At 48.5% G+C, this 115,343-nt stretch carries 108 protein-coding genes and 1 pseudogene (2 of these 109 running past the window's edge); 25 read left to right on the top strand and 84 right to left on the bottom strand.

Annotated elements, in window-relative coordinates; all coding sequences use genetic code 11:
- The 4 genes from qoxA to qoxD form a co-directional block, all read left to right on the top strand.
- Positions 1-360, top strand: partial view of a cytochrome aa3 quinol oxidase subunit II gene (gene qoxA / locus OHJ21_RS04910; protein ID WP_486019392.1) — the final stretch only. 645 nt of this gene lie to the left of the window's left edge; only the last 360 of its 1,005 coding nucleotides appear in the window; the start codon falls outside the window, past its left edge; the stop codon is at positions 358-360.
- A gap of 63 nt (positions 361-423) precedes the next feature.
- Positions 424-2,367 carry a cytochrome aa3 quinol oxidase subunit I gene (gene qoxB, locus OHJ21_RS04905; protein ID WP_100536574.1) on the top strand — a complete coding sequence of 648 codons (1,944 nt, stop codon included), beginning with the start codon at positions 424-426 and terminating at the stop codon, positions 2,365-2,367.
- Entirely contained in the window at positions 2,364-2,960 is a 597-nt protein-coding gene (gene qoxC, locus OHJ21_RS04900; protein ID WP_100536573.1) for a cytochrome aa3 quinol oxidase subunit III, read from the top strand. The genes qoxB and qoxC overlap by 4 nt, the downstream gene beginning before the upstream one ends.
- 1 nt (position 2,961) lies before the next feature.
- On the top strand, positions 2,962-3,249 hold the full coding sequence (gene qoxD, locus OHJ21_RS04895; protein ID WP_486019391.1) for a cytochrome aa3 quinol oxidase subunit IV: 288 nt from the start codon (positions 2,962-2,964) through the stop codon (positions 3,247-3,249).
- 410 nt (positions 3,250-3,659) lie between these two features.
- Here the strand turns inward: qoxD and OHJ21_RS04890 are convergent, their stop codons facing one another.
- The 6 genes from OHJ21_RS04890 to OHJ21_RS04865 all read right to left on the bottom strand — a co-directional run bounded on the left by OHJ21_RS04890 (position 3,660) and on the right by OHJ21_RS04865 (position 10,465).
- The gene (locus tag OHJ21_RS04890; RefSeq protein ID WP_486020994.1) at positions 3,660-4,829 is read right to left on the bottom strand and encodes a cell wall-binding repeat-containing protein; all 1,170 of its coding nucleotides are present in this window, start codon (positions 4,827-4,829) and stop codon (positions 3,660-3,662) included.
- Positions 4,830-4,907: 78 nt separating this feature from the next.
- On the bottom strand, positions 4,908-6,158 hold the full coding sequence (locus OHJ21_RS04885) for a DHH family phosphoesterase (protein WP_486019390.1): 1,251 nt from the start codon (positions 6,156-6,158) through the stop codon (positions 4,908-4,910).
- 177 nt (positions 6,159-6,335) lie between these two features.
- The gene (locus OHJ21_RS04880) at positions 6,336-6,674 is read right to left on the bottom strand and encodes an antibiotic biosynthesis monooxygenase (RefSeq protein ID WP_127591088.1); all 339 of its coding nucleotides are present in this window, start codon (positions 6,672-6,674) and stop codon (positions 6,336-6,338) included.
- Between the two features lie 149 nt (positions 6,675-6,823).
- Complete coding sequence (locus OHJ21_RS04875) at positions 6,824-7,129, bottom strand: rhodanese-like domain-containing protein (protein ID WP_486019389.1); 306 nt, start codon at positions 7,127-7,129, stop codon at positions 6,824-6,826.
- Positions 7,130-7,339: 210 nt separating this feature from the next.
- Positions 7,340-8,338 carry a biotin synthase BioB gene (bioB, locus tag OHJ21_RS04870; RefSeq protein WP_100536568.1) on the bottom strand — a complete coding sequence of 333 codons (999 nt, stop codon included), beginning with the start codon at positions 8,336-8,338 and terminating at the stop codon, positions 7,340-7,342.
- A 201-nt stretch (positions 8,339-8,539) separates the two neighbouring features.
- Positions 8,540-10,465 carry an LTA synthase family protein gene (locus tag OHJ21_RS04865; protein WP_486019388.1) on the bottom strand — a complete coding sequence of 642 codons (1,926 nt, stop codon included), beginning with the start codon at positions 10,463-10,465 and terminating at the stop codon, positions 8,540-8,542.
- Between the two features lie 178 nt (positions 10,466-10,643).
- On the opposite strand from OHJ21_RS04865, the gene OHJ21_RS04860 reads away from it, so the two are divergent.
- Positions 10,644-11,561, top strand: a complete 918-nt coding sequence (locus OHJ21_RS04860) for an NAD-dependent epimerase/dehydratase family protein (protein ID WP_486019387.1) — start codon at positions 10,644-10,646, stop codon at positions 11,559-11,561.
- Between the two features lie 104 nt (positions 11,562-11,665).
- On the opposite strand, the gene OHJ21_RS04855 is transcribed toward OHJ21_RS04860, so the two are convergent.
- The gene (locus tag OHJ21_RS04855; RefSeq protein WP_100536565.1) at positions 11,666-12,736 is read right to left on the bottom strand and encodes a glycosyltransferase family 4 protein; all 1,071 of its coding nucleotides are present in this window, start codon (positions 12,734-12,736) and stop codon (positions 11,666-11,668) included.
- Between the two features lie 15 nt (positions 12,737-12,751).
- Positions 12,752-13,087, bottom strand: coding sequence for a hypothetical protein (locus OHJ21_RS04850; protein ID WP_100536564.1), 336 nt, complete (start codon positions 13,085-13,087; stop codon positions 12,752-12,754).
- 192 nt (positions 13,088-13,279) lie between these two features.
- Between OHJ21_RS04850 and OHJ21_RS04845 the strand changes: the two genes are divergently transcribed.
- Positions 13,280-13,903 (top strand): DUF1796 family putative cysteine peptidase, encoded by a 624-nt coding sequence (locus tag OHJ21_RS04845; RefSeq protein ID WP_243390848.1) that lies wholly within the window; start codon positions 13,280-13,282, stop codon positions 13,901-13,903.
- An 83-nt stretch (positions 13,904-13,986) separates the two neighbouring features.
- Here OHJ21_RS04845 and OHJ21_RS04840 read toward each other — a convergent pair whose 3' ends face one another.
- From OHJ21_RS04840 to OHJ21_RS04810, 7 genes and pseudogenes are all read right to left on the bottom strand, one after another.
- A complete protein-coding gene (locus OHJ21_RS04840; protein ID WP_165789609.1) occupies positions 13,987-14,154 on the bottom strand; it encodes a hypothetical protein in 168 nt (55 codons plus the stop codon).
- 14 nt (positions 14,155-14,168) lie between these two features.
- The gene (locus OHJ21_RS04835; RefSeq protein ID WP_486019386.1) at positions 14,169-15,398 is read right to left on the bottom strand and encodes a glycosyltransferase family 4 protein; all 1,230 of its coding nucleotides are present in this window, start codon (positions 15,396-15,398) and stop codon (positions 14,169-14,171) included.
- An 11-nt stretch (positions 15,399-15,409) separates the two neighbouring features.
- On the bottom strand, positions 15,410-16,126 hold the full coding sequence (locus OHJ21_RS04830) for a glycosyltransferase family 2 protein (protein ID WP_100536562.1): 717 nt from the start codon (positions 16,124-16,126) through the stop codon (positions 15,410-15,412).
- 303 nt (positions 16,127-16,429) lie between these two features.
- Positions 16,430-16,756: an AzlD domain-containing protein gene (locus OHJ21_RS04825; RefSeq protein ID WP_100536561.1), complete on the bottom strand. Its 327-nt coding sequence runs from the start codon at positions 16,754-16,756 to the stop codon at positions 16,430-16,432.
- Positions 16,747-17,481, bottom strand: coding sequence for an AzlC family ABC transporter permease (locus OHJ21_RS04820; RefSeq protein ID WP_486019385.1), 735 nt, complete (start codon positions 17,479-17,481; stop codon positions 16,747-16,749). Before OHJ21_RS04820 ends, OHJ21_RS04825 begins: the two co-directional genes overlap by 10 nt.
- Before the next feature lie 162 nt (positions 17,482-17,643).
- Positions 17,644-18,779, bottom strand: a pseudogene (locus OHJ21_RS04815) (alcohol dehydrogenase catalytic domain-containing protein).
- Positions 18,780-18,894: 115 nt separating this feature from the next.
- Positions 18,895-19,812, bottom strand: coding sequence for a DMT family transporter (locus tag OHJ21_RS04810; protein WP_100536558.1), 918 nt, complete (start codon positions 19,810-19,812; stop codon positions 18,895-18,897).
- A 78-nt stretch (positions 19,813-19,890) separates the two neighbouring features.
- Here OHJ21_RS04810 and OHJ21_RS04805 point away from each other — a divergent pair, with 78 nt between their 5' ends.
- Complete coding sequence (locus OHJ21_RS04805; RefSeq protein WP_326112739.1) at positions 19,891-21,243, top strand: TrkH family potassium uptake protein; 1,353 nt, start codon at positions 19,891-19,893, stop codon at positions 21,241-21,243.
- Positions 21,244-21,461: 218 nt separating this feature from the next.
- Here the strand turns inward: OHJ21_RS04805 and OHJ21_RS04800 are convergent, their stop codons facing one another.
- Positions 21,462-21,737, bottom strand: a complete 276-nt coding sequence (locus OHJ21_RS04800) for a hypothetical protein (RefSeq protein ID WP_071224350.1) — start codon at positions 21,735-21,737, stop codon at positions 21,462-21,464.
- Between the two features lie 143 nt (positions 21,738-21,880).
- Between OHJ21_RS04800 and OHJ21_RS04795 the strand changes: the two genes are divergently transcribed.
- The 4 genes from OHJ21_RS04795 to OHJ21_RS04780 all read left to right on the top strand — a co-directional run bounded on the left by OHJ21_RS04795 (position 21,881) and on the right by OHJ21_RS04780 (position 26,330).
- On the top strand, positions 21,881-23,113 hold the full coding sequence (locus tag OHJ21_RS04795) for an aminopeptidase (protein ID WP_326112740.1): 1,233 nt from the start codon (positions 21,881-21,883) through the stop codon (positions 23,111-23,113).
- A 266-nt stretch (positions 23,114-23,379) separates the two neighbouring features.
- Positions 23,380-24,609: an aminopeptidase gene (locus tag OHJ21_RS04790; protein WP_486019384.1), complete on the top strand. Its 1,230-nt coding sequence runs from the start codon at positions 23,380-23,382 to the stop codon at positions 24,607-24,609.
- A 337-nt stretch (positions 24,610-24,946) separates the two neighbouring features.
- Positions 24,947-25,537 (top strand): RNA polymerase sigma factor, encoded by a 591-nt coding sequence (locus OHJ21_RS04785; protein WP_100536554.1) that lies wholly within the window; start codon positions 24,947-24,949, stop codon positions 25,535-25,537.
- Positions 25,515-26,330, top strand: a complete 816-nt coding sequence (locus OHJ21_RS04780) for a DUF4367 domain-containing protein (RefSeq protein WP_100536553.1) — start codon at positions 25,515-25,517, stop codon at positions 26,328-26,330. Before OHJ21_RS04785 ends, OHJ21_RS04780 begins: the two co-directional genes overlap by 23 nt.
- Before the next feature lie 245 nt (positions 26,331-26,575).
- Here the strand turns inward: OHJ21_RS04780 and OHJ21_RS04775 are convergent, their stop codons facing one another.
- From OHJ21_RS04775 to OHJ21_RS04755, 5 genes are all read right to left on the bottom strand, one after another.
- Complete coding sequence (locus OHJ21_RS04775; protein ID WP_100536552.1) at positions 26,576-27,073, bottom strand: hypothetical protein; 498 nt, start codon at positions 27,071-27,073, stop codon at positions 26,576-26,578.
- A gap of 162 nt (positions 27,074-27,235) precedes the next feature.
- Positions 27,236-28,555, bottom strand: a complete 1,320-nt coding sequence (locus tag OHJ21_RS04770; protein ID WP_486019383.1) for a hemolysin family protein — start codon at positions 28,553-28,555, stop codon at positions 27,236-27,238.
- A gap of 444 nt (positions 28,556-28,999) precedes the next feature.
- Complete coding sequence (gerQ, locus tag OHJ21_RS04765) at positions 29,000-29,398, bottom strand: spore coat protein GerQ (protein WP_243390847.1); 399 nt, start codon at positions 29,396-29,398, stop codon at positions 29,000-29,002.
- 88 nt (positions 29,399-29,486) lie between these two features.
- Positions 29,487-29,909 carry a cell wall hydrolase gene (locus OHJ21_RS04760; RefSeq protein WP_100536549.1) on the bottom strand — a complete coding sequence of 141 codons (423 nt, stop codon included), beginning with the start codon at positions 29,907-29,909 and terminating at the stop codon, positions 29,487-29,489.
- A 136-nt stretch (positions 29,910-30,045) separates the two neighbouring features.
- Complete coding sequence (locus tag OHJ21_RS04755) at positions 30,046-32,727, bottom strand: family 78 glycoside hydrolase catalytic domain (protein WP_486019382.1); 2,682 nt, start codon at positions 32,725-32,727, stop codon at positions 30,046-30,048.
- Positions 32,728-32,929: 202 nt separating this feature from the next.
- On the opposite strand from OHJ21_RS04755, the gene OHJ21_RS04750 reads away from it, so the two are divergent.
- Positions 32,930-33,826, top strand: coding sequence for a helix-turn-helix domain-containing protein (locus OHJ21_RS04750; RefSeq protein ID WP_486019381.1), 897 nt, complete (start codon positions 32,930-32,932; stop codon positions 33,824-33,826).
- A 70-nt stretch (positions 33,827-33,896) separates the two neighbouring features.
- Here the strand turns inward: OHJ21_RS04750 and OHJ21_RS04745 are convergent, their stop codons facing one another.
- From OHJ21_RS04745 to OHJ21_RS04680, 14 genes are all read right to left on the bottom strand, one after another.
- The gene (locus OHJ21_RS04745; RefSeq protein ID WP_486019380.1) at positions 33,897-34,712 is read right to left on the bottom strand and encodes an NmrA family NAD(P)-binding protein; all 816 of its coding nucleotides are present in this window, start codon (positions 34,710-34,712) and stop codon (positions 33,897-33,899) included.
- Positions 34,713-34,880: 168 nt separating this feature from the next.
- On the bottom strand, positions 34,881-35,525 hold the full coding sequence (locus OHJ21_RS04740; RefSeq protein WP_326118124.1) for a response regulator transcription factor: 645 nt from the start codon (positions 35,523-35,525) through the stop codon (positions 34,881-34,883).
- Positions 35,522-37,222, bottom strand: coding sequence for a GAF domain-containing sensor histidine kinase (locus OHJ21_RS04735; RefSeq protein ID WP_486019379.1), 1,701 nt, complete (start codon positions 37,220-37,222; stop codon positions 35,522-35,524). The genes OHJ21_RS04740 and OHJ21_RS04735 overlap by 4 nt, the downstream gene beginning before the upstream one ends.
- Before the next feature lie 288 nt (positions 37,223-37,510).
- Positions 37,511-38,599, bottom strand: a complete 1,089-nt coding sequence (locus OHJ21_RS04730; RefSeq protein WP_486019378.1) for a copper resistance D family protein — start codon at positions 38,597-38,599, stop codon at positions 37,511-37,513.
- Entirely contained in the window at positions 38,600-39,232 is a 633-nt protein-coding gene (locus OHJ21_RS04725) for a copper resistance CopC family protein (RefSeq protein ID WP_486019377.1), read from the bottom strand. It lies immediately after the preceding gene.
- Positions 39,233-39,396: 164 nt separating this feature from the next.
- Entirely contained in the window at positions 39,397-40,533 is a 1,137-nt protein-coding gene (locus tag OHJ21_RS04720) for a glycoside hydrolase family 88 protein (RefSeq protein ID WP_486019376.1), read from the bottom strand.
- A 15-nt stretch (positions 40,534-40,548) separates the two neighbouring features.
- Positions 40,549-41,430, bottom strand: a complete 882-nt coding sequence (locus tag OHJ21_RS04715) for a carbohydrate ABC transporter permease (RefSeq protein ID WP_100536541.1) — start codon at positions 41,428-41,430, stop codon at positions 40,549-40,551.
- Positions 41,431-41,445: 15 nt separating this feature from the next.
- Positions 41,446-42,405 carry an ABC transporter permease gene (locus tag OHJ21_RS04710; RefSeq protein ID WP_486019375.1) on the bottom strand — a complete coding sequence of 320 codons (960 nt, stop codon included), beginning with the start codon at positions 42,403-42,405 and terminating at the stop codon, positions 41,446-41,448.
- Positions 42,406-42,487: 82 nt separating this feature from the next.
- A complete protein-coding gene (locus OHJ21_RS04705) occupies positions 42,488-44,119 on the bottom strand; it encodes an extracellular solute-binding protein (RefSeq protein ID WP_486019374.1) in 1,632 nt (543 codons plus the stop codon).
- 141 nt (positions 44,120-44,260) lie between these two features.
- Positions 44,261-46,591, bottom strand: a complete 2,331-nt coding sequence (locus OHJ21_RS04700) for an AraC family transcriptional regulator (RefSeq protein WP_486019373.1) — start codon at positions 46,589-46,591, stop codon at positions 44,261-44,263.
- Positions 46,592-46,793: 202 nt separating this feature from the next.
- Complete coding sequence (locus OHJ21_RS04695; RefSeq protein ID WP_100536537.1) at positions 46,794-47,543, bottom strand: SDR family NAD(P)-dependent oxidoreductase; 750 nt, start codon at positions 47,541-47,543, stop codon at positions 46,794-46,796.
- Positions 47,544-47,611: 68 nt separating this feature from the next.
- Entirely contained in the window at positions 47,612-48,028 is a 417-nt protein-coding gene (locus OHJ21_RS04690; protein ID WP_100536536.1) for a DUF2500 domain-containing protein, read from the bottom strand.
- A 215-nt stretch (positions 48,029-48,243) separates the two neighbouring features.
- A complete protein-coding gene (locus tag OHJ21_RS04685) occupies positions 48,244-48,411 on the bottom strand; it encodes a hypothetical protein (protein ID WP_481856484.1) in 168 nt (55 codons plus the stop codon).
- Between the two features lie 203 nt (positions 48,412-48,614).
- A complete protein-coding gene (locus OHJ21_RS04680; RefSeq protein WP_486019372.1) occupies positions 48,615-49,910 on the bottom strand; it encodes a WD40/YVTN/BNR-like repeat-containing protein in 1,296 nt (431 codons plus the stop codon).
- Positions 49,911-50,133: 223 nt separating this feature from the next.
- Here OHJ21_RS04680 and tlp point away from each other — a divergent pair, with 223 nt between their 5' ends.
- The gene (gene tlp / locus OHJ21_RS04675; protein ID WP_326112753.1) at positions 50,134-50,361 is read left to right on the top strand and encodes a small acid-soluble spore protein Tlp; all 228 of its coding nucleotides are present in this window, start codon (positions 50,134-50,136) and stop codon (positions 50,359-50,361) included.
- Between the two features lie 71 nt (positions 50,362-50,432).
- Here the strand turns inward: tlp and OHJ21_RS04670 are convergent, their stop codons facing one another.
- The 5 genes from OHJ21_RS04670 to OHJ21_RS04650 are packed head-to-tail and all read right to left on the bottom strand — an operon-like array spanning position 50,433 to position 52,157.
- Complete coding sequence (locus OHJ21_RS04670) at positions 50,433-50,861, bottom strand: spore germination protein GerPE (protein ID WP_486019371.1); 429 nt, start codon at positions 50,859-50,861, stop codon at positions 50,433-50,435.
- Positions 50,858-51,037 carry a spore gernimation protein GerPD gene (locus tag OHJ21_RS04665; protein WP_486019370.1) on the bottom strand — a complete coding sequence of 60 codons (180 nt, stop codon included), beginning with the start codon at positions 51,035-51,037 and terminating at the stop codon, positions 50,858-50,860. The genes OHJ21_RS04670 and OHJ21_RS04665 overlap by 4 nt, the downstream gene beginning before the upstream one ends.
- Positions 51,021-51,641 carry a spore germination protein GerPC gene (gene gerPC / locus OHJ21_RS04660; protein ID WP_486019369.1) on the bottom strand — a complete coding sequence of 207 codons (621 nt, stop codon included), beginning with the start codon at positions 51,639-51,641 and terminating at the stop codon, positions 51,021-51,023. The genes OHJ21_RS04665 and gerPC overlap by 17 nt, the downstream gene beginning before the upstream one ends.
- Positions 51,642-51,689: 48 nt before the next feature.
- Entirely contained in the window at positions 51,690-51,917 is a 228-nt protein-coding gene (locus tag OHJ21_RS04655) for a spore germination protein GerPB (protein ID WP_326118115.1), read from the bottom strand.
- Positions 51,918-51,935: 18 nt separating this feature from the next.
- On the bottom strand, positions 51,936-52,157 hold the full coding sequence (locus tag OHJ21_RS04650; RefSeq protein ID WP_009589476.1) for a spore germination protein: 222 nt from the start codon (positions 52,155-52,157) through the stop codon (positions 51,936-51,938).
- A gap of 122 nt (positions 52,158-52,279) precedes the next feature.
- Here OHJ21_RS04650 and OHJ21_RS04645 point away from each other — a divergent pair, with 122 nt between their 5' ends.
- Positions 52,280-52,741 carry an Hsp20/alpha crystallin family protein gene (locus OHJ21_RS04645; protein ID WP_100536531.1) on the top strand — a complete coding sequence of 154 codons (462 nt, stop codon included), beginning with the start codon at positions 52,280-52,282 and terminating at the stop codon, positions 52,739-52,741.
- A gap of 221 nt (positions 52,742-52,962) precedes the next feature.
- On the opposite strand, the gene OHJ21_RS04640 is transcribed toward OHJ21_RS04645, so the two are convergent.
- Positions 52,963-53,598, bottom strand: coding sequence for an NAD(P)-dependent oxidoreductase (locus OHJ21_RS04640; RefSeq protein WP_486019368.1), 636 nt, complete (start codon positions 53,596-53,598; stop codon positions 52,963-52,965).
- 54 nt (positions 53,599-53,652) lie between these two features.
- Positions 53,653-54,087, bottom strand: a complete 435-nt coding sequence (locus OHJ21_RS04635; protein ID WP_486019367.1) for a MarR family winged helix-turn-helix transcriptional regulator — start codon at positions 54,085-54,087, stop codon at positions 53,653-53,655.
- Between the two features lie 289 nt (positions 54,088-54,376).
- Here OHJ21_RS04635 and OHJ21_RS04630 point away from each other — a divergent pair, with 289 nt between their 5' ends.
- Positions 54,377-55,315: an NAD(P)-dependent oxidoreductase gene (locus tag OHJ21_RS04630; protein WP_100536528.1), complete on the top strand. Its 939-nt coding sequence runs from the start codon at positions 54,377-54,379 to the stop codon at positions 55,313-55,315.
- A gap of 123 nt (positions 55,316-55,438) precedes the next feature.
- Here the strand turns inward: OHJ21_RS04630 and OHJ21_RS04625 are convergent, their stop codons facing one another.
- The 13 genes from OHJ21_RS04625 to OHJ21_RS04565 all read right to left on the bottom strand — a co-directional run bounded on the left by OHJ21_RS04625 (position 55,439) and on the right by OHJ21_RS04565 (position 72,873).
- A complete protein-coding gene (locus OHJ21_RS04625; RefSeq protein ID WP_100536527.1) occupies positions 55,439-56,311 on the bottom strand; it encodes a carbohydrate ABC transporter permease in 873 nt (290 codons plus the stop codon).
- A gap of 21 nt (positions 56,312-56,332) precedes the next feature.
- A complete protein-coding gene (locus OHJ21_RS04620) occupies positions 56,333-57,190 on the bottom strand; it encodes a carbohydrate ABC transporter permease (protein WP_100536526.1) in 858 nt (285 codons plus the stop codon).
- Between the two features lie 118 nt (positions 57,191-57,308).
- A complete protein-coding gene (locus tag OHJ21_RS04615) occupies positions 57,309-58,655 on the bottom strand; it encodes an ABC transporter substrate-binding protein (RefSeq protein ID WP_100536525.1) in 1,347 nt (448 codons plus the stop codon).
- Between the two features lie 403 nt (positions 58,656-59,058).
- The gene (locus OHJ21_RS04610) at positions 59,059-60,660 is read right to left on the bottom strand and encodes a response regulator (RefSeq protein ID WP_100536524.1); all 1,602 of its coding nucleotides are present in this window, start codon (positions 60,658-60,660) and stop codon (positions 59,059-59,061) included.
- Entirely contained in the window at positions 60,657-62,492 is a 1,836-nt protein-coding gene (locus tag OHJ21_RS04605; RefSeq protein WP_394056632.1) for a sensor histidine kinase, read from the bottom strand. Before OHJ21_RS04605 ends, OHJ21_RS04610 begins: the two co-directional genes overlap by 4 nt.
- 75 nt (positions 62,493-62,567) lie before the next feature.
- Positions 62,568-64,103, bottom strand: coding sequence for an extracellular solute-binding protein (locus tag OHJ21_RS04600; protein WP_100536522.1), 1,536 nt, complete (start codon positions 64,101-64,103; stop codon positions 62,568-62,570).
- A 64-nt stretch (positions 64,104-64,167) separates the two neighbouring features.
- Positions 64,168-65,037 (bottom strand): carbohydrate ABC transporter permease, encoded by an 870-nt coding sequence (locus tag OHJ21_RS04595; RefSeq protein ID WP_015734730.1) that lies wholly within the window; start codon positions 65,035-65,037, stop codon positions 64,168-64,170.
- Positions 65,038-65,039: 2 nt separating this feature from the next.
- Entirely contained in the window at positions 65,040-66,008 is a 969-nt protein-coding gene (locus OHJ21_RS04590) for an ABC transporter permease (protein WP_100536520.1), read from the bottom strand.
- A 59-nt stretch (positions 66,009-66,067) separates the two neighbouring features.
- The gene (locus OHJ21_RS04585) at positions 66,068-67,420 is read right to left on the bottom strand and encodes an FAD-dependent oxidoreductase (protein WP_100536519.1); all 1,353 of its coding nucleotides are present in this window, start codon (positions 67,418-67,420) and stop codon (positions 66,068-66,070) included.
- A gap of 229 nt (positions 67,421-67,649) precedes the next feature.
- Complete coding sequence (locus tag OHJ21_RS04580) at positions 67,650-70,166, bottom strand: cellulase family glycosylhydrolase (RefSeq protein WP_100536518.1); 2,517 nt, start codon at positions 70,164-70,166, stop codon at positions 67,650-67,652.
- A gap of 340 nt (positions 70,167-70,506) precedes the next feature.
- Positions 70,507-71,394 (bottom strand): aldo/keto reductase, encoded by an 888-nt coding sequence (locus OHJ21_RS04575; RefSeq protein WP_100536517.1) that lies wholly within the window; start codon positions 71,392-71,394, stop codon positions 70,507-70,509.
- Between the two features lie 123 nt (positions 71,395-71,517).
- On the bottom strand, positions 71,518-72,291 hold the full coding sequence (locus tag OHJ21_RS04570) for an SDR family NAD(P)-dependent oxidoreductase (RefSeq protein ID WP_100536516.1): 774 nt from the start codon (positions 72,289-72,291) through the stop codon (positions 71,518-71,520).
- Positions 72,292-72,369: 78 nt separating this feature from the next.
- The gene (locus tag OHJ21_RS04565; RefSeq protein ID WP_100536515.1) at positions 72,370-72,873 is read right to left on the bottom strand and encodes a GNAT family N-acetyltransferase; all 504 of its coding nucleotides are present in this window, start codon (positions 72,871-72,873) and stop codon (positions 72,370-72,372) included.
- A 203-nt stretch (positions 72,874-73,076) separates the two neighbouring features.
- Between OHJ21_RS04565 and xerS the strand changes: the two genes are divergently transcribed.
- Positions 73,077-74,159: a tyrosine recombinase XerS gene (gene xerS, locus OHJ21_RS04560; protein WP_100536514.1), complete on the top strand. Its 1,083-nt coding sequence runs from the start codon at positions 73,077-73,079 to the stop codon at positions 74,157-74,159.
- Between the two features lie 11 nt (positions 74,160-74,170).
- On the opposite strand, the gene mobB is transcribed toward xerS, so the two are convergent.
- The 7 genes from mobB to OHJ21_RS04525 form a co-directional block, all read right to left on the bottom strand.
- Complete coding sequence (gene mobB / locus OHJ21_RS04555; protein ID WP_100536513.1) at positions 74,171-74,674, bottom strand: molybdopterin-guanine dinucleotide biosynthesis protein B; 504 nt, start codon at positions 74,672-74,674, stop codon at positions 74,171-74,173.
- Positions 74,671-75,963: a molybdopterin molybdotransferase MoeA gene (locus OHJ21_RS04550; RefSeq protein ID WP_100536512.1), complete on the bottom strand. Its 1,293-nt coding sequence runs from the start codon at positions 75,961-75,963 to the stop codon at positions 74,671-74,673. Before OHJ21_RS04550 ends, mobB begins: the two co-directional genes overlap by 4 nt.
- A 202-nt stretch (positions 75,964-76,165) precedes the next feature.
- The gene (locus tag OHJ21_RS04545; RefSeq protein WP_100536511.1) at positions 76,166-76,897 is read right to left on the bottom strand and encodes a DUF4247 domain-containing protein; all 732 of its coding nucleotides are present in this window, start codon (positions 76,895-76,897) and stop codon (positions 76,166-76,168) included.
- Positions 76,898-76,907: 10 nt separating this feature from the next.
- The gene (locus OHJ21_RS04540; RefSeq protein ID WP_127590806.1) at positions 76,908-77,414 is read right to left on the bottom strand and encodes a DUF4178 domain-containing protein; all 507 of its coding nucleotides are present in this window, start codon (positions 77,412-77,414) and stop codon (positions 76,908-76,910) included.
- Between the two features lie 30 nt (positions 77,415-77,444).
- A complete protein-coding gene (locus tag OHJ21_RS04535) occupies positions 77,445-77,849 on the bottom strand; it encodes a DUF350 domain-containing protein (RefSeq protein WP_071218177.1) in 405 nt (134 codons plus the stop codon).
- A gap of 197 nt (positions 77,850-78,046) precedes the next feature.
- The gene (locus tag OHJ21_RS04530; RefSeq protein ID WP_100536509.1) at positions 78,047-78,715 is read right to left on the bottom strand and encodes a PspA/IM30 family protein; all 669 of its coding nucleotides are present in this window, start codon (positions 78,713-78,715) and stop codon (positions 78,047-78,049) included.
- Between the two features lie 102 nt (positions 78,716-78,817).
- Positions 78,818-79,840 carry an NADH:flavin oxidoreductase/NADH oxidase gene (locus OHJ21_RS04525; RefSeq protein ID WP_100536508.1) on the bottom strand — a complete coding sequence of 341 codons (1,023 nt, stop codon included), beginning with the start codon at positions 79,838-79,840 and terminating at the stop codon, positions 78,818-78,820.
- A 165-nt stretch (positions 79,841-80,005) separates the two neighbouring features.
- On the opposite strand from OHJ21_RS04525, the gene OHJ21_RS04520 reads away from it, so the two are divergent.
- Positions 80,006-80,854: a polysaccharide deacetylase family protein gene (locus tag OHJ21_RS04520; protein WP_486019366.1), complete on the top strand. Its 849-nt coding sequence runs from the start codon at positions 80,006-80,008 to the stop codon at positions 80,852-80,854.
- Positions 80,855-80,947: 93 nt separating this feature from the next.
- Here the strand turns inward: OHJ21_RS04520 and OHJ21_RS04515 are convergent, their stop codons facing one another.
- From OHJ21_RS04515 to OHJ21_RS04505, 3 genes are all read right to left on the bottom strand, one after another.
- Positions 80,948-81,670 (bottom strand): 3D domain-containing protein, encoded by a 723-nt coding sequence (locus OHJ21_RS04515; protein WP_100536506.1) that lies wholly within the window; start codon positions 81,668-81,670, stop codon positions 80,948-80,950.
- Between the two features lie 185 nt (positions 81,671-81,855).
- Positions 81,856-82,578, bottom strand: coding sequence for an amino acid ABC transporter ATP-binding protein (locus tag OHJ21_RS04510; RefSeq protein WP_165789607.1), 723 nt, complete (start codon positions 82,576-82,578; stop codon positions 81,856-81,858).
- On the bottom strand, positions 82,565-84,007 hold the full coding sequence (locus tag OHJ21_RS04505) for an ABC transporter substrate-binding protein/permease (RefSeq protein ID WP_098743311.1): 1,443 nt from the start codon (positions 84,005-84,007) through the stop codon (positions 82,565-82,567). Before OHJ21_RS04505 ends, OHJ21_RS04510 begins: the two co-directional genes overlap by 14 nt.
- Before the next feature lie 558 nt (positions 84,008-84,565).
- Between OHJ21_RS04505 and OHJ21_RS04500 the strand changes: the two genes are divergently transcribed.
- A complete protein-coding gene (locus OHJ21_RS04500) occupies positions 84,566-86,314 on the top strand; it encodes an alpha-glycosidase (RefSeq protein WP_100536504.1) in 1,749 nt (582 codons plus the stop codon).
- Between the two features lie 158 nt (positions 86,315-86,472).
- Here OHJ21_RS04500 and glgA read toward each other — a convergent pair whose 3' ends face one another.
- Together glgA and glgB are read right to left on the bottom strand one after the other, a co-directional pair.
- A complete protein-coding gene (glgA, locus tag OHJ21_RS04495) occupies positions 86,473-87,912 on the bottom strand; it encodes a glycogen synthase GlgA (protein ID WP_100536503.1) in 1,440 nt (479 codons plus the stop codon).
- Positions 87,909-89,885: a 1,4-alpha-glucan branching protein GlgB gene (gene glgB / locus OHJ21_RS04490; protein WP_100536502.1), complete on the bottom strand. Its 1,977-nt coding sequence runs from the start codon at positions 89,883-89,885 to the stop codon at positions 87,909-87,911. Before glgB ends, glgA begins: the two co-directional genes overlap by 4 nt.
- A gap of 222 nt (positions 89,886-90,107) precedes the next feature.
- Between glgB and OHJ21_RS04485 the strand changes: the two genes are divergently transcribed.
- Positions 90,108-91,322: a glucose-1-phosphate adenylyltransferase gene (locus tag OHJ21_RS04485; protein WP_100536501.1), complete on the top strand. Its 1,215-nt coding sequence runs from the start codon at positions 90,108-90,110 to the stop codon at positions 91,320-91,322.
- 152 nt (positions 91,323-91,474) lie between these two features.
- Here the strand turns inward: OHJ21_RS04485 and OHJ21_RS04480 are convergent, their stop codons facing one another.
- The 6 genes from OHJ21_RS04480 to OHJ21_RS04455 form a co-directional block, all read right to left on the bottom strand.
- Positions 91,475-92,005, bottom strand: a complete 531-nt coding sequence (locus OHJ21_RS04480) for a GNAT family N-acetyltransferase (RefSeq protein ID WP_100536500.1) — start codon at positions 92,003-92,005, stop codon at positions 91,475-91,477.
- A gap of 193 nt (positions 92,006-92,198) precedes the next feature.
- The gene (locus tag OHJ21_RS04475) at positions 92,199-93,653 is read right to left on the bottom strand and encodes a sensor histidine kinase (RefSeq protein WP_100536499.1); all 1,455 of its coding nucleotides are present in this window, start codon (positions 93,651-93,653) and stop codon (positions 92,199-92,201) included.
- Entirely contained in the window at positions 93,650-94,348 is a 699-nt protein-coding gene (locus OHJ21_RS04470; RefSeq protein ID WP_100536498.1) for a response regulator transcription factor, read from the bottom strand. The genes OHJ21_RS04475 and OHJ21_RS04470 overlap by 4 nt, the downstream gene beginning before the upstream one ends.
- Positions 94,349-94,351: 3 nt before the next feature.
- Positions 94,352-95,686, bottom strand: a complete 1,335-nt coding sequence (locus OHJ21_RS04465) for an FG-GAP repeat domain-containing protein (protein WP_486019365.1) — start codon at positions 95,684-95,686, stop codon at positions 94,352-94,354.
- A 52-nt stretch (positions 95,687-95,738) separates the two neighbouring features.
- Positions 95,739-96,458 (bottom strand): phosphonate ABC transporter ATP-binding protein, encoded by a 720-nt coding sequence (locus OHJ21_RS04460; RefSeq protein ID WP_100536497.1) that lies wholly within the window; start codon positions 96,456-96,458, stop codon positions 95,739-95,741.
- Between the two features lie 83 nt (positions 96,459-96,541).
- Positions 96,542-97,723 carry an MFS transporter gene (locus OHJ21_RS04455; RefSeq protein ID WP_100536496.1) on the bottom strand — a complete coding sequence of 394 codons (1,182 nt, stop codon included), beginning with the start codon at positions 97,721-97,723 and terminating at the stop codon, positions 96,542-96,544.
- 129 nt (positions 97,724-97,852) lie between these two features.
- Here OHJ21_RS04455 and OHJ21_RS04450 point away from each other — a divergent pair, with 129 nt between their 5' ends.
- Together OHJ21_RS04450 and OHJ21_RS04445 are read left to right on the top strand one after the other, a co-directional pair.
- Positions 97,853-98,770, top strand: a complete 918-nt coding sequence (locus OHJ21_RS04450) for an ArsR/SmtB family transcription factor (RefSeq protein ID WP_100536495.1) — start codon at positions 97,853-97,855, stop codon at positions 98,768-98,770.
- A gap of 16 nt (positions 98,771-98,786) precedes the next feature.
- Positions 98,787-99,524: an HAD family hydrolase gene (locus OHJ21_RS04445; RefSeq protein ID WP_100536494.1), complete on the top strand. Its 738-nt coding sequence runs from the start codon at positions 98,787-98,789 to the stop codon at positions 99,522-99,524.
- Between the two features lie 73 nt (positions 99,525-99,597).
- Here the strand turns inward: OHJ21_RS04445 and OHJ21_RS04440 are convergent, their stop codons facing one another.
- The 8 genes from OHJ21_RS04440 to pdhA all read right to left on the bottom strand — a co-directional run bounded on the left by OHJ21_RS04440 (position 99,598) and on the right by pdhA (position 110,304).
- A complete protein-coding gene (locus OHJ21_RS04440; RefSeq protein WP_100536493.1) occupies positions 99,598-101,889 on the bottom strand; it encodes a type IA DNA topoisomerase in 2,292 nt (763 codons plus the stop codon).
- 116 nt (positions 101,890-102,005) lie between these two features.
- On the bottom strand, positions 102,006-103,493 hold the full coding sequence (locus tag OHJ21_RS04435) for a glutamate synthase subunit beta (RefSeq protein WP_100536492.1): 1,488 nt from the start codon (positions 103,491-103,493) through the stop codon (positions 102,006-102,008).
- A 342-nt stretch (positions 103,494-103,835) separates the two neighbouring features.
- Positions 103,836-104,324: a dihydrofolate reductase gene (locus OHJ21_RS04430; protein ID WP_486019364.1), complete on the bottom strand. Its 489-nt coding sequence runs from the start codon at positions 104,322-104,324 to the stop codon at positions 103,836-103,838.
- Positions 104,325-104,385: 61 nt separating this feature from the next.
- Positions 104,386-105,180: a thymidylate synthase gene (gene thyA, locus OHJ21_RS04425; protein ID WP_486019363.1), complete on the bottom strand. Its 795-nt coding sequence runs from the start codon at positions 105,178-105,180 to the stop codon at positions 104,386-104,388.
- Positions 105,181-105,325: 145 nt separating this feature from the next.
- Positions 105,326-106,741, bottom strand: a complete 1,416-nt coding sequence (gene lpdA, locus OHJ21_RS04420; protein WP_009589200.1) for a dihydrolipoyl dehydrogenase — start codon at positions 106,739-106,741, stop codon at positions 105,326-105,328.
- Positions 106,742-106,744: 3 nt separating this feature from the next.
- Complete coding sequence (locus tag OHJ21_RS04415; protein ID WP_326096844.1) at positions 106,745-108,064, bottom strand: dihydrolipoamide acetyltransferase family protein; 1,320 nt, start codon at positions 108,062-108,064, stop codon at positions 106,745-106,747.
- A gap of 29 nt (positions 108,065-108,093) precedes the next feature.
- The gene (locus tag OHJ21_RS04410; protein WP_009589183.1) at positions 108,094-109,071 is read right to left on the bottom strand and encodes an alpha-ketoacid dehydrogenase subunit beta; all 978 of its coding nucleotides are present in this window, start codon (positions 109,069-109,071) and stop codon (positions 108,094-108,096) included.
- A gap of 165 nt (positions 109,072-109,236) precedes the next feature.
- Positions 109,237-110,304: a pyruvate dehydrogenase (acetyl-transferring) E1 component subunit alpha gene (pdhA, locus tag OHJ21_RS04405; protein ID WP_100539322.1), complete on the bottom strand. Its 1,068-nt coding sequence runs from the start codon at positions 110,302-110,304 to the stop codon at positions 109,237-109,239.
- A gap of 256 nt (positions 110,305-110,560) precedes the next feature.
- On the opposite strand from pdhA, the gene OHJ21_RS04400 reads away from it, so the two are divergent.
- On the top strand, positions 110,561-111,289 hold the full coding sequence (locus OHJ21_RS04400; RefSeq protein ID WP_100536487.1) for an alpha/beta hydrolase: 729 nt from the start codon (positions 110,561-110,563) through the stop codon (positions 111,287-111,289).
- A 300-nt stretch (positions 111,290-111,589) separates the two neighbouring features.
- On the opposite strand, the gene OHJ21_RS04395 is transcribed toward OHJ21_RS04400, so the two are convergent.
- Together OHJ21_RS04395 and OHJ21_RS04390 are read right to left on the bottom strand one after the other, a co-directional pair.
- Positions 111,590-112,054, bottom strand: a complete 465-nt coding sequence (locus OHJ21_RS04395; RefSeq protein WP_100536486.1) for a low molecular weight protein-tyrosine-phosphatase — start codon at positions 112,052-112,054, stop codon at positions 111,590-111,592.
- An 80-nt stretch (positions 112,055-112,134) separates the two neighbouring features.
- Entirely contained in the window at positions 112,135-112,782 is a 648-nt protein-coding gene (locus OHJ21_RS04390) for a trimeric intracellular cation channel family protein (protein WP_100539321.1), read from the bottom strand.
- 136 nt (positions 112,783-112,918) lie between these two features.
- Here OHJ21_RS04390 and OHJ21_RS04385 point away from each other — a divergent pair, with 136 nt between their 5' ends.
- Together OHJ21_RS04385 and OHJ21_RS04380 are read left to right on the top strand one after the other, a co-directional pair.
- Positions 112,919-113,563, top strand: a complete 645-nt coding sequence (locus tag OHJ21_RS04385; RefSeq protein WP_486019362.1) for a thiamine diphosphokinase — start codon at positions 112,919-112,921, stop codon at positions 113,561-113,563.
- 268 nt (positions 113,564-113,831) lie between these two features.
- A complete protein-coding gene (locus OHJ21_RS04380) occupies positions 113,832-114,326 on the top strand; it encodes a C40 family peptidase (protein WP_100536484.1) in 495 nt (164 codons plus the stop codon).
- A 48-nt stretch (positions 114,327-114,374) separates the two neighbouring features.
- On the opposite strand, the gene OHJ21_RS04375 is transcribed toward OHJ21_RS04380, so the two are convergent.
- Entirely contained in the window at positions 114,375-115,097 is a 723-nt protein-coding gene (locus OHJ21_RS04375) for a response regulator transcription factor (protein WP_394056667.1), read from the bottom strand.
- 234 nt (positions 115,098-115,331) lie between these two features.
- Here OHJ21_RS04375 and OHJ21_RS04370 point away from each other — a divergent pair, with 234 nt between their 5' ends.
- Positions 115,332-115,343, top strand: partial view of a discoidin domain-containing protein gene (locus OHJ21_RS04370; protein ID WP_486019361.1) — the 5' portion only. It continues 3,339 nt past the right edge of the window; only the first 12 of its 3,351 coding nucleotides appear in the window; the start codon lies at positions 115,332-115,334; its stop codon lies beyond the right edge, outside the window.

The following is a 115,343-nucleotide window of genomic DNA, read 5'->3' as shown; positions in this document are numbered from 1 at the left end:
ATGGAGTTCGAAGCCCTTGCCATGACCTCGGCCGAGTACGATGAGTGGGTTAAGGATGTAAAGGACACCGCGCCTGAACTGAAGGAAGACGAGTTCAAGAAGCTTCTGGACACCGCGCATGTCGGACGAATGACCTTCTCCAACACGCATCTGGATTTCAGCCCGCCGCCATCCGAAGACCATCACCATGGCGGTGATGTCAACGGCAATGAGGAGCATCAGGACCATAAAGACGTCCACCCGGATCCTGCAACAACGGAAGAAACGGAATTTGACAGCGAAACGAACGTGGATCCAAACGAACCGCTGCCGAACTTCCCGGCTGAAGAAAGCCCAAATCATCAACATGAAGGACATTAAATCGGTGAGTGAATCATGGTTCTCCCGATCTACTTCATACATCCAGAAAGGAGCTAGGCCTTTATGAAATGGGACGAATTTTTCGTTACCGGTGATCCGTTAATTTACGGCGCCATGGTGAGTATCGTGCTCGTCTCGCTCGCAATCCTCTTCGGTTTGACCTATTACAAGAAGTGGGGATATATGTGGCGGGAATGGCTGACAACCGTGGATCACAAAAGAATCGGGGTCATGTACATCATCTGTGCATTGATCATGCTGTTCCGCGGGGGCGTCGACGCGATCATGATGCGCGCGCAGACCGCCGCACCGGAGATGAAGTTTCTGACCGGTCAGCATTATAATGAAGTATTCACGACTCACGGGGTCATCATGATCCTCTTTATGGCCATGCCGTTTATCTTCGGTCTGATGAACGTCATCATTCCGCTTCAGATCGGTGCCCGTGACGTAGCTTTCCCTAAACTGAACGCAATCAGCTTCTGGCTGTTCTTCGCCGGAGCCATGCTGTTCAACATTTCCTTCGTTATCGGAGGTTCGCCGGATGCCGGCTGGTCCGCTTACTTCCCGCTGGCCAGTATCGAATTCAGTCCGACGGTCGGCAACAACTACTACTCTCTGTCGCTACAGATTTCAGGGATTGGTACCTTGCTGACAGGCCTTAACTTTATCGTAACGATCCTGAAGATGCGCGCGCCGGGCATGACCCTGATGCGCATGCCGATGTTCACATGGTCGGTATTGATTACTTGCGTCATCATTATCTTTGCTTTCCCTGTGCTTACGATTGCGCTCCTGCTTATGATGTTCGACCGCATCTTCGGTTCGCAATTCTTCACGATGGCCAACGGCGGCATGGATATGCTATGGGCCAACCTGTTCTGGGTATGGGGACACCCTGAGGTATACATTGTCATACTACCGGCTTTCGGTATTTTCAGTGAGATTATCTCAACTTTTTCCAAAAAGAACTTGTACGGTTACAGCTCCATGGTATTGAGTATGGCGATTATTTCCGGCTTGTCCTTCCTGGTATGGGCCCACCATTTCTACACGATGGGTCAAGGGGCCATGGTCAACGGCTTCTTCTCCATCACAACGATGGCGATCGCCGTACCGACCGGGATCAAAATATTCAACTGGCTCTTCACGCTTCGCAAGGGTCGAATCAGCTTTACGACGCCGATGCTCTACTCCCTTGCCTTTATTCCGATCTTCACGATCGGCGGCGTAACCGGCGTCATGCTGGCGATGGCCAGTGCGGACTATCAATATCACAATACGATGTTCCTGGTTGCCCACTTCCACTATGTGCTCATTCCAGGCGCCGTATTCGCCGTCATTGCCGGTTTCCATTACTGGTTCCCTAAAGTGTTCGGCTTCCGTCTGAACGAAAAGCTTGGCAAAATCGCATTCTGGTTCATTGCCATCTCATTTAACGTAACGTTCTTCCCGATGTTCTTCCTGGGACTTATGGGGATGACCCGTCGTACGTACACCTATTCAGCTGAAACCGGCTTTGGCCCGCTGAATATGCTGTCGATGGTCGGCGCCGTCGGCCTGGCGATCGGATTCATCATTCTGGTATACAACATCTACTGGAGTACACGTTACGAGCCGCGCGATAAAACAGGAGATCCATGGGATGCACGCGCACTGGAATGGTCTACGCCAAGTCCGGTTCCGGTATACAACTTTGCAGTAACGCCGAAAGTCAAAGGCCGCGACGCCTACTGGTTCTCGAAGAAAAACAACGAGCCGCTTTCAGATGAGAAAATTACCAAAATTCACATGCCAAGCAACACCGGTAAGCCGTTTATACTGGGTATCGCCTTCTTCTTCCTTGGCTTCTTCCTGGTATTCAGCTGGTGGATTCCATCCATCGTTGCCGGTATCGCGGTATTGATCATTATGGCTACCATGTCCTTCGACCGTGATCACGGGTACTACATTCCGGTTGAAGAGATTGTTCAAACCGAACAGAAACTGCGGGGTGATACGGTATGAAAATAGATGCCACTCAGCCGCTGGAATATGGAACAGAGGAAAACCGTAATCGTATCTTCGGCTTCTGGCTGTTCCTCGGAGCTGAAATCGCGCTCTTTGCTACCTTGTTTACCGTCTACTTCGTTCTCGTAAACCGCTTTGCCAGCGGTCCGAGCGGAGCGGAAATCTTTGAAATTACACCGGTCCTGCTTGAGACGTTCCTGCTCTTAACGAGCAGCTTCACGATCGGTTTGGCTGTTCATGCGATGCGTCTGGGACTGAAAAAGCAAACGATGATCTTTATGGTCATCACCCTGCTGCTGGGTGCGGGCTTCCTTGGGATCGAGATCTTCGAATTTTTCACCTATGTGCATGAAGGAGTAACGCTCTCAACGAGCGCCTTCTCCTCCAGCTTGTTCACATTGCTTGGCACGCACGGAGCTCACGTTACCTTCGGTCTCCTGTGGGGAACTGCCATTCTGATTCAACTTAAAAAGCATGGGCTGGATCATTCCACAGCCAACAAGTCCTTTATCTTCTCGCTCTACTGGCACTTCCTGGACGTTGTGTGGATCTTCATTTTCAGCTTTGTGTATCTGAAAGGACTGATGTGACATGATAAAACAGCTGTTTCCAATTAAGCATGTAGCGGGTTATATATCGTCTCTCGTCCTTTCAGCGGTTGCGCTCGTCGTTCTGCTGGATATGCCGGCAGCTTCGAAATTGGCCGTTCTGCTGGTTACCTCGATCCTGCAGGCAGCCGTTCAGCTTATGCTGTTCATGCACGTCGGGGAAAGTGATGACAAAAAGTCCGTTTACATCAACATTGCCTTCGCTTTGTTTGTCGGCCTTGTCACGATCTTCGGAACGCTGTTCATCTTCATATGGGGCTGGTACGCTTAAGACCCGCGAGTCTTTGTGAACTTGTAACGTAACGATGAACGTCCGCATCCCGATAATTTCATCCAATAACAAAGAGGGTGTTCCAAAAGATCTTAGATCTGGCGGGATGCCCTCTTTTTCTACTAAGAGACGCTGCGTGTACGAATTGTTCCTCCCATCGCTGTTGTCCCCAAATTTCTTGGAATGGTTTGAAGTAAGGAAGAAATTCGGGGACAAAGGCAACCGCTCTCGCTTGTCCGGAATCGTTTCGTCTTCTCCGCTGCGTGGTGCGGAAACATACTTTAGACAAACGAAAAGAAACCGTTTCTTGGTAAAATGGAAGTGCTACCCGCCATTTACGAAAGGAACGGTTTCTTTACATTCAATACACCATGGGCCAACTTCACCTGCAATGGACTTGGAAGACGACATTAGTCACGCCCTGCATCCATATCCAAAATTTCATCAATCTCACTCTGGAGCTTCGTGGTCAAGGTCTGTTCGTCTCCAATGATCCAAGCGTGATTATAAGGAGCTTCCAGCGGAGACGTGCCGCTCTGATGCCGTATGGATTCTACATACTTCGTAATGGAGCGTGGCACCCCGTCGCGTTCCGTAAACAATAAAGGTGCTCGCTTACCCATATGGGACAAAGGAGCAGCTGCTATGGACAATATGGGTGAATCTGGTGTCGAGAACGAGAGGCTGTATCCTGGCGATTGAACGCCCCAACCAAAGCCTGTTGCGGGATCATGGAACTGTGCAAAATGAATGGCGTTCTCGAATGGGTCATCCCCGGATATTCGCGTTACCTTCCCATATTGCCGCAGCTCGTCCTCTACGGCCCGGGATACCACCTTTTCCGGGCCGATAATATATATATTCGCTTTTCCTTTTCGCTTATGAAGCGCCTGTGCCGTCTCTTCAGGCACATTCTTCTCGCGGACATACAGCATCGTTTCCGGCATATGCGCAATCCAGCTCACCGCAGGGAGCGTATAGTCCGGACGATCCATCGATCCGACAATAACCGAGGTGGGTACAGATCCGGATACCTTAGCGGCGTATTCATCGATAGCGGCTGCAGCTTCTTCAGGTTCCCCGGCAGGAATGTGATCGGTCTTATATTCAAGCCCGTTCAGCTCCTTCATCACCCTGTCCGAGATCGGGCCGACGGTGATAATCTCAATGCCCTTGTTATGCTCCGATCCCCTTGGCTTCAACCGTCTCAGCTCTTCCAGTGTCTCCTTGGGAATCCCCTCTTCCTCCACAAACAGCAGAGGTCCCTCGTTAAGCTGCGTCAGATCGACGCTCACAGCCGCTATGGACCAGTGAGCCGAATCCACCAGGGTCACCGTCTGCGGTCGACTATGCTCATTCGTGGACTGCCACAGCGTCTTGGAGGTCAGTACGGCCGCACTTACAGGATCGGATGTATTCAATCGGATGGTGTTCTTCGTAGCAGACCAAGGTACAGGAACATCCTTCAGCAGCTCTTTGCTGTGAACAGCCGAGGGAATGGAGGGCTCGGAATGACTTTGCGTTTGACTCCATGCGAGAATGCCTGCCGTTAACAGGGCAAGAGCCCAGCCGGCGATCATTTTTTTCACCGTAAATTCCTCCTGTCTCACAATAAAGGTCTCTAGGATAGATCTCTTCCACCCTTGATGCTGTTACAGCTACAGATCTTCCATTAACTTCTCCTCATCCATATCCAGTGGCAGACCCAGGCGGTCATTGGATCGGTTTCGCATCCATTGTTCCTTCAGCATCTTCACAAACACGTCATCCCTGGACAGCCAGACGCCATACTGCCGCTTCATGTGCCGCTCTGCCTCCTCGAACGATCCGAACCGGAATGGGAGGGGTTCTCCATTCCACTCGACAATCCATTCTCCGGCGTTGGCATAAACAAACAGCAGATCCTCGCCCCAGCTTTCGTACAGAACGCCGGACTCCGCCCCCTTCATGTTGAACTGATTCCTCGAAGCATCGAACCGGATCGGTTCCAGCTCGAACGGATCAGCAGCAAATAACTGATACACTTCCTCCGTAATCGTGCACCCCGCTGCTTTGGGATGGCCGCCTCCTCCGTACCTCATCGCCACTTCGGACACATCCACGTGATCATGACTCGTGCGAAGGCTCATTTTCCTTCCCCCCATGTTCAAGATGGCAATGTAGTCAAGGTGGGGATATGTCGTTCCCAGCTCGCTGGCAAGTTCAGAATGATAGGATTCGGCATAAACGATGCCTACGCAATGCTCCCCCACGAAGGTCTGAATGAGTTCTCGCTGCTTGCGGCGGATATAACGATCAATTTTATTCTCTTCCATGTCCAATATTTTTTCTTCAAACTCATCGAAGAAGAAGCCCCCTTGCTCCCGCAGACGCTGCGTCATCTTGCTCTCAAATTCGTCAAGGGACAACATAAAGAACAGATCATTCAGGCGTTTAGCCTCAATCTTCTGGTTCTCTTCCCATTCCCACGTATCATAGAGGCGGACGAGTTCTACGAATTCGTCCAGCGCTTCACTTCTGCCCAGATGTCCATGCTCAATTAAATATTCGTAAAATAGTGAGGTTGCCGATGCCAATCGGCCGTCCCGATGCGTGATGTCCACTTGGCCCCAGCTATATTCATTCAAGTGAAGAGCCGTTTTGTGGTGATCGATCAGCTGCACCTGCCCTCCCTCTTCAACAAACACGTTCAGTTCCTTCTCCATATCCGGAGCGACCGACAAATCCGTAATAAACAACACATCATACGGATTTTCCTGCACGGAAGTCCGGTTCAAATACCTTGCAACTTGTTGATTCAAACCGTGAATGGAGTTGTAACGGACATCAATTCCTTCACCGAAAGCGCATTTGGCGATAATGCCGCAACCGACACCATCCAGATCATTATGGCTATATAGATGATACATAGGTGACTTCCTCCAAACAGTAGGTGGAATGATTAGCTGATCCTGTCTTTCATCCCTTTACGGTTCCCTAAAATCTGTCGTTTTAACCCTTTTAACCCTTGTGGGCCCCACCCGAGGTTACCATGGAACAAAAAAAGAAGCGGTTCTAGCAGCCGCTTCTTTTTGGATCATATAATATTATGCCTGTTGGACAGGTCTCGGTCCTTTGGATGCCTTAACCTCATACATGCCGTGGCTGGAGCTGATCACATGCTCCGGCTGCGGCTTGCCGCGGTTATCACGGTGTCCTTGAATATGCGCGGGACTGGTTTCCCAGCGTTTCCACGCTTCTTTGGATTCCCAGCGAATCATGACGATGACTTCTTCGGTTTCGTCGGTACGCTTTGCATTCTTAACAAGGACGCTCAGATCGATGAAACCTTCAATTTCTTCAATAGGTCCCGGCTTGCTGAAACGCTCAACAACCAGATTGGATGTGCCTGCTTTAACAATAATCGTTTTCGTCTCGATCAACATATTCAACGAACACTCCCTTAGCGAAAATAACCGTACAAATGAACGATATTTATCCATTTTAAATGATAACGATTATCATTGTCAAATTCTATGCCTCAACCGAAAACTAAAAAAATCTGACCAGCAAAAGCCTGCTGATCAGATCATCATTAATTCAGTGATGCGTGCTGCATGGAATGGCAAGCCGTACAATCCTCCTGCAGATAAAAAAGCGAAGTAAAGCCGGCCTTCTTCAGCTTGCGCGCAGCGAGAATTCCATCCGAGCGCTTGGGCGTTACTATCACCACGGAGTCATCAGGTTTCAGCTCCTGCTCCCACACATACGGCAATCTGCCGAGAGAGATGTTAATCGTTTCTTTCCGCGGACAGGCCATATATTCGGATACATCGCGTACATCGAGCATTTTCAGATTCGGACACTCCTTCCGAGCCTGTCGAAGATCACTGCACTTCATGAACCGTAAACCAGTTATAGGTACATACCTGCGGTAATATAAACTGAATATAAATATAATCACAGCGGCAGATGCAATCAGCACAAAGCATTCCCCCATCATTGTCAAGTGCATCAGCTTGATGCTTGGTGGGAAGAGCATGGGACATTCCGTCCCCATTCCTACCCCTACGGGTATATAGTATGTGCTTCATGCATAAATGTCAATACATCATGACAGAGCGCATTCCTCAATTTCAAACCCTAGATCTTCAATCAATCCCCAGTCTGCGGTATGGGCCTGGCCTTCTGTCGTTAAATAATCGCCGATGAAGATCGAGTTGGCTGCATATAATCCCAGCGGCTGCAAGGAGCGCAGATTCACTTCACGTCCGCCAGCAATCCGAATCTCCTTCGTGGGGTTAACAAACCGCATCATCGCAAGAATCTTCAAACACATCATCGGCGTCAATTCCTTGCGTCCTTCAAGCGGAGTGCCCTCAATCGCATTCAGAAAATTGCAGGGAATCGAATCCGCTCCAAGCGATTTCAGAGCAAACGCAATTTCCACCCGTTCTTCCAGGCTCTCGCCCATTCCGAAGATGGCTCCGGAACAAGGGGACATTCCGGAAGAGCTTGCCTGCTTCACGGTATCTAACCGGTCATCGTATGTATGCGTGGTCGTAATCTGCTCGTAGTTATCTTTGGAAGTATTCAGATTATGGTTATATCGGTGCACGCCGGCATCGGCGAGCTTACGCGCATGGTCCTCATTCAAAAAACCCAGACAACAGCACACCTTCAGCTGCGTCGTTTGTGTAATCTCCTTCACCGCTGCGACTACATGATCAATCTCCCGATTGGTAGGACGACGACCGGAGGCAACGATGCAATAGGTTCCCGCCTTTCGGCGAACCGACTCACGCGCGCCTTCCAGAATTTTGTCTTTGGTCAGCCATGCGTATTTATCAATAGGTGCTTCCGACACGATGGATTGGGAGCAGTATCCGCAATCTTCAGGACACAGCCCGGATTTGGCGTTTACAATCATGTTGAGCTTGACCTTATTCCCGTAATACTCGCGGCGGATGCGATAGGCGGCCTGCATAACCGTCAGCAGTTCTTGATCCTCGCTGTTCAGAATTCCCATAGCCTCAATCGGCGTAATATCATGCCCTTGCACAACATGATCAGCCAGCGTCGCCCAATCATAATGGGTTTGAGTCGTCATATCTTCCTTCACCCTCTCCGTTTTATTGTCAACCATTTTTATTAATAATCAAGTTAACAATATGGGTAATAATAGCATAGATGACGAAACTGAGGCAATCCTCAATCGCAGCTTTACAAGAAAAAAAAGGACTGCTTCATCTATGCCTGCGTCAGGCAGGCTTGATGAAACAATCCTCTCCTCGTTAACCACTCATTGGCTTTACGGTGCCCGTTTGGGCAGCATTTTCACGTATTCATCGGACATTTTCATCAGCTGCAATATATAGTCATAATCGCTGCGATACTGCGTGATGTCCGTTACGGGCTCGAGCGTCTTTAAGGAAACCGCCGTGCCGTCCTCAAACCCGTCCCCTGGCACAAACAGAATGTCGTTATTAAAGAAGGAACCCGTCGGCAAATAATATCTCATCCCGATTACATTGCGGTCCACATTCAGCAGGTCATGCCCAAATGCGTTAAAGCCTTCATCGTCAAGCGATACGCCTAAAAGATTTGCGACGGTTGGCAGAATATCGACCTGACCCCCTACCTGCTCGATGACCTTTCCTTCCTTCATGCCGGGTACATGAATGACAAGCGGGATGTTAAATCGGCTGACCCGCTCATGGTAAGGAATACCTAGCGTGGACGAGATCATATCGGCGTCGGCTTCTGCCGGATTGATGCCGAAGTGATCGCCGTACACAACCAGTACGGTATCATCCCACAACCCGTTCTGCTTCAGACGGTCAACCAATGTTCCGAGTGCATAATCAGAATAATTCACCGACTTCAGGTAATTCCCCAGATGGGTCCCTTCCAGCTCAGCCGGCAGGGTGATCTTTGCAAATTCATCCTTCACATGGTATGGAGAATGGTTGGATACCGTGATGTAGTGGGCATAGGTAGGCTTGTTCTGCTGTTGATTCTCCAACAGCTTGTCCACGCCGACACGGAACAGCTCTTCATCGGAAGGTCCGAATTCATTGAAGTTATCATTCGTGAAGTACGGCTTGTCGTAATAATGTTGAAAATCAAGGGCCGGGTACATCTTGCTCCGATCCCAGAACTTCACATCATTCACGTGGAATGTCGTCGTAACATAACCGTGCTTGTTCAAGAGCCGCGGCAGACCCGGCAGCTCTTTATGTCCGAACCCGGTGGACATCGCCACCGTTCCGGTTGGATAAATCGATGTATTGACCGCAAACTCAGCATCCGACGTGTTGCCTTGTCCAATCTGTTGGAAGACATGCGGGAAATACAGGCCGTCATCCGCAAGCTGGTTCATCACCGGTGTCAGCTCCTGGCCATTCAGGGATTGACCAACCGGAAAATTCTGCAGCGATTCCATCTGAACGATGATCAGATTTTTGCCTGTGGCAGCGCCGAAGTAATCCGGCTTGTCCTTAGCTTCCTTAACGTAAGGATAGGTCGCCAGCAGCTGCTGGGACCGCAGAATGGTGTCTTGCAGACTCCCTTCGGCCAGCGCACGATTCTCCTGCGAATTCCGGATCACGGCGGAAACCTGATAATTCATGAATCCCATTTGCTCCGCTCGCACGATTTCATTCTCAATTCCCCATTCTTTGCGCATGATGAGTCCGGACAGAACACCCGCAATGACCAGTACAACCGTCATGGATATACGCCACTTCATTCCAGGCCTGCGCGAATAGGATGCGGAATAGCTGGAACGGACTCCGCCGAAATGCAATCCTCTTTGGGAGTGCGAACGAATTTTTCGAATCGCCCATATGACCAGTAGAACGAACACATCCAGGAAGAAAAGAAAGTGCTCCGGCTCTAACAAAGCCGTAATGCTGGCTCTCACCTGGTTTACTTGACCGATACCCGCAAGCGCGGTATACGTCGGTATGGACCCAAAATGAACGTTATAAACAGCGGACGCAAACATGGTGAAAGATAATACGACATTTAGGATCACATAGACCATCTTTTTCCCTCTTACCGGCAGGATCAGCTCCAGAAAGCTAATCAGGACCATCAGAGATAGCGCATCGGTAAGCACCTTACCCCATGCGACCCCATTAAACAGAAACACTCTTAGAAGGATCAACTTCAATAAGAGCGTCAAAAAAACGAGTATGCATAATTTCAACCTTTGTTCAAGGTAGCGTTCCATTTTCCATTCCCTCTTCTGTGTAAAAATAATGTTAAATTGCAGCTTCCATTATAACAGGAATGTAAACGTCAATCTAATCTGCCCATTCCTTCGCGCCCCCTGTCAATTGTCCAATGCATGATCCTTCCGTATCACGTAGGATAAAGCATCCCAATCAAAAGGCTGGAGGGTTTAAGACATGAAGATGGTTGTAACCGGCGGAGCAGGCTTTATCGGCTCCCATCTGGTGAATGGACTTGTTAATCAAGGCTATGAAGTCCATGTGATTGATAACCTGACAACCGGAGATCCAGGTCGCCTTCACAGCGAGGCGATTTTACATGTAGCCGATGTAAACAGTCAGCAGACCACGTCGTATATCTCCGCGCTGAAGCCGGACGTCGTGTTCCACTTGGCCGCACAGGCTGATGTCCAGCGGTCGATCAAGGAGCCTCGGCTTGATGCGGATGCGAATGTGATGGGCACCATCAATATACTTGAAGCTTGCCGTAAGGCAGGGGTCCGTAAGATTGTGTTTGCTTCGACGTCAGGCGTATATGGAGATCTGGAGAAATCTCAGCTGACGGAGGATGATCCGGTTAATCCGATCTCCTTCTATGCACTATCCAAGGTGGCAGGTGAGCAATATATCCGTTTATACCACCGCTTCTTCGGCCTGCAGTACACCATTCTTCGTTATGGGAATGTCTACGGTCCGGGTCAGACGGCGAAGGGAGAAGGCGGTGTTGTGGCGGTGTTTGGTGACCGCCTGCGTCAAGGGGCTCCGTTTCATATATACGGGGATGGCGAGCAAACCCGGGACTTCATTTATGTCAAGGATGTGGTTGAAGCGAACCTCGCCTCCATCCAACACGGGGATGAGTGCGTTCTTCATGTTAGCACCGGCACCGGCCATACCGTCAATTCCCTCGTCGATCTCATCAGCAGGCTGCATCCTGACCGCATTGATGTCAACTATCTGCCTGCGAAGAACGGTGATATTCTGCACAGCTGTCTGAATAATGAGAGAACCCGGGCATTCCTGAAGTGGAGCCCATTATTTAGCCTGGAGGAAGGAGTGGAAGAAACCTACCGCCACTGGCTTCGCACATCCTAGTTAGCTAATGAACGGTAGGTGACAACAGAAAACAGCCTTGTTCCTCGTTCATCTCAAGGAATAAGGCTGTTTTGTTATACGTACTGAATGTTAAAACCATGGGATTACAACCCTATCGATTGAAGCAGGCCGGCAAAATTCATCGCATAGATATGTGGATTGAAATTGTGCTCGACATGTCTCATCGCCTTGCTTCGAATTTGTTCACGCAGATCCGAATCCCTCATGAGTTCAAGCGCTTCGTTAACGGCATGGTGTACGTTCCCGAGCACGTAGAACTTGCCTGTGGAATTGTGGTACACCGAGGTAGATACCCCATCCGAATCGGTTGTCAGCACCGGGCAGCGGCAGCTCATCGCCTCCAGAACGGCATAAGGCGCTCCCTCTACCTTGGAGGTGCAGCACAGAAACCCGCCGGAATCACCGATAACCGAATAGTAGTAAGGCATCTCTGCATTGGGCACATTGGATCGAAGGGTTAACCGGTCCAACAGATCCAACTCATGAATGAGTGCGAGGAACTGTTCCCTTTCTGCCGGCTGGCTGAGCTCAATATCCTCGAACATCCACATTTGCAGATCAGGAACATGCTCCTTAAGCGCATGACCGATATGAAGAAATTCACGCCAATTCTTGTTATCCTCAATCCGCCCGAGCCATGCCATGACCGGGCTGTCTGGGGAACTCGGATAATGACTGTATGTGAACTCCTGACTATCAAAGCAATTGTTGAAATGAAATTGAGGCTTATGAGGATACAGTTGCTGGAATAGAGCGGCAATATGAGGGGTATTGGGATTCAACAGCGCGTCAGCATACTGGTTCACATACGGCGCTGCCTGTGTAAGCTGCGCATGAGCCACACTCTTTGGTCCATAGCCTTGAATCTCCAGCACGAATTTCCCTTTAAAACCGAGCATTCGAAACCGCGGAAAACTGGCGTGATCCGTCGTAACGACGATGACGTCAAAATTATTCGAATCCAAGATGTGCTTGATCTCGATGTCATTGCGGGTTACGTAGATGGGGAAGTCCGCAGCATTCTGCATGCCCGACCCCCACTTATAATACAGACAATGCGCCTCAATCCCGGCAAGTCGCAGTGCACGGCATCGCTGTCTGTTTAATGTTTCGACCCCACCGCTCGGCACATAGTAGACGAACAGCACCTTCATGTCGCACACCTCCCGTTATTCGATAACTTGAAAATCAGAATGTGAGTAGACGGCCACAAGCTGTCCTTCGTTCTTGGCATGCACGGTTACCAATGTGGAGTACGAGTAATTAATATTGGTCACGAGCAGCAGGCTGAACGCAATATTATGATTCATGATATTGGGCACAAACACCGTGGAACCGACCCCTACATGTACTAGGCCGACATGGTAAACTCCTTGGGGGTGATATCCATGCACGAGGACATCAAATACATCAGGCCCCGCATTCGTAATGGTGAGGTCCACGGACTGGATATACCGCGCGTCAATGTTACCGTATTCCACTGCATCTAAACGAAAGATGGACATTTCATTCCCTCCTGGCTATGGCAGCTTCATTAATATCAGGATATGTAACTACCGCTGTGCCGGTAAGGGCATATCCATAGTGACGAACATCCAAATGCGTGGGACTTGATCCCCGGTCCAAGCCGTTTCTTTCCGATTCGCATTTAATATGATGAAGAATAATTTCGATTGGAAAGGTTGGTGACCATCGTGATGACTCTGCAGGATCTGAAGGGACCCTATTCTGCCATTTTCAGCTTGGGGATAAACTGTTTGCCCGCCATGGAACTGAGGGCACATGGACTGCGTAATATGGCTGGACCTCTCGATTGGATGGGTACCCCAGTACTTCCTAATGTTACAAGATTGCTTCGCAACCGATTTCAAGGAATGCTATCCTATCCTAACCTAACGACAATTGACAAGGCTAATGATGAGCTCTATAACGTGTGGGATCGGGAATATGATCTATATATGAACCATGATTTTTATATACACAGCAACTTCCCGCCTCACCTTGCAGCCTATCCGGAAGTCAAAGCTAAATATGATCGAAGAATTTTAAGGTTCTTGCACAAAGTAGAAAGCGGAGGACGTATTCTCTTTATCCGAACCGATTCCAATTATGAAGATATCAAAGAGCTTGCTGTAACACTGGAGCAGCTAGTCACAGGTCCATTCCATCTCCTCGTTGTTAACCATTTGCCGGTTCCGGAGCTTGAATTGCAGGACTGGAAGCTAAAGCATGTATGCGTAGTCAACATGCCGAATCAGGACGTTTGGTATAGCAACCGCCATCGTTGGTCTTTTATCTTTGATGGAATGTGGCTGATCTAACCTGACATATTTCACTTCATGAAAAAACAATGATCAAAACAAAATGGCCGGGCAAGAATCTCATCTTGACCGGCCATTCATCCTTAAATATTCGTGACAGATTCGTCTGGCAGCTTATATTCTTTAGGAAGCGATTGAAATATCCGGTTCCATATTACATAGTCGACAACAAGCTCCGGAGTTGACACCTGATTCACAAATAGTCGGTTATATAAATCACTCATAACCGCAAATCCTTGCTGCTGATTCATATCTCCACTCCCCTTTAAGAAGAAGATTTTTGCGAAATGGCGCTGTTATATATGGCTAGAAGTCGTTCAATCATCAGGTCCATGGACCAGTGATTGATGGCAAACGCCTTTGCGTTCTGACCAAGGAACTTACGGTACTCATCATTTCCCAAAAGCGCGTTTAATTGCTGAGCTGTGCTCAGGGCATCTTCCACTGGCACAAGCAGCCCGGTATAGCCATGCGTGACCATTTCAGGCAAACCTCCTGCTGTCGACACAACAGAAGGCAATCCTGCCATTTGCGCTTCCATTACGGAGAACGGCTGATTATCCTGAATACAGGTGTGTACAAAGATGTCAGCCTGGGCGAGCAGCCCCGGAACGTTGCTTCGCTCGCCCAAAAAAAACACATCTTGTTGCAATGAGGCATGTATGCACTGCTCCTCCAGTTGTCTCCGCATACTCCCATCCCCTACAATCCAGCACACCCAATCACTGCGCATCTGCTTTAATATGGCTAATGCGGACAGAAGCACGTGGATTCCCTTAACATACACCAGCCTGGCAGGACAAATGATCACTTTTTTTCCATACGGCCGAAACACCGAACTTCCTTGGTTAAACTTTGCTTGGAATCCGGCAGCATCCAGCCCATATTGGAAAACGGCTACTCGATAACTAGGCACGCCAAATTCCCCGACCAGAATATTTTTGGACCACTGGTTCGCAGCAATCGTTATATCTGAAGACATGGCAGCATGATATTCAAGTGCAGGAAAGTATCGCCATGCCGGACTTCGTTCGTCTACGCCTTCGGCGGGATTCTTGCGAAAGTGGTCCATCATTTCTCGAGCTACGGAGCCATGGACATGGGAAATAAGCGGGGTACGCTTTGGTTTTACTCTGCTTAAGGAACGAGTGGAGAATATATCCTGGGTATGGATAATATCATACTGATTCAGCCCGAAATAAGATGCTGCAAGCTCCAAGCAGTACCGGTCCATCTCATAAGAGCGTAAGGCAAAATGTTGATTTAGTCCCGGTGCGGTTTGCTTAGTGAGTTTGGTTTCTAGCATGGGCAGCAAAACGTCCTTTGAAAGTTCCTTTCCTCGATTAACAATATGGATTTTCTTGTAATCGGGACTGTTTCCAAGCATATCCACTTCATGTCCAAGCCGCTCCAAATGATTTTTAAGCTGCTCCATGAAGTGCCAAACCCCGCCGACGTGAGGGATTAACCAATGGGTTGCTAGCAGTATTTTCATGGTATCCCCCATTAACCGCCGTGCTGAAGTGCGTAATGCTCAAGCACATGGCGGTAATTATTTTTGACCATTTCATATTCCCGAACAATGGTTGCTTGGTGGCGGATCGTTCCCATTTGAGAATGCTCCCGGTACATGGTCAGTATATCCGGCAAAAATCCAAATTGGGCTCCGTTCAAGAGCAGACGAATCCAGAGATCGTAATCATGGGTATAAGTAAGCTGTTGATTAAACAGACCTACCCGGTGCAGCCAGTCTTTCTTCGCAATCACCGTACAACCATTAATTGGGCTGAAATGGATAAACTGACGACATAAATCTGCTGTACTTGCCATAGGAATCCCGCCATAAGGTTTCGTGATTCGGTTGTGCTCATCGATAACACAAAAACCGGTATACGTGACATCGAGTCCCCTGCTCAGCATAAACGACATCTGCCGTTCAATCTTTTGAGGGACAAAACGATCGTCCGAACTGAGCCAGGCAATATATTCACCGGAAGCATGCAGAATGCCATGATTCAAGGCGCTGGCCGTTCCGCCATTACTCTTGCCCATATAGTAGACTCTGTTCATGTAAGGTGTAATCAGATTGGAATATTGGGTTGACCCATCATCTACCACAATGATTTCTACGGCAGGGTACGTTTGGTGTACCGCACTTTCCAATGCTTGCTGTATATACTGGCAGTTATAGAAAGGTATGACTATCGTAACCGTCGGCATCATCCCCTGTCTCCTCCTTCTGCCTATCTTGATATATGATCTCAATACATATCATGGGTTAGTACACCATATGCAGTGCTTACGCATTCCGAAAGGGACCCCTGTCCCCTGACATATGACCAAATAACAGGCAGAAGGCATATAAAAGGACAACCATAGGAACAGCTTTTGTAACATCGTGCGCCCTGCTCCCTGTAGGCACGTGCATGGTTCAGGCATGCTGGCATTTCTGTCAACCCTAACAAAAACAAGCTGTCCTCCCGCTTGTCAGCTGGGAGAACAGCTTATGCATCATGCGACATTTAATTAGAAAAACAAGCGGAGCCCCACCAAAGTCAGGATCCCGACGATGACGGTGGCAAACAGGCTTTTCGTGAGAAAAGCGGTTAGGAATGCAGGCACGGCCGCAATCAATTCGAGTGAATGCCCCCCTGGATCTATACGTCCATCCGATAGGAGCAGCTCCTGGGCTAGCAGTGCTCCCATGACAGCAATCGGTACATGATTGAGCCACCGGATCATCATTTCCGGGATGCGGAGCTTGCTCAGGATCATAAGCGGCAGGACCCTGGGAATGAGGGTTACGACAGCACAACCGATAATCAGTATGGCGATAGGCCATCTTATTTCCATCGTTCGATCACCATCCCTGCTGTGGCCGCAGCCATAATCGCGACAATCACCGCCGCGCTTCCCGGCATAATCGTACTGACAGCTAACACAGAAACGGCGGCAATCATAACCACCATGAAGTCGAGTTTATACTTCTTCCGGCTGATCCATTGCAGAGCCAGCAATCCGATAAACATCCCCGGCAAAGCAAAATCAAGGCCAAACTTCTCCGGCTCCGGAATCCACTCCCCGACTAATCCGCCCGCTATGTTGGCTGCACACCAGAACAGATATGCCGTGATATTCAGACCGACCATCCATTTATAGCCGAGTCTCTTTTGCTCGGTGGCCTTAGCTGCCGCAACGCCAAACGTCTCGTCGGTTAACAGGGAGCCGATGAAGAAGCTTTTTCCCGAGGACAGCCCTTTAAAGTACGGGGCAATCGCGGCGCTTAACAGCAGATGCCTGGCATTCACGAAAAATATCGTAACAATAATCGATAAGACCGGGCTTGCAGCGGCTACCATCCCTGCGGCTATAAATTGCCCGGAGCCCGCATAGAGCAGCAGCGAAATGAGTGCGATTTCGAGCAGGCTGAAACCTGCGGTACGCTCGACGACGCCTGCCGCAAAACCGATGCTCAGGTAACCCAGCAGGGTTGGAATACAATCTTTGAAGCCTTGAAGATAGGAGTTTCCCTTGGGCCCCTCAAGACTAGTGGGAAGCCTTTCTGACTTGGTGCTCATCTGTATTTGATTCCTCTCTCACTCTACAATTCTATTTTTAATTACTATGAATTCTTCCTGCACGATTGTCAACGCTGTTACACCATTTTCCCATCAAAAAAAGCGTCCCGGGAATGCTGCTCATTCGCCAAGAACGCTTCTTCATTCGGTTTATTTGGCTGCTTAAGGCTTCAAGATGACTTTGATACAGCCATCCTTCCGCTCATTGAAGATGTCGTAGCCATGGGCAGCCTTCTCCATCGGGAGCCGGTGTGTGATGATATCCGAAGGGTCTACAGTCCCTTCTTTCAACATTTGATAAAGATGCGGGATGTAATGAATGACGGGTGCCAGCCCCATTTTTAACGTGATATTGCGTTCGAACAGCTCCCCTAGCGGGAACGCATTATAAACAAGCCCATATACGCCGGTTAACTGGATGGTCCCGTATTTGCGAACCATATTCACAGCCATGCGGAAAGCACCCAAGGAGCCCCCCTGAAGCTTTAGCATGCTTCCCAGCATCTCAATGCCGGTCCGTTTGGCATCCAGGCCCACACAATCGATGACAACATCGGCACCGCCCTTGGTAATCTCTCGAATATAATCCTCGATCTCGGGTATCTTCTCGAAATTGTAGGTTTCCACGTGATTGGTCCGTTTCGCATGCGCCAGCCTGTAATCCACATGATCAATCGCAATCACCCGCTTCGCGCCTTTCATCCAGGCAAACTTCTGCGTTAACAATCCTATCGGACCGCACCCCAGGACCACCACGACACCGCCGGGCTTAACCCCTCCGTTCTCCACGCTCCATATGGCTGTGGGCAGCGCATCGGACAGCATGAGCAGCTTCTCATCTTCCATCTCGGCATCCTCAGGAATGACAAAGGGCATGTAATTACCGTAAGGTACCCGCAGCAGCTCCGCCTGCGCGCCTTGAAAGCCACCGTACGCGTCGCTGTATCCAAAAAAACCACCGGTATTCTTGCCTTCATTCGCATAATCGCATTGGCTCTCCATTTGATTCTGGCAGAAGACGCACGTTCCGCAAGAAACGATGAAAGGAATAATCACACGGTCGCCCGCTTTGACCCTGCTTACTTCCGGACCTGCATCCACAACGATTCCCATCGGCTCATGGCCGATAATGTAATCATCGTTAAGCGGCTTTAGCTCGCCGTTATATAAATGCAGATCAGATCCGCAGATGGCCGTGGTGGTGACTCGAATCAGGACATCGTCGCTTGCCGAAGAACGGCGTCTTTCATTTCCTTCACTTGGATCCGATGTCTGCCTTGATAAGTGACTGCTTTCACGTACGAAACCCCTTTTCATATCAATATCCATTTTTGTAAGGATTTGTATTTTTAGGATCAGTGTACGCCATTTCAATCAGAACTACTCCGGCAGGGCAAAAAAATAAAGCGACATTCACCCCAGCGCTTCGGGTTGAATGTCGACAGGCTGCTTTCTCGGTTTCCCGACCTTCAAGAATAATACCAGCCCTAACAGCACAAGCGCTCCCCCTGCCGCCTGCAGGGAATTCATCGACTCATTCAACAGGAGAAAGGCCAGTAAACTCGCTCCAACCGGCTCTCCGAGAACGCTCATCGATACGGTGGAGGCTGTGGCATACTTCATCAGCCAGTTAAATAACAGATGGCCGAATACCGTTGGCACGACAGCCAATAAGGCAAATATCCCCCACTCACGTCCGGAATACCCCGTCATGGGAATGTTCATTCCCACGTTGTACACCGCCAATACGGATGCTGCCACCGCAAAGACAAGCCAGCTGTACAGGAATGACGGCAAACGCCGTAGCAGCAATTGACCCAGCAGCATATGGACGGCGACCGCAGCCGTTCCCATCAAAGACATGATATCACCGGTCAAATGCCCTTTGCTCCCACTGAGCCCACTGCTTCCAATGAGAAGGAATACGCCGAGAAAGGCGATGGCCATGCCTCCGATTGCTGCCAGCGATGTTTTCTCCTTAAACCAAAAGTAAGCACCCATCATCACGAATACCGGCTGAAGGGCAAGGATAATCGTGGAGCTGGCTACGCTTGTCCATTTCAAGGAGCCCATCCATAACAAAAAGTGCAGGGCCAGCATCGCTCCGGATAGAAGGAGCAGCAGCAGTTCAGAACGCTTCAGCGATTTGATAGCCGGCACATATTTACCCGCGAAGGGCAGCATGATCAGGAACGTGATCACCAGTCTATACATCGCCTGGATGGAAACGGGGCTGCTGGACCATTTTACAAAAATCGAGGAAAAAGAAATAGCGATGATGCCGATAAATAGAGGAATAAATACGGGAATCGGTGCTCGGTTCGAATTCATGATGGTTAAATGATTCACCTTTCGTGTTATATTAGAGAATGATTTCAAAATTAAAACATTCGGAAAAGGATAATTGGCATGAAAAAGAAAGACCTTCGAAACCAAATGACCCCTCCCAAATTTCTGGCGATCGGCTTTGCGTCGATTACACTGATCGGGACATTCCTGCTTAAACTTCCCATCGCTACTGCGGACGGGACTTCTACCCCGATTGTAGATGCTCTCTTCACAGCGGTTTCCGCCATCAGTGTAACGGGTTTAACCGTTGTGGACACAGGGACTCATTGGTCCATATTTGGACAAATTGTCATGCTCATGCTCGTTCAGCTTGGCGGGTTGGGCTTTATGACCTCAGCCACCTGGATTGCATTGATGTTCAATCGCAGAATCTCGCTTCGGGAGCGCATGATCCTTCAAGAAGCGATGGGTCAATACCAAATTCAAGGCATCGTGGATCTCATCCGGAGAGTGCTGGTCTACACGCTGATCATCGAAGGCGCAGGGGCCTTGCTGCTGACGTTCAGGTTCTCTGCGATTATGCCGCTTTCGGATGCAGCTTACTTCGGCATATTCCAAAGCATCTCCATATTCAACAATGCAGGCTTTGACCTCTTTGGTCAAATTCACGGACCTTTCTCAGGGTTTGCAACCTATGTAGCGGATCCTGTTGTCAATATCATTCTCATGTTTTTGATCTTCCTTGGGGGAATTGGCTTCATCGTCATCTTTGATCTTATCGAATATCCGAAGTGCAGGAAACTGTCGCTTCACTCCAAGGTTGTATTAACCGTGACTTCACTGTTAATCGTAATCGGGGCTGTCATGATCTTTATTCTGGAGCACAGCAATCCCAAAACACTAGGCCCGCTCTCATACCCGGTAAAAATCATGGCGTCCTTATTCCAATCGATCACTCCGCGTTCCGGTGGCGTCAGCACCTTGGACATCGCGAGTCTGGAGCAATCCTCCCAGTTTTTCATGATTCTCCTCATGTTCATCGGGGCAGCGCCCGGATCGACTGGAGGGGGCATTAAGGTGACCACCTTCGCCGTGCTCATTGGTGCCGTCGTCACGATGATCCAGGGTAAACGCGATGTGGTTCTCTATCGCAATCGAATTTCCCAAGCCCTGGTTTATCGTTCCATTACGCTGACGATACTATCGTTGCTGCTATTGGTGGGAGCTTCCATGTTTCTGTCCGTTACGGAATCGGGTGAATTCTTAAGAATTCTGTTCGAAGCCGTATCCGCGTTTGGTACAGCCGGGCTATCGATGGGACTTACAACCGAGCTGTCCGGGGTTGGCAAGGTCACCATTGCCCTGCTCATGTTCCTTGGCCGGTTGGGTCCGCTAACCCTTGCGTACGCGCTTAGCCGCAAGAATAATAAAGAACTATACCGCCATCCGGAAGGTCGAATTACGATTGGTTAACTTGTTATTCTCCCATGTCGGCACATATAAGAAAAACATCTATCGACGCACTTTCACAGAGGACAGACCCCGTTTAGAGGATGTTTTTCCAGCGATTATCGAATTTGTTCACCTTCGCTGAAAACTTATACATGCTTCAATCTTAAACAAACCGTACGCTTCCCTTCCACGGGAGGTGCACGGTTTGTTTTCATTGGAATACATTTTGGATTGGTCTCTTATTCCCCGAACTCACTCGCATCGATGGCTGCATCCAGCAAATCATCAAACAACTCGTTGTCGGCCTCAATCCGCTCGTCAATCTGAAGAAACTGCTCCTCGATTCCCGGCTCGCCGGCGAAGTTCAGGCTGTAGTCCCAATCCCGGCCATTCTTGCTCAGGAAGGTGATCTCGTAGGCTGATGCATGTCCATCTATAGAAAATACGGTATATCCTACGAACTGATCGCTATCATCCCGCTTCATATCCGCACGCTCGATTCGGACTTCTGACACGTTTCCACGCTCCTTCATTACGTTGTAAAGCACTCACAAGACTCAGTATATCACTTTTCTTGGCAGCTGATTATTGTTTTTCTTATACGGCAAGATCTAGTATAATATGGGTTGGTAAATTAAATTGCATTGGAGGGTACCAAATGTCCGATTTCCATACATACTTGGACAAATATGCCGAGTTGGCTGTAAAGGTTGGAGTTAACATACAGGAAGGACAAACCTTAGTGGTTCATGCTCCTGTCGATTCTGCCGAGTTCACTCGCTTGATTGCCAAAAAGGCATATGAAGCGGGTGCCCGCCTGGTTAAGATCCTGTGGACCGACGAAACGATAACAAGACTACAATTCGAAAAAGCTGCGGATGACGTCTTTACCGAAGCGCCGAAATGGTATGCCGGCGAAATGACGGAATTGGTGGAGAACGGCGCAGCCATTCTGCACGTGCTTGCCGAAAATCCCGATTTGCTCAGCGGCATTGATTCCGAGCGTATCGGAAACTTCTACAAAGCGCGCGGTGAAGCATTGAAGACATATCGCGCCTATCAACAATCCGACAAGTTTAGCTGGTGTCTGATCGCTGTGCCTTCAGCAGCTTGGGCTGCCAAGGTATTCCCGGATGTGCCGGAATCCGAACAAGTCGGCAAATTGTGGGATGCTATCTTCCACACCGTACGTGTGGATCAGGATAACCCGGTTGAAGCGTGGAACAAGCACCTCGAAGTGCTTGAAGCAAAATCCTCCGTGCTGAACGCAAAAAAATACAAGAAACTCCACTATATCGCACCGGGAACCGATCTTACCATCGAGCTGCCGGAAGGGCATATTTGGGCGCAAGGCGACAGCATCAACGAGCGCGGGCATGCCTTTGTGGCGAACATGCCGACAGAAGAAGTATTTACCGCTCCTCTCAAAACAGGAGTCAACGGAACCGTACACAGTACGAAGCCTTTGAGTTATGCCGGAAACATCGTGAACAACTTCTCCCTTACTTTTGAAGAAGGTAAAGTGGTCAGCTTCACGGCAGAGCAAGGCTATGAAACACTTGAGCGTCTTCTGAACATGGACGAAGGTGCCCGTTACCTTGGAGAGGTGGCGCTGGTGCCGCACCAATCCCCGATCTCGGAGTCAAACATCCTGTATTACAATACGTTGTTTGACGAGAATGCTTCCAACCACCTTGCACTTGGCAGCGCTTATGCTTTCTGCTTGGAAGGCGGAAAAGAAATGAATCAGGAGCAGTTGATTCAGAACGGCCTCAATACGAGTGTAACCCATGTCGATTTCATGATCGGCTCCGGCGAAATGGATATTTACGGAGTAACGGCAGATGGCCAGGAAGAACCGGTATTCCTGAAAGGAAACTGGGCATTTTAAGAAACGATACAGCATCAGCAGCTATTTCTTATGAAGTAGCTGCTTTCTTGAACTTTTCCGGCCTTTAATTGACCTGAGGTTGATTTACAATCCGAAAAATTGTGCGATAATCAAGAAAGCGAACGAAGATACTTAAAATGCATGTTCAAAAAGTCGGCTGTTGCACCGAAGCTTATGCTTCGCTTCCTGATCATCTACCTCGTGATCAAAAAACAACTTTTTGAACAACCTCTTAAAGGTAGCATAAAAGAAATGGAGGGTCTGTCATGTCCAGCTTTGAGCAAAAATTGGAACGCTACGCGGAGCTTGCCGTCAAGGTGGGTGCCAATGTACAGCCAGGACAAACGCTGGTAGTTAACGCGATGATCGATGCTGCACCGTTGGTACGTCTTATCGTGAAGAAAGCTTATGAAACGGGCGCCAAGCAAGTTAAGGTGAACTACAGTGATGAGGTTGTGAACCGGATTCGGTACGATCTGGCACCAGATGAGGCTTTTCTGGAGCCGCCGACATATTATGCGGAGGAAGTAACCGAGCTTGCCGAGCAAGGGGCTGCTTTCTTGACGATTCTTTCCTCGAACCCTGACCTGCTTAAAGGCGTTGATCCGGAGCGTATATCCAATTATCAACGTACATATGGCGCAGCCATGGCGAAATACCGGCAATATCAGCAAGCCGATAAAATGAGCTGGACCGGCATTGCCTACCCTTCCCCTGATTGGGCTGCCAAGGTGTTCCCTGACGTTCCGGCCGAGCAGCAGGTGAACGACATTTGGGACGCAATTTTTCACGCGGTTCGCGCGGATCTCGAAGATCCCATTGGTGCATGGGAAGAGCATATTACGACCCTTCAGCACAAATCGGATGAGCTCAATGCCAAGAAATATCATAAGCTCCGCTTCACATCACCGGGAACGGATCTTACGATCGAGCTTCCAGAGGGGCATATTTGGGCCCAGGCGGGCAGCCACAACGAGAAAGGCGAGCGTTTCGTTGCCAACATTCCGACGGAAGAAGTATTCACCGCTCCTCTCAAAACCGGCGTGAACGGCACTGTACGCAGCACGAAGCCTTTAAGCTACGGCGGTAACATCATCGACAATTTCTCGATCACGTTCGAGAATGGCCGCATCGTCGATTTCTCCGCGGAACAAGGCGAAGATACCTTAACCCGCCTGATCTCCATGGATGAAGGCTCGCATTATCTGGGCGAGGTTGCTCTTGTGCCATATCGCTCCCCGATATCGGAAAGCGGCATCTTGTATTACAACACGCTGTTTGACGAAAATGCCTCCTGTCACCTGGCTATCGGCAGCGCGTATGCTTTTAACCTTGAAGGCGGCAAGACCATGACGTCCGAACAGCTTCAAGCAAGCGGTCTGAACACCAGCATTACCCACGTCGATTTCATGATGGGCTCCAAGGAGCTTAATATTACCGGAATCACGCATGATGGCACGGAGGAACCCGTATTCATCAACGGGAATTGGGCGTAAACCGCTGCCATTCCGTTATATGCGTGACAAACACATCGCAATGTGATCGAAACTATACAACAGAGCAGCCTGTAATCAGAGGCTGCTCTGTTTTTTTTTTTCGATTAATACCGATAGATTGCCGAGCATAGGATGAAGAGATGGACGCATGTCTAAGAATTGCCTTTTTAACTCATAAGCTAAAGCGCTTCAAACACATAACTTCATACAGTTAAACCCTTTTCCCGCAAACCGTCTTCAGAGCCGGCTGTTATTAGAATTAATAGGGCTTTTTCACCCGATATGTTGTAAAATGATGAGAGAAATAGGATGGTTACACCAGAGAGGGGATTATCGCGTGTCCAACCGATTACAGCTCCTCCTTGCAGCAGATTTCGCTGATCTGAGCGAACCTATTCAGGAAGAAATCTATTATGAATTTTATGATCTCGTTTATGGGCAGATACTGTATGTCGTACGGGATCATGCTGCTGTTGAGGATATCATTCAGGAGTCCTTTATAAAAGTGATTACAAGTAAGCCGAATTTTGAAACCGAAAGCAAGATGCGGGGATGGCTCCGTGTCGTTGCCAAAAACTCAACCATGAATTATTTAAGAAAAAATAAAAAATACCGTAACCAAGTGGATGTCGAGAGTGTTTTTATTAATGAAGAGGACGTGGTAGTTTCTTCCACGAACGTAGAACATCAGGTGGAGTCGAATATGCTGGAGGAATCCATCGAGCATTACCTCGACCAATTGAAGCCTGAATACAAGCTATTGATTGAGTACCGTTGGAAGCATAGTTTGACGTACAGGGAAATCGCAGAGCTGCTGAATACTCGCGAAGAGATCGTGAAGCAGCGCTTATTCCGAGCCAGAGAATCCGTAAAAAAAATGCTGTATAGAGAGTGGGGTGAATTGGATGAGCAACGAAAAATACGATGATTGGTTTGATGAGGCCTTTGACGAAGCCTTTGATCGTGCAGCCTCACGTTCCTCACTCCCTACTGACAACGAATCCAAACGTCAATCCTGGCAGCAGGTCAAGCTGCAAGTCGAGAAGATAAACACTCGGAAACAGCGCAAACGCAGATTTCAGTTAGCCGGTGTCATCGCAGCTTCCATGCTCTTTGGTGCGTTGATATTCTCTCCATCCTCTGTAACTCAAGCGGTAACACCGGTTTATCAGGAAATCAAGGATTGGGGAAATGGTGTGGTGACTCAAATTTTCGGCATGCGAGAGCCTGTCGATAAGAGCAAGGCATTAACTGCTCCCCCACCGGAACAAACAGTAGAGCCGGAAGAAGAGTATGTACCGCCGGCTGAATTAGTGGACACCGAATATATTCCTTTCACAGATACCGATGAATCTTTGACAGAGTCGCAAAAACGTGCCGTATTTAAAATACCAAAAGTCAATTATCTTCCGGAGGACTACAAATTCCATGAGGCTACCGCATTAACAACCGATGAAACTGCCGTTTTTGACGAGCTCCATCTTCATTATAAAAATTCGGACGAAAAGTTTTTCCATATTGATCTTATCGGAATGCAACTTGGCAAAATGATCAATCTCAATGGAGATATCAATAAGACTGTTGTTCTTGATTCCGGAGCGAAAGCCTATCTAACCGAGAATAATCTTCGCTTCTTATATGATAATGATCAAGTGGTTGTATCCATCAGCGGATTCTTCACAGAAGAAGAATTCATAAAAATTGCAAACAGCATACAATGATTTTGAGATGATCTTAAAAAGAACAGACCGGATTTTCATTCATGCACCGTAAAAGGTCGAAGACAGGCTCAAGTTGAGTGCTGGGTCTTCGACCTTTTTGCTCCATGGTTGCCCACATCAACAGTTAGCGGGCCAGCGATGGGTGGGACAGGTCCGACATGGAGCGTCTTTCAGCGCAAAAAAAGGAAGTGCCCCGCAAGATCTACGATCTTTCGGGACACCCCCTTCATAAATCCATATTCGTATTATAATTCCACCAATACCGAGCTCGTGTAATAAGTCCCTTCTTCATATGTACCGCTCTCATTGACCCAGTGAACTGTCTTGGCCCGATAATAATAACCTGCCTGTACGTTGAACGTTTTACTTCCGCTCAGAGAGGTCTTATTCGTTCCGTTATCGTATGCAGCTCCCGCATCAACCCAAGCGGAGCCCGTCCAGCGTTGAATAACATAATTGATTCCCAGAGAATCTACAGCTTGGGAAGCACTGGTAGTACCGTTTATCCCTACTTGAGTGCTGCTTACTTTCCCTATCGAAGAAAAATAATTCATCAAATATTTATTGGCTAAAATGTTGAGAGAAGAATTCAGATTCATTTCAACCGGAGGCGGTGTCGTTAAGGCGCCGGGTGCAATGTCTGGTGCGGAATCCGCGTAAGCCCCTCCTGCCAGAGACAAACTTAATAGAACACTGACTGCAAGTGCTGAAGCTATACGTTTAGGACTGCGTACTTTCGACATAACATCACCTTTCTTTCAATATAATAGGAACATCCATATTTTAACACGCAGTAACAGAACAAAAGTATCTAATTCTTCATGGTTTGATATATTTTTTGAAACTTTTCTGCAAGCAAAAAGAAGTAGCGGCATAATATGTCGCTACTTCTTCTAATATCCAGTTTACGCGCCTGCTTCTTCCTGAATCAGCTGCTGCTGCTGCCTGATCAGACGAATCCGCGAGATCCGTTTATTCTCGGTTTCCTCAATCACAAAGCGATAATCCTCATACATGACAGATTGACCTTTGTGCGGGAGCAGCACCTCAAGACGTGAGGACAGCCATCCACCGATAGTATCATAATCCTCTGTATCCACATTCAGACCAAATTGGTCATTAATTTCATCGATCAGCATCAATCCATCAATGGAGTATTCATCCTCCCCCACCTTTTCAATGCCCGGACGCTCTTCGTCAAACTCATCTTGAATTTCACCGACGATTTCTTCCATAATGTCCTCCAGGGTTACGAGTCCTGAAGTCCCGCCGTATTCATCAATAAGAATGGCAATTTGCGTCTTGCTCCGCTGCATTCTTCGCAGCAAATCACTGATCTTGATCGACTCAGGAACAGCAATGATCGGGCGAATCAAGGAAAGCTGGTCACGAACGAATCCGCGCATCAGATCTTTAATGTGAATAAAGCCAATGATATGATCCTTGTCTTCGTCACAGATCGGATAACGGGTTCGCATCCCCTCGCTTGCGATCTTCAGATTTTCTTCCAATGAAAGATTGTTGTATAAACAGATCATTTCTGTTCGGGGGATCATGATCTCCCTTGCCGTCGTATCGGCAAATTCAAAAATGTTGTCTACCAATACCATATCCGTGCTATCCATCAGGCCGCTCTCACTGCTCTCTTTCATCATATCCCGCAGTTCTTCCTCGGTATGAACATTCCGTTCAACCACCGGTTGCATCCGGAATAGGCGGAGAACGTTATTGGAGAGCCCATTCGCAAACCAGATAAACGGGAACATGATGGTGTAAAATACCCGCAGTGGGCCTGCTGACAGCAGCGTAATTTGTTCCGCTTTACGAACAGCCACCGTCTTGGGCGCCAATGCACCAAATATAATGTGCATGAGTGCAATCAGGATGAAGGCTAATACCAAAGACACGGCATGAACGGCTGTATTACTCCAGCCTATGCCATGAAACCAAGGCGTAATCATAGCAGATATCGTACTTTCGCCGATCCATCCGAGTCCAATGGACACGATGGTAATACCAAACTGGCATGCGGATATATATCCGTCCAGATTTTGCAGTATGTTCTGCGCAAATTTTGCACGTCTATGTCCTTCTTCGACCAGAGCGTCAATACGGCTGCTTTTGACTTTAACGAAAGCTAATTCAGCCGATACAAAAAATCCATTTAACAGGACGAGAATCAATACCAAGGTTAAACTTATCAAACTCGGTAAGGGGTCACTCAATCGATCTCCTACCCGCCATACAGCATGCTATGACGAATAGGAACACCTCCTTCGGTTATTAAAAATGTGTGGTGCCATCAAGCATAACAACGTGTTCGGACTACGCATCAACTTCCCAATGGTCTCATCTCCTTATCTTATTCCGACTTAGGCAAGCTATATAAGTAATTATATAGTACTACGATACACAGTCAAACGTTGTCTTATGACATTAATCAGCGTTGTTATAAGCTTTAATTTGATTCTCAGCCGTTAGCACTCGTTTTTCGATGAATTGATATATTCTATGAATAAACATTCAAAATGTTAATAGAATACTATGTATTCAGACATCCGGGCGGAAAAAATTCGCATGACATCGAATATTTGCCATTTGAAACATAATGAAATAACCCCCGTTTACGCTTAAGTAAACGAAGGTTATTATGCTGATGCTGCTAGAAGTTATCTTCCCGTCGGAGGCGGGTTGCCGATAACGCCTGGATATTGATATTGAAGCGGCTCGTCGAACACGACATAATCCAGATTTACCATCAGCAGGATGATACGGCGTCCTGTCGACCGTTCGCTAATTATGATATGATCGCGCCCAGCAGCTTCCACCACGCCTGTGAACACCTTGGCATTCCATTGTGAATTGTTTTCATATGTCATGTAGAAGGTTCCCTGTTTACCCAGATTCAGTCGAAGAATATTCTCAACGTAAGATTGCTCGAATTGCGGGGCCGGAACAACGGTGCCTCCTGGAGTCATTGGGCTTCCGCTAGGTACCTGCGGTGGAACGTTCGCCATATAACCAGCCGTCCCGCGGCTCGGCACTCCCGGATAGCGGACTCCATTCATGAAGTTCACAGGTGGCACACCTTGATTGTACATAAGTAATTTCCTCCTTTAATTTATAACTCCCGCCTAAGCGGTTGTATAACATGAATCAAAAAACAGTCGGGCAATCGGCATATGTCGGGGTGAAGAAGCAGTGTGATTTAAAACGACCTGTGTTCTGCTGATTGTACCAGGTAGCCGGGCAATCCCCTGCCGGGCGGAAAAACCAAAGCGCATTGCTCGCTGGCCATATACGTTCCCCATTGATCACTCTTCGGGCAAGCTGACGATCCCGCTCCCTGGCCCGTTGATAAAAATAGCCCTTTTGTGTTGCTTCAAACCCTCCTGGGCTCTGGAACACCATATCATTCATATTGCGGACGTTTTGAAAATCCAGGCAGTTGCCCAGTATCCGATTCACGCCGACATTCCCGACCATGAGCATGCCCTGCTCGCCTTCACCTTCTGCCTCTGCGCGGATCAATCTTGCCAGAAGATCCACATCATTCGAATTCGTTTTGATGACTGCCACAGAGTTCCCCTCGCTTCCTTAAGATCACTTTGTATTTGTATGTGCATTCGCCCATAAATGTGACTAAGTGAAGAGAAAAAAAGTTCCTTACCGCAACTCACCACGGTAAGGAACTTTAGCTCCCTGCATCTATTCATCACTTCACAGCATGATCGGAATAAACATATCTGAACGTATACTCTCCTGAGCCCGCTTGAATCACAACGCCCGCTTCCCCATCACATGCAGATTGGATCCCGTTCGCTTGGTCTAGAGGTATCGCCTCTCCTTCTGTAACGCTGGATGCATCAAAAGCGCCTGGCAGACGGATTTCCGCCGTTGCATTTGGCGGGATGGTTACCTCCAGTTGAAACCCTCCACTTTCCATTCTCCAGCTTGACCGGACGGTTCCGTACAGCGTATCGATCTTGCCTTCAGCCCATGTCAATCCTTCGCCGGGCACGGGCGCAATCACGATATGCTTATAACCCGGAGCCTCCTCCACGGTTTGTATGCCGGCAACCGTACGATACAACCACTCCCCGATGGCTCCGTATGCATAATGATTAAATGAATTCATATCGCGGCTCCAGAAGCTGCCGTCCTCCTTTATTCCGTCCCAATGCTCCCATATCGTGGTAGCGCCTTTCGTAATCGGATACAGCCAAGAAGGATAGTCCCGCTGCAGCAGCAGCTTATACGCCGCGTCATGCATCCCATGCTGACTTAATACATGGTTAATATAAGGTGTGCCCACAAAGCCTGTCGTAAGATGATGCCTGCTCTCCTCCAGCAGCGAACAGAGACGTTTCGCTGCCCGTTTTTCGGCCTCTTCATCCAGCAACCCAAACATGAGCGCAAGCACATGCGCAGTCTGAGTCGAAGCCGCGAGCCTTCCGGACCGGGTCACGAATTCGTTACGAAATGCAGCGACAACCCTTTCCTTAAGCGTGGCATACGCTGCCGCATCTTTTTCTTGTCCCAATACCACGGCCGTCTTCCTAAGCAGTTCTACCGAATAAGCATAAAACGCCGATGCGATAAAATCCCGCTCTGTAGCACCCACATAGTCACCGGATTTCGCATCAAGCCCCAGCCAATCACCGAAATGGAAGCCGGTATTCCACAAATATTCATTCTCCCCTTGTGCTTGGATGTAGGAAACCCAGCTCTTCATGCTCTTATATTGACGCTCTAATATCCGTCGGTCGCCATAACAGACATATAGGGTCCACGGGCATATGACCGCTGCATCTCCCCATGCGGCCGAAGCATATTGACCATCTCCGAGTACATGAGGGACAACGAACGGAACGGCTCCGTCATCGCGCTGCTCTGCAGCCAGATCGGATAGCCACTTGGTGAAGAAAGGAGCCACGTTGGCAAGATAAGCAGCTGTACCTATAAACATCTGCGCATCTCCCGTCCAGCCAAGCCGCTCGTCACGCTGCGGACAATCCGTGGGCACATCCAGGAAATTTCCCTTAAGCCCCCATCGAATGTTGCTCTGCAATTGATTCACCATAGGTTCCGAGCATTGGAAAGTCCCGGTCTCTTCAAAATCCGAATGAAGCACAACCGCTTCGAAAGCCCCCCGGTCCAGCTGCTCCTCCGTAAAACCGTCTAAGCGGACATACCGGAAGCCTTGGAACGTAAAATGGGGCTCGTAGGTTTCTTTCCCGCCACCTTTTAACGTGTACTGAATCGTTTGTTTAGCGGTTCGAAGGTTCTCCGTATAAAAGTTACCCTTGGAATCCAGTATCTCCGCATGCTGCAGCGTCAAGATAGTTCCCTTGTCACCGGACACGCTAAATCGGACCCAGCCCACCAAATTCTGTCCGAAGTCGATGACGGTTTCACCTTTAGGCGTGGTCAGCCATTCAACGGGCTCCACCGTTTGGATGGCTCTTACAGGCTCGTTAATCTGAGGCTTCAACATGTCAAACCCGTGATCGATCAATTCGACACCCTGCCAATCATTTGAGTTATAATTTCCTGAACTGAAGCCTTCCAGCTCCAACCGGGCATCGTAGGTTTCACCATGATAGAGTTCCGACATTCTGATCGGGCCTATGGCCGACTGCCAGCTTGAATCGGTTGCCATCACTTCTTCGCTCCCGTCTGCATACGTAATATGCAGCTCCAGCAAAAGGGCTAATCGATCCCCATAGATTGAACTCCGTTCCTCCCATCCCAATTGACCCCTGTACCATCCATTTCCGAGCCAAGCTCCGATTGCGTTTAGGCCAGTGTTCAGCATGTCCGTCACGTCATAACTTTGCGTCTGTATCGTATGTTCGTAACTCGTCCAACCGGGTGTGAAATAACAATCTCCCACCCGATGCCCGTTCAGTTCCAGTTCATAAAGGCCTAAGGCCGAGGCGTATATTCTTGCCTTCGAAATGGGCGACTTCAAGCTGAAGCCCTTGCGAAGCAGCGGTAGATGAGCAGAGTCCGCAGGCAGCAAAGAATGTGGTGCCGATATCCATTTCCCCACCCATTTCTCCCCTTGCAGTTTACCCGTCTCCCAATAGGCTGTATCCGACCATTCCGATACGTCCCCGACTTGATTCCAGACGCGGACTCGATAAGTATAGCGCTTACAAGACGATGCACGCCATTCGCTTAATTCCACATGAACGGATTGTGATGAAGCCACTTTCCCTGAGGTCCAAAGGGGATTGGCAAAGTTATTATCATTTGAAACCTCAATCTCATAGGCCGTTTGACTGACCGCTCTTTCGTCCGAGACCAACTTCCAGCTTAAACGCGGGTGTTTCTCCCCGATTCCTATCGGATTATGCTGATACTCACATCGTAAATCCGTTACGCTGAACATAGACCATTCCTCCGTTCCCTTTCATAAAAAAGTTATCACAACAATCAAGTTCTATAGGCCGCAATCCGGGATGTTCGCTTCCTAACCGTGCCTATTTCAACTATTATTATAAGTGAACCTGAACGTGGAATTATGGGGATATCGGACAATAATATGAGGCATAACGGACATTCTTCCCCTATTAACGATGAGGAGTATGATGATGAAGCGACCGATGGAAACCTATTATGGAGATACCTTTTTCCAGAATGACACCTTGATGTATGTGAATCGAAACGCCGAGAATTTTACAGGCTCTTACCATAACCATGATTTTCTGGAGATTGCTTATATTGCGGAGGGTGAAGGCTTTCATCACCTGGAGAACTCGGTTCAGCGCGTACGCAAAGGTCAAATGTTCTATATACCACTCGGAATATCTCATGTATTCCGGCCCACTTCTGCAAACGGGAAACCGCTCATTGTGAACAATTGCATATTCTCTGTACAGCTGCTGCCCAAATTGATAGCTTTTGCAACAGATTCGGATACTGCAGCCTTTTTGAAACGCATGGAGGATGGGTCCCTTGGATACCACGCGATTATGGACCGACATGATCGCTTCGAGAGGCTCTTCGGCTCCCTCTATGAACAAAATGCCATGCCAGGCAGCGGTTCTGCCGTTTATCTGCACACGCTGCTGTTACAGCTGATCATTGAATTCTGCCGTGTCATTGAGCATTCCCATACTATACCTTCGGTGCCGCAGCACCATTCCTTTCAGGATGTCCTTCAATACGTGGAAGGGCAGTACATGCATGAGCTCACTTTGACACACCTTGCCCAAATCAGCGGATTCAGCGAGCGCCATTTGCAGCGATTGTTCCGCCGGTATACAGGCCAGAGCTGGCATCATTATCTGCAGACCGTGCGGATTCGAATAAGCCGCGAGCTGCTGCGCACCACCACGGACAAAATCAGTACGATTGCCGAGAAGGTCGGTTATAAGGACATGCATTCTTTCCACTCGGTGTTTAAGCGAAATACAGGGCTCACGCCTGGTCAATACCGGAGCGATATTCAGCATCATTCATCAACGACCGGACTTTCCTGCAAATAAACAAAGCATGATGATCCTCAAGGTATCCAAGGTCATCATGCTTAGGAATATGCTCCTTCTTTTCCATTTCTTATTTGAAGTATCTTGCGTGCTCTTCCGCCCACTCGGCAAATGTTCTTGCAGGACGTCCTGTTATCTGTTCAACCGTTTGATTGACGGTGTATGCTTCGATTGGCGGATTCATGTACCAGTTGATGACGTAATCGATGACGCCCTTATCAACCCCAAGTTCGGCCATTCGTTTACGCTCCTGTTCTTCGGTTAACTGGATAAACTTTATATCTTTACCGATAAAGCGGCTAAGAATCTGCACCTTTTCAGGAACCGTTAGCGCCTCGGGACCGGTTAAGGTATACATTTGGCCCGCATGGACGTCCTCCGACAGCACCGCTGCAGCCACCCGTCCGATATCCCGCTCATGTATCGAAGCATTTAACGAAGCACCAAACAGATCGCGGACAACTCCCTCCGTTCGTATCGATTCTCTCCAGTTCATAACATTGGACATGTAATCTACCGGCTGCAGCTGTGTCCATTCCAGATGACTCGATTCTACTGCTTCCTCCACCGTCCCTTTCTTTCCGTCCCATAATATGCTTACACGCCTTACTCCCGCAGCCTCGGCGATCCGTATAATCTCCTCCCCTGTCGTAAGCGGGACGTAACCTGCTCCAGTCGTGATTAAATGAAGCCCGGTCACACCCTCTAATGCTGGAATCAGCGTGTCGGGGTTACTCAGATCACCGGCAACCACTTCTACGCCAGCAGGTAATTTGGCAGAAGCCGGATAACGGCTGAGTGCCCTGACGCTATGTCCAGCCCTTAGCAGCTCATGCACAACATGACGACCTACTTTGCCTGTCGCACCTGTAACTAGTATTGTCATGGTTTATTCCTCCTTTATCTCAATAACAAGCCTACAGCAGCGGTACTTCCTTGTAGTTCCATTTAAACGTAATTCCAGACCGGTTACGTCCAGCTCTGGTCTACATCAGCCATACAAAAAAGGCCTTATCCGAAGATAAGACCTGTCACTACGACTATAGTCTGATGTTTATGTGTTGAACCAATGGTTCCTTATCGCGTACAGCGCTGCCTGGGTACGATCCTGTACCTCCATTTTTCCCAGAATATGCGTGATATGCGTCTTTACCGTTTTCTCGGCAATATGTAGTTCTGCGGCGATTTCTTTGTTACTCCTGCCCAATGTAATCTGTTCAAGAACATGCTGCTCACGGATCGTCAGAATGTCGATTCCTTTGACAACCTCGGGATCTGTCGCCACATGGGCAATTAATTGGTTTGTTACCTGAGGATGAAGCATGCGGTTTCCGTTTACAGCGGCAATGATGGTTTCGACCAGCACTTTAGGCTCGATATCCTTCAGTTGATATCCAATCGCTCCCGCTTTTATCGCCGGCAGAACCGAATCCCGGTCGGCAAAACTGGTGAGAATGATGACTTTCATATGAGGAAACTTGCTTGTGATTCGCTTTGTGGCTTCAACTCCGTCCATCTCCGGCATTTTCAGATCCATCAGTACCACATCAGGCAGCAGCTTTTCTACCTTCTCCAGAGCCTCTAGCCCGTTCAGGGCTTGATCTACGATTTCTATCATGGGCTGTGTCTGCAGGAAATAACGCAACCCCCTTAATACGACAAGATGATCATCAACGATGAGAACTTTAATCTTCTTCATTGATCTATAACCTCTTCCTTTGTCCACAACGGTATCATGATCGTCAGCATCGTCCCCGTACCTTCCTCACTGTAAATGCTTAATGTTCCTTGTAGCTCAGAAGCCCTTTCCTTCATGCTGGTAAGCCCAAACGAGCGGGGACACAGTTCGGGCGATCCGGGGTTGAATCCTCGGCCTTGATCCGATATTTTCATATAGAGATAGGAGCCGTCTTGTTCCATTCGGATCCATGCCCGATTCGTTCCCGCGTGTTTGCTGATATTGTTTAATGCCTCCTGCCCAATTCGATAAAGGGTCTCTTCCACCCGGTTCGTCAAAACAGGGATTTCCTTCATGAGAAAAGTCAGCTGTATGCCAAGTTTCTCGGCATAGTCCTTCAGCGATGCCAGTATCCCTTTGGCCTCTCCCGAAGGTCGGAGCTGCCAAATTAACGTCCGCATTTCGGTGAGCGTTTCTTGAGCCAGCTGTCCAATGTCATGTATAGCCTCAGCCGTATGCGTGTTCTCATGTAAGGTCGTCTCGCGAACGCCTTGAGCAAGCAATGAAAGAGAGAACAGCTTTTGATTGACGGAATCATGAAGATCCCGTGCCAAACGGTTCCTCTCTTCCACCAGCAATAAATCCTGCCACTCGTAATATAAACAAATTTTTTCAATCGCTAGTGAAATATGCTCCGCCAGCACCTCTAAGATTTCAACCTCCAGTTCACTGAAGGGACCACTCTCCCGTCCAATGAGGAGCACCCCCATCGTCTCATAGGTTTGAAAAATGCGCTCAAGATGCTTTAATGGTATCGCTGCCGTATACGAATGGGGCTGAATGCCGGGAAGCGCCCGGAGAAGGCCTTCCTGAACCACCACGCTTTGTTCCTCATATGCACGTTGTACGATTCCTGACTTTCGCGCGGACTTTTTGGCAGCCTTACGCACCAGCTCCTTGCCGCTCTGCGTCTGCCCATTCTGATGGACTGTACGAAGATACAAGTTGTCATCGTCAGACGTAATCATGGCCACGCACGGCCAGTCAAATGAATAAGCAAGCTGCTCCACGATCGCCACAAGCATTCTCTTCATATCGTTAATTTTCCATAGATATCTTGTTACTTTGCTTGCCTTGGCATAATAGTCGACGATAAAACGGGCGATGCTGTCCACCGCCTGTTTCTCCTTTTGCTCGGACAGTTTTGTTCGCTCGACCGCAGTTCCAATTTGATAGGCAACGGATTGTAACAACGCAAGTTCTCCCTCGCTAAAATGCGCTTTGCCCGGCGAACCCACATTCAGAAGTCCCAGCCGTTTACCTTGAACCGTAAGGGGAATCGTAGCGTGATGGGTCAGATTGCGAGTTTCTCCCCAGGACTGCTCTTTGGCATTATGCAGACGTTCACATTCAATAATCGTAACCGGTTCATTTAAAGTTCCTTTCCAATACATGCGAAGGCATAGGCAATCTCCGCATCGCATCGGTTTTTGATTATCCCATGATAAAGCAGGAGGAAGGTTGAAATCAGCCATCTTGGTATAGTCAGGTTTATCCTCGACCAGAAAAAGCCACCCTGTCTCAAGATGGGTTAAATCCAAAAGTTTTTCTAGTGTCGTCTGCAGCATTTGATTCATATCGTTGCTCTGATTCAAATTTTCCGCAATCGTCTTCAGAATGAGCAATTCTTTAACGTATTGGTCTTTATCACATAACATCAGGCTCACCTCCATCCCATTCCGAAAAGTGAAATATTATGGGTTAGATTATACACTCACGCAACCTATTACCCCAGCTCTTTCTCCAGAAGCACTTCATCCTCCCGCGTATAACCTGATTTCTCATATGCTCCGATGGCTGGGTGATTATCCTCCATTTGAAGAGTAGGTGCAGGCATCCTTTTACTCGCCCGTATACCATCTTTATCCAGCCTTAACTTCCATCTCCTATCATAAAAAAAAGATCCTGCCGCGTAAACAGCAAGGACCTTATAAACTCAAATGATATTATACTGCGGTAACCGAGAACATCAGGCCGCAATAGATGAACACAACTGCGCCTAAAGCGCTTAACAGCGCGCCTGCTGCGGCCCGGTTTCTGCGAAATACATTCACGACATTCCACAGTAGAACAAGCCCGAGACACAGACTAAGAATGCCTATCCAACTCCACGTAAATGCCAGTTCACCAATCGCAAACCCGGGATGGAACCAAACAAAGGTTGCAGCAGGACCATATGAGGCCAATGTATCCATCACCTCATGCGGAGCCGGCTGCTGGTTCATGTATCCGGTAACGATATAAATCAACCAGATCAGAACTCCTTCACTTCGTGCCCATGCCACCGGATGGTAACCGGAATCCCGGCGCAGCTTGCGCTTTACGAGATGACCGTTTACAAACGCGAATGCCAACAGCGGCAGAATGAGAATATGCTTAACCAGCAGAGCCTGTCCATAAGACAGCGTCCAGCTGTTTATGGGCTCCGGCGTCACGGCTGTCATCAGGAACAGACCCGATCCGATGACCATGATGACACAGACGATCGCTAATGGATGGAACCATCCGAGAAACGCACTCCAGCGGCTCTGATCCGTAGTGAACCATCCTGTTATCAGCAATGTTCCCGTCCAGATCGCCATCGTTGTGAAATGGCCGAAGAATGCAAGCTGTCCTGTGCTTTCGAACAGGGAGGCGGCGTGGTTAAACGAAGACATCGCCACCGCAATGCCCAGCAAGGCAACGGGCATAAGCCAGCGTAATGCGGAACCCGGTTTCCGGCGGACGATCATGGTCAGAATCCCCAATAGGATCGAAAGAACCAGAATCCAGGCGTAACGCTCACCCTCGCTGAACTTGAACATGATGCTGTTAAAGGACTTCCAAAACCCGATATCATCCTTGAAGAACATCATGATCTGCAGCAGCGGCACAAATCCGAATACGAGGATGGCCGCTGCCGCCAACGGACCAAGCCAGGCCGGAACCGAAATGTCCGGTTTATATGCTTTCGGTACCAGGGAGAGTACCGTGATGCCTGCCAAAATGGCGTAGGCTAAATATAGAAACGGCTCACTTAACCAATAGTAAGACATTTATTTTTTCTTCCGTGAGGCTCGAATTCCAAAGTAACCTGCAACAAGTGCTACAATCACGATGACCACGATCCACACGGTTGACCCGCTGCCTCCCGATTGTTCGGAAGCTGAATTGTCCGCTTGCTGATCCTGGCCAGCCGTTTGATCCGCGTTGTCTGCGGAGGTATCGTCTGCAGGCGCTGTTTCATCCTGTGTATTTCCTGTATCCGCAGGCGTTTCTTCGGTATCGGCTGGTGTCTCGGGGGGAGCTTCCGCTACCGGGGCATCTACCTCGAAGGCGTATGTCCCATCCACGGGATGTCCATCGCCGCCAACGATTTTCCATTCGACCGTGTAGGAGCCGGATGGAAGCGGTGCTGCTAGCGTTCCCAGCATGGTATTCTGGTTGACCTTGACCTCGGCTACTTCAACCGATTCGCCTTGCGCATTTTTAACCTTGAGCGTGCTCAAGTTTTCATCGATATTTTCATTAAATGACAGGCTTACTTCCTGAACGCTTTCCGTCAGCTTGGCATCCGCCGCGGGCGTACTGGTTTCCAGCTTGGAATGGGCCCACGTTGCTGTCGGGAACACCAGTATTAGCAGCAGACCCAAGGTCAGCAAGACTGAAGTTTTCACATGTTTCAACACGCATATCTCCTCCAAACCATTTATCTTAAATTTGAATCTTCCTCATCATAACAAAGACATCCTGACAATGCTAATGAGTATATTGTGAACAATGATCCTATGATATTTTACATAAAAAAGGGAATGCCGCACAGCACGCGACATCCCCGGAATGATTCATAGATTCAATTATCTTGACCTCTCTCATACCAATAGCCAGGTATCCCTTTGGTCAGTCGCAGCAAGGCTTCGAGATAATAGTAATCGCCCCAGACCATATAATCATCCGGTCCGACGCCCCCTCTGACGTAATAGGAACCATGCTTGATCAATCCTTCCTCACCCGCCTCACCGATGGTAGAATATCGGTTTACGAGAGATATCATCGACTTATCGACGGCTTCTGTCAATAGCCCTTTATTGTCATCTTCTCCGTCCAGATGCTCCAATATCTCCAGCATGCCGCACGCCGCAATGGCGGAAGCGGAGCTGTCGCGAGGTGTATCCGCTTCAATCGGAACGTCAAAATCCCAATACGCAACATGATCCTCCGGCAGATATTCGATAAAGAAACGGGCGGCACGTAAAGCCGTATCCAAATATTTCGGATCACGGGTATAGCGGTAGGAGAGCGCAAATCCGTAGATGGCCCATGCCTGGCCGCGCGTCCATGTAGAGCCGTCATGATATCCTTGATGCGTTCCTCCTCGGATGGGGGTTCCATCCTCCGGATTGAAGTAAAAGGTATGATACGACGAATCATCACCCCGCATTAAGTAGCGACGACTCTTGTCCGCGTGCGCTACGGCCACGCGCTTGTATCGCTCATCACCTGTCTGATCATACGCCCAATACAGCAGCGGAATGTTCATCATGCAATCGATGATAATGCGACCGCCGTTCTTCTCGTCGCCTTTCCGTCCCCAGGCCTGAATATACTGTCCCTCTTCCCGCCAGCGCAGCATCAGATGATCCGCTGCTTTTAGCGCCAGCTGCTTACCCTCTTCAAGTTCATCCACGATCCACGCGGCCAATGCAGAGGGCAAATACAGAAATCCGATATCGTGATGGTCCAGATGCCGCTTTTCCTGCAGGCGCAGCTTGTAATCCTCCAATTGGGCTATTGCCGTTTCCTTAAACAGCGGGTCCTTCGTATATTCATAACACAGCCAGATCATCCCGGTGTAGAATCCTTCAATCCAGTCATTGCTTTCTCCCCACTCGTAACGCTTCTCTTCCGTGATATGAGGAAACTTCATCGGGAATTGTCCGATATTCCGCTTTGTTTTTTCTACCGCATCCCTAATGGCTTGCTCCCACATGAGTCAACTGCCTCCTTATTCTTTGATAGCTCCGATCATGACGCCCTTCACGAAATATTTCTGCAAAAATGGATACAGAAACAAAATCGGCAGCGTAGCCACCATAATCGTTGCATACTTAATCGTTTCGCCAACCGGCATCCGATCTCCCCCGCCTACCGAGGTCATCATGCTGCTGGTATCGTTTTGAATCAGAATTTCGCGCAGGATCAGCTGCAGCGGAAACAAGTTTCGATCCCTTAAATAGATGAGGGCATCAAACCATTTATTCCAGTGCCATACCCCGTAAAAGAGTACCATGACGGCAATGACCGGCAGCGATAGCGGGATGATGATCCGGAACAGAATGGTCCAGTCGCTGGCTCCGTCGATCCGTGCGGATTCCTCAAGCGCATCCGGTATCCCTTGGAATGCCGTTCGCATAATAATCAAGTTCCATGTCGTCATGGCGCTTGGAATAATCAATGCCCAGTACGTATCAAGCAGACCCATATTTTTCACGAGCAGGTATTTCGGGATGAGCCCGCCGTCAAAAAACATCGTCATTACGATCAGCATCATGATGGTGCCCTTCCACATCACGTTTTTCCTGGATAAGCCATAGGCTCCTAGAGCCGTCATCAGAATGTTCAGCGTCGTGCCGACCACCACATAAAATATTGTGTTCAGGTAGCTTCGGATAATATTGGGGTTCTCAAATACCATACGATAGGAATCCAGCGAGAAGCCCTTGGGCCACAGCAGGATTCCCCGGTGCTGAACGAAATCAGCCGGCGTGCTGATTGAAGCAAACAATACGTAGAGAAACGGGTATAACGTGACAATCGATAGCAAGCACAAGAGAATGACATTCGCAGAATCAAACAGGACTTCACTGACAGATTTTGAAGTACGCATAGATGCCCCCCCTTTCTACCACAGCTTCGTATCCGTAAACCGCTTGCTGAGATAATTGGCTCCAATAAGCAGCATAAAGTTAATCATGGAATTAAACATGCCGACGGCGGCACTAAAGCTGTAGCTTGCTTCCAGAATCCCCTTACGGTAGACGTAGGTACCGATCACGTCGGCCGTCTCATAGGTAACCGGATTGTACATAATCAGGATCTTCTCATCCTGCAGCGCCATAAAGGAACCAATCCGCAAGATGAGCAGAATGATGACCGTTGGCAGAATGCCGGGCAGCGTAATTTGAAGCATCTGCTTCCAGCGGCCGGCACCGTCCACTTTAGCCGCTTCATAAAGGGACGGATCGATATTGGAAATAGCTGCGAGATATATAATGGAGCCCCAACCGATTCCCTGCCAGATGGCGGATGAGGTATAAATGGTGCGGAACCATTCCGGCAGCCGCATGAATGATATCGGTTTGCCGCCGAAGTAGGTGATGATATGATTAATCAGCCCGTCTACCGACAAAAAATCGACCAGCATCCCGACAACCACAACTACAGATATGAAATGGGGAATATACGTAATGGATTGTACCGTCCGCTTAAATATGCGATATCGTACCTCATTCAGCATTAACGCGAGCACGATGGATGCGGGAAAAACAAATATGAGATCGTACGCGCCCAGGATAATGGTATTGGTAACCACTCGTTCAAAGAAAAATCCGTTAAAGAAATCGCTGAAGTGCTGAAATCCGACCCACGGGCTATTCCATATGCCGAGCCCTGCCGAGAAGTTTTTGAACGCAATCTGCAGGCCATATAACGGTCCATAGTGAAACACGGCATAAAAAGCCACAACCGGCAGCAGCATCAGGTAAATCGTGGAGTTCCGGCGAAAGTCCTTCGCAGCTCTTGCGCTGAAGCTCTCTGGCTTGCTCTGTATCGTAACGCGGTTTGTCTCTTCCTTAAGCTGCACCGTATGCCCTCCTCTGACAAAAAGATCATTCACAGTTAGAGGGAGAATCCCGAGGTATTCTCCCTCTTCATGCGCCTACAACTTAACGGCTGTTGAACCGGTCCAGCGCGGCTTGCTGAATCTGGAGCGCTTCCTCAATGCCCATACCTTGAACCGTTTGGACAAACTGATCAAACCCGCTGATCGGCTCCACGCCCATAATGAATTTGTTAACCATCTCTTCGTAGTACGTATTAATATCGTTCATGATCGAGGCATAACGTGTGCTTTCTTCAGCCGTTGGCGAAATAATCGGCATCAAACGGTCATTCTCCGCCTTCATCCATGTCTCAATGGCCGCTTTCTGCTGAGGAAGCGCGGAATACTGCTCGATGTAACGGCGATCCTGGACGAAAGGTCCCGAATAACTGGCCAGGTTGTATTTCGACAACGCCTGGGTGATCGACAGCCCATCTGGATTTTTCATTACTTCGTCGGTATAGGTCGGGTACCCGTCCTTCATCTCGTAGCTGACTCCTTCGACCCCGAAATTAAACAGCATATGCCCTTCTTCCCCATATTTGTAATCGAGCCATTTCACCGTTTCCGCCGGGAACTTGTTCGCTTTTGTAACAGCCGCCCCAAATCCGTTGAACGGCGAATCCTTCTGTCCAAGGAGCGGCGTGTCCCCCTTCTTCAGCACAACGTTCGGAGCGCCCACCAGTTCGACGTCAGGATTGCTTTTTAGCATGAGCTCGGAATAGCGGCCGAGGCTGCTGCCCATGTAACCGGAGAAGGCACCCACTTGATTGTTGGTCACTTTGGCATCTTTGAGTGTCCCGTCCGTTGCCGCATAATCCTGATCGATCAGGCCTTCGGCATACCATTTGCTCATCGTCTCCAAATACGATTTGAATTCGGGTTGGATGGGTCCATACTGCACCTTACCGTCCACCTGATAAAATCCGGTCGTAATTCCCCACGCGCCGACAAAGGCATGGTTGATGCCCGTCATATCCATATCAAGCAGGAGCGGGATTTCATCCGCTTGCCCATTTCCGTTCGGATCCTTGGTCTTGATCGCCTTCAATACTTCATACCACTCATCGATCGTTTCCGGAACGGACAGCTGAAGCTGGTCAAGCCAGTCCTTGCGAATGATAAGGCCGTTAAAGGTCAGCAAATATTCGTCCCCGCGGATAAATGGAAATACGTAAATGTTCCCTCCGTCTGTCGTGATCAATTTTTTGTATTCCGGATGCTCGTTCAACACTTTCGATAAATTCGGCGCATGCTCTTCAATCAACTCATTCAGGCGAATGATCGACCCGTCCGAAATGGCTTTATCCGGGCCTCCTGATACGTTGGCCCATCCATGCTCCACAACATCCGGCAAATTGCCTGACGAAACCATGATGTTAAAGGCGTCTGCCTCCTGGCCCGCCGGCGGATGCTGGAACTTCACTTTGGTGCCTGTCGTTTTCTCCAATTCCTGATATGCAGCGATTCCGTTCATATCCTGCATCGTTGCTGATGCATTTGCATTCAGCGATACCCAATAGGTCAACTGTTCAGGATATCCCGGGTCACCTCCAGCGGCCACGCCTGTTCCTTCCTTACCTTTTTCGCCGGCAGGCTCCTCGGTCCCCGAGCTTTTTCCGCTGCATCCGGCAATCATAGCCACAATCAGCATAAAGATCGCAAGTCTCGCAACACGTTTCCGGTTTGTTTTCAAATCACGACGCCTCCCTTTTTTCCTAATGAATGATCATCTGATAAGACTAGGCTCAAGTTATTCCAACCAGCCCTGCCTCAAATATTAATGCTGAAGCGCTTACAACGTATACCGTACAGTTTCAACATTCATAAACAGGGATTAAGAATTGAGATGATCATTTCTTAAGGTCGATGATAGGGAATGCAGGGTTTCCTTGTATTTTCCCGGGGTGATGCCTTCGTATTTCTTGAATACCCGGATAAAACCGACGTCACTGGTATACCCGACGGAACGGGCAATGTGCGATATTGTATTTTTGGCATCCCGCATCATTTCCTTGGAGCGCTCGATCCGAATCTTGGCCAGGTAATCCGTGAGATTGGTGCCGCTGTTTTTCTTGAAGAAAGCCGACAGATAGGGCGGCGTAATATCGAACTGCTCGGCAATGGAAGACAGACTGATCATGGCATCGTCGTGGTGATCCGCAATGTAGCTCTTGATCTTCTCAAGCAGCAGCGAAGAGGAATCTCCCCTTTGATCTCTTACGTAGAGACAGACCTTGCCGAGCATCCATTTCACTTCCCGGTAGAGCTCCTCTACCGTACTTCCTTCCGTAATTTCCTCAAGCGATTTCCCCGACTCGCCGAATATATCCTCGTACTTCAAATTCAATGCATTCAGCAGCTTGAACATGGTGCTGAGCAGGTTAGCGAACATGAGTCTGCCGAGCTCAGGTGAGATGGATTGTCCATTGAAGTTATTGTGGTACAGACACTGGATGATATCCTGCGCCTTACCCGTATCCCCGCTTTTCATGGCGTTAATGAGCTGGATTTCCGTCTCAATGGGAAAATCATAATACACCCCCGTTTTCTGCTTCATTTCTTCGTACAATAAAATCGGTTTATACGCAGTAAAAATGGAATATTCCAACGCCTTCAAGCTTTCGGTGTAACCGCTCGCCAAACATCCAAGACCTGTGCGGATGTCGCTGATCCCGATCGTTATCTCGGATTTAAAGCGCTGTTCAATCACCAGCTTCACTTCCTCTGCCCAATCGTACAGCTGGGCTGCCTTGTCATGCAGCGGTTCTGGCATGTTTAGAATAATGGCAACCACGTTCTTCTCCAGCTCTACGGAATATGCGGTAAAGGGATGAATTTCTTCCGCCACCTTCCCGGTGACAAAACGGATCAGGGCCCATTCGCTTTCCCGCTCATTATGTATGAACCCGCTGGCATCCCTCAGCTCGATCAAGGCAACAACAAAACTCGAATGCGGGAATGAGATCCCCATGAAATCCAGAGCATGATCGGACATATCCGCCGTATCCACGTTCCCCTTCAGTAAGCGCTGCAAAAAATTCGACCGGATCACCGGTGTCTGCCTGGACAATTGCTCTTTCATCTCCGTTTGCTTCCCAAAGGAATCCGCCATGGTCGATTTGATATAATCATATTCGTTACGTACCTTTCCCTCTTTAACCGGATGGGATTGGCGGATGAAGCGGATAATGTCGCGCAAAGGGAAATACGCGCGGTAGGTCATGAACGCACAGGCGGCAATCCCGGCGACAAGACAGATGACCAGAACGCCAACGGCCATTCGTTTGACCATATTGACCTTTTCCATAAACACTTTTTCCGGCACGGCCGATACGTACTCCCACCCACTCCGCGTAGATCTAGTCGATACTGTCATCACACGCGGATGATCCGTGGTTTTACCCACGCGAACCTCGGATTCACCAGCACTCAGAATCACTTGGCCGCTGGCATCCTTGATGTAAATGGTTCCGTGGTTTGTTTTCACAATCTCCTCAAGCAATCCCGCGATCTGCCTCTCCTCAATCAGCATAACAAGCGCGCCTTTGGGATTAGCCTTTTCACCAAATGGAAGCGTTTGCATATATGTGAGCATGCGTTTCTGATTTAACCCCTTGCCAACTTCGGTCACGGGCAAATACCGATTAAAGTGGACACCGTGAAGAACATCTGTTTGATACTGTTGAAAGGTTAATTTTTCGTATCCGTAAATATCGGAAAACAAGACACTGGACGTTGTCTTTAAGGATGGGCTGAGAACCGTATCGCTCTCCCGTAGATATACATAAAAATCGGTGATAAAACTGCTGCTGTTACGGTATCGCTGCATTTCCTGCATAAAAGTGTAGTAATTGTAGTTCTCGGTTCCATTTTGAGGGGAACTTGCCTTTAGCAGCGCATCCAGTCGCGGATGCGAAGAGATGTTCCGGGAAATCAGATGCATTTCATCCAGTCGGCTATCCACGACCTGCTTCGCCTGTTCGATCAGTGCCATATTGGAGTTGTTGGCATTCTCGATCATAATCCGCTCGATTTGCGTATACAGTCCCCAGAACACGATGACCGGGATCAGCAGTATCACAAGATAGGACATGAGCAGTGTAACGAACACGGACACTCGATTGGAACGTTCATTTTTTGCGCTGGTTGTCGTCAATTTCCCCATACCCTCATTCCTTCCCATTCTTTAGATGTGACTTTTTCGTACTTACATTAATTACATCATACTGTTTTTATTTATCATGAACAGGTTTTCTTCAAAAATGTTAATGCATCACGAATTTGTATCATATACGAGACGATCGCCCCCATGACCATCAAGAAGAAGAGCGCCTTCCATGGGAAGACGCTCTTCTTCTTCAGATAAACTAAGGCTCATATATCATTTTGCGGGTCATGCCGCCATCCACAACCAAATGGGCCCCCGTCACGAAATCATTGTCCGGATCGGTAAAATAGAAGCAGGCTTTGGCGATATCGGCCGGGATCCCTACCCGTCCGGCAGGGTGCTGTTTATGGTCCACTGAACGAAGCTCATCATAGTTTCCGGTTTCAATCCAGCCTGGACTTATACAATTCACCCGAATCCCATCGGGTCCCAGGCTAACGGCCATGGCATGGCTCAACGCGACAATGGCTCCCTTGGAAGCTGCATAAGCCTCCGAATTCGGCTCGGACATGATCGAACGCGTGGATGACATATTGACGACAGCCCCTCCATTCCCAGCCTTTTTCATATGTACCGCCGCTTCACGCGTAGCTAAAAAGCAGCTTCGGGCATTCGTGTTGATCACATCGTCCCAGTCTTCAACCGTAAGCTCATATGGTGATTTCCACCGGGAGACCCCGGCATTGTTAATCAAAATATCGATGGTGCCGGCATATTGAACGGCTTGGTTCATCAGACGTTTAATATCTTCTTCCTTCCTTACATCGCAAGGGACGAAAACCGCGTTCAATCCTTGTTCCTTCAAGATGCTTGCTGCCAGGTTGCCCTGTTCTTCATGAACATCGCTTATTATCACTCGAGCTCCGCTTAGAGCATAAGCCTCAGCCAACCCGCGGCCAATCCCATTGGCAGAGCCCGTTATCACGACCGTTTTATCCTGGAATTTCATATGCTGCCCCTTCTTCTCCTTCATTATATACCACAAGAGAAGGCGGATATAAAAATCAAATCCGACACTTATTTAGGTTGGTCATAACCCCGGACCACGCTAAGATGCGCCCTCGGGTGCCTAACGAACCCGTAATAACGGGTTCCCTGAAAACGCAGCAGTCCCTCGTCTCCTTCCGCGCACATGCCGAATTCCTCCCCATTTACAACAAACTCCATGCGGTCCCCGCTCTCTACTTCAAATGTCAGATAATAGGTGGTACGAGTACGGCTCGACATCGTATCATCTGTCTGCTGCGTATGTTTCACTTCTGTTCGCTTGCTCACAATCTTGGAATCGACCGATAGCAAAGGCTGTCGGTTATTCTGACTCCATTGCAAGATTCCCTTACCGGCCGACAGCAAAATGATCCCGATGACGACGATGAAAAACACGGGCATTACGCTGCCGAAAAAATCGAACATCCAAACTGACCCCGATCCCATACGGCTCCCCCCTCCACCTTGTCTTGAAATATGTATATGCTTTATTTCGGACAATTTAACTCATACCTCATGGAAAGTTTGATTGAAATTTTAAAGAACTTGTCCCTTTCTGGAAGCACCAAAAAAGCCGATGTCTGCACTTTGCCAGTCATCAGCTTCTTCGTGGGACTAGAACGTCCTGTTCCATTCCTTCTCTTCATTGTCTTCATTTCCATTCAATCGTAAGCCAATCTCATCCATTTCATCGTTTCTTCTTGTCCTGTCATTTCATGCTCCTGCGGTGTCATTTCCTGCTCATTCCAGCAAGCCAGACACTGCTCCTCGGTGTCGCATAAACATGCATCATCACAATGGTAGCAAAGGCGGAGGAAATTTATCGTCATTTGATCGGTATGCATATGGATCGTCCCCTTCCAAACAATTTGGAGTATCTGATTACACCTTTATCGTAGCATACATAAAGGTTAATGTTTGTGATTTATTTCACAATATATATTGAAAAAAAGCTTTATCAGAACTGCTGGTCACAGTCGATAAGCTTTTGATCTGGTCTTGGCGAATTCAATTCAGGTATTCTCGCCCTACATTATAGACCCTGCCAGGTTTCTCCGCCGTCACTGCTTTTCATCAGACGCGATCGATTCTTGTCCGTTGTTTCAATCAGCATCCAACCGACATCAGAAGATGTAAACTGCAGTTTTACCACGTTCGGATATTTGGCGAGATTATCGTTCAACAGCTTGCTCCTCGGAAATGGCTTCCAGGTTTTGCCCATATCGTTCGTATGATAAACAATACCATTCACCATTCTCCACCCGTCATGAAGGCGGCGGAAAACAGGCTGAATGGAACCCTTGCCGGTATCACCCGGCATGGGGAATGACACCAGATTCCATGATTTCCCACTGTCGGCAGTAAAGTAACCCAAATAGCTCGCCTGATCATCCTTCACGCAGGTAACCGGTATATAAACCTCGCTTCCGCTACTCCCTCTGCCCAGAAACTTGGGGGTGCCGGCAAAGATCGAACCGCACGAATCCAGCAGCTTGCTCTTGAATATCTGACCGGAGGACTTCCATTTCTGACCTCCATCACGGGTAATATACAATTTGGAGGATTGCATTTCACGAATGGTTGCAAATCCGACAAGCGAATCCGTGAATGTTAAGCCGATGATGGACCCTGTTCGTGGAATCACGCTGCCGGGAACTCGGGATGTAGGATACTCCGTATTCTGCATGACCTCTTCCCATAATCCGCCATTGTTGTTGGTTCGAAATAGCGACTTCTCCTCGGAGCCCCGCGAAAGGTCGCCTTTCGCCATAATCCATCCCTGCTGAGATGAAACGAAGGACATGGCCGTGACGACGCCTGTCTCCGGCAGCGAGGAAAGCTTCCAGGTGTCTCCCCCGTCCGTCGTATTGAGCAGGATCGTTTCGGCTGATCTCTGCTTGTTACGTATAATCCAGCCATGTTTCTTATCCGTAAACACGATGTCTTTCCCATACTCCAGCTTGTCAACGAATTGAACGTTGGATGAAGGAGAGATATCAACCCACGTTTCGCCATAATCTTGGGTCTGGTAAAGGCGCAGTTCCGTGTTCGTTATTCCCCATGCAATCCCCGTTGACTCATTTAAGAGCTGGAAATCCGTCAAACGTGTATGTATCTGATATTTACTTTTTTCCTCAGGTGCTTTCATCGCCGTATCCGGCGTTACTAGTGTAATGGTCTGACCTTCTTCTTCATCTTCAACCGATTCAGGAGGGCCTTCTACTGTAGAAGTTTGCTGTTGTTTTATCGGTTCTGAGGTACAGGCTGCTAACATCAATGTCATCATCATTAGCATACTGAGCCAGAATATAAAACGACTTGATCTCAAGAATTCTTCCTCCTCTTATTTCGATGTCATGCTGCAAGTCTGCTTTTTCGACATTATAACATATTACGTCCAACGGAAATGTAAAGAACTGACTTGCAAAATTTACAATACTGTAGCTTTTTTGATAGTGTCAGTCTCATATGTATAAGGATGTTTTTATTATGGAAGACTTTTGAGGTGTGTAATTTTAGCAAGGCAGTTGAATTTAAGGAGGTGAACACTCATGGCTAAACCCGATAATCGCGAAGACAATGTAGAACATTTGCAGCAGGCAGTCCAGAACACGATTGAGAACTACCGTGAAGCCGAAGATTATCTCGAGGAGTTTGGGGATGAGATTCCGGCAAGCGAGAAAGAACAGATTCAAGATCGCAATGCTCGTCGTGAAAGGAGTATTTCCGGCTTCCGGGAAGAGATCAAAGACGAAGCTGCCCATCAGCAAGGAGAATAATCCGTAGATCACATAAAAACAGGAGGAGCATCATGTGCTCCTCCTGTTTTGTACATATCGCCTACTTGAGATTATTCCTTCTCCACGAAACTCTTTTTGACAATGACTCCCTTATAATCCTTTAAATACTCGGGCGCACCCGTAATAAAGTGTCTAATCGCCTTCACCCTGGATTCCAAATCCATGGTATCGTTCGGACCCACCTGTACAACCGATGCAGATGCAGCCGCTATAATTTCGAGGCATCCCACATGAATCTTCTTATGGTCTTGTATAATGTTGAGCTCTACGTCTGACTGTGACGGCCATGTCGGTATGGATCTGGAAAATATCGAGTAATCCTCATAATTACCCTCATCTTCAAAAAACACCGGGACCTGCCGCTGAACCGCCAATGCACGCGTATTGGCATCGATATGTCCCGATTCACCGCATATACATGCTGAACTATTTGATATATTGATAATATACATATGATCAACATGTGAATGACGTTTCATGGTGCCGAGCCCGGGGATAACGGAACAAGCGGACTGATTTGCAGTGATTCGGAAGGCGTATCGTACATGGAGGAGCTAGTAATGACATGGGTATCTCCTATCAACAGTACGGACGAACTTGAGATCGCCGTAATGCGAATCGAACCAACCTGGAGCTCTTTATTCACGACTGTCATTTTCATTTGAATTCCACTTCCCTCGTTGCAAATTAAGAAGATGCTGTTCAACTGCCGTAACGATCTCACTCTTCACTTGTTTGATGATCGATTGCTCTACGTCTAGCGGGTTCATGCCTTCCCTGTTCGTTTGATATTGCTTCAGATACACCGTAATACGGTCTCCGAGTTGTTTACGAATATCTTCTATCATAACCGCAGCATATTCATCACCAGGTACAAGATTGGCTTCGGAAATCACGCGTTCGATCTGCTCGGGTACGATGTCTTCTAGATAACGTGATACATTCTGATATATGTTCGAGTACTGCTCACCGTCGGCATATCCCGACGAGGACTGTGCTAACGGCTGACCATTCACGGTAATATCGTCCAGGGACTGCCCCTCTTTAGGCATCAGTCCAATATTTAAGGTGCCTTCCAATTTTTCAATTTTCAATAAATCAAAATTATATTCCACCCGATCTATCGTTTTCTCGCTTCCCTGTCTTAATCGATCTATTTCACTGCGCATTTCCTTCAGCATTTGTTCCATTCTACTCAGCTGGTCTGACTGAGTACGAAGAAGATAGAACAATTGCTGTATATAATAGGAATCGTACATGGAACCGCCTCCCTGCTCCTTATACAATCTATGCGCAGTCAATTCACCTCATTCTTGTCGGTACAGTTCTTCAGTCGGCGCAGGCAATGGAACCAAGGGATTGTTATTATTCTGAGGCTCAAACTCAGGCGCAGGACCTGTAAAACCGCCTGTGTTATATATATTGGATAATGCCCGGATCTCTCCTGCGGTTCCAATCTGCAGCACCGAAGAGTTTGTTACCGCTTCAACCCGGAGCTGCTGTATATTAATGCATTGATGTACTGTTAGATTCACAGTGGATCACAACCTTAATTAAGCATTAGGCGAATCAATCAGGTCCGGATCAAATGTATTCGTACTGTTGGCCTGGTTGTTTGTTATATTTGTGCCAATACTGTCACCGGTGGTGAACGAGTTGGCGCCGGAATACGCTTTTGTGGTGCTGTTTAAATCAATGACGCCTGTATTTCCAACCAAGACCGTAGAACTGGGGCCCACGTTAACAATTTTCATATTGCCGATAATCGAAACCACAATTCCACCTCTTCATTCAAAATCATACGCTTGGGTTTATTCTATGTGGTTGGATGCCTAGATGTCACTATAACATTCCTTCGCCCATATAATGAAATTACAGAACGAAGGAGGGATATCTAGTGAACTCAAGATCCAAACGCCCCGACTGGTTAACGAAGGACTCCTTTTTCAACAACAAATCTTTTCCATTCAAAGATCTTAATGACCTCAATGAGGATTTTCAGCTGGATCCAACCGTGATTGAGGATTATGTGAAGGATACGATAAGACAAGCAACCGCTGGAAATGAAATGCTGCCTAACCCTTCCACACTTCGATACGAAACGTTTGATACGCATAACTTTCTGGTTGTCAAATGTTATGTACCCAAACGTGTCCATCCGGAAAATTTAGGGATTAAGCTAAATCGAACACAGATCATAATCCATGGTCTACCCAAAGATCAAAGCCAGACCATCATCTTACCGGTCCCCATTCTTCCTGCGCAAAGCATTGCGACCTACAAACAGCCCACACTACAAATTAAGATGCCAAAAATGTCAACTGGCCGATTTCATGATGTCAATATTCGTTTCTTATGATCTGGCCCTTTCCCCACCATTTTCACTATTGGGCTAGGGTCTATACAGGAGGTTGGGGGGGAATTAGATAAAAGTAGCTAGATAAATTGAAGTGGTTCTCTTGTTGTGAATTTTTCATATGATGTATTATTCACTTAACGAATTTTCCGCATTAAAATAAGCTGATTTCATGATGAAATCAGCTTATTCAAGGATCTATATGAAGGTTGTGGCCGGGCCTATTAAGCCTCGGATACTACCGTATAACGCGCATTGATATGCTTCGGCTGTTCAAGTTCATCCAATACCGCGATCGCGTAATCCGCGTAGCTGACATAGCTTTGGCCGCTCGAATTGACAATAACATGGTCCTTGCCTTCTTGATAGCTGCCAGTCCGTTGACCTTTCGGATTAAAGAATGCAGCCGGACTAAGATACGTCCATTTCACATCGGAAGCCTGCTCCAGGTCTTTCAAGTTCTCACCGGCATGAAATGCCGTCGGATAATATTCCTTAGGAAAATCAGGAGTTTCCATGAGCCGCAAGGTTTTGGCTTCATCTACAAACAAGCTTCCGGCACCGCCCATCACAAACAGTCTGGTACTCGTCCCTTTCAGAGCTTTTACCAATACCCGGCCTACTTCCACATATTGAGTTTCCTGCCCGGGCGCCGCCGCAAAGGCATTCACGACGACATCGAAGCCCTGAAGATCGGCATTCGTCAATTCCAGCACGTTCTTCACCAAAATGTTAACACTGGAATCGGAGATCTTGGATGCATCACGTACAATAGCCGTTACTTCATGACCACGTGCTTGTGCTTCCTTGAGAATCAGACTTCCCGCTTTCCCTGTTGCACCGATAATACCAATCTGCATTGTGAATCTCTCCTTTATCAATTGTATGTGCAAATGAGGGAGGAAAAAGAGGCTTTATATTCCCTTTTTCAATATTTCACTGGATTCATGGAGAAGGTTAGTTAATTGTTCGCTATGTTCCTTCCCCAAGAGGGAAACATACTGTCCATACAGCTGTTCAAAATATTGGTTTAGCTCCTGATACAACAGCTTCCCTTCATCCGTTAAGAAAATATGCGTTTCTTTCCATTCGGATTTGCGCTGTACCAACCGCTTCTTCTCCAGCTTATCAATGAACCGGGTGCTTGTGGATGGAGCAATCGATAACTTATCGCTTAGCTCCTTCTGCGTAATGCCGGGATATTGATGGATTACCACCAGCACATAGGAATACGTTGGCGATAAGCCCGCTTTGGCAAAAGCATCCTCCGCCATCTTGGTCATCGAACGAGCAAAGCGATTCGAAGTAAAAAACAAGCATGAGCTTAGTATGGAATCATCGATGTTCATAACCAGTCACCTCTCATTTGTATATACAAATTAACATGCTGCTAATATTTTGTCAATAGCTTTCTTTTGGTTAGTTTGTTGATTCATTTTATCCTTTTCGTCGTAATTAGGTACGGATGCAATCGTATATAGCTTGCTTGTGAGATAGGGAGCGCTTTTCTTCATTATTATGAATTTTTCATATAATGAAATACTCACCTTATTTTTAAGATAAAAAAAACGATTGACCTTGACATTAGTGTCAAGGTCTACACTATATTCGAAGCTAACACCTAAGGAGGAAACAAAGATGGAACCATCCAAACAAAATCAAGGCCAAATGATCGAACCTAAAGTTCGTGAAACTCAGCACAACACCAACAAGGAGCATGTGACCGTGCTCGGGCTCGGCCCTATGGGCCAAGCGCTTGCAGGAGCTTTTATCAAGAACGGCCACGCTACAACGGTGTGGAATCGGACGGCTGCAAAGGCCGACCCACTTACAACACAAGGTGCAGTGCTTGCTCCGACTGTTACGGAAGCCGTACTTACCGGCCAGCTTATTATCATCTGTGTACTCAATTATGATGCAGTCCGCTCCATTCTCTCTCCTGCGACTAGCGCGTTGAAAGGGAAAACCCTCATTAACCTGACAGCCGACTCCCCTGAACGTGCACGCGACATGGCGGATTGGGCAACCGAGAACGGCATTGACTATATTGATGGAGCGATCATGACGCCGATAACGACCATAGGGCAGCCTTCGGCGGTTGTTCTGTACAGCGGGCAAGAAGACGCGTATCGCAACCATCGAGAAACCCTTTCCAGCCTGGGAGGGACCGCTTCGTTCCTAGGCGAGGATCCTGGTCGTGCCGCGGCATATGATGTCGCATTACTTGATGTGTTCTGGACAGCCATGAGCGGCTATGTGCACGCTCTGGCTATAGCACGCGCTGAGAATATTCCCGCAAAAGACATCGCTCCCTATGCGCACAATATCATTAACATTATGCCGGATATCATGACCTATATCGCACAAGATGTGGATCAAGGCGTATACCCTGGTGAGGGCTCGAATCTCATCTCCAATATGACAAGTATGGAGCATATCATCCACGTGGCTGAACAACACGGCATCGATAGCAGTGTCTTAAACGCTGCAAAAGCTATTGCCCAAAGAGCGATCCAAGCCGGTCATGGAGGAGATGGCTTCTCACGCTTAGTCGAATTTAATCGCCCAACTGCTTAAAATACGGATCCGACTATTCTGTTGATTAAAAGTCTAGATGAAATATAACAACGAATAGGCAAGTCAAACAGGTGACGAAAGCGTCCCCTCTTGACTTGCCTATTCGTTGAGTTCGCTGTCTCCTTAACCTTTGACAGCTCCTTCGGTCAAACCTTTCTGAATATACTTCGAGATAAACAGGTATACAATCAGCACCGGAATAACGGTCAACGATACTGCCGTAGCCATCAGACCAAAGTCTGTTCCGTATTGGGAGCTGATCTCATTGAGCAACGCAACGATCGGACGGACATTCTCTTTGTTAACGAAGATCAACGCTGAGAACAAGTCATTGTAAGCCCACATAAATACAAATATGCTTGCCGATGCAAATACGGGCTGCGAGATCGGCACGAAGATCTTAACAAACATCTGCCATCGGTTACATCCATCCATGAAAGCCGCTTCTTCAAGCTCCTTCGGTATGGTTGCCATATAACCGGCAATAACCAAGGTCGCAAACGTCAGATTGCCTGCCGTTTGAGGGAAGATCAAGCCCCAATAGGTATTGACCAGACTGGTTTTGATCAGCAGCTCGTATACCGGAACGACGGTGGCAAACGCCGGGATCAGCAAAGTCGCATACAGAATGGAATAAATGGTGCGCTTACCTCTGAAGTTGAATCTCGACAACACATAAGCGGCTAATCCCCCAAGCAGTAACACCAAAAATACGGTGCTGAAGGACATCACCAAACTATTGATATAACTTCTTCCGATATTGATGCGGTCAAAAGCGTTCTGATAGTTAACAAACACCGGTTCCCATGCGATACCAAAGGAATTATTCATCACATCGCGCGAAACCTTAAACGAGTTGTTCACGATCCAGAATAACGGATAGATGGTTGTTAAGGACCACGCTGTCAAAATCACGTACATCAACGTGGTGCCTAAACTAAACCGACTTTTCCTAACGCGCTGAGTTTTGTGTTCAACGACGATGGTTGGCTCCATAACAGTACACCCCTATAATGCTTAGTATGTAATCTCGTCTCTTTTCAACAAACGGTTGGCAATTAACGCAAGCAGTACGCCAAAGACCACCATGTATATCGCAACCGCTGATCCGTATCCAAAGTTCTGATCAACCATGGCCTTTTTGTACATGTACGTTCCCAGCACTTCCGTTCCATTCTGGCCGCTTGTAATGACCCAGATGAATTCGAACACCTTCAACGTACCTGTAATGGCAAGGGTGATAACAACCTTGATATCACTCATGATGAGCGGAATGGTAAGCATCGTTGTTTTCTTGAGCCCCGTGATTCCTTCCAACTTTGCAGCCTCATAATAATCCGCGGGGATTTTGGACATGGCGGTCAAGAACAGAACGAAATAAAAGCCCACATAATGCCATACCGTTGGAATCGATACCGCCTTAAGCGCATTCTTCGCATCCAGCCATAAAATCTTCTCAATGTTGAAATTGGCCAGCAAATTGTTCAGCAAACCGAAATTGTAATTGTAGAACAATACAAATAATAAGGAAATGGCAGTACCGGAGATGACTACCGGGAAGAAAAAGACAGTCCGATAAAACCCTTTGAGCTTGGAAATGTTATCTACCAGGACGGCCAACACAAGTGCAATCCCAACCTGAAACACGATAACATACAGCATGATTTCCAGTGTGTGCAATGTTGCAGCGCCAAGCAGTTTATCCGTAACAAGTCTCTCATAGTTAGCCCATCCCACAAACTTTTTGTCAAAAAAGCCGCTTGTGCGATAAAAGCTGAGATACAAACTCTTGAAGAACGGATAATATAGAAAGATTGTCATGATGGCCGCTGCGGGTAACAAAAACAGCACAATGTACTTGCGATCACCCTTCATATTAATCACCCTTGATGTTTATTTTTCTTCATCGTCCATGCCTCAAATGACTACGCCGCCCAAATGAAGCAGAGGGGCGGCGTAACGTCACTTTTATTTCTACCGTTTCTTATGAAAACTATTTTTTGTTGGCATCCTCGGTTTTCTTCGCTTCTTCGATCGCTTGAGTAGGAGTTTTCTTGCCTTCCACTACAGGCTGAACGCTAGCGCGAAGGTTACCAAACGTTTCTTGCGAAACTTTGCTGTCAACCGGAGCGCTGATGGAAGCTGCTTTAGCTGTCATAGCGAAACCGTCAAGAGCTACTTGCGGCAATCCAGTCACTTCAACGTCAGCAGCAGGTGTACCGCCGTTAGCTGATGCGATTTTTTGAATGGAGGCCGGGGAAGTCAGGTGCTTCAGCAAAGCGATTGCCGCTTCTTTTTTGGCTGCGTCATCATAAGTGGCCTTGGAGAGGTAGAAACCGGAACCGAAACCGCCTACGATATCGTTACCGCTGCCAACGCCGCCAGGAACCGTAGGGAATGGCAGAACTGTAGAGTTGTCACGAGTATCATCGCTCCAGCCGCCAACTGCCCAAGATCCTTCGATGGTCATAGCAGCCAGTCCTTCACTGTAATAGTTGCCGGACATGCTCAGGTCGATCGTTGCCGCATCTTTAGGGAATGCGCCAAGGTCATACAATTCTTTCATAGCCGCATACGCTTTTTCCCAGTTTGGATCGATGCCGTCAAGCAGACCTTTGTTTTGGCCTTCAGGACCTGCCGCAGACAAAATCGTGTGCTCGATCAGGTAGTGGGATTGGTCAAATGGTACGGACAAAGGAATGATGCCTTTGCCAGATAACGTTTTCACAGCTGTGGTCAATTTCGCCCAGTCTGTTGGAAGCTCCAGACCGTTTTCTTCGAAGATTTTTTTGTTAACGAACAAGCCTTCATAGAAACCGGTCAATGGTGCAGCGTAAATGTTACCGTCTTTTTGCTTGGCAAGCTCAAGTGCATCAGGAATGAAGCCGTTCTTCCACTCAGCGTCAGCGTCAAGAATTTCGTTCAGCGGGACAACCTTACCGGCATTGACGAAACCTTCTGCATCAGCCCCGATGAAGTAGAACAGCAAGTCAGGCTCGTTGCCGCTGTTCATGTCGGTGTTCACTTTCGTTCTGAAACCGTCATCATTTGCTGACATGGTGTCGTTGTCTATCTTCACGTTCGGATGCTCCTTCGTGAATTCATCCAACGCTGCCTGGAAGGCTTCGCGAGCTGCGTCAGTTCCTCCGAAAGTCGAGAACACGCGGAGTGAAACCGGAGCGGCTTCATCCTTCTTCTCATCGGCTGGCGGAGTCGTTTCCGTCTTCGGAGTATCTCCTTCAGCAGCAGGAGTGTTGGTGCCACTGCTGTTACCGCATGCTGCGAGGAACATGGAGAGCAACAACATCACACTCATGAGTAACATGGAAGTCCTTTTCATTTCTAATCCCCCTAAGTATTTTTTCAGAACCTTATGTAAATACTTGCTGTCTACCAGAATTTTATTCCAAGCCCTACTGGTTTCAAAGGGGGACATTCATCTTTGGCAGGGGGAAATTTTTCCATATTGATTTTTATCCGCTTCATAGCTCCCTTTTTTAGAGTAGGAAAATGCGCTAGGTAACGGAGAAGTTAGGCTAAAACTAAGAGTGGTTAGATAAGGATTGGTGATAGATTTTTTCTATTGTGAATTTTTCATGTATTGAAATATTATGATCTCATGACTTCCATATTGACTTCTTTCAAAGCACAGCAAAAAAAGACCAACCCCTTCTAAACGGTTGGCCCTACCCCTGAATCCCCTCATATTCATTCATCTATTCTCGGATGAGCGAATCTAATCTCTAACCCTGCTTAATCTCACTCGGCAGGACCCCCCAATACTTCTGAAATACCTTCGAAAAGAAACCGCTATTGATGTACCCAACTTGTCTCGCAGCCTGCCCAACCTGTCCTCCCTCCTGGATGAACTGCTTGGCCAGCGTCATCTTGCGTTTAAGCACATATTGGGAGAACGACTCACCAACTTCATGCTTGAATAATCGGCTTAAATAGGACTTGTTTACATATAACCGATCCGCGATCAAATTCAGGCTTAGATCCTGACCGATTTCCTCGTCGACAAGGACAAGCAGACGCTGAATCAATTTATGTCCGCTTGGCTGAGGGCGCTTTTGCGAATGGGTCGTAATCTTACGTACGATCCGGTGCAGGGTTTGCTGAATTTGTTCCCTTGAATGAAGGTTCAGCACACTGTAAAAATATACGGCATCCTCCCCCACCATCTGGCGCAGGTTCCACTGTTGTTCGCGAATGACGCGAAGCAAACCATGCATGAGATAAAGCAGCTTCTCCTGTACCTCCTCTACCGCAGAAGCATGCCCGAACACCTTCTCCAACAATCGATCAAGCGCCGCTTCCGCTATTTGAATATCTCCAAGCTCGATTCCTGTTTCAAGTGCTCTTTCATCAGAGGCAATCGTTAAATTCGCCGAACCATCTTCCCCGAGTTCATCCGCATAAGGGATCGCAAGGTCATGTCCGTATACGACCCTTTTCCGAAGTGCATTCTGCGCCTGGGCATATAACATGGGCAGATGCTGCAGTCCAGTCGCGATACTGCTGATTCCCGCACTAGCTGTCACTTTCAGACACTCTTTTAACGTGGACAACACTTTGGTTGTGGTAAAGCTGACACGAAGCTGGAATTCACCTGGGACCTCCTCCGGCCTGCTATGAAAAATAATGACCGTAGAGCCCTTCGCATCCTGAAACAATTCGGAATCCATGCCTGATATCACGTCAAACGCAATGCTTCGCAGTGAAAATTGAAGCAGCGGTGTGTCCTCTGCCCGAAATCTCCCCCCGTCAATCAATGGATCCGGCTCCAAGACAACAACGGATAATCGTCGTTCCGCTTCAAACGGGATCAACAATTCCTTGCTTCGGCTTTCATATTCCCAATCGGCAAAGGAACCGGAAATGCAATGATTATAAAAATTTTCCTGCAGTCTCGGCAGATGATTCCTCCATTTCGAGAACAGCATCTCATAGTTATGCCGCTTCTCCAACTCGCTTTTCAGGATAGCTGCCGCTTCCAGAACGGCCTGCAGGATCTCCTCATTGCTTGCAGGCTTAATCAGGTATTTGAGTACGCCGGACTCCATGGCAGAACGCGCATATTCAAAATGTTCATAACCGCTGAGGATGATCATTTTCACCATTTCGTTGGACTCGTGAATCCGCTTCGCCAATGTGAGTCCATCCATTTCCGGCATCCGAATGTCCAGCACAATGATATCCGGGCGGGTCCGTTCCATCATTTGAAGCGCTTCACTCCCATTCTCCGCAAGAGCAACCACGTCGATGCCGTTCTCTTCCCAGGGGATGGTTCCCGCCATTCTTGCCCGGATACCGATCTCATCTTCCACGATCATTAAATTCATGCCCCGTCCCCCTCCATGTACCGGATACTTCCGCATTCAACCCGCGGTATATACAATCGAATACGCGTTCCTTCCAGTTCATCACTATCAATCACTAGATCTGCCTTTTCCCCGTAGTGCAGTTTCAGCCTGGATTTCACGTTCCTCAAACCGTATAGTTCCGCGTCCATCCGGTCCCTTCCCGCTGAGAGATCCAAATTCATCATGGAGATTCCATCCAGTTGCTGTTGAATATACTGCAGACGATCCGGCGCCATTCCAACACCATTATCCTTTACTTCGGCAACGAACCATTCCCCGTCGTTCACTGCAGAAATTTCGAGTGCCCGGCCGCCATGTTTGCGCTCAAGCCCATGCAAAATCGCATTCTCCACTAACGGCTGGAGCAGCAATTTAAGCAGCAGGATATCTTCCGTACCTTCTCCCATCCGATAAGTGACTTCAAAGTCAAATCGTCTCTGCTGCACTTTAATATAATAGGTCAGATGGTTGAATGTCTCCGAGACCGTGTAGTGTTCCTTTCCCTTACCCAGGCTGTATCTCAAAAACTTGGACAAATTGATGACCATCTCTCCCACATCGTCGGCGTCGCTTAATACCGCTGCCGAATAGATCGAATCCAGCGTATTGTACAGAAAATGAGGATTGATCTGCGACTGCAGCAATTTAAATTCCGTCTTCGTCAGCAAAATCTGCTTCTCATACACATCTTCGATCAGGTGCCGCTGCGCACTGGCCAGATGATTGAACGTATCCATGACATACCCGAACTCATCCTCCCTTCGATGGATGATCTGGGTATCGAGCTGCCCCCTCCTCATTTCCTTCATCGCGGCAACCATCTTCTTCATCGGTTTGGATATGCCGCTGTAAACGATCCACGATATCCATAACGATATCAACACGCTTACGGCGATGATCAAGTACGTCCACCCTTGCAACGTATGCGATTCCTGCAAAATATCCTTCTCGGGCTGTACCATGACGAGTTTCCAGCCCGAGTCCTGTGACGTTACCCGAACCATAAGCATACGCTCAGGGTAACCCGGGAGATGGGCTGCAATCAAATCCTTGCCTTCGTCCGGCCAGGAGGGAGGAGTCGCAGTGCTGCTTGTCGTCGTAGCAATTAATTTCCCATCCTGAGTAAACAGAAAAGCCTCTGCACGACTGCTTGGAAGCAAACGCCTCAATTGGCTCACAAAATAATCCTTGCTTAGCGGCAGTATAACGATATTTTTGTTCCGTTCAGGATTGAGTAAACTCATCCGCCTCATAACCACCATGACGTTCTCGTTATAGATCGGGTCTATCATATGGTTCGCATTGTACCGGTTCTCTTCCGGGAAGAATATCGTGATTTTCCCATCGGCTTCGATGGCCTGCTTGACCCATTCCAGTTGCTCCGGATTCTGTTCTTTTTGATACCCGGTGGTTGACAATAATATGCCGGAATCATAATGAAATAGGGACGCCTTCGGAGCCATCCGGTTAACCGAGGAGATGGCGGCGATTTGCTGATCAATCCACTGGAAATCCAAAATCGACTGCGGCGTGAGCACTTTGCCGGCGTATTCGAATCTGCGGTTAATGTCATAATTGTTCGCAAGGACCGTGGTCAGCTCATACACCCCCTGCATCGTAAGGTCCACATAATGGACAACGGATTGCATGGCGCTTTGCGTACGATCGCCAATCTGATTTTTTAGAATCGTGCGCGAGCGATGATTGGAAAAGGTGGATATCACAACGAGGGGGATAAGGATCAGAATAAAATAACCGGTAAGCCGCAGCTGAATCGATTGCCTGAAACGGTTTTTCCATGTTCTGATCATTTTAGCATCATCCTTGTCTACATAAATCAAAGTGAAGGTGCCTCTAGAGGAAGCCCCTTCACTTTGTTATTCAGCTTATTTGTTCATCTTTGCATAATTCTCGTTCACCTCAGCGGTGATGGATTCACCGCCCTGGCTCTGCCACTGCAGCACGTATTGATCGAATGCTTCGACCGGCACAGTCCCCATGATGATCTTCGTAAATGTCTCCTGCATCAGCTTGGTCAATTGCACCCCGTTCTTGCCCATGCTTGGCGTCGGGGGTCCATTGTATTCGTTCTGGATCAGGTTGCTGCTGATCCGTGTCACGTTATCCTTTAGCTTGAATTCAGGACCGAGCGCATCAAGCCGCTGATAGTCAAGCTCCTGATCCCATGGAGCGGCATAGTCCAAAATGTTGTTGCGGTAGACGTGCTTGTTGTGCTCCTCAAAGTCCATGACCAGCTTGCCGTTTTCCCTCTTCGATATGTTGTGCTCAGGCAAGCCGAGTTTGATTGGCTCATGGCCTTCGCCATTGGCAAAATTGAACATTTTGATGACGTCATTCGCCTTCTTGCTCTTTGCAGGCACGATGCTGTAGCCCATCACCATGCTGGAGGCAAGGACGCCTGACTTTCCCTCCTGGCCCACCGGATAGTCAAGAGGGATCCATTCCGCCTTTGGATCGTTTGTCTTATTCGTCAAGATCGGCCCCCGCGTATCAAACCAGGTTGCCGAGAACAGGCCGGCTTTGCCGCTGGCTACTTTCTCTTCGATATTGTTGTTCTTGTTCAGTGCCCATTCCGGATCGATCAGCTGTTCTTTATAGAGGTCCGCCAGAAACTGGAGAGCTTCCTTCGTTTCTGGCAGAATGGTGGCATTCACCAGCTTGCCGTCTCTCATCACCCATTGATTGACCGCAGACGCACCATTGAACGGTACACCGAAAGAGCCGAAGAATGGCGCCGATCGGATGAGATTTTCCCCCATCAACAAGCCGACCGTGTCATCCTTGCCGTTACCGTCCGGATCATTCTGAGCAAATTGACGCATCACATTCACATATTCATCCAGCGTCTTCGGAGGCTGCAATCCCAGATTGTCAAGCCAATCTTTACGCACATACATCAAATCGTTACCTAGAATATAATTGACCGCTGGCACCGCGTAGATGTTACCGTCCACCGTAACGGAGTCCCACGCTTCCTGTGGAACCGACTTCTTCAGATCGGGACCTGACGCCTCGATAGCATCATTCAGCGGCTGCAGCGCCTTTTGGTTTACCATGTTAATGAACCAGGAAGCATCCTGTGTAAATACCATGTCGATATCGTCGCCGGATGACATCATCACATTCAGCTTGTCCTGATAGCCGTCGGAGGGCGGGTATACCACATGCACGTCGATATTGACGCTATCATTGACGTATTTTTGATAGGGGTTGTTGTTCTCGTTCATACCGTCCAAAAATTTACGACCAAAGTTAGGCTGCACAATATTGATGGTCTGCCTTTTGCCGACTTCTCCTGAATCGGGACTGCCAGAAGCCTCCTTCCCGCCTCCGCATCCACTGAGCAAACCGGCCGCTATAGCGGAGATCACCAATCCTGACAACATGTTTCGCAATTTCATACTTTCAGCCCCTTTATATAAAAATATTACGAAATGTAAACGGATACAAGCACAATATGTCCTATTACCCCTTGACCGAGCCGATCATAATTCCCTTCACAAAATATTTCTGAAGGAACGGATACACGAGCAATATTGGCAATGTACTCGCTATCAATGCTGCGGCTTTCAGCGACTCCACCGCCAGGAGCTGACGTTCCAGGCTATCCGTCGTATTAATGTTCGATTGCCCCGACATCACAAGCTCCCGCAAATAGATTTGCAGCGGCTTTAAAGAAGAATCGGTAACGTACATAACCGCATCGAAGAAGGAATTCCATTGTCCGACCGCATTAAACAAGGCGATTGTGGCAATCACCGGCATGGACAGCGGTACTACGATGCGAAATAAAATCCCGAGATTGGACGAACCGTCGATTCTTGCGGATTCCTCCAGTTCATTCGGGATGGACTGAAAGAAATTTTTCATGATGACCACATGAAATGCGTTAACAGCACCCGGAATGACGTAGGCCCAGAAGGTGTTCATCAGATGCAGCTCCTTGATTACCAGGTATGTCGGGATCATCCCGCCGCTGAACAGCATGGTAAAGACAATGAGGAACATGATAGGACCGCGGCCTTTAATGTAATATCTTGATAGAGGGTACGCAAGCAGCATGGTCATGACTACGCTGATGAGGGTTCCCACAACCGTCCGCTGCACGCTGACGAGAAAAGATTGAACGAACCCGGGGTCATTGAACACCTTCACGTAAGCTTCCGTCGTCCATTCTACCGGCAGGAAGGAGACTTCGCCGGATACAATTGCCCGATAACTGCTGAACGACTGGGCCAGAATGTGAATGAAGGGCGCCAAAGCCAGAAGCCCAAAACAGGCAAGCGCAAAGTGATTGATGCCGCTGAACCATTTTTCTCCCTTTGACATTTTCATAATCAGTAGATCCCTTCTTGACCCGTTCTTTTAACGGCTTTATTGACGATAACGACCAGCACCAGACTGATGACGGATTTAAGCAATCCAACCGCAGTCGAATAACTGAACTCGGACTGACCGATACCAATCCGGTACACATAGGTCTCAATGACGTCGGCAACATCATATACGAGCGAGTTATACAGAACGAATATTTGTTCAAACCCCACATCGAGGATGCTGCCAAGTCTAAGCAGGAACAGCACGATGATCGTTCCTTTAATGGAAGGAAGGGTTACATGCCACAGCTGCTTCCACTTCCCTGCACCGTCCATGACGGCTGCCTCATACTGCTGCTGGTCGATGCCCGCGAGAGCAGCAAGATAGATGATGGCCCCCCAACCGACCTCCTTCCAAATATCGCTGATGACCAGCACCGATCGAAACCAAGCCGGATCCGCTAAGAAAAACACGGGTTCGAATCCAAGCCATTTCATGATTTCATTGACTGCGCCCGTTGCGGGAGACAGGACGTTTACCAATATACCGCCTAAAATGATCCAAGACAGAAAGTGCGGCAAGTAAGCAAGCGTTTGGATCGTCCGCTTATAAAACATGCTGCGGATCTCATTGAGCAGAAGTGCTAGGATGATGGGACCCGGGAAACCCCAGAACAGCTTATATAAACTGATAATGACCGTGTTCCAGAACACCTGATAGAATTGGGGATCATGAAACAGCCGTACAAAATGGTCGAGTCCTACCCATTCGCTGGCATTAAATCCTGCAAATATGCTGTAATCCTTAAAGGCGATCACAATCCCCCACATCGGAAGGTACTTAAAAACGAGAAAATACACGATACCAGGAACCATGATCAAGTACAAATCCCAATATTGCCTGAGGTTTGCGAAACGTTTTTTGTTTAAGACCGTATCGGTGCTGGTGCCGGACGGTCTGGGCACGGTGACAGCCTTATGTTGTGCCACGGCATTCACCTCTCTTTTGTTGTCTTGTCGCTATGAAAAAAGAATGGATTCGCTTCCGCCTAAACTTCAGCAAGCTCGCCCAGCCAGGCCCCTTGCTCGATGAGAAGACGCTGCAATTGTTTGATATCGACATCCCGGGATGTACTGCCCGTCTTTGCACAGATGGCCGCGGCTGTTCCCGCTGCCTGCCCCATTGCAAAGCAGTTGGGCATTACCCGAAGCGAGCCCTGTACGACTCGGTCAGCGGAGGCGGCCCGTCCCGCAACCCACACATTTGCCAAACCTTGAGGAAGAAGGGAACGGTATGGAACCCCATGCGACCGACCGGGGGGAAGATGGCGAATTTCCATATTTTCTTTGCTGGTTGCCATATGGATATCAATAAAATAAGCATTTCTTGCAATGTCGTCTTCAAAGCTTCGCATGGATATAAAGTCATCCTGAACCAGCATGTAGTCACCGACGATGCGGCGGGTTTCACGTATACCGATTTGTTCGCCTGTGCTGACCAAATGGGCGTCTTCAAATCCGGGTACATACTTCCGCAGAAATTCGACCTGTATTTTGACCAGCTTTCTGCCTTCTACCGCAGCCTTCGTGAGATCTTCCGTCTTCGTTCCGTCCACGCCGAACACATGCCCGAAGTTGACCCCAACCAAGTAATCGGACACCCAGGCAAAGCCGGAGACTTCTTTCCGGCCGGGAGGCAGATCGCCGTTGCTCTGCGCTAACTGAACCGCTTGCGGAATTTGTCCGGTGTCACCGCTATCCCTCATATATTGCCTGAAGCGCTCCCGGTTCACGTTGGTTAACAGGTAGCACATCGTCCCCGGCTGCAGTTCGCCGCCATCCCCGCCTTTCTGGAACGGAGCGCCGGCCAGCGCCGCAATATCGGCGTCACCTGTGGCATCTATGACGTACTTGGCCTCGACGATCGATCTTCCGGACTTATTCAGAAGCACCAGACCGTTCACACCATGCCCCCCAGAATTCATGACCAGCTGTCCAACAAATGTATGGAACAGAACCTTGGCTCCGCTCTCAAGCAGCGCTTCATCGTACACCCGCTTCAATACCTCAACGTCAATCGGAACCCAATCCAGCTGTTCTTTATATTCCGTGACATAAGAAGGTTTACAATTCGCTTTCATTCGCTCCATCAGCTCGAGCCCGATACCGCGAATGACAGGCTTCTCATGGTCGGTAAAAGGACAAAAGGCAGGAACCAGTGCCGTCGTGCCCATACCTCCTAGAAATCCCCTTTGCTCAATCAGCAACGTATTTGCTCCATTATTGGCGGCAGCGATGGCAGCGGCAATGCCGGTCGGCCCTCCTCCGACGACGACGACATCAACCTGGTTCATAATAGGCAGTTCTTCCGGCGGCAGCGTCCATGTTCTTTTCGTTGTCATGTTTAGACCCTCCAGTTGGTAAACTCGAAATGTCCCGATCCATTCGGGTATACCTACATTTTAGATCCCCATGGCGGTCATGATTAGCACACGCTGATGACATTCACTGTTCGGATCATGACCTTTTCATGGGCTTAAAATAAAAAGAGCTGATTCACAGGCAGGAACCTGCGAAAACAGCTCTTTAACGAACACACTCATCCAAATTCGTTAGAACCTTATTTTCCTTTTATGAATGAACGCTCCCGGGTTTATCTTTGCACGGTTTATCCTTGAGTTTGCTTCCGTGGTTAGTTTGTTGGTTACTCGGCTTGCCTCTATCAGGCTTCTCGCCGCCTGGGCAGCTGTTACCCGGACGATCGACTTCCGGCGTACCGGAAACCGTGACGCCAGGAGACTTATTCCCTGCCTCATCCACCGTTCGGATTCGATACGCGTAGTCCGTCCCATTCACGAGCCCGTTTATTGTAACGGTTTGTACGCCTTTGCCTACATGAACCGCTTCAGCTTCGGCTTTTGCTGCACCTTCTTCCAAAACGACGACTTGGGCGAAATCGTCATCCTCCGGATCCGTCCAGTATAAGGTCAGCTGGCCGTCCCCTTCCACTACCGCCGCGTCATTCACTTCCTTCGGTGCCGTGTCGTCGTTGTAGCCTGTCTCCATGTCCATAACCCTGGCGATTTTATCATTCGGATTCACCGGTATCCCTTGCCATGAAGGCTTCGTTATATTTAAGCGCAAGGCTGTCGTTTGAAGTGTTTCGAAGTGCATATCATTATACTCGCCATAAAAGCCGTCCATGTCATTATCGACAACGGATGCCACCGGCACCCATACGGTTCCGTCCCAATAATCTACGCTAAAATCACGGATATGCCATTGTTCGCCGCTCGCGGCTCCACTCCAAATTTTTAAGTAGTTGAGTTTTTGCGGAACCGTCCATTCCATTTCAATAAAATGGCTCTCTTCCTGCCCTTGAGACAACCAGCGGGTGGATAGATTTCCATCAACGGCATATTCCTTAACGTTAGATCCGTTGGTTGAATCCACAGTCAAAGCTGCGAGCTGGGCTATGTTGCGAACGGTTATCGGTCCGAATATTTCAGACGGCTCCGAGGCACCGCCCGTGTTTTTGGCCGTAATTCGGTAATAGTACGGTATGCCGCTGCTTGCGGACGCATCCTTGAACGGTTGATCTGCTTCCTCGAGATCCGCCCCAACCACCGACCAAGGTCCATTTGGCGCTTCAGCCCGTTCGATATCATACGATTCAGCCCATTCTACCGGGTACCAGGTCATGGAAGCAACTGAGGTAAAAGGTATCCACATCGGCTGATCCGGTACCGGTGGAACTGAAGAGGCGGTAATTGGGCCAACGACATTCGAAGGCTCCGAGATTCCGGCTCCGTTCATCCCTTTTACCCGATAATAATAATTCATTCCTTCCGCAGCCGTCGTATCTTGGAAAGGCCGAAAAGGAATATCACTATCCAGTACCTGAGTGCCTATGATGGTCCATGGCCCATCCAGGTGCTCTGCTCTTTCGAATTGATAGGATTCCGCCCCCGCAGATCCTCTCCAGGCGATGCCAAGCACCGATTCGATCGACAGTAGCTGAGGTGCGTCAGGTACTGGCATCGGCGGGACCGGCAGTCCGCGGATTTCGTGGGCTTTTTCGCGAATCATGGACATAATCGCCTTTTCGTCATAGGTTTCACCCGATGGAAAGCCTGGCCAACGGAAATCACCTTCCTTGTTGTAAAAGCCGCCGTCCTTGTTGTGAGACTTCAACGTCCATAACAAGGCTCCGGATGTACCATTAGCGATCGCCTCATCAGCCGTTCGGGTCAGATTTGTCCTGTTCGACTGTCCAAACTCCCCGATGACTAACGCTTTTTTACCCAAACTCAAGTTTCGGTCCGCAGCAGCACGCAGCGCATAATCAGCTCCTCCGCTCTCATAATAATGATTGGATACGATATCCACATTGGGATCCTCAAGGGAAGCCTGACTGATACCGTACCGTCCATCCATTACGATGTGATTAGGGTCCATACTTTTTATATAAGCACTCATCTCCTGTGTCCAAGCATCCGTCGGGTATAACTCATTGCCGGTTTCCCAAGCAAGGATGGCTTTGTCGTCTTTATATTTGATGCCGGTATAAGTATTCGTCCTGTTCAGCACATAGCTAACCAGGTGTTTATAATCTTCCTTCAATTCGGGATCGGTGTAGAACTCCTCGGCGGTCTTCCCCCGAAAACCTGCAAACTGTTTTATTCCTCCGACATGCTCCCATGTATCGATAAAAGGAATAATGACGCGGATATGATACTCATTTGCCAGTCTCAGCACATGGTCCAGGTCCCGAAAATAGTCTTCATTATACTGCCTTAAGCCGGTTACATGACTTGGCTGATCCCCATTGGCGGTTCCCCCTTTGATCGTGAACGTATAAAGCCTGACTACAGTGCCACCTATTTGCTGCAAGGATCTAAATACATCCTCCTGTTCCCATGGATCAGGGCGATGCCATACGGGAGCTGGCATATACGTGAGATTTGAGCCGTTCATGGATATGAACCGGAACTCCTTCTCGCCATCGATCAATCGATCCCCGCTGCGCGTGATAAAGTTCCATTCTTTTGGCGGTACGCCATCCGCTGCGGCGGTTAAACCTACACGATCCATTCCTCCCAACATAAGCAAACATACAAGCATGACAGAAATCCAATGTCTTCGCATTCTTCTTCATTCCTCCTGTCCCTACTTCGATTTGAACAAAAATGGCTTCCCGTGATGTAAGCGGTATCATTTTTGTTGTTGATCTAAATTATAGGGACACTTGCGCAAAGTTGTTAGGTTGCGTTCATGACTTGTCCTGTTCCGCTGATGACTTTTTCGGAATGCAGCTATTAAAGGAACCCCTTATATGAACTGGTGGTTCGTGTCCATATCAAAGATACAAAGGACTGCCCTTCCGTTAGAGCTGTATCTTACCTGGTCCAATACATATCGACACCCCGCTCCTGTCCGCGAAAAAGAGCCTGCCGAGAGATCTCGACAAGCTCATCTTAGACCATTTCTATACCTTGCCCACCCAATCCTTACCGGCAACCTCTCGCCAGCGGTTGCGGATCGACTCGTAAATCTCCTCCGGCAATAGCCCTTTTTCCAGCATTGCGGCATTTTGTCCCCACCGGTCCGGATTTGCCGTGCCAACGATGGCAGTTGCTACACCCGGCGTGCTCAGCGTGAATCTTAATGCCGTTTCAACGCCCTGCTGAACATCCGCGAGAAAATCGTAATTCAATTCGCCTAACCGGACCCAATAAGGGTAAGCATAATCCTGTTCGCTCAGCGATTCGTTCTTCCAGGCAACATTGGCTACCGGACGTTTGGCAATAATCCCTATTTCCTGCTGCATGGCAAGCGGAAGCGTGAGATCGATTGCCTCTTGGTCGGCAATGTTCAACGAAGTTTCAAAGCTGTCGAATACGCCGGTTTGAAGAGCATAGAGCGCATCGGTTGAATCGCCGCTATAGCCGATGTACCGCGTTTTGCCCTGCTCCTTAGCTCTTCGTAACACCTCGATCACTTCGCCCCGCCGCAGGATCTCTTCAGAGCAGCTGTGAAGATGGATGACATCGACGTGATCCACCTGCAGTCGCTTCAAGCTGCGGTCAATGCTCTGCGCAAGCATCACGGGATCCCAATCCGGATAGTCCAAACCGGAAGCGTGGCCGCATTTCGTAAACAGGTAATAATCATCTCTTCGACCTGACAATGCCTTGCCGATCAATTCCTCGCTGTGGCCATAACATTCCGCGGTATCAATCATGTTAAGACCCGCATCAATAGCGCTGTGCAGCAGCCGGTCCACCGTCTTCTGATCCGACTGGCCGATCTCGGCGCCGCCAAATCCCAGCACACTAACCTGCATGTCCGTACGTCCAAATGCTCTTCGTTCCATTTTCCTTCACTCTCCTCCCTGTTAATCCCATTCATCATTACCCGATCCGAATAAACCTGAAAGCTTTTTTTTCATATCATTCCGATTTCACGATTTTCTTAAGTTTGAAAGAATACTCCCCTGCTAAAATCCATATATGCTAAGTCCGCCATCCACCAGCAGCGTTTGCCCGGTCATGTAATTGGCAGCCTCGGATGCCAGGAAAACGACAGGTCCCACCACTTCTTCCAGACTTCCCACGCGCTTAAGCGGTGTCCGGTCCAATATGGCCTGCATATAAGCTTCATCACTAAGGAGCTTCTCTGTCAGCGGAGTCCGGAAATACCAAGGTCCGACCGAGTTGACCTGAATTCCATACTGCGCCCACTCCATCGCAAGCACCTTGGTCATATGGATAAGAGCCGCCTTCGTTGATCCATAGACAACGCCTGTGCGAAGGGCGGTATGTCCGCCTACGGAGGAGATATTGATAATTCTGCCATTTCCCTGATCTTTCATAAATCGAGCAGCCGCTTGAGAAGCTACAAAAGCCGACTTCAGGTTGGTTTGTACAATCAAGTCCCATTCCGAATCCGTCACTTCCAGCGCAGGCGTACGAATGTTCATGCCGGCGTTATTCACCAGTATATCGATCCGTCCTGTCTGATCTACAAATTCGCGAATCGCCCCCTCGATCTCTTCCCTTATGGTCAGATCACCCGGCAGCACAAATGCTTGACCCTGGTTCAAGCCATGGATCAAGTTTGCGGTCTCCTCCAAATCGCTTTTGGTTCGGGACATCAAGCCGACATCACATCCGGCCTCTGCCAAACCTACGGCAATAGCGCGTCCGATTCCACGTCCCGCCCCTGTTACAAAAGCTTTTTTTCCTTCCAGATTAAAGCTCGGTAAATACATCCGAATCCCTCCTAATCATCTTTTTGTAACCAGATTCAATAATCCACGTTGAGCGTTCATTCGATCCGTGTAAACATGTTAGGAATTGAAATATTGCGAAGGATTATGACGAACCGGATCAATATATTCCTCATATCGTCCGCCCGTATAAGATTCAATGACTTTTCGCCAAAAAGCCTGCGCCGGCAAATTGCTGCTGACTTGCGTCACCTTCCAGCGTCCCTGGAACTGATCGAACAGACAGGTCGCCGCCCAAGTCCCCAATCCCGTACGCCGATATTTTTGCATAACAAAAAATTCCGTCATGTAATAGTCCGCTTCTGCGGCGTCATCCATCCGCTCGATCAAGGCAAACCCGGCTGGCCGTTGATCAAACGTAATCAGATACGGGTATTTCCGTTCCCTTTTTTTCCAGAATTCATCCAGATCCGGATAGGGCAAAAACAGCCCTTGATCATTCACCGAAATATCCAGATACTTGGTAAAATCATATAAGTACAATTGCATCAAGTTTACGATAACGGCTTGTTTTCGCTTGGGAACCAGCTCAATTCCCATGCGTTCCGATCGTTCTGAAATCATGCTGCCGCCTCCCTGGGCATATCATCTATCATTTTCATGCTTCATATCTTCATCATAGTATCCGCTCATAGTGAAACACAAGCGCAATATCGATCCGTGAGCACGGTGATCTGACACCTTCAAGCACGATAGACTTTCCATATGTTACACTAGTAATTAATGACACAGGTCATCGCTATAAAGACAATCATTCGAGGTGGAACATGAATATACAAAAAGATATCGACCGTGCAAGACTCGATGAGAAATCGCCGGACATGCCTTGGTTCGTACAGCAATTTATCGACTACAAGCTCCCGGATCTCTCCCCCTCCACCCTGCTCGAATATGTAAGGGATTATGAAACGTTTTTTAACTGGCTCCGGTCGGAGGGGCTGTCCCAAGCAACCTCTAACCGAGAGGTGACGCTGCTTGAGCTGGAGACGCTGCGCATGGACAGCATCACCAGTTATCGATTATATCTGACTACGCGCCGGGAAGGGACCAACTCGAGAATCACGGTTTCCCGCAAGCTCTCATCGCTGCGCTCCCTGTTTCATTATTTAAGCCAGATTGCAGAGGATGAGGATTTTTATCCGCTTCTCAAGCGTAACATCATGGCTAAAGTGGAAATTAAGCGAATTCATAAACCCAAAGATACGGCTGCCAAGTTAAAAGGAAAAATATTGGAAGAAGAAGAGCTTCAGGATTTCATTACTTACATTCACGAAGGTTATGGGCTGGATGTGGAGCAGAACAAGCAGGCGCTCTATGCGCATGAACAAAATAAAGTCAGAGATGCCTGTATCGCCAGCCTCATATTAAATTCCGGTCTTCGTGTATCCGAAGTGGTCAATTTGAATCTTGCAGACATCGACCTGAACAATAAAATGCTGCATGTCTATCGTAAAGGGAATAATGACGAAACCTTTAAAACCCCGGTCTACTTCCGTGCTCAAGCCAAAGACGATCTTGAGTATTACCTGCAGCTTCGGCAGGCTCGCTACAAGGTGCCAAAAAAAGAAAAAGCTCTGTTCGTTGCACTGCGTAACGGCCAGAACGAAGGGCAGCGCATGACCAAACGGGCGATTCAGGCGATGATCATCAAATACGCCAAGCGTTTTGGCAAGCCATCCCTGACCGTGCATAAGCTGCGGCATTCGTTTGCAACCGACTATTATCTTCAAAATGATATCTACAAAACCAAAGAACAACTGGGACACGCTTCTACCGAGACAACCGAAGTGTACGCCCACTTAACGGACAAAACCATGTCCGAGGCGATTGAACGCCGCTCTGAAGATTAACCACAGCTTGTTTATAATGACAGCAGCAGCGACGTGACCCGCTCCGTGTCATTCCAAGTAAACAGGGGAACCGCTAGCCGCTGCTGTATCTCATGCAGGGCCGTCGGTTCCTTTAGCATTTCAGGACGCACCACGATACCCCTGATCTCCTCAACTTGATCCAGCAGCCCAATGTCCTCCGTTCCCCGCAGCAGTACGAGCTTCGGATAAGGCTGCATCTTATAACCTTCGACAAGCACCAGATCAAAATCGCTGTACAAATGGATCAACGACGCAAGTTCCAGCTCCGTTTCCATCAGCATCGCCGTACGCCCCGGTGAAGCGATGGCGATCCCCTCGGCTCCCGCCTCACGGAATTTGTACGTGTCGGTCCCTTCGTGGTCCATTTCAAATCCGTGGCCATCATGCTTGATGACGGCTGTCCGAATGCCGTGCCGTTTCAACTGTGGAATCAAGCTGGCAATCAACGTTGTTTTGCCACTGTTCTTATAACCGCAGATCTGGAAAATCTTCATGTCCAGGCTCCCGGCAGAACGAGAACTTGTACGGTTTGGCCTTTAACCGCACCTCGAAGCTCTGGCGGAATCACAATTAAGCAGTCACTGTCTTTGATCGTGATCATAACACTCGATTCATCAAGGGATGCAGGTGTCGCTATAAGCTTTCCATTTGATACCTCAAGGCTCCCCCGGACGAAACGGGTAAAGTTATTCACTTTCGAGTAATCCGAACCCAACTCTGCCGTCCATTCGGTTAAAAACAACTGCTCCATGCCAAGCATCTTTCGGATCGCAGGTCTGACAAACAACAGAAAGCCCACATAACATGCCCCCGGATTACCCGATAGCGCGAAGAGCAGCTTACCCTCCTTCACAGCCGCGGTTGTCACACTTCCGGGACGCATTGTGACTTTATTAAACAGCATGTCCAGACCGCCGGAAGTCACCAGCTCGCCCATAATATCGTAGTCGCCTACAGAAACGCCGCCTGTCGTAACCACGATGTCATACACCTGGAGCGCTTCCTCCACCTTCTGGCGGGCAAGCTCGATATCGTCCGGGATCGCCTCCATAATCACCGGCACACCACCGGCTTCCCGAATTTGCGATGCAAGCATATAGGTATTGCTGTTTCGGATTTTACCGGGTTCAAGCGGCTCGGTGATGTCCAATAGTTCGGTGCCCGTTGAGAAAATCCCTACTACCGGCTGTCGATACACTTCTACCTGATGTATGCCGAAGGTAGCCAGAACCGAAATTTCTCCAGGCCCGATGAGAGTTCCCCGGCGGAGGATCAAATCACCTTCCTGCAGCTCGAATCCGAGGGGAGTGATATTCTTTCCCTTCTCGATGGACCGCTTGAAGCCTACATGGGTTAGGCCATCATCTTCGACTCGAAGCTCCGTCGCTTCAAGCATAACGACAGCGTCTGCCCCTTCAGGGACTTGAGCGCCTGTCATGATGCGGGAAGCCTTGCCTTGCTCGATCGGGATTGCAGATACATATCCGCACGGGATCTGGTCGACAACCTCAAGCCACACCTTTTCCCCTAGATCGCATGCCGCCAAATCCGCTGATCGAACGGCATAACCGTCCATGCCCGAACGGGCAAAAGCCGGAAACGGGTGGGGGGCGATGACATCGGAAGCAAGCACACGTCCATCACTCTCCTGCAGCCGAATGAGCTCCTCCTGACCAAGCCCCGCATAAGAAGCGGCAAGCGCTTGCGCGTCCGCTACCTGTAATGCGCGCCGATCAAATTTATGATTTTGTTTCTTAGGCGATATCGAATGATTATCCTTCACAACGCATCCCTCACTTTCTGACTCAAAGAAAACTGACATTCTTACTGTACTACATTCTGAACAATCTTCAAACCGAGCACCAGGTCCCCTCAATGCCTCCGGCTCTATAAGCAATATAGGAAGACACCAATCGGGTGTACAATTTTTATCTGGACAAAAAAAAGCGCATGGTCACCAGACCATGCGCTTGAAACTTCTTGCATTACCTTCGTCCCCTTCGGGAAATTTTGCCGGAGCCGATTCGGGTCTTCGGCTTCTTGTACGATTTCTTCGGCGAATCGAACAAACCTCCGCCGCTTTCGCCGCGCTTGATCGTGCCGCGGTCTCCGCTTGTATCCGGATTTCGTCGGAACAGGCTTCCGCCGGTACCGGCAGAATCCTGACCGCGCCGGGTAATTTTACCGCTCCGGTCCACCGTCAGCGGCGGAGCGATCTTCTTATCCTGGCTTGTCGGCTTCTTGTAGTTACCTTGTGCCGGTTTATACACATCTTTACTTGTATAACCGCGGTAACCTCCGCCGCCCATCGAATCAAATAAGTTCCCGATCAGAACGGCTGTTAAGTAGCCTTGCAGGAAACTTGAATCATAGTTGCGCTGAACGTACTCTTTGGAATCGATTTCGATCAGCGTATCGGTCGGCTTCTGGGGATCCTGCTGCAAATGGTAATACTCATCCCCATACACCAGAAACATCCGCTCGCTATCCTCAGGAGACGATTGATCCGGCGTGTTTGCCGCCATGAGCTCGCCTGCAACATCGGGAACGCTTTTATCAGCTGCCCGGTACACATAGGACGTTGCATTTCCGTCTCGATTGACGGATTCCAGCGGATAGGTATCTTTGATATTCGGCGCTCCGCATCCACTCAATAATGATACGAACAAACTCAGCACCAATATGATTTTTATAGATATAAAAGAGCGTTCCTTCATGCCACCACTCCTAAGTCGCCCGGATAACTCGAACGTCCCCCGGTATCACTTTCTCGCCTTCATACAACATAAACCGTCCATTCTGCCATTCAATTCGCAGCAGTTTGTAATCATCCGATTGGTATTGCCATACATGCTGCTCCCCACTTTGAGTAAACGCAGTGCGACCGGTAATCGAAACATGTCCCCCGTATTCCTCTTCCAAATGAAATACATGATCGTCCAAATCGATGATGGAGGGTACCTCATCCGGAGAATCCAGCCGTCCATCAATCGGCGAATACAAGGCATACTGAACCGTCTCGCGCTCTTCGATATGAAGATAAGCAATGGTGCTGCCATCCTGCAGCGTTAAGACGACTGCATTGCGACCGCGATTGTGCACGCGACCCGTGACTTCATAAGTGACCAGAGACACTTCGCAAATATCGCCGGGAGCCAGCTGCAGCATGCTTTTCTCTACCTTGGGCGGCTCCGGCTTACTAAATAAGTTGCTGATTCTTTTCCACATACTCATCTTTCCTGTCCCCTATCTCCATTATGCGTTCTATAGGCAAGCGGTAATAATTAACGCTCCAACCACATGCAGCGATCCTGCAAACAAGCCGTATCCCGTCTTACCCTCGCGGGTGCCTTTATCAAGGTTCAGCTTGCCGAAATTACGCAGCATGAGCTCTGTCAACGATTCGAGAACCAACAATATGATAAACGAAATGATCGATACCACAATCGCCTCAAGCAGATGATATGATGTTCCGATCGACACGGATAAAATATATCCTTGTGCGAACAGCTTCAGTATCAGTCTTGTGGTTACCGCCATATTACCCGCTTTCACTTCTTCAAGATCGTTATATTTCGTGAACAGGGAATCCACAAACATCAAAACAAACAACAGCAGTCCACCGACAGCTGTCCAAAGCAATACACGCAAGATCATATCAAAATCCATCGCTAAGCCTCCACATTCAACATACGAAAAACTCCTTAAGCCCCGGACTGCATCAATTAAAGACAATCGTCCAAAGGGATGTTCCCCATGTATATCTACTATCAAACAAAAGCGAAGGAGAAGCACAGCTGCATTCAGCCCTGCTGTTTCTCCCTCGCCCCCTAAACTATATACCTGTTAGACCGTTGAATCCGTTTTTACTTGTTCTCGTATTGTTTCATCAAAGCTGCCAGCTCATCCTCAACGACTTTGTCCTTGCCAAGGTTCTCAAACTCATCATCAAGGGATTTTTCACGTGTCGACATTTCATTGCTTGCTTCCGCACGAGCTTCCATAGCGAGCATCTTTTCTTCCATTCGTTTCAAACCGGCAGACGCTGTGTCAGACCCGAATCCGTTCATCGCTTTGTTAATCTCCGTTTGCGCTTTAGCTGCATTATAACGGGCGACCAAAGTTTCACGTTTGTTCTTCATCGCTGTAAGCTGCTTACGCATTTCTTCCAGCTTGCCGCGCAGATTGTCGGCTGCCAGTTTGTTCTGATCGTAGCTTGCTTTGTACTCATCACGTTTGGCCTCGGCGGCCTTCTTCTCTTCCAGCGCGCGGCGGGCAAGATCAACGTTTTGAGCTTGTGCTGCGGTATGAGCCTGCTGTGTGCGTTTTTCGACAAGCGCAGCTTGCTCTTCATAAAGTGCTTTAAAGCGTTTCTCGATGGCAATTTGCGAAGCTACCGCTTTCTCGGCATCCTCAAGATCTTCCGTCATATCCCGAATGTACTGGTCCGTCATTTTAATCGGGTCTTCCGCCTTGTCGATAATGGCGTTAATATTGGACATGGTCAAATCGCGCAATCTTTTAAATATGGACATCGTTCTCTTCCTCTCGCTTTCACTTTTAAATACTGGTATATGATTATTGTTTACGTTCCATGATCCCAAAACGTTTCAAAATTTTTTTAGAAGTTGTTCATTTTAATACCCTCGTTCATATTGCTTGGGAACTTTCTGTCCGCCATCAAGCGCCTTGGCTGCATGAACAGCCCAGTAGGGATCGCGGAGCATCCCCCGGCCAATCGCCACCAGATCCGCTTTGCCTGACAAAATCACCTCTTGCGCGGCATTGTAATCATCCAGCAATCCTACCGCAATAACAGGCACCTTTAACAGCTGCTTGAACTCTGCTGCCAGATCCACCTGATAACCGGGCTTCGCTTCCGGGCCGCCATTGGCACCGACCTGGCCTTCTCCCCCCGAGGAGATATGAAAGATATCGACACCGGCATCCCGGTAACGTTTGCAGATCTCCGCACAATATTGCACATCGTAACCGCCGTCCACATATTCTTTTGCAGATACCCTCATCATGATCGGCATGCCTTCAGGCAGCACTTCCTTAACGGCTTGAACAACCCGCTCGCCGAACAGAGGAAGGTCTTGACCATATTCATCACTGCGCTGATTCGTCAGCGGCGAGTGAAACTGATGAATGAGATAACCATGCGCGCCATGAATCTCAACGGTATCAAACCCGGCTTCAACAGCTCGACGCGCGCCTTCCTTAAAGGCTTGAATGAGCTCTTCCACTTCCGCCCCGGAAAGCACCTTTGGCATTTTGTAATGAGAGCTGAACGGAATCGCAGAAGGGGCTACCGACGGTTCAGCATCCTGCGCTTTTCTTCCGGCATGCCCAAGCTGGATACCGATCTTGGTTCCATAAGAATGCACGTTCTCCACAATACGGCGATAGGCTGGAATCTGATTGTCGTCCCAGATCCCCGTATCCTGATTCGTAATGCGTCCATCAGGATGGACACCTGTCATTTCCACAATAATTAAGCCAGTACCTCCTACGGCACGGCTGACGTAATGAACAAAATGCCAATCATTCGGAATCCCGTCCTCAGCTTGAACGGAATATTGACACATCGGTGGCATAACAATGCGATTCTTGAGGGTCAAATTCTTGAAATTGTAAGGTGTAAACAAGTCTGCCAAGCGATTATCTCCTTCCATATCCAAATGATCAAGATGTAATAAAATCTGATACCGGTTATTATACACCTTTCTGCGGGAAAACTAAAAAACATCGCATTCCATATTGAGGATAATCGCCCGATCAACTGGGCATACCATATTAAAAAGCGAAGGGGGCCGATCGAGATGTTCAAACGATACTGCGCAGGAAGCTGCCTGTTGTGGATCATGTTATTCTTTTTTATGGTGCCGGACATCCCGGCAAACGCGTCCGCTGTACATAGTTTGTCACTTCACCCCCAGGACACTTCCGTCATGTCGGAGTCCGGTCAAATCATGGATCATGCCAACCGCAATAAGACCCAAAATTCAGACGATGCGCCGTCTTTAAGCCAATTGCTGAGAAAATACCCGGATACCTTTCGCTCCAGCGGACCCCGGATCAAACAGATCGCTCTGACCTTTGATGATGTTCCGGATCCCCGTTTTACCGGAAAAGTACTGGACGTCCTCAAAGAGTATCAGGTAAAAGCCACATTCTTTGCAGTGGGGGAACGCGCCAAAAAACGCCCCGATCTCGCGAAACGAATCCATGAAGAAGGTCATGCCATTGGCAATCACTCTTATAATCACGCACAGCTGAACAAGCTGAGCCTGGACAAATTCAAAAGCCAAATCGAACGTACCAACACGATCTTGAAATCCCTAACCGGAGTGGATCCTCGGCTAATCCGTCCGCCTTATGGCGATATTAACGAAGAGCAGCTTCAGTGGGCACGCAAAAACGGATACAAAGTCGTGAATTGGAATGTCGACTCTCTCGATTGGAAAGGACTGCCTAAGGAAGAGGTAAAGCGCAACATTTTATCAGCGGTCGGGCCAGGCTCGATCGTACTCCAACATGCCGGAGGTGGCGTGGGGTCGGACCTAACCGGAACGATCGAAGCGCTCCCGGATATTATTGCCGAATTGCGGAGTAAGGGATATAGCTTCGTGACACTCCCGGAGATGTTAGGAGTATCAGAGTCGAGATAAATCTGCATGACATAAAAAGACGGCTGACTGGAGTTTTGCTCCAGACTAGCCGTCTTCCGTATTAGAATTGTTATTTCATGAGGATGAATTGAATTATTCGATAATGAACAATTTGATGTCCTGAATGCCGAATTGCTTCACGGCCGATTGTGAACCCGGAATGAAGATATCAATCCGATTCCCTTTAATAGCCCCGCCGATATCACGAGCTTCTGCTACAAATGCCTTTTTCGGCAGTCCTGGATGCTCATGTCCTGTTACAAGCACCTTGGTGCCGAGCGGAATGATCTTGGGATCCACCGCAATGGTACCGAGCTCAAGGGAATTTCCGAAGTAATCAACGGCGCCCCATTTCCCGTTCTCACTTGCGGCAGCAGAATAAGCAGTCGCCTTGACCGACAATGTTTTGCTGTAATTAAACGTCTTGCCCCATGCCTCCACCACGTTCTTCTCAGGGGAAACACTCAAGGTAGGCGTAAACCCGGAGGCTGGAGCGATGGGTGCAGCAGACGCCGTCGAGTTCATCGATACCGAACCGGGGATGGTGATTTTCAGACCCTGGTATATATTTGTTGCTTTAATCGTCGGATTAGCCTTCATCAGCTTGTCCATGTTAACGCCGTACTGTTTGGACAAGAAATAAAAGGTATCGCCGTTCTTGGCCACATGCACTGCGCTTGCATGCGCCTGCAGTCCCCCTCCGGCAAAAGTCAAGCCAAGGGCAACGGCTGTAATGGTAAACCATTTTGCAGTTTTTCCAGCGATCTTATGGTTAAGTCCACGATTTTTAGTCCATGATTTCATTTGTTGTAACATCTAAAGATGCCTCCTTATATGTAACTTGGTCATTCGGATGTAGTATGTCAACGAACATGAATATATCACAATTTTGTAACCTATACTGCAAGCAATTGTTACCAATAAACAGACAAAAACAGCGCCAATTCCTGAAACAATCAGGTATGGCGCTGTTTTGGTTTGTTACAATGCAGATATAAAAGTTACAAAACCTTACTTAAAAACTCTTGCGTACGAGGATGAGTCGGATGGCCAAACAGCTGGTCCGGCTTGCCTTCCTCAACGATTTTACCGCCATCCATGAACAGGATCCGATCTCCCACTTCCCGAGCAAAGCCCATCTCATGGGTGACGATGACCATCGTCATACCGCCCTCGGCAAGCTTCTTCATCACTTCCAATACCTCACCAACCATCTCCGGGTCCAGTGCGGAGGTCGGTTCGTCAAACAGCATGACATGCGGCTGCATCGCGAGCGCTCTCGCTATGGCAATTCTCTGCTTCTGTCCTCCGGACAGCTGGGAAGGATACGCCTCCTTCTTGTCCTGCAGGCCAACTGACTTCAGCAGCTCGTCTGCAGTCGCCTCGGCTTCCTTCGCCGAGACGCCCTTCACCTGAATGGGAGCGAGCGTAATATTATCAATGACCTTCTTGTGAGGAAACAGGTTAAACTGCTGAAATACCATGCCCATTTTCTCACGGGTAGCATTGATATTGTGATTCTTGGCGGTGATCAGCTCACCCTCGAACGAAATTTCGCCGCTGGTCGGCACTTCAAGCAAATTGAGACATCGTAAGAAGGTACTTTTACCGGAGCCGCTCGGTCCGATGACAACCACCACTTCTCCTTTTGCAATCTCGATGTTAATGCCTTTCAATATGTCCAGCTTGCCAAACGATTTATGAAGATCCTTAACGGTTATCACTTGCACTCAACTTCCTTTCCCAGACACCCAGAAGCTTCGAAAGAACGAATGTCAGTATAAAGTAGATCAGGGCAGCCACAAGCAGCGGATTCAATGCCGCAAACGTCATGCCGCGCAAAATCTGAGCTTGATACATAATGTCCACCACACCGATGAAGGAGACGATGGAGGATTCCTTGATGATGACAACAAACTCATTGCCGATGGCAGGCAAAACGCCTTTTAACGCTTGCGGCAAAATAATGTGGCGCATCGCTTTGCCTTTGGTCATTCCGAGAGAGCGTGCAGCCTCCAATTGACCGCGGTCCACGCCTTGAATGCCGGCACGGAATATTTCAGCCAGATAGGCAGCGCTGTTGATAGAAAGCGTCAAAATACCCGACTGGATCGGTGAGAATTTAATATCAAACGCCGCCAAGCTGTAATGGATAATAAACAACTGGACCAGCATCGGGGTACCACGGATGATCTCAATATAAGCGGTAGCCAAAAACTTAAGGATTTTAACACCCGACATCCGCATTAAAGCGATAATCAATCCGAGAATGAAGCCGAAAAACACACCAAGGGCCGAAATAAGCAGCGTAAACTGGATTCCCTTCGCATAATAATCGCGATATTTCCAGAAAAATTCAAATGTGTTCAGATTCTCTGCCTTACGACCGGCAGCCAGGTCACTGGCCTCGTCGACAAACTTCTGGATCTGGTCATTTTCCTTCAAGCGCTCGAGTGTAGCATTAATGCTCTTGAGCAGCTCTTCGTTCCCTTTGCGAACCCCGATGGCATAGGCATCGTTCTCAGCCGTTGGTTTGGCGTCCGTGATCACCATGGTCGCTTCATTCATATTGGTCTTCGCGATCGGATACTCGGCGAGAACAACATCCACGCGCTCGGATTCCAGCTGCAGCAGCAAGTCCGGGATTTTATCCAGTGATACTACATTGGCTTTCGGGATGGTCTTTGCAATGGACTCCTGAATGGAGCTCTTCTGAACCCCGATCCGGGCTCCCTCCAGGCTTTCAAGCGTGTTGAACTTGAGTGCATCTTCCTTACGAACGACAACCGATTGTTCCGCAGCATAATATGGCTCGGAGAAATCAATGCTTTTTCGGCGCTCTTCCGTCGGATTCATGCCCGATATAACGAAATCCACGCGGCCGCTCGTCAGCTCCGGCAAGAGCGCATCAAAGGAGGTGTCCTTAATTATGAGCTCGGCACCAAGATCCTTGGCGATTTCCTTCGCAATATCGATATCAAATCCGACGATGGTATCCACGCCATCTATCGTTTTATGGAACTCATAAGGTGCATAATCGGCACTCGTGCCGAGAATCACCGTTTTCTTCTCACCCTCCGCATGGACGATACTGCCAAAAGATAGCACGACCACCATGAATAGGGTCATCCACGCTGTAAATTTACGTTTCATATGTCTCGTTTCTCCCCTAACTATTACAAATAGATTCAATCATAGAAAAAATGCAACTGAGTCATTATAAAACAGGATGCATGAATATGCAATTAAAATTCATGGATTTTCAATTTGAGCACAAATGCTTTTTAACTTGCACATGGCGCCTATTTCACTATTTTAATACAATGGTCAATTCATCATACCCCTAGGATTATGTTACTCATGATTCTTTTAACCATTTGGTCAAATAAATTAGAGCGCTGAATCTTTTTAAATTCTATATTGTGGAAATCAGTCGGTCATTTTTAGCATTACGGGCCGTTCGTTTTTTCCTACATATAAATGTACATACAGGACTTTAGAATCACGCATGAAGTGAGAAGAGGATCTGTAGTGAACGCTTTTCCGACGATGCATAAACTATCCGTTCCTTTCCCATCTTATAATAGCGCATAAAATCCCGGCACTTGATAAATGAATGCCAGCCGGGCTGTCTCTTTCACTCCATGATTCATGCAAGCCAGCAGTTGGTTATTAATTAGCTATAGCTTTACTCATATAGGAGGTGTAACCATGCTGTTAGAAGCACTGTATCATGTTCCAAGAGATAAATGGGCTTATGCATATGATACAAAAACCATTCATCTTCGGATCCGAACCAAGAAAAACGATATTGATTCTGTTGTGGCCATGACCGGCGACAAATATGATTGGGACCGTACGTACTTCGAGATCACCATGGAAAAGGCCGCCTCGGATGACATGTTTGATTACTGGGAATGCGGAGTCAGGCCGAAATACAAAAGACTGTCCTACGGCTTTCGGATTCATGCCGGAGATGAGACGGTTTATATGGTGGACAGCGGAATCGGATGGGACTATCCTTATCCGCCTGCAGGTTACTTTGAATTCCCGTACATACATGAAGTCGATGTATTCAAAGTACCGGAATGGGCTAAAGAAGCCGTGTTTTATCAAATTATGACGGAGCGCTTTGCTAACGGAAACCCTGCCACCAATCCTGAAGAAACCGAGGCCTGGGGCGGCAAGCCGGAGGTGGATAATTTCTTCGGCGGTGACCTGCAGGGCGTACTGGATCATCTGGATGATCTCGTTGACCTGGGCATTAACGCCATTTATTTTACTCCGCTCTTCCTCTCCCCCTCCAATCATAAATATGACACGGTTGATTATAAACAGGTGGATCCGCACTTTGGCGATAATGAATTGTTGAAAAAAGTAGTAGATACTTGTCACGCTAAAGGCATTCGAGTGATTCTCGATGCGGTTTTCAATCACTGCAGCGAAGAGTTCCCTCCCTTTCAGGACGTGCTGAAGCACGGCGAGAAATCCAGATATGCCGAATGGTTTCATGTGAACCAGTTTCCTTGCGAGGTCAAGGATGGCATTCCCAGCTACGATACCTTCGGCTTTTTCGGAAATATGCCGAAATTCAATACGGCCAATCCCGAAGTTAAGGCGTATTTGCTGGGTGTAGCCGAGTACTGGATCAAGGAGATCAATCTCGACGGCTGGCGTCTGGACGTTGCCAATGAAATTGACCATCATTTCTGGCGGGATTTCAGACAAGTCGTCAAGAAGGCCAACCCTGAGGCTTATATCGTGGGCGAAGTCTGGTCGGACTCCTTAATCTGGCTGCAAGGTGACCAGTTTGATTCCGTCATGAATTACCCTTTTGCCGATAAGGTGTTGGAGTTCTTTAACGGCAACATGGACGGGCTCACTTTCGCCAACCGGATCGGCTCGATCCTGATGCGATATCCGCAGCAGACCAACGAAGTGGTCTTTAATCTGCTGTGCAGCCACGATACGCCGAGGCTGCTTACCCGTGTGGGAGAAGATATCCGGCGTATGAAACTCACCGTTGTATTTCTGTTTACATTCATGGGAACGCCGTGCATCTTTTATGGCGACGAAATCGGATTGACCGGGGACGGAGATCCCGATTGCCGGAAATGCATGGAATGGGATCCCAAGAAACGAAACCAAGAGCTGTATAAGTTTTATCAAGGGATGATCGCGCTTCGAAAAAAACATAAGGCGCTGAGACAAGGGCGCTTCCGTTTCCTGCAAGCGAATCTCCATGATCCTTGCATCGTGTACGAGCGTGCGGACGAAACCATGCATTTTATCGTCTGGATGAACAACAGCGACTCCAAACGCACCATATCGCATCCTATCGTCACGACCGATTGGATTGATGCCCAGACCGAGGAGCCTGTAAAACCGGTAAACGGTACGATGCATATCGATTTAGAACCTTATGCATATCGAATTTTATGTCGGCAATTGAAACATTAATAAACTCCACTTATGTGATACACACTCCTAGATCAGGGATATGAAGCCTCAGACCAACTGGCACCATAGCATCCATACCGAGCTTCAACAAGCACACAGGGGTGCAGGGATAGCAGCGTTATTCGGCTATCCTTGCACCCCTGTCTTCTTGTTATGGTTCAAGCGTGTGATTTGGTGATTTGATGGTATATCTCCTGATATTCCTTCGCTGAAACGTTCCAGCTGTAATCCCCGCCCAAGGCGTTCTTGCTCACTTTACGCCAGTGCTCAGGCATGCGGTAAATAGAGGTTGCGCGCCGGATCGTGTTCATCATATCATGCGCGTTGTAATCCTTGAAAGAGAATCCGTTCCCTTCCCCCGTATACTCGTTATATGCATGAACCGTATCGTTCAGTCCGCCTGTTTCGCGGACAATCGGAACACTGCCGTAACGCATGGCGATGAGTTGGCTGATACCGCACGGTTCGAATTTGGAAGGCATCAAGAACAGGTCGCTGCCAGCGTAGAAGCGCCGGGACAACGGTTCATTGAACCGAAGCTGGGCCGACATTTTATTGGGATACCGATTGGCCGCTTCCCGGAACCAATGTTCATATGAAGGGTCTCCCGTTCCCAGAACGACAAATTGAATCTCATCATAGTACAGCAGCTCATCCAGAATCCGGATGACCAGATCGAGTCCCTTCGAATCGACCAGCCGCGTCACCATCGACATCAACGGAATATGCGGGGCCACCGGAAGATTCAACTCTTCCTGCAGGGCAATTTTATTCTGCGTTTTCTTATTCAGGCCGCTCCGGAACTTCATCGCGATGTGCGGATCGGTCGCCGGGTTGTAACTCTTGGTATCAATGCCATTCACGATGCCGCTCAATCTCGAACCTTGGGCTGACAAAAGCCCGTCGAGTCCGTATCCGTAATAACCGGTCTGGATCTCCGAGGCATATGTCGGGCTAACCGTCGTTACATGATCTGCATAGACGATTCCCGCTTTCATGAAATTCACGTTTCCGTAATATTCCACGCCGTCCGCTGTGAAATGGCGGCTGTGGATTCCAAGCAGATCAACCAGCACCTCGTATGGATATACGCCTTGATACAACAAATTGTGGATGGTAAATACGGTTCCAATCTCCGCATAGTAAGGATCATGGCGGTAGACATCTTCAAGAAGCAGCGGAATCATGGCCGTATGCCAATCGTGGCAGTGAAGCACGTCCGGCTGAAAGCCGATAACCGGCAATATCTCGAGGACGGCGCGGTTGAAGAACGAAAAGCGCTCGCCATCGTCCATGTACCCATAAATGCCGTCGCGGCCAAAATAATATTCATTATCTATGAAATAGATCGTGACCCCGTCCTCTACCAGGGATTCGATGCCGCAATACTGCTCGCGCCAGCCTACCCGCACCCGGGTTTCCCCTACATGAGTCATACGCTCCCGGTATTCCTCAGGAATTCCTCGATATTTGGGAAGAACCACCCGAATATCCTCGCCCATGCCACGAAGGGATTTAGGCAAAGCAGCGATCACATCCGCCAATCCGCCTGTCTTGATGTACGGTCCACATTCTGAAGCTGCAAATAACAATTTCAATCCTGCTTCCCCCTTTGATTTCGCTTGGTTCTCCGTGCCGTCTTCTCTGTTACTGCTGCCTCCTTGAGTGAAGCGTCCTGTCGAGCCTGCGATTTTCTGGAACGCGGCTTTTTCTTTAACACGACCATGCCTAACGGAGGCAGCTTGATCTCCAGGCTGTGGGTTTGGCCATGCCAGGCCTTCTTCTCGGCTTTCATATCTTCGTTGTTGACCAGTCCGGAGCCGCCATAATCGGTGTGATCGGAATTCAATATTTCCACGTACTGTCCCGCTCTCGGTAAGCCGATCCGATATTGGTCATATGCCCGGGGCTGAAAATTAATGACGACAATCAGTGTATCGCCAGGTTTTGTGCCCATTCTCATGTACGATAGTACACTCTGCTCATGATCATCGGCGCTGAGCCACTCGAAGCCTTCCCATCGGTGATCCTGCTCCCATAGCGCCTTCTCCTCCACATACATGCGGTTTAACGCTGCCGTATAAGCCAGCTGTTTCCGGTGGCTTTCGTAGTCCAGCAGCAGCCAATCCAGCTGCTCCTGATCCTTCCATTCAATGAACTGACCGAACTCTCCCCCCATAAACAGCAGCTTCTTGCCGGGCTGGGTAACCTGATATCCGAGCAAAATTCGGAGTCCCGCAAACTTCTGCTCATAACTTCCCGGCATTTTATTAAGCAGTGATTTCTTCCCGTGGACGACTTCATCGTGTGACAGCGGTAATGTAAAATTCTCTGAATAGGCATAACAAATGGGAAATGTTAGTAAATTATGATGGGTAGGCCGCTGATCGAATTCTTTCTCCACATAGGACAGCGTGTCATTCATCCAGCCCATGTTCCATTTGTAATTAAAGCCGAGGCCTCCTTCGTGCACGGGTGCCGTAACCCCTGGCCATGCGCTGGACTCCTCGGCCATCATCAAGGCATTCGGGTAATAGCGAAACACGGCTTTATTCAATTCCTGCAGAAAGGATATCGCTTCGAGATTTTCCAAGCCACCATGTTCATTAGGGCTGTATTGACCTTCGCGCTTCTCAAAATCCAACCGGATCATACTTGTCACAGCGTCAACACGAAGACCATCAATATGATACATATCCATCCAAAATAAGGCATTGGAGATGAGGAATGAAATCACCTCTGGCTTGGCATAATCGAAAGACAGTGTTCCCCAGCCCGGTTTCTCTGCTTTTTGCGGGTCTGCGTACTCGTAAAGAGCCGCCCCGTCAAATAGTCGAAGCCCGTGGGCATCCTTGGCAAAATGTGCGGGCACCCAGTCGAGGAGCACGCCAATACCAGCTTGATGCAGCTGATCCACAAGGTACATGAAATCATGGGGACTTCCGTATCTGCTCGTCAGCGCATAGAATCCGGTTCCCTGATACCCCCACGAAAGGTCGTACGGATGCTCAGCCAAGGGCATGAATTCCACGTGGGTATAACTCATCTCCAGCAAGTAGGGGATCAGCTGGTCCGCCAGCTCGCGGTATGTATAGAACGAGCCGTTCTCCTTTTGCCGCCAGGTTCCAAAGTGCATTTCATATATGTTCATCGGCTTGGTGTAGGGGGATTTGTTCTTTCTTTTCCAAGCAGCATCATTCCAATGATAACCAGAGAGATCGGTCACGACCGATGCCGTTGCAGGCCGAATTTCGGCATGAAACGCGTACGGATCCGCCTTCAAGAACGTTTCTCCATACGGTCCGGTGATATGATATTTGTAAAAAGTTCCAGTCTCCATCCCAGGGAAAAACCGACTCCAAATTCCCGAATCGGGCATCCTATATAACGTGTCTTGGGAACCGTCCCAGCCGTTCCAGTCTCCGGCAAGACCCACCTGCCTTGCATTCGGAGCCCACACCGTAAAACGCACGCCTTCTTGTCCATCTTCAGTAACACGGTGTGCGCCCATGCATTGGTAACTGTGATACCAGGTTCCTTCATGAAATAAATACAATTGTTCCGGAGTCATGTTTCCTTCCCTAACTGCTTGGTTCAATCATCGTCACCCGCTTTTTCTTAAAAATCCATATTATTAGTGCTATTACCCCATTCTAACCATGTTGAAAATAAAAAATGTCCCTGAAAAATAATTTTGTAATTTTCAATTTACTTTTTCAATATAATCGTTTCAAACCCCGGGAATGTCGTTTATGTAATGTACAACGTGAAAATACATTGGGAGGGAAACGTGATGAAGAGAAAAGACTGTATTGCTATGCTTCTGGCCGGTGGAGAAGGTAAACGATTAGCTCCCCTTACGTCTAAGCTGGCAAAACCCGCCGTTCCTTTTGGCGGACATTACCGTATAATCGATTTTCCTCTCAGCAATTGTGTGAACTCCGGAATCGATACGGTTGGAGTGCTTACACAATATGAGGCAGAATCATTACACGAACATATCGGTGAAGGCGAACCCTGGGGACTAACACATACAGGACGTGAAGGCATTGCTCTGCTTCCATCCAACAGCACACACCAAGACGGATACTTGGGTACAGCAGACGCCATTTATAAAAACATTCCATACATCGACGATCAAAATCCCGAACATGTCCTTATTCTATCCGGGGACCATATTTACCAGATGGATTACCGCGAAATGCTTGATGCCCACATGAAACAAGCGGCACCTGCCACGATCTCCGTGATGGAAGTACCTTGGGAAGACGCCAGCCGGTTTGGCGTCATGAGCGTTGATGACAATCTCAATATCATTGAATTTGCCGAAAAGCCGGCAGAACCACAAAGCAACCTCGCCTCGATGGGCATTTATTTGTTCCGTTGGGACTATCTGAAGCAGCACCTCATTGAAGATGCGGCTGATCCAAACTCCAGCCATGATTTCGGGAAGGATGTCATCCCTAAGATGCTGGTCGGAGAAGAATCACTGCTTGCGTTTCGCTTTCAGGGCTACTGGCGCGATGTGGGCACTGTTGAAAGCCTCTGGGAAGCCCATATGGATGTGCTTAGCCAAAACGAGCTAGTCCTGGAGAGATCCGATTGGCCTATGTATACCCGAGCATGGAAGACCAAACTGGCGGCGGCGCGGAACCGCAATACGGAACACACAGACTGCTTGATTCATGACCAATGCACCTTCGAAGGAAAAGCCAAGAGCTCCGTTATATTCTGCGGTGCGGAGATCGGCAAATACTCCATCGTCAAGGACAGTGTGGTCATGCCGAATGCCAAAATCGGCAAGGGCGTCCATATCGAGCATGCCATCATCGGTGAGGGAGCGATCATCAAGGATGGAGCGATTGTAAAAGGGGCTCCCGGCAACGTTGTAGTTGTTGGACCTTACGAGGCCGTGCTTCCGAAACCAACCATTCGTACCCAGCCGTCCCGACTGCTTCAGGATGTATACGAAAAAGGACGCTTGCGGGCTAATGTCTCTTCATCTTAAACGAGTTTCTTCAACAGAATATTAGCTCTGAGATAAATCCCTTCAGACTTTTATACAAAAAAGCGATCCGTGACGGATCGCTTTTTCTCATGTATCGTGCCCTGCTGACTGTATCTCAAGCGCATGCGACTTAGGTTTTGTAACACGTAAAATTATGAAATAAAACGCTTCTCATATAAATTCACGAAGCGACCACCCATATCCTGCTCAGCCACGAACTGAAATCCTTGGCGCTGATAAAATTGGTTCAGCGTCGGCAGATGGGATACGCAATCCAGCCTGAAACCCTGTTTACCCTTGGATAACAAATACGATTCTGCAAAAGAAATCATCTTCGTTCCAAGCTCCAGTCCCCGATAGAAGGCGCGTACGGTCAGCCGATGAAGATAACCATAGGCCGGATCGTCCCGCTCTCCCCAATAGGCTGGGTCTCCATACTGCAGCGTGAACATGCCGATGGCCATGTCTTCATGCCACAGAATAAACACTTCACGCTCCGCCAGATACTGCTCCATCAAGTCCAAGGAAAAGAGCGATGGACTCCACTGCTTGCGCCCTTGCTGTTCCATCACCTCCGCCGCTTCCTTGAGAAGCGACAGCATCTCCCCTGCCTGTTCTGCTTCAGCCCGTTTTAATTCAAACAGACCTTGCTCAGTAGAAAATGTTGCTTCTGTGTCCCCCACTTTCGCTCTCCCCCTTTTAACAGCCCCACAAAGTGGAGTCTATGCTTCGAAACTTATTCCAAATACTTTGCCGGGGCCCCAATACAATACCCCACAAAGTGGAGCCTATGCTTCAGAATTGCTCACGCTTCGCTAGAAACTTTTGAATTCTGTTAATCTTTAGAAAAAAGCTTTGCCGGTAACCCGGCAAAGCTTATACTGTCGGTCCGGCTTCGTCATCCTCACCGTTCTCTAATCCGCCGGCCATCGGTATTTTCCCTTCAGGCAGCGGCAGCTTGACGATAACGGATGTTCCGTGCCCGAGCTCGCTTTCCATCTCCATCGTGCCTCCATGAAGCTCAATGAGCTGCTGTGTAATCGCGAGACCCAGTCCCGTTCCCCCGTTCAGCGGATTAACCTGGAAGAACCGATCCTTTACCCTCCGCAGGTGTTCGTCCGATATGCCAATACCGTGATCCTCCACGGTTACGACAACAAACTTGTCTTCCATAGCGAAGGACAGGTTAATTATGCCGTTCTCATGCGAGAATTTAATCGCATTGTCCACAATATTCAGAAACACCTGCTTCAAGCGGTTGGCATCCCCATAGATAATCGGTTTTTCGTCGGTCTCCAGTTTGATCTGGATGCCCTTCTTCTCAGCCTTGGTCCACAGATTGAGCATAATCTCTTGCAGAAGCTCCCGTAAATTCACGATACCCTTCACAAGTTTCATCTCATTCTGCTGGAGCTTGGAGAAGTCGAGCAGTTCTTCAACAAGACCGATCAAGCGATCGGTTTCCTTCGTAATAATCTGCATCCCGATCTTCGTTTCTTCCGGATCATAGCCGCCGGAGTCGAGCGTTTCACTCCAGCCCTTTATGCTTGTAAGCGGAGTCCGCAGCTCATGCGAAATGGATGAAACAAAATCATCCTTCACCTGGTTGCTTCGAACAATCTCCTGCGCCATGTAGTTCAGGGTTGACGATAACTCGCCAAGCTCATATTTATAGTCGCCTTTGATTCTCACGTTAAACTTGCCCTTGGCCATCTGGGCGGATACCGTCGTAATGTTGTTGAGCGGCTTTACGATGGAGTTGGCCAGCCCAATGCTGAAGGCAAGCACTAGCGCTAACACGGCCCCTCCGATGCTGACGGCAAACAGTGTGATTTTCATCAGTTTGTCGTTAATGAACTCAAGCGAAGTCACATAGCGAAGAATGTAGGTTTTCTCAAAACCGTTCGAAACGGTTTGGGATACGGCCATAACGATCTGCCCCGTACCTTGCTGCTTGCCAATCCAACGGCTCGTATTGCCTGCAAGCGCTTGGGTGACATCACTGGTATTGATGGTCTGTTCTATTTCGAAGCCGGTAGATGTTGAGAGCACTTGACCCGCCGGATTCAGAATTTGAAGCTCCGTTGTATACAATTCAAAATGGCGAACCATCTCGCTCAGCTGGTTGACGTTGTCCGACGAGGTCAGTCGAAAGGGCTGATAGAAATCGTTGGCGGTATTAATATGATTCACAATGTGATTGTATACCGTATCGTAATAATACGATCGTAAAGCGATTAGAAATATAACCTCAATCAGCAGCAAGGCGATGAACACTACCAGGAAGTAGTGCAGCACGATTTGCCGCCGAATGCCTTTTTTGATGATCATTGTCCCTGACCCTTCCATTTATAGCCGTGTCCCCATACCGTCTGGAGGTATTCCGGCTCGGAAGGATTGCCTTCGATTTTTTGGCGCAGTCTCCGAATGTTCACGTCCACGATTTTGGGGTCACCCATATATTCTTTGCCCCATACGTGATCGAGCAGCACATCACGACTAAGCGGCGTGTTTTCTTTCTCCAGGAAAAACTGCACCAGCGAAAATTCAGTAGGCGTCAGCTCCACCGGCTGCCCGTTCTTCTTAAACTGCTTGGAGATCAAATCCAGCGTAAAGGGACCTGATTGAAATGATACCTTGGCGGCTCCCGCACGCTGGACATTCACCCTCCGCAGCAGAGATTGCAGCCTGGCGATTAACTCCGTCGGACTAAACGGTTTGCTTACGTGGTCGTCGGCTCCGACGGAGAGAGCATACACTTTATCCTGCTCCTGAACTTTTGCCGTCAGAAAAATAATCCCGATCCGCTCGTTCGTTTCCCGAATTCTGCGGCATACTTCAAATCCGTCAATCCCCGGTACCATGACATCAAGCAAAGCGATATCGATATCTGGCGTCGTTTGCAGCATACGAAGGGCTTCGTTGCCGTCCCCAGTCTCCAGAACTTCAAAGCCGTTTCGTTTCAGATTAATTACGATAAAACTGCGGATAGATTCTTCATCTTCTAATATGAGCACTTTACTCAAGGTCTAGTTCCCCTTTCTTTCGATAGGAGCCACATTATTGCTGTTTGGCTTTTTATCTTTTTTACTCAGTTTCAGATCGCCATGACTTCGGTAAGCAATCACGCGGTTTTTCTCCTTCACCAAAATCTCCCAATCGGATTCGGCTTTCTCCCACTGGGCCGTCGAAAAGAATTTAATCTCTGCAACGGACTCTCCCGTATCGGTCATGACAAAGTTTAAATAAGCATTTTTGTTGGATTCCGGCGTGATGGTAATCTTATTGTACATGTCTGGCGGAAAGTCCAGATAGAAGTGATTGTTCATATCGTAGTACCTTTGGAGTACGAATTGAAGCCCTTCTTTTTCATTGCTCTCCCGTACCTCTCCGTCCCACTGGAAGTACGTGGTGAAGAACGGGATCTCATCCAGGATAAGCCGATCTTCCCAGCCGCTTGGCCTCATAAGAACACCAAACTCCAAAATACCGTCATCATTCACATCTTCGCTCTCGACAGGCAGCTCCTTGTAGGTAAGCAGTTCATCCTGGAGGACGTCAATAAACTGGTTTTCCTCCATAATAATGAGCTTGGAATAAGAAGAGCTGGATACAACCGAAGCGTCCAAGATGATACCTTCTTTGTCCTTGGCCACTTTACCTGCGACAACATTGTAATAACTTTCGATATTCGGTCCCAGTTCCAGCTTGTTCAGCTCGACAAAGGCGTCCTCGAATTTGTCATATTGATAGGTGCTGATATACGAGAGCTCTTTCTGCTGAAGATAGACAACCGTAATATCGTTGATCTTATCCCCGTTCATGTCTCCGATATTAAAGTGTGTATATGGCAAAGCCGGTATTTTTTCGAGCGAATCCCCGGAGAATGAATACACAGCAAGCAGGTTCTGAAGATTCTCTTCGCCGCGGGAGAATCCGGCTACGATATCGACCTTGCCGTCATTCGTAAAATCGACGAAATCAAACGACTCCAATACCGTCCCTTCTCCATCGAAATCAAGCTTCTTCACCCATGTATCGCCTTGCTGCTGCATGATCATGCCATGGATCTTCACTTCATCGTCCGGCGTCTGATAGAAGACGACCGCTTCCATGATCCCGTCGTTGTCCAGGTCATGAATACGGATGGAACTGCTATCCACGTCACTTCGCGGCCGGATAATGGCACCGGCATTCAGCTTTTTCTTCAGAAGCGCAGATTGAATGGCGCCATTCAGCGTCGCTTTATCCGTCGGTAAATCCGGTCGCTTCATTAAAGACACCGGGTCCTGAATAAACGTGCAGCCGCTTAGGATAAATAGTAACAAGCCTGCCAAGAGGGCTTGCATCACTCTATATTTCAATAAGTATCAACTCATTTCTATACATTCACCTGGCGTCTTTGGTGATCGATAATTACAGTCTTGACTTCTCGCCATGGGTTAAACGTCTTCCGGTCACATCCACGGCCAGTTCTCCGCCGGATAGACCCATGATCCGGGTGCAATACTTCTCGGCCAGCTCCAAGGGAATCACGGTAAATACAGTTAAACGTTCTTCCTCGCACAAGGTTTTAAGTGTCTTCAATACATGCTCGGCCGAAGCCGGATCAAGTCCCGTGACCGGCTCGTCCGCCAAAATCACCTTGGCACCATGAACGAGCGCGCGGGCAATCGCAATCCGCTGCTTCTCGCCGCCGCTTAACTCGCCGGCCTTTCGTTTGGCCTTGTCCAACAAGCCCAGGTGCTCAATCGTATCCATAGCTCCCATATAATCATCAGACCGGACCATTCCGGTTACCATCCGCCACAGCGGTGTTTGGCTGGATTGTCCGATCAATACATTCTTAAGCGCCGTTCGATTCACATTCAAGGACGGGTTCTGCTCAAGATAAGCCCATTCCCGGCGAATTCTCCGTTTTCCCGCAGGATTCATCATATCCTCGCCATCAATCGTTAATTTGCCGCCGTCCCATTTTTGCTGCATGGATAGACAGCTCATCAACAAGCTTTTCCCGCTTCCGCTCGCACCGATCAGACCGATCATTTCCCCGTGCTCCATCTGAAAAGTGATATCCTTTAACACCGGTGTGCGTTCAGGACCCATCGTTTTCTTCAGCCGATCCACTTTAATCATGTTATCGTCTCTCCCGTCAAGTGCATATTCCTACTCTCTAGTTTAGAAGAAAGCGAAAGCAATTGCCATGAGAACACACATTCCTATTTTTGTGTTGATGCTGTTGTGACTTTAAACCATAATCCCGTACACGCAAACAGAATATACAATCCACCAAGCAGAACGAAGATCCCTCCGTTCCACCCCGTTTCCATGATAGCGCCCCCCGCATTCGGACCTGCTATGCTGCCCGCATTAAAATGGAAGGAAGCCACGACGTTGGCCGCCGGCAGCAGCACTCTGGGAAGGATATCCGCCGCATAAGCCAACCCGAGGGAGAAGAAGGATCCAACCAGGCCGCCGGCCAGCGTTAGTAATAGTAAGGTTGCCCAGAAATTCGTTCCTGCTGCAGGAATGAGCAAGAAACAGCACCCGCCCACAATACCGGCGATTGTCAGCACCCGTTTGCGTCCGAATTTATCACTCCAAATGCCGAGGGGAAGCTGCAGCACCAGACCGCCGATGCCGACAAAAGGAAGCAGTGCCGAAATTTCGCCCAATGTAAACCCGCTTCTTAGCCCGTAGACCGGGAAGTTGCTGTTAATGCCTGCTTCCATATATCCGTAGAGGAACGCGGGAATCAAGGCAAACCAGGCCAGGCGGTAGCTTTTGAGATAGCGTCCAGCCGGCTGCTGCTCCCCATTCTCGTTTTTTTCCGGCTTCAAGTTCGGAAGTTTAAAGAGCACGATCAACAGAATGAACAAGAACAGCACGGCCAGAATGATAAACGGTACCGCCTCGCCATACTTTAGCAGCGGAATGCCCAGCGGCCCTATACTGAATCCCAAACCGTAGGACATGCCGTAAAAGGATATGCTTCGCCCCCGGTTCTTAACCGTTGACATCATCAGCACCCATAGCTGTGCCGCATAATGAAGTGCGCTATCGCCAATACCCACGAGCACGCGCAGTAGAAACCAGACGGCCACGCTCGGAATCAACGGAAAAGCGACCAGCGACAGCATTACCATCACAAGTCCCGAAATGATCAGTTTTTTGAAACCGACCCATCCGAGAAGTCTTTCCGCAACGAGCGTCATGGCAAACGAGCCTACATATAGCGCCGCCGCGTTCAATCCGTTCATGGAGGATGAGATACCCATCCGTTCCAAAAAAATAGCCAGAACCGGTAATAACAGTCCCTGACTTAAACCTGCCGCAACCACGACGGCAATTAAAATGAAATAATGAGTTCTCCCCTGACGGGGGGTTACAGCTTCTGTCACTGAAATATAGTCCTCCTCTAATGTGAAAAAACGATGAATTTAAACAGCCAAATGAACATTATAGTGGACAAGCCCAATCCATACAAGCCATAATAATAACAATGCCATCAATTGGGAGGGTATCCGTTAATGAAATATAAAGTTAGTATCGATGTCTCTATGGTGTACGAGCTGCTAGGCAGCTTCATGATATATGCAACAAGGAAATGGACCGATAATCTGGATATCGGAAAACAGCTGATAACGGAGATGGACGAGCGTTTACCTCAGCCTGTTCGTGTCCAGTTCAGTCGAGCCCGTTCATGGCCACTCGGAGATTATGATGTGTTATACGCTTTGATCATGCTTCGGGGAGAACACCTTGAAATCCCGGATTTTCTGAACTGGATCGAATCTTCCGCCGTGGAAGAGCTGCATGACCTGCTTCAGCCTCACTTGCCGTCTCTCTCACTGGATGAAACATCTAGAATTCGAGAAAACTATACACCGCTGATGAAGCTTTGGCACGAGCACTACTTCTCGGAAGTGGAGCCTGACCTGTACCAGCTTCTGGAAGAAGATGCCGAAGAGAAACGAATGCTCCTTCCGAAAATGGACGACGAAAACTTGATCGAATATGCCTCAAGCGGGGTTATACTGGATGACGTGCCTCAGGAGAACGTAGTCTTATTCCCGGGCACGCATTTCCGGCCGATCAATACCTATTGCTTCTATGAGAACGTACTCCTGCTGCAGTATCCTATCGATATCCCGGAAGAAGAGGAAGATGAGCCGCCCGTCGTTCTCCTCCGCATGACCGAGGCTCTCGCGGACCCTGAACGCCTGCGTCTCCTGCGATATATTGCAGATGAGCCGAAGGCCGTGTCCGAAATGGCGTCCGAGTTGGGTCAGCCTTATGAGGAATTGATGCACCACTTGATGATATTGAGGGCGGCAGGCTTGCTGCGCTCCCATCTGAAGTCCGAGAATAACGAAAGATTCAGCCTGCGGCCGGATGGGGCTGCCGAGCTTCAGATGTTCCTGGAGACTTACATTCGACTTTCATAGCAAGAAGGAGTGAACCATGAGTAAAACATCGCAGCATATTATCTTCGACATGGATGACACATTAGTACATTGCAACAAATATTTCAATCTGATCCTCGGTGATTATTTCGAGTGGATGACCGAATGGTTTCAACATGTTGGCTTGACTACTGAAGAAGTCCGGACCAAGCAAATGGAGATCGACGTAGCCGGCATCGATAAGCTGGGATTTGCAAGTGCGAACTTTCCCCAGTCCCTTATCGATACGTATCATTATTTCGGCCGCATTCACGGAAGAGAAAGCTCGCGCAAGGAAGAGAAGCTTCTCTACGAGTTAGGACTCAGTGTGTATGAGCAGGAAATCGAAGCCTACCCCGGCATGGTCGAGACGCTCGAGAAGCTTCAGGAGGATGGACATTGCCTCCACCTCTATACAGGGGGCGAGACCAGAATTCAGAAACGTAAAATCGAACAGATGAAGCTGGCCGATTACTTCAAAGACCGTATCTACATTCGCCAGCATAAAAACATTTCGGCATTGGAAGAAATCCTCACGATGGGGACATTCTCCCGTTCCGATACGTGGATGATCGGCAACTCGCTTCGCACGGATGTCATTCCGGCGCTGACGGCTGGCATCAACAGCATCTATATCAAACAACAGCGCGAATGGCAGTATAACCTGGTCGAGCTGAAGCAAGAGCCGCATAATGTGTTATATACCGTTTCGGCGCTGACCGAAGTGCCCGAGGTTATTGAAGAGCATTTGGATTAATCAAAATAAACCGAGCCGGAATCAAGGAGCAACTCCCTGATGGGCTCGGTTTTTTATTTAACACTGTGCCGTCTCACGATTTCACGGCTTCACTCGAGTCCTCTGCCTGAACAGCAAGCTTTCCGTTCCCTTCAACAGCTAGGACAATCCTGCCTTTATACGTGCTGCCGTCCTCGTTTTTAAAGGATAATACCTGGGTCTTGCCTTGAAGCAGCAAGGATTTCAGCATCGCATGCGAAACTTGTTTACCGGCAAATTCCTTCCAGATGACATAACTGCAGCCGGTTTTGAAATTGGCGCAGCCATAACCTTTGCGACCTTCAATAATATGCCCTTCACATCCGGGTCTAGGGCATCGGCCTAACGAAGAGCGTACGGACGACGCTTCGCTTGAAGTAGAGGCATCTGATTTCGGAGTCCGCTTAGCCGCCCCCTTTTCCTTGTCACGCGAGGTTGCGGCAGCTTTTCCCGCACTTCGCTTCCCTCTGCCTTTGGACTTGTCCTCATCCCCGCCGAATAATGACGAAGGCGCCGGTCGCTGCGAGGATACCTTATTGATGATCGAAATGGTAAACTTCTGCACGTTTTGCATGAACACGTCTGCGGAAGCCTCGCCCTTGGATATTTGGTGAAGGCGACGTTCCCATTGACCCGTCATCTCAGGCGAAGCGAGTAATTCTACGCCTGCATGCCGGATCAACTCCACCGCCGTCCTTCCTTTTTGGGTAACGGTGATTCTTTTGCCCTGCATCGTAATATATCCGACCTTCTTCAAGCGCTCGATGGTCGCTGCCCGGGTTGCCGGCGTTCCCAGCCCGCTGTCTTTCATCGCATCCCGAAGAGCTTCATCCTCAATGGATTTTCCGGCACTCTCCATCGCCTTCAGCAAGGTTCCTTCCGTATAACTCTTGGGCGGTTGGGTTGCCTTTTCTTTCACTTCGGATTTTTTGCAATGTACCGGCTTATCGGGAAACAGATCAAAGGAACGGTCGTTCCATTCCTGGGTCTCCTCTTCCTCGTCCTCTTTCCCCTTCTTGGAAGATTTGGCTTTCTTCTGCTCTTTGTCCTGGACAATCAGCACCTTCCAGCCAAGCGATAGCAGTTCCTTGATTCCCGTCTTGAACGTTTCCCCCTCTACCTCGGTGAGCACCGTATGCTGCTTATACATCGCCGGCGGGTAGAAATGCGACAAGAACCGGATGATGACCAGATCGTAAATATGCTGCTCTTCCTTGCTGAGTGTGCCCGGACGCTTCAACGTCGGCAAGATGGCATGGTGATCCTCCACCCGCTGCGGATTACATACCGCTTTATTGTTAATGTGCACCCGGCTAGGATCTGCTCCTTCAGCCATCGAAGCATAGGAGGTTGATTTCAACATATGAAGTGCCTTGTGCATGCCTTCGATATTCTGTTCATTCACATAATTGGAGTTGGTACGCGGATATGAGATCACCTTATGACGCTCATACAACGCTTGCGCAAGATCCAGCGTTTTTTTGGCAGAGTATCCGTATTTGGCATTGGCTTCACGTTGAAGAAGGGTCAAATCATACAATTTGAACGGATATTCTTTCGTTTCTTTGACCTCATATTTGGTGATAACCCCATTCTTCCCATGAACCTTAGATGCAATCGCCTCTGCTTTCTCCTGTGATGTCAGCCGCTCTCCCTGCCATGTTCCGTTATACTCCAGCTGCTCTTGTTTAAACACGGCCTTCACATCGTAAAACGTTTGCGATTCGAAGGCTTCGATTTCCTTCTGTCGATCATAGATTAGAGCCAGAACCGGCGTCTGGACCCGCCCAACCGATAGTAATGTCTGATGACGGGTTGTAAAGGCACGCGACGCATTCATGCCGATCAACCAATCGGCTTCACTGCGTGCGCGCGCAGCTTGCGTTAAATTCTCGAATTCAACCCCATCCTTCAGCTCCGCGAAGCCACGGGCGATGCTTTCCGCCGTTAAATCCGAAATCCATAGTCTTTTTACAGGCTGTTTCAATTTTAATTGCTGTTGGATCAGAGCGAAAATATATTGTCCTTCTCGCCCCGCATCACATGCGTTTACGATATGGCTGCAGCGCTTGGCGACCTCTCCAATGACCTTCAGCTGATCCTTGGTTTTCGGATTCGGGATGATTTTGAATTGCTCCGGAATGATGGGCAGGTCCCGTAAATTCCAGCGTTTGTACTTCGGATCATATGCATCCGGCTCCGCTAGCCCAACCAGATGTCCGATAGCCCAAGTTATGATATATTGCTCACCTTCAAGATATGTACGGTTATTCTTGGCCCGCGGCTCGATGACCGCAGCGATGTTCCGTCCCATATCCGGCTTTTCGGCAATGACCAACGTTTTCAAATGACATTCTCCTCCCCGATGAGTAACCATGTCGCGGTGGCTAACTCCAAAAAGGACTTCGCTCTCGCGAAGTCCTTTTAACTACTATTAGTATGATAGCATATTTAGGAGAAGGATTAAACCAGTACGGTCGCACCCATTAAATATTTGTCTACCTCGCGCGCCACCTCACGGCCTTCGTTGATGGCCCATACCACGAGGCTTTGTCCGCGGCGCATATCTCCGGCGGCAAATACTTTATCCACATTGGTCGTATATTTGCCGTACGGCGCTTTTACATTGGAACGGCGATCCGTTTCAAGTCCAAGCTGCTCGACCAGCGTATGCTCCGGTCCATCAAAACCGATAGCGATGAACGCCATTTGAGCAGGAAATACTTTTTCCGTACCCGGAATCGGTTGATACACTTTACGGCCGGTTTCATCTACAATACGCTCGATTTGAACGGTATGAAGTTCTTTCAGATTGCCCTCTTCATCCCCGACAAATTTCGTCGTCATAATGGAGAATTCGCGTGGATCGTTGCCAAACAGTGCTTTCGCTTCCTCATGTGCGTAATCGAGCGTGTACACATTCGGGAACTGCGGCCAAGGGTTTGCAATGGGGTCACGCTGCAGCGGAGCCTGTTTATGCGTACCGAACTGGGTGACGCTGCTGCAGCCGTGACGGAGCGCTGTAGCGACGCAGTCGGAGCCGGTGTCGCCGCCGCCGATGACAATGACGTCTTTATCTTTTGCCGACAAGTAGTTGCCGTCTTCAAGACCGGAATCCAGCAGACTCTTGATGGTTCCGTTCAAATAATCCATTGCATAGTGAATGCCCTTGAGGTCACTGCCCTCAATATTGAATTCACGCGGCTTTGTAGCACCGCCGCACAGGACAACGGCATCATAGTCTTCCATCAGCTGCTTGGCGGGAATGTCCTTGCCGATCTCGGTGCTGACAACGAATTCGACGCCTTCAGCCGCGAGCAGATCTACACGGCGCTGAACAATACCCTTGTCCAGCTTCATGGATGGAATCCCGTAAGTCAACAGGCCGCCGATCCGGTCGGCACGTTCATAGACGGTTACGGAATGGCCTGCTTTGTTCAGTTGAGCAGCTGCAGCCAGCCCTGCCGGACCGGAACCGACAACGGCTACGCGACGTCCCGTGCGCTTCTCAGGCGGCTCGGGAACAACCCAGCCTTCTTCAAAGCCCTTGTCGATGATCGCTTGCTCGATGGATTTAATCGTAACCGGCTCCCCGATCAAACCGACGGTACAGGAACCCTCACAAGGGGCAGGACATACGCGTCCGGTAAACTCAGGGAAGTTGTTTGTTTTGTGGAGACGCTCCAAAGCTTCTCTCCATAAGCCCCGATATACAAGATTGTTCCATTCCGGAATCAGATTGTGAATCGGGCAGCCCGAAGTGCCGCCGAGCATATCGATTCCTGTATGGCAGTATGGCGTACCGCAGTCCATGCAGCGTGCTCCCTGGGTCTGGAGCTCTTCTTCTTCTAAATGTTTATGAAACTCTTCCCAGTCTTTAACTCGTTCTGCCGGGCTCCGGTCTGCCGGAAGCTGGCGCTGATATTCCATAAATCCTGTTGGTGTAGACATACTGCTTTTACCCCCATCCGTTCTATCCATGCTGGTTACCATGTACAATTTATCATATCATAAATCATCCGACATCGATCTTCAGATGACCCAAGAAACAGGTTTCAGTCTGATTTATTTTTTCTATTTATGCTAAAAAATTTTTTATCAGAGCTTGAACCCCCACGATTAGCGGCTATTTAAGCAGCGATTTGTATAAACATTAAAAATATAGTAGCATTTCGCTTTTCACCTGTTAAATGGACTATATGCATGATCATTTGTATTATCCTACTATCAAAGCGTTGTCAACATGGATGGATTAGGGTATGCCTATCCCTTGTAAGCTCACCATCAAGCTCTTTATTTTCGTTCAAACGTAACAAACCGGTAGGCATACGGATTTTTCTCGTCCGTTATGCCGGGAATTTCTTCGATAATTTCCCATTCATCCCAGTTCACTTCGGGGAAGAACGTATCCCCTTCAAAAGTCTCATCAATAAACGTACAGTACAGTCGATCCGCTTTCGGAAGCATCAAATCATAAATCTGCGATCCGCCAATGACCATCAGCTCTTCGTTCTCCGCATAGGGAAGGGCTTCATCCATATCATGGATCACGATGCCCTGATCGTCCGACAGCGCGAAACTTTTGTCTCTCGTGAGCACGATGTTCTTTCGGTGAGGCAGCGGTTTGCTGCCAAAGGAATCCCAAGTCTTGCGCCCCATCAGAATGGTTTTATGCAGGGTTTTCTCCCTGAAGAAGGCCATATCCCGCGGCAAACGCCAAGGCATCGTACCGTTCAGCCCAATTACTTGATCCTTGCCCATTGCCCATATCATGGATATCATTGCACACTCACTCCTTCCTTGTACGAATGGATTTTACCGAATATGACTCACAACTTTTTATTTACACAGCTACGGTCGCTTTAATGGTTGGATGATACTGGTAACCCTCGAATTCAAAGTCTTCGAATGTATAATCAAAGATGCTCTCCGGCTTGCGCTTGATGACCAGCTTCGGCAGCTCATAAGGCTTGCGTTCAAGCTGCGTTTTGACCTGTTCCATATGATTGGAATAGATATGCACATCGCCCCCGGACCAGATGAATTCACCTGGCTCCAGGCCGCACTGCTGGGCAACCATATGAGTAAGCAGCGCATAACTCGCGATGTTGAACGGCAGTCCGAGGAAACTGTCCACAGAACGCATGGTAAGCATACAGGAGAGTTTCCCGCCCGCCACGTAGAATTGGAATACAAAATGGCACGGAGGCAGCTTCATGTTATCGATCTCTGCCACGTTCCAGGCACTGACGATATGCCGCCGGGAGTCCGGATTGTTTTTAATCGAATCGATGACATTGGCAATCTGGTCGATATGGCGTCCATCCGGCGTTTCCCAGGCTCGCCACTGCGAGCCGTAAACCGGCCCCAAATCACCGTTCTCATCCGCCCATTCGTCCCATATCCGCACGCCGTTTTCTTTTAGATACCGGATGTTTGTTTCCCCGCTTAAGAACCACAGAAGCTCATGTATTACCGATTTCAGGTGAATCCGCTTGGTTGTCATCAGAGGGAAACCTTTGGCAAGGTCAAAACGCAGTTGTCTTCCAAATACGGATAACGTTCCCGTTCCCGTGCGGTCCCCTTTCTCTACTCCATGATCAAGTATGTCTTGCAGCAGCTCCAAATATTGTTTCATGTATAGTCACCTCACTAGAATCTCATATCAACAGTCTATCATGTTCGTGGAATGTTTGGGATGCAAAAAAACAGGAGGCAGAAACCGCCTGCGCGTTCTCTGCCTCCTGGCCGAATATATAATGACTCGAAAAATACGTCTTGGATTAACGGGCAATAATGTGGATCGGATGACCCATAACCAATTCCGCAGCTTCCATTACGATTTCGCCAAGCGTCGGATGCGCATGGATGGTCAAGGCTACATCTTCAAGCGTAGCGCCCATCTCAATCGCAAGACCGAGCTCTGCAATCAGGTTGGAAGCTTCCAGACCTACGATTTGCGCTCCAAGAATAAGTCCTGTTCCTTCTTCAGCCACGATCTTCACGAAGCCTTCCGGATGGTTCAAGGATACGGAACGTCCGTTACCAGCGTAAGGGAATTTGCCAGCTTTCACTTTATGGCCTTTTTCCTTCGCTTGAGCTTCGGTGTAACCTACGCTGGAGCATTCTGGATCTGTAAACACAACCGCTGGAATACATTTGTAATCCACAACGGAAGGCATTCCGGAAATGGCCTCAGCTGCCACTTTACCTTCATAGGAAGCTTTGTGTGCAAGCGCCAGACCGGACACGATATCCCCGATTGCGAAGATATGAGGAATGCTTGTGCGTCCTTGATGGTCAACTTTCACAAATCCGCGCTCATCCATATCGAGGCCGATCAGGTCCAGACCGAGCTCTCCGTCCGTGTTGGGACGACGGCCAACTGTAACCAGCAGGTAATCTGCTGTTACTTCTTTGGTTTCGCCATTCACGGAGTATTTCACGGTAACTTCTTTATCGTTTTGCTCAGCACTTTCAGCTTTAGCACCTGTGATAATTTCGATACCGGTTTTCTTCATGTTTTTCGTAACGAGGCTTGTCATGTCTTTGTCAAAGCCAGCCAGAACGCTGTCCAGACCTTCGATGATCGTTACTTTGGAACCGAATTTGGAGTACATTTGACCAAGCTCGGCACCGATGTAGCCGCCACCGATTACGATCATGCTTTTCGGTACCTCAGGCAGGTTCAATGCTTCGGTAGAAGACAAGATGCGTCCGCCAAACGGGAATGGCTTCAGTTCGATTGGGCGGGAACCTGTAGCAATGATGCAGTTCTTGAAGCGGTAACGCGGAGATTCATGATCATTGAATACACGCGCTTCGTTTTCGTTGATGAACATGCACTCGCCGTTGAAAACTTCCACTTTGTTGCCTTTCAGCAAACCGGCAACGCCGCCAGTCATTTTTTTGACAACGCCGTTTTTGAATTCCTGCGTTTTTGCAAAATCAACGGTTACGTTCTCCACGGAAATACCGAAGGCATCGGCATGCTTAGCGGATTCAAACTGATGAGCTGCAGCGATCAAAGCTTTGGAAGGAATACAACCACGGTTCAAGCAAACACCGCCGAGTTCCGATTTATCAACGATCAGAACCTTTTGACCCAGTTGGGCGGCACGAATCGCCGCCACATATCCACCAGGACCAGCACCAATGACTAGAGTATCAATATCTAAAGAAGCATCTCCAACTACCATTAGTTACACCTCCATAACAAGCAGCTCAGGGTTAGCGAGCAGTTGTTTAATATAGTTCATAAAGTTTTGAGCCGTTGCGCCGTCGATGATACGGTGGTCAAAGCTCAAGGACAATGCCATAACAGGTGCTGCTACAATCTCGCCGTTCTTCACAACCGCTTTTTCGCTGATGCGGCCGGTACCGAGAATAGCAACCTCTGGGAAGTTGATGATTGGCGTAAAGAACATACCGCCTGCGGATCCGATGTTCGTGATGGAAATCGTACTGCCCTTCATTTCGTTAGGGGACAGTTTGCCTTCACGGCCGCGAGCAGCCAGGTCACGGATGCTGTCAGCGATCATCCAGATGCTCTTACGATCCGCATCTTTGATAACCGGTACGATCAGACCGTTGTCTGTATCTGTAGCGATACCGATGTTGTAGTATTTTTTGTACACGATTTCGTTCGCTTCTTCGTCGATCATAGCATTCAAAGCAGGGAATTGACGGCTAGCCGCAACGAGTGCTTTAACGATGAACGGCAGATACGTAACTTTCGTGCCTTTTTTCTCCGCGATCGGTTTCATGCGGGTACGGAACGCTACCAGCTCGGTTACGTCAACTTCGTCCATGATCGTAACGTGAGGAGCTGTGTAAGCCGATTTAACCATGGCGTTCGAGATCGCTTTACGGATGCCTTTGAATGGTACGCGCTCTTCTTCTGCACGAGTATCCACCGCTGCGGATGCTGCAGGAGCTGCTTTTGCTTCGGAAGCTGCTTCTTGCGCTGGAGCTGCTGCTGCTTGGCCTCCACCGTTTTTGAAGGCTTCAACATCTTCGCGAGTCACTTTACCGTTGTTGCCGGAGCCCTGCACTTGTGCAATGTCTACTCCTTGCTCGCGAGCGAATTTACGCACGCTTGGCGTAGCCAGAACTTCACGGTTAGGTGCTGCTGGTGCAGCTGCTCCACCGTTTCCGCCTTGTTTAGCGTCAGCCGGAGCATCTTGAGCCGGAGAAGAAGTTGTATCCGCGCTGCCTTTCGCTGCGTCAGCTTCTTGAGCCGATTGCTCTTCAGCAGGAGCTTCCTGCTCAGGAATGTCGCCTTCAGCATCGATGATAGCAACCACTTCACCGACACGGCACACTTGACCATCCTTGGCAAAAACTTCTTGAACCGTACCGTTCACGGGACAAGGAACTTCTACGACTGCCTTGTCGTTCTGTACTTCCATGATGATGTCGTCGTCTGTTACTTTGTCGCCCGGCTTGATATGCATTTTGATGATTTCACCTTCATGCAGACCTTCACCCAGCTCTGGAAAACGATATTCAAATTTTGCCAACTGAAAAACCTCCCTAGAAATTGCTGCTATTAGAAATTCAATACTTTATTGACGGCATCCACGATACGTGCCGGAGTAGGCAACCAAGTGTCCTCGATTTGCGCGAATGGATACACAGTGTCCGGTGGAGTCACGCGAAGCACTGGAGCTTCCAAGTGCAGAATCGCTTTCTCATTGATTTGAGCGATAACTTCTGCAGCTACGCCGGCAGATTTTTGCGCTTCTTGAACCACGATAGCACGGTTGGTTTTCTTAACCGAAGCAAGCACGGTATCGATGTCGATTGGAGAAATGGTGCGCAAGTCGATGATTTCCGCTTTGATTCCGTTCTTCTCAAGTTCGTCCGCCGCTTTCGTTGCGGTATGAACCATCAGGCCGTAAGCGATAATCGTAACGTCGGTTCCTTCGCGAACCACGTTAGCTTTGCCAAGCTCGACGGTGTAATCACCTTCAGGAACTTCAGCGCGGAACGCATGATACAGGTTCAAGTGCTCCATAAAGAACACAGGATCATTATCGCGAATCGCTGCGATCATGAGTCCTTTTGCATCATAAGGATTGGAAGGTACTACAACTTTAATACCCGGGGTTTGCGTGATCAAACCTTCGAGTGCATCGGTATGCAGCTCAGCCGCTTTAACCCCGCCGCCGAATGGCGTACGGAATACGATTGGGGAGTTGTATCGTCCACCGGAACGGTAACGCATACGCGCTGCTTGAACAACGATTTGGTCAAGAGCTTCAAAGATAAATCCAACGAATTGAATTTCAGCGATCGGACGGAAGCCTTGAATACCGAGACCTACTGCCAAACCGCCGATAGCGGACTCAGCCAGCGGCGTATCGAATACGCGCTCTTCCCCGAATTCTTTTTGAAGGCCTTCCGTTACCCGGAAAACACCGCCGACATTACCCACGTCTTCACCGAAGATGACAACGTTAGGGTCACGGCTCAATTCAACGCGCATGGCGTCGCGAATCGCTTCTTTCATGTTCATTTGTGCCATTGCTTCATTTCCTCCTTAAGAAATACAGTTCACTAAAATTCCAGTGTTACGCCTTGCGGCTATATATCGATGTCAAAACGTTATTCAAAAACAGACCTGTTGCAGCCATGACAAAACCGGATGATTATCCAGGATCAACCTTTGACAATCATCGGCCCGTCATTTTTATTGGAAATCAGCTTTTTGCTCTTCCAGATGCTTCGGCGTTTGCTCGAACATGCTGTCGATCAAACCAGGTACCGTCATTTTTTCCGTTTGCTCTGCTTTTTTAATTTGCTCGTTGACTTTCGCTTTCGCTTCTTCTTTCACGCGAGCTGTATCTTCCTCTGTCCAGAGGCCTTTTGCTTCCAAGTACTTCGCAAGACGTGCGATCGGATCCTTCTCGTTCCACTCGCCCTCTTCTTCCTTCGTACGATATTTCGTAGCGTCGTCAGACAGGGAATGCGGACGGAAACGATATGTCACGGCTTCGATAAGCGTTGCGCCTTCGCCGTTGCGGCCGCGTTCTGCAGCATCACGAACCGCTTTGATTACCGCGAGAACGTCCATGCCGTCAACTTTAACGCCCTTGATACCGGCTGCTACAGCTTTATGTGCGATAGACAATGCTGCAGTCTGCTTGGAGAATGGAGTTGTGATTGCATAGCCGTTGTTTTGCACGAAGAAGATGACCGGCAGTTTGTACACGCCTGCATAGTTCAAGCCTTCGTAGAAGTCGCCTTCGGAAGAGCCGCCGTCACCGGTATACGTAATAACCACTTGTTTTTGCTTCTTCAATTTGTAACCCATAGCGATACCCATGGCATGCAAGATTTGCGCGCCAATGATAATCTGAGGCATCAATACGTTAACACCCTCCGGAATTTGTCCGCCATGCTGATGTCCGCGGGAATAGAGGAATGCTTGATAAAGCGGAAGTCCATGCCATACGATTTGCGGCATATCACGGTAGCCCGGGCAAACAAAGTCGTCTTTTTCAAGCGCGAATTCGCTACCTACCATCGTTGCTTCTTGACCGGATACAGGAGCATAGAAACCGAGACGTCCTTGGCGGCCGAGATTTACGGCACGGTCGTCCCAAGTGCGGGTAAATACCATACGGTACATAATTTCTTTCAGTTGATCGTCTGACAATTCAGGCAGAAGATCTTTGTTTACGATTTTGCCATCCGGGGAAAGTACAGATAGAGTATCGACTTCCTCGGTATATACTTCATAAGGAACCTTGGTCATTTTTTTCACCTCAATAAATATTTGAATATCAAGTTCCGCTGTTATAGAATTATTATACACCTGTTTTACTCCATTCGTCAAAGAAATAGCAGATAAAATTTCATATTTCTTAACGTTTGTATGTATAACAGTTAATGAACAATACTATAACAGTATGACAAACATCATAGAACAGCAGCCAACTTCAACATGTCAGGGTAATTTTAACTTATTGTTTACCGCATTTCAAAAACTAACCCGAAAAAGGTGACGAATGATGACGAATGAACGTTTATTGAAGCGAACCATCGTAAAAGAAGTAATTGAAAGCCAGTTTCTGCAGGAGAATCGAACGCTGCGCATTTACCTTCCTCCCGGATACAATGAAATTCTCAGCTATCCCGTTGTTTACTGTCAGGATGGAGAGGAATTTTTCAATTTTGGCCGCATTGCGACTTGGGCCAATCAGCTCATTCTCGAAGAAGGCGTGGAGCCGTTTATCATTGTAGGCGTGGAAGTGAACACCAAAGTTCGCACCGAGGAATACGCGCCATTCGGCAACCGTTTCGACGCTTATCTGTCCTGCTTCGCCGAAGAGATTATTCCCTTCGTAGAACAAAAATATCCTGTGCGCAAAGAGCCTGCCGAAAGAGTACTCGCCGGCGACTCCCTTGGCGGAAGTGTCTCCGTGCATCTGGCCTTGCGTTACCCGCATCTCTTCACCCGAATCATCAGCTTGTCCGGCGCCTTCTATGAGAAGTCCCAGCATATGATCAGGGAAGAACCGGATTTGTCCTGGCTCGACATCTATATGATTGTAGGCTTGCAAGAAGACAACTATGCAACCGATACAGGTGTCTATAACTTCGTTGAATTGAATCGTGCAACAAAGGCATTGCTGGAAGAACGGGGTGCCACAATATCTTATCTTGAAAAAGACGGCCGCCACCTTTGGGGCTTCTGGCAAAAAGAGCTCCCTGCTGCTCTTATGTACTTCCTGGGCTAATCGATTGATTGGCAAAATCCATTGGCTATTTAAATGACCTGTTACAGCAAAATTCTTTGCCTGTCCCACCCGGACCTTACGCGTTACGCTTGAAAGCAGTTGGCAAAAAAAGAATACCCGTGAAGCAAAGTAAGCGCAAGCTATATGCCCTTTGCTTCACTTCAAAAAAAGATGAACAACCGCGCATTTTTTATGGAATGTGCATTGTTCATCTTTTATGTTCAGCAGCCCGTTCTTCTTGGTATCGCTTTCAATTATTTTCGTCAAAAAAGCGGTTGACTCACCGCTTGTTCGAATCGATTATAGCTTTTCTTTCATGATTTTGTCCAGTAAGATGTCACACCCCGCATCAATAAGACGGTACACTTCATCAAAATTTCCAGTGAAATACGGATCCGGCACCTCGCGCAGCTTTTCATCCGGCAGCAAATCCATAAACTTCAGAATCGCGGCATGGTCGCCTCCCGCTAGCTTGCGCAAATTCGCCACATTCGAATCATCCATGCCGATGACGTAATCGAACTTGACGAGGTCCTGGCTTTCCACTTTGCGAGCGACCATACCTTCGTAGCTGATTTGCCAGCTGTCCAGCAGCTTCCGGGTTCCTTCATGGGGAACGTTTCCGATATGCCAATCTCCTGTGCCGGCTGAATCCACGCTTATCTTATCCTGCAGTCCACGCTGTACAATTTTATGTCGCAGCACCGCTTCCGCCATCGGCGATCGGCAAATATTGCCCAAACATACAAACAAAACGGATACCATGGTCCTCTCTCCTTCACGCTATTCTTAATCGTCATTTCACGAAAAATTTCATACTCATGAATGACGTTGCCTACCTTCCATTATCCCGAACTGACTTTTTTTCCATTGGCTGCCGCAGGATGGCCCTCGTGCAGCGACCTTCTAGGCAACCTCCATTTATAAAGCACGGACAGCATCCGGAACACGATCACCACAACAAACAAAGTAAGCAGTTCCCATGTCTTGGTGGCTACACCAAGGCCGATGGCGACTCCTGCTATCATGGCCCAAACCGCATAGATCTCATCACGCAGCACCAGCGGTTTCCGTCCAGCCAATAAATCACGGACCATCCCCCCGCCGCTTCCGGTAAGCACGGCAGCCACAATCACCGCGCTCATGGGGTGATTCATTTGCGTAGCATATAAAGCCCCTTGAATTGCAAAGGCAGATAATCCGATCGCATCGAACAGAGCCTCCGTTTTCTTCCAGTGCTGGATCAAACCGAGCGGCAGCACAAACGCTACAAATACCGAAATCATCGCGAGCATGATTAAATCGCCCTGTCCCCACAGGGTGGTAACCGGCACGCCGATGAGTACGTTTCTTATAATACCCCCGCCGAAGGCTGTGACTAGACCCAGAACCACAACCCCCAAAATATCGTATTCCTCTTCCATAGCTACAAAAGCTCCGGACATGGCAAACGCAATGGTGCCAATGATACTGAATACGTCAAACACATGCATGTCCAAAATTCAGTTCCCCCGCTCCCCCGTCAATTTACATACTACATTGTAGCCGTGCCTATTAAAATTGTGCAAGCATGAAAACTGCTCTATACTAGAATACAATGACAATTCTCTCGAAAAAGGAGGAATTTATATGAACCATACTCGCGTCCTGATCTTTACAGGTGGGGAGTTGTCACCACGATTCCTGGATGAGGTTCAAAACGGGGACTTCATTATAGGGGCTGATCGCGGAGCCCTCTACCTGATTGAACATGGAATCAAACCGGACCTGTCCGTTGGAGATTTCGACTCCATTTCGCCAGACCAAATGGATCGAGTACGATCCATGAGCGGCAAGGTGATTGACTGTGATCCCATCGATAAAAATTTAACCGACACCGAGCTTGCCTTCGAACTGGCACTGGAGCATTCCCCCGGATCCATCATGATTCTGGGAGCTACGGGCACGCGCCTGGATCACACGCTGGCTAATATCCACATGCTGATTCGTGGACTCCAGCATCATATCCCGTGTTCTATATTAGATGAGAACAATTTTATTACCCTGACAGGCTCCAGCTGCATTGTCGAGAACAAAGGGTTTACATATGTCTCCCTCCTGCCGTTGACTACGGAAGTTACCGGGATCCATCTCGAAGGATTCGAGTACCCGCTCCACGATGCCACTTTGCGATTAGGGCAGTCTCTTGGTGTTAGCAATAAGCTGGCCGAGGACAAAGGGACGGTCCGGATCGAAGGCGGTCTGCTCCTTATTATTCAGAGCAAGGATCACTAATCGTTACTATTTTGTCATCTTTGGTACGGTCATGTTAACAATCAAATTCATCGTTAAAAACCCTTGTATATCAAGGGTTTTTTCTCGTTTTCAACTCATCGTCCGTACCCATTTCTTAATATTTTGTAACTTTTAATCATATTTTAATAATCCGCTTTCATTTCATGCGGCCCAAGGGTTTGCGCCGATTAACCAAAATATAGTCGGTTTCAAATCTGATATACTCGGTTCATCGCAAAAAACAAAACTGCTTGGAGGTAATAACAACATGAATCGACAGCATTGGATTAAGAAGGCCGTAGTAATCAGCTTGAGCGCAACTTTGGGTGTAGGAGCAGTTCTTACTGTTGCACCACCGGCTCCTGTAGAAGCAGCATCGGTAAGCACAGGAACTCGAGTCGTTAACTTCGGTAAACAATATATGGGAACACCTTATAAATTCGGAGCATCCACATCCACTACAAGAGTATTTGATTGCTCTTCCTTTATGAAGCATATCTTCAAAAAATACGGTGTGAATCTGCCTCGTACATCTGCTGCACAATCCAAAGTGGGTAAAGCGGTATCGAAATCGAACCTGAAAGCCGGCGATTTGGTATTCTTCTCGAGCGGAAGCCGTGCAAATGGCCGAAACGTGACTCACGTTGCCGTATATATGGGTAACAACAAAATTTTGCACACTTACGGCAAGCCTGGCGTAACAATCTCCAGTCTGTCCGGCAACTGGAGCAAAACTTACCTGAAAGCTCGTCGCGTACTGTAGTTTAATCACTCCATTGTTACTATGGAATTATATCAAAGACCGTCTTCCTCACGGAAGGCGGTCTTTTTTGCTTGCAGCATTGATTTCTTCCTGCGATAGCAGTTTATATCCGGTCCCCCGAATCGTACGCAGCAGCTTTTGTTTGCGCCCTCTATCGATTTTCTCTCTCAAATGAAGAATATAGACATCTACCACGTTGGTGCCCGTATGAAAATCGTAATCCCATACCTGTTTTAATATATCCTCACGCGTGCATACCTGGCCCTGCCTTCTAGCCAAAAACAGCAGCAGATCATATTCGCGATGAGTCAGCTCGATCGCTTCCTCTGCTCGGGATACATTCCGGCTCAGAGGATCAATCACCAGATCTCCGATTCGGATGACTTCCTCCTGTTCCATGCGACCCGTCTGAAATAGTTTCAGAAAATTGGCAATACGCGCCAAAAGCTCCCTTGTATCTCTGTCATTAGGGATATAGTCATGGGCACCTGCCTCCAATGCCTGAATGGCTTCATCAGAACCGTCATTTCCGATGACGATGATCGGGACCTGTTCCCTTTTGCCTGTCAACCGCTCCACGAGATTGAATTCGCTCATGCCCGGCAATCTGCTGTCGATAAGCAGCAGGTCTGGGCCTGAGCGCTGCAAAACGGCGACTACCTCCGAATAATTCATGGCATGTTTAACCTTATAACCCGCTTGTTCTAAAAGCTCCATAACGGTCTGGACCCGATCTTGATTGTCTGCCGCGATCAAAATTACTTTCTCCACGGGTTCCCCCCCGCTTTCAACGCTTAATAATGTAAGTATGTCTGATTCATCCTGTTTTCACTCGAAAAGATGCTGGGATCACATACGATTTCCGTAGAATTACATCTTATCTCCGATGCGACGCTATTTTTATAATGGGATAAAGGATTAGGAAAGGGGGATATCTTCAAAATTCCGCTTGTTCAATCGGAAAGGAAAGTATGGTGTGAACACACTTTGGAGGAGGAAAATAACATGCGCAACAAA

The sequence above is a fragment of the Virgibacillus sp. LDC1 genome (genome assembly GCF_025792345.1).
Classification (GTDB): Bacteria; Bacillota; Bacilli; order Paenibacillales; family Paenibacillaceae; genus Paenibacillus_AQ; species Paenibacillus_AQ lautus.
This window is presented reverse-complemented; position numbering and strand designations above follow the sequence as displayed.

What these genes read in the sequence shown, in the direction of transcription:
- OHJ21_RS04695 (WP_100536537.1), bottom strand. Translation starts at nt 47,543, where the DNA reads ATGAAATTCCAGGATAAAACGGTCGTGATAACGGGCTCTGCCAATGGG.
- OHJ21_RS04690 (WP_100536536.1), bottom strand. Translation starts at nt 48,028, where the DNA reads ATGGGATCGGGGTCAGTTTGGATGTTCGATTTTTTCGGCAGCGTAATG.
- OHJ21_RS04600 (WP_100536522.1), bottom strand. Translation starts at nt 64,103, where the DNA reads ATGAAATTGCGAAACATGTTGTCAGGATTGGTGATCTCCGCTATAGCG.
- OHJ21_RS04855 (WP_100536565.1), bottom strand. Translation starts at nt 12,736, where the DNA reads ATGAAGGTGCTGTTCGTCTACTATGTGCCGAGCGGTGGGGTCGAAACA.
- OHJ21_RS04400 (WP_100536487.1), top strand. Translation starts at nt 110,561, where the DNA reads ATGACGAATGAACGTTTATTGAAGCGAACCATCGTAAAAGAAGTAATT.
- OHJ21_RS04780 (WP_100536553.1), top strand. Translation starts at nt 25,515, where the DNA reads ATGAGCAACGAAAAATACGATGATTGGTTTGATGAGGCCTTTGACGAA.
- OHJ21_RS04730 (WP_486019378.1), bottom strand. Translation starts at nt 38,599, where the DNA reads ATGTCTTACTATTGGTTAAGTGAGCCGTTTCTATATTTAGCCTACGCC.
- OHJ21_RS04630 (WP_100536528.1), top strand. Translation starts at nt 54,377, where the DNA reads ATGGAACCATCCAAACAAAATCAAGGCCAAATGATCGAACCTAAAGTT.
- qoxD (WP_486019391.1), top strand. Translation starts at nt 2,962, where the DNA reads ATGATAAAACAGCTGTTTCCAATTAAGCATGTAGCGGGTTATATATCG.
- OHJ21_RS04620 (WP_100536526.1), bottom strand. Translation starts at nt 57,190, where the DNA reads ATGAAGGGTGATCGCAAGTACATTGTGCTGTTTTTGTTACCCGCAGCG.
- tlp (WP_326112753.1), top strand. Translation starts at nt 50,134, where the DNA reads ATGGCTAAACCCGATAATCGCGAAGACAATGTAGAACATTTGCAGCAG.
- OHJ21_RS04395 (WP_100536486.1), bottom strand. Translation starts at nt 112,054, where the DNA reads ATGGTATCCGTTTTGTTTGTATGTTTGGGCAATATTTGCCGATCGCCG.
- OHJ21_RS04475 (WP_100536499.1), bottom strand. Translation starts at nt 93,653, where the DNA reads ATGATCATCAAAAAAGGCATTCGGCGGCAAATCGTGCTGCACTACTTC.
- OHJ21_RS04805 (WP_326112739.1), top strand. Translation starts at nt 19,891, where the DNA reads ATGAAAAAGAAAGACCTTCGAAACCAAATGACCCCTCCCAAATTTCTG.
- OHJ21_RS04530 (WP_100536509.1), bottom strand. Translation starts at nt 78,715, where the DNA reads ATGTCCATATTTAAAAGATTGCGCGATTTGACCATGTCCAATATTAAC.
- OHJ21_RS04860 (WP_486019387.1), top strand. Translation starts at nt 10,644, where the DNA reads ATGAAGATGGTTGTAACCGGCGGAGCAGGCTTTATCGGCTCCCATCTG.
- OHJ21_RS04575 (WP_100536517.1), bottom strand. Translation starts at nt 71,394, where the DNA reads ATGGAACGAAGAGCATTTGGACGTACGGACATGCAGGTTAGTGTGCTG.
- qoxB (WP_100536574.1), top strand. Translation starts at nt 424, where the DNA reads ATGAAATGGGACGAATTTTTCGTTACCGGTGATCCGTTAATTTACGGC.
- OHJ21_RS04580 (WP_100536518.1), bottom strand. Translation starts at nt 70,166, where the DNA reads ATGCGAAGACATTGGATTTCTGTCATGCTTGTATGTTTGCTTATGTTG.
- OHJ21_RS04460 (WP_100536497.1), bottom strand. Translation starts at nt 96,458, where the DNA reads ATGATTAAAGTGGATCGGCTGAAGAAAACGATGGGTCCTGAACGCACA.
- OHJ21_RS04890 (WP_486020994.1), bottom strand. Translation starts at nt 4,829, where the DNA reads ATGATCGCCGGCTGGGCTCTTGCCCTGTTAACGGCAGGCATTCTCGCA.
- OHJ21_RS04520 (WP_486019366.1), top strand. Translation starts at nt 80,006, where the DNA reads ATGTTCAAACGATACTGCGCAGGAAGCTGCCTGTTGTGGATCATGTTA.
- OHJ21_RS04840 (WP_165789609.1), bottom strand. Translation starts at nt 14,154, where the DNA reads ATGAATCAGCAGCAAGGATTTGCGGTTATGAGTGATTTATATAACCGA.
- OHJ21_RS04810 (WP_100536558.1), bottom strand. Translation starts at nt 19,812, where the DNA reads ATGAATTCGAACCGAGCACCGATTCCCGTATTTATTCCTCTATTTATC.
- xerS (WP_100536514.1), top strand. Translation starts at nt 73,077, where the DNA reads ATGAATATACAAAAAGATATCGACCGTGCAAGACTCGATGAGAAATCG.
- OHJ21_RS04670 (WP_486019371.1), bottom strand. Translation starts at nt 50,861, where the DNA reads ATGAAACGTCATTCACATGTTGATCATATGTATATTATCAATATATCA.
- OHJ21_RS04735 (WP_486019379.1), bottom strand. Translation starts at nt 37,222, where the DNA reads ATGTTATGTGATAAAGACCAATACGTTAAAGAATTGCTCATTCTGAAG.
- OHJ21_RS04390 (WP_100539321.1), bottom strand. Translation starts at nt 112,782, where the DNA reads ATGCATGTGTTTGACGTATTCAGTATCATTGGCACCATTGCGTTTGCC.
- OHJ21_RS04740 (WP_326118124.1), bottom strand. Translation starts at nt 35,525, where the DNA reads ATGAAGAAGATTAAAGTTCTCATCGTTGATGATCATCTTGTCGTATTA.
- OHJ21_RS04750 (WP_486019381.1), top strand. Translation starts at nt 32,930, where the DNA reads ATGAAGCGACCGATGGAAACCTATTATGGAGATACCTTTTTCCAGAAT.
- OHJ21_RS04880 (WP_127591088.1), bottom strand. Translation starts at nt 6,674, where the DNA reads ATGTTGATCGAGACGAAAACGATTATTGTTAAAGCAGGCACATCCAAT.
- gerQ (WP_243390847.1), bottom strand. Translation starts at nt 29,398, where the DNA reads ATGAATGGAGTCCGCTATCCGGGAGTGCCGAGCCGCGGGACGGCTGGT.
- OHJ21_RS04500 (WP_100536504.1), top strand. Translation starts at nt 84,566, where the DNA reads ATGCTGTTAGAAGCACTGTATCATGTTCCAAGAGATAAATGGGCTTAT.
- OHJ21_RS04610 (WP_100536524.1), bottom strand. Translation starts at nt 60,660, where the DNA reads ATGAATTTAATGATCGTGGAAGATGAGATCGGTATCCGGGCAAGAATG.
- OHJ21_RS04820 (WP_486019385.1), bottom strand. Translation starts at nt 17,481, where the DNA reads ATGAGCACCAAGTCAGAAAGGCTTCCCACTAGTCTTGAGGGGCCCAAG.
- OHJ21_RS04720 (WP_486019376.1), bottom strand. Translation starts at nt 40,533, where the DNA reads ATGTGGGAGCAAGCCATTAGGGATGCGGTAGAAAAAACAAAGCGGAAT.
- OHJ21_RS04410 (WP_009589183.1), bottom strand. Translation starts at nt 109,071, where the DNA reads ATGGCACAAATGAACATGAAAGAAGCGATTCGCGACGCCATGCGCGTT.
- OHJ21_RS04790 (WP_486019384.1), top strand. Translation starts at nt 23,380, where the DNA reads ATGTCCAGCTTTGAGCAAAAATTGGAACGCTACGCGGAGCTTGCCGTC.
- OHJ21_RS04540 (WP_127590806.1), bottom strand. Translation starts at nt 77,414, where the DNA reads ATGAGTATGTGGAAAAGAATCAGCAACTTATTTAGTAAGCCGGAGCCG.
- OHJ21_RS04865 (WP_486019388.1), bottom strand. Translation starts at nt 10,465, where the DNA reads ATGGAACGCTACCTTGAACAAAGGTTGAAATTATGCATACTCGTTTTT.
- OHJ21_RS04485 (WP_100536501.1), top strand. Translation starts at nt 90,108, where the DNA reads ATGAAGAGAAAAGACTGTATTGCTATGCTTCTGGCCGGTGGAGAAGGT.
- OHJ21_RS04850 (WP_100536564.1), bottom strand. Translation starts at nt 13,087, where the DNA reads ATGTCCATCTTTCGTTTAGATGCAGTGGAATACGGTAACATTGACGCG.
- OHJ21_RS04885 (WP_486019390.1), bottom strand. Translation starts at nt 6,158, where the DNA reads ATGTATCATCTATATAGCCATAATGATCTGGATGGTGTCGGTTGCGGC.
- OHJ21_RS04835 (WP_486019386.1), bottom strand. Translation starts at nt 15,398, where the DNA reads ATGAAAATACTGCTAGCAACCCATTGGTTAATCCCTCACGTCGGCGGG.
- OHJ21_RS04755 (WP_486019382.1), bottom strand. Translation starts at nt 32,727, where the DNA reads ATGTTCAGCGTAACGGATTTACGATGTGAGTATCAGCATAATCCGATA.
- bioB (WP_100536568.1), bottom strand. Translation starts at nt 8,338, where the DNA reads ATGACGACTCAAACCCATTATGATTGGGCGACGCTGGCTGATCATGTT.
- OHJ21_RS04515 (WP_100536506.1), bottom strand. Translation starts at nt 81,670, where the DNA reads ATGTTACAACAAATGAAATCATGGACTAAAAATCGTGGACTTAACCAT.
- OHJ21_RS04505 (WP_098743311.1), bottom strand. Translation starts at nt 84,007, where the DNA reads ATGAAACGTAAATTTACAGCGTGGATGACCCTATTCATGGTGGTCGTG.
- pdhA (WP_100539322.1), bottom strand. Translation starts at nt 110,304, where the DNA reads ATGACCAAGGTTCCTTATGAAGTATATACCGAGGAAGTCGATACTCTA.
- OHJ21_RS04795 (WP_326112740.1), top strand. Translation starts at nt 21,881, where the DNA reads ATGTCCGATTTCCATACATACTTGGACAAATATGCCGAGTTGGCTGTA.
- OHJ21_RS04745 (WP_486019380.1), bottom strand. Translation starts at nt 34,712, where the DNA reads ATGACAATACTAGTTACAGGTGCGACAGGCAAAGTAGGTCGTCATGTT.
- OHJ21_RS04380 (WP_100536484.1), top strand. Translation starts at nt 113,832, where the DNA reads ATGAATCGACAGCATTGGATTAAGAAGGCCGTAGTAATCAGCTTGAGC.
- OHJ21_RS04700 (WP_486019373.1), bottom strand. Translation starts at nt 46,591, where the DNA reads ATGGGGAAATTGACGACAACCAGCGCAAAAAATGAACGTTCCAATCGA.
- OHJ21_RS04430 (WP_486019364.1), bottom strand. Translation starts at nt 104,324, where the DNA reads ATGATATCCATGATATGGGCAATGGGCAAGGATCAAGTAATTGGGCTG.
- OHJ21_RS04565 (WP_100536515.1), bottom strand. Translation starts at nt 72,873, where the DNA reads ATGATTTCAGAACGATCGGAACGCATGGGAATTGAGCTGGTTCCCAAG.
- OHJ21_RS04665 (WP_486019370.1), bottom strand. Translation starts at nt 51,037, where the DNA reads ATGACAGTCGTGAATAAAGAGCTCCAGGTTGGTTCGATTCGCATTACG.
- OHJ21_RS04385 (WP_486019362.1), top strand. Translation starts at nt 112,919, where the DNA reads ATGAACCATACTCGCGTCCTGATCTTTACAGGTGGGGAGTTGTCACCA.
- OHJ21_RS04450 (WP_100536495.1), top strand. Translation starts at nt 97,853, where the DNA reads ATGAAATATAAAGTTAGTATCGATGTCTCTATGGTGTACGAGCTGCTA.
- OHJ21_RS04445 (WP_100536494.1), top strand. Translation starts at nt 98,787, where the DNA reads ATGAGTAAAACATCGCAGCATATTATCTTCGACATGGATGACACATTA.
- OHJ21_RS04615 (WP_100536525.1), bottom strand. Translation starts at nt 58,655, where the DNA reads ATGAAAAGGACTTCCATGTTACTCATGAGTGTGATGTTGTTGCTCTCC.
- glgB (WP_100536502.1), bottom strand. Translation starts at nt 89,885, where the DNA reads ATGACTCCGGAACAATTGTATTTATTTCATGAAGGAACCTGGTATCAC.
- OHJ21_RS04685 (WP_481856484.1), bottom strand. Translation starts at nt 48,411, where the DNA reads ATGACGATAAATTTCCTCCGCCTTTGCTACCATTGTGATGATGCATGT.
- OHJ21_RS04715 (WP_100536541.1), bottom strand. Translation starts at nt 41,430, where the DNA reads ATGCGTACTTCAAAATCTGTCAGTGAAGTCCTGTTTGATTCTGCGAAT.
- OHJ21_RS04845 (WP_243390848.1), top strand. Translation starts at nt 13,280, where the DNA reads ATGACTCTGCAGGATCTGAAGGGACCCTATTCTGCCATTTTCAGCTTG.
- OHJ21_RS04570 (WP_100536516.1), bottom strand. Translation starts at nt 72,291, where the DNA reads ATGTATTTACCGAGCTTTAATCTGGAAGGAAAAAAAGCTTTTGTAACA.
- OHJ21_RS04875 (WP_486019389.1), bottom strand. Translation starts at nt 7,129, where the DNA reads ATGAAGTGCAGTGATCTTCGACAGGCTCGGAAGGAGTGTCCGAATCTG.
- OHJ21_RS04635 (WP_486019367.1), bottom strand. Translation starts at nt 54,087, where the DNA reads ATGAACATCGATGATTCCATACTAAGCTCATGCTTGTTTTTTACTTCG.
- OHJ21_RS04830 (WP_100536562.1), bottom strand. Translation starts at nt 16,126, where the DNA reads ATGATGCCGACGGTTACGATAGTCATACCTTTCTATAACTGCCAGTAT.
- OHJ21_RS04595 (WP_015734730.1), bottom strand. Translation starts at nt 65,037, where the DNA reads ATGAAAATGTCAAAGGGAGAAAAATGGTTCAGCGGCATCAATCACTTT.
- gerPC (WP_486019369.1), bottom strand. Translation starts at nt 51,641, where the DNA reads ATGTACGATTCCTATTATATACAGCAATTGTTCTATCTTCTTCGTACT.
- OHJ21_RS04535 (WP_071218177.1), bottom strand. Translation starts at nt 77,849, where the DNA reads ATGGATTTTGATATGATCTTGCGTGTATTGCTTTGGACAGCTGTCGGT.
- OHJ21_RS04825 (WP_100536561.1), bottom strand. Translation starts at nt 16,756, where the DNA reads ATGGAAATAAGATGGCCTATCGCCATACTGATTATCGGTTGTGCTGTC.
- thyA (WP_486019363.1), bottom strand. Translation starts at nt 105,180, where the DNA reads ATGAAACAATATTTGGAGCTGCTGCAAGACATACTTGATCATGGAGTA.
- OHJ21_RS04625 (WP_100536527.1), bottom strand. Translation starts at nt 56,311, where the DNA reads ATGGAGCCAACCATCGTCGTTGAACACAAAACTCAGCGCGTTAGGAAA.
- OHJ21_RS04585 (WP_100536519.1), bottom strand. Translation starts at nt 67,420, where the DNA reads ATGACAACGAAAAGAACATGGACGCTGCCGCCGGAAGAACTGCCTATT.
- OHJ21_RS04605 (WP_394056632.1), bottom strand. Translation starts at nt 62,492, where the DNA reads ATGATCAGAACATGGAAAAACCGTTTCAGGCAATCGATTCAGCTGCGG.
- OHJ21_RS04545 (WP_100536511.1), bottom strand. Translation starts at nt 76,897, where the DNA reads ATGAAGGAACGCTCTTTTATATCTATAAAAATCATATTGGTGCTGAGT.
- qoxC (WP_100536573.1), top strand. Translation starts at nt 2,364, where the DNA reads ATGAAAATAGATGCCACTCAGCCGCTGGAATATGGAACAGAGGAAAAC.
- mobB (WP_100536513.1), bottom strand. Translation starts at nt 74,674, where the DNA reads ATGAAGATTTTCCAGATCTGCGGTTATAAGAACAGTGGCAAAACAACG.
- OHJ21_RS04775 (WP_100536552.1), bottom strand. Translation starts at nt 27,073, where the DNA reads ATGTCGAAAGTACGCAGTCCTAAACGTATAGCTTCAGCACTTGCAGTC.
- OHJ21_RS04435 (WP_100536492.1), bottom strand. Translation starts at nt 103,493, where the DNA reads ATGTCTACACCAACAGGATTTATGGAATATCAGCGCCAGCTTCCGGCA.
- OHJ21_RS04640 (WP_486019368.1), bottom strand. Translation starts at nt 53,598, where the DNA reads ATGCAGATTGGTATTATCGGTGCAACAGGGAAAGCGGGAAGTCTGATT.
- lpdA (WP_009589200.1), bottom strand. Translation starts at nt 106,741, where the DNA reads ATGGTAGTTGGAGATGCTTCTTTAGATATTGATACTCTAGTCATTGGT.